This window comes from Gemmatirosa kalamazoonensis, from assembly GCF_000522985.1.
Taxonomy (GTDB): Bacteria; Gemmatimonadota; Gemmatimonadetes; order Gemmatimonadales; family Gemmatimonadaceae; genus Gemmatirosa; species Gemmatirosa kalamazoonensis.
On record NZ_CP007130.1, the window covers coordinates 806833 to 922175 of the forward strand.

Sequence of the window (115343 nt, forward strand, 5' to 3'; positions counted from 1 at the left end):
CGCGACCGGCCGGCGAACCTGAAGAGCGCGTCGAAGAGCGTCGTGTCGGCGCTCGTCGGTGCCGCGCTCGCCGAGGGGGCGCTGCGCGACCTGCGGCAGACCGTCGGCGAGCTGCTCCCCGCCGACGCGCGCGGGCTCGACTCGGCGAAGCGCGCGATCACGCTGGAGGATCTGCTGTCGATGCGCTCGGGGCTCGAGAGCACGAGCATCGGCAACTACGGCGCGTGGGTATCGAGCCGCGACTGGATCCGCTACGCGCTCGCGCGCCCGATGGTCGCCCCGCCGGGGCACGACGGCGGGCCGATGATCTACAGCACCGGCAACACGCACCTGCTCGCGGCGATCCTCACGCGCGCGACGGGCGCGAGCCTGTACCGCCAGTACGTCCGCGCGCTCGCCCGCCCGTTAGGCATCGCGCCGCGCGAGTGGCCGACGGACCCGCGCGGCATCTACTTCGGCGGGAACGAGATGCGCATGACGCCGCGCGAGATGCTGCGCTTCGGCGCGCTCTATCTCCACGGCGGCGTCGCCCCGCCGGGCACGCCGGCGGCGGGTCGCCAGATCCTGCCGCGGGCGTGGGTCGACAGCTCGTGGGCGCCACGCACGACGTCGGGCTTCAGCGGGCACCAGTACGGTTACGGCTGGTGGCAGCGCGCGTCGGGTGGTCACGCGGTGCACTTCGCGTGGGGCTATGGCGGCCAGTTCGTGTTCGTCGTCCCCGACCTCGCGCTCGTCGTCGTCGCCACGTCCGACCCCGACGCGCCGGAGCGGGATCACGGGCACCTCGACGCGGTGCATGCGCTGCTCGACGACATCGTGGCCGCGGCGGGGCGGTGACACTGCGTGGCTGCGTGGCTGCGTGAGGCCGTTACGCAGCCACGCAGCCACGCAGCCACGTCAGCGTCTCACCCGTATCGAGAGCGGCACCACGGTCGACCCCCAGCGCATCTGCAGCACCGCGGAGTCGGCGTCCACCATCGGCAGGACGAAGGCGAGCGTCTCGTAGTGATCGCCACGGGCCGGGGCGGCGCGCACGCGGAGGGCATCGTGGCCGGGCGGGTAGCGCAGGTGGTGCGCGGCGGCGACGGTCGTGAACACCCACGTCCACGACGCGGAGTCGGGGATCATCCACACGCCGTACTCGCCGGCGGCGAGCCGCGAGCCGTTCACCTCGATCGGCGCGCTCACCGTGAGGCGCGCCGCGCTGTCCGCGCTCGGTGTCCACAGGTCGCCCCACCGCACGAGGGCGCCGAACAGCTCGCGCCCGCGGGCGACCGGGCGGCGGTACACGACGTCGAGTCGCGCGCCGGCGATCCACTGCGTGACCGTGCCGAGCTGCGAGCGCGGGATCGACGGCTGCGCGCCGGCGCATGCCGCGGCGGCGAGGAGGGCCGGACAGAGGAGACGGAGCCGCATCGTTAGGCGGGGTCGGGGACGATGACGGTGCGCACCGGCGCGCCGAAGCGATCGAGCTCGTCGAGCACCGCGTTCACCGCATCGGCGTCCAGCGGCACGGTGCGCGCCACGACGCGCGCGAGATCCAGCGCGCGGCGCCGCGCGAGCTCGAGGAGCAGCGGCAGCTCCTGCAAGAGATGATCGTTCGCGCCGATCAGCTCCGCCTCCTTGCCGAGCAGGTCGCGATACGTGTCGAGCTCCAGCGGCCGGTCGGCGAGCCCCGCGACCACCGCGCGTCCCTGCACGCCGAGCGCCTGCACCGCCTGGCGCATCGTCAGCGGCAGCCCGATGAGCTCCAGCGCGACGTCGACCCCCGCGCCGCCGGTGCGTTCCAGGATCGTCGCGACGGGATCCGCGCCGCGCGCCGAGATCGGGATCGCGCCGAAGCTCTCCGCCATCGCCAGCTTGGCGTCGTCGAGATCCACGGCGAACACGTCGAGCGCGCCCAACGCGCGCGCGAGCTGCACGGCCGACATCCCGAGCCCGCCGACGCCGAACACCGCGACGCGGTCCCCGCCGACGATCCGTCCCTTCCGCAGCGCGTGCAGCGACGTCGCGCTCGAGCACATGAGCACCGCGCCGTGCTCGAGCGGGATCTCGTCGGGCAGCCGCACGGCGTTGCGCTCGGGGACGGCGATGTACTCCGCCCATCCGCCGTCACGGAAGTGGCCGATCATCGATCCCGTGCGGCAGAACTGCTCGCTCCCGCGGCTGCAGTGCCAGCAGTCGGCGCACGCGATGAGGTAGTGCAGGCACACGCGGTCGCCCGGGCGCACGAGCGTGACCATCTCGCCCACGCGCTCCACGACGCCGGCGACCTCGTGGCCGAGCACGAGCGGCAGCGGGCGCGCGGGCGAGCGCCCCGCGCGGTAGTGCGCGTCCGAGTGGCAGATGCCGGCCGCGCGCACGCGCACGAGGACGTCGCGCGGGCCTAACGCGGGAACGGGGACGTCGTGCAGCTCGACCGGGTGGCCGGGGGCGGTGAGTCGGAGTGCGCGCATGCGGTGGGGCAGGGGGCTCGGAGGCGGTCCGAAGAGTTCGGTCCGAAAATCTCGGACCGAACTATCCGGACTTGAAGGGCGCCGCCATCGACGGCCGCTGAAACCGCGCCGGGGCAGGTCGCGTACAGGCCCTCAGACTCTGTACCCCTTGCCCTCGACCCACCATGGCCGACCCGCTGCCGCTCGTGAAGGGCACGCTCGACGTGCTCGTGCTGAAGGCCCTCTCGTGGACGCCGATGCACGGCTTCGAGATCACCGCCTGGCTCGAGGCCCGCTCCGGCGGCACGCTCGGCGTCCAGGACAGCGCGCTCTACCAGGCGCTGCACCGTCTCGAGGCGCGCGGGTTCGTCACCGCCGCGTGGGGCGTGACCGCGAACAACCAGCGCGCGCGCTACTACCGGCCGACCGCCGCCGGCCGCGCGCACCTCGCCGCCGAGACCGCCCAGTGGATCCGCTACGCGGAGACGGTCACCGGCATCCTCACCACCGCCGCCGGCCCCGCCTGAGCGGAGGACCCGACCATGCGCGACCCCGACATCCGTCCCGGCGTCCGCCGCCTGTTCCGCCTCGCGAAGCTGCCTAACGACAGCGCCGCCGAGATGAACGACGAGATCCGACTCCACCTCGCGCTGCGCACCGAGCAGCTCGTGCGCGAGGGGATGTCGCCCGAGGCCGCCCGCGCCGAGGCCGAGCGCCGCTTCGGCGACGTGCAGGACGCCGAGCGGCTGCGCGCGTCGGCGGCGTGGCGCGACGGACGGCTGCGGCTGCGCGAGCGCGCGGAGTCGGCGTGGCGCACGCTGCGGCTCGCCGCCCGCGCGCTCGCGCGCACACCGGGCTTCGTCGCCGTCGCCGTGACGTGCATCGCGCTCGGGGTCGGCGCGAACGCGGCGGCGTTCTCGCTGTTCGACGCGCTGGTGCGGCGGCCGCTCCCCGTGCCGGAGCCGGATCGGCTCGTGAGCCTGTCGGCGCCCGGGCCGCAGCACGGCAGCACGCAGTGCAACGCGATCGGCACGTGCGAGGACGTGTTCAGCTACCCGATGTTCCGCGACCTGCAGCGCGGGCAGACCGCGTTCACGGGGATCGCGGCCCACCGGCTGTTCATCGCCAGCGTCGCGGTGGACGGGCGCGCGACGGACGGTGCGGGCGTGCTCGTGTCGGGCTCGTACTTCCCGGTGCTCCGGCTGCGTCCGGCGTTAGGCAGGCTGCTGAGCCCCGACGACGACCGCGTGCCGGGCGACGGCTTCGTCGCGGTGCTGAGCCACGACTACTGGACGACGCACCTCGGCGCTGATCCCGACGTCGTCGGCAAGCGCATGGTGGTGAACGACAAGTCGCTCACGATCGTCGGCGTCGCACCGCGCGGGTTCGAGGGGACGGTGCTCGGCGTGCGGCCGCGCGTGTTCGTGCCGATGACGCTCGGCTCGGAGCTCGACCTCGGCTGGGGCTCGCACGCGACGTTCGACGACCGCATGCAGCACGGCATCTTCCTGTTCGCGCGGCTGCGGCCGGGCATGACGATCGACGGCGCGCGCGCGGCAATGCGGCCGCTCTACCGGCGCATCCTCGCGGAGTCCGATGCGCCGCTGCAGCGCGGCATGAGCCAGCCCACGATGCGTCGCTTCCTGACGCGCGACCTCGGCATCGCCGACGGGCGCCGCGGGCAGAGCATGCTGCGCGGCGCGACGGGTGCGCCGCTCACGTTCCTGTTCGGCATCACGGCGCTCGTCGTGCTCATCACGTGCGCGAACCTGGCGAACCTGCTGCTCGCGCGCGGCGCGGGGCGCGAGGCGGAGGTGGCGGTGCGCCTGTCGCTCGGCGCCCGGCGCGCGCAGGTGGTGACGCAGCTGCTCGTGGAGTCGTGCCTGCTCGCCGCGCTCGGCGGCATCGCCAGCCTGCTGGTGGCGCGCGGCACGCTGGCCGCGGCGGCGTCGTTCGTGCCGCCGCCGTCGCTGGGCTCGGGGAGCGAGCTGTCGTTCGCGCTGCACCCCGCGGCGATGGCGTTCGCCGCGGCGGTGTCGTTAGGCACGGCGCTGCTGTTCGGCCTCTACCCCGCGCTGCACGCGACGCGGCCGGATCTCATCGCGTCGATCCGCTCCGGCGCGGGGCAGATCGCCGGCGGGCACCGGCGCGCGGCGCGCGTGCGCACGGCGCTCGTCACGACACAGATCGCGCTGTCGACGGCGCTGCTCGTCTCGGCGGGGCTGTTCGTGAAGAGCCTGCGCAACGTGGGGCACGTGGACCTCGGGCTGCGCGCGGACGGCGTCGTGACGTTCGCGCTCGTGCCCGCGCTCAGCGGCTACTCGTTGACGCGTTCGGCGGCGATACTCTCGCGCGTGGAGGCCGACCTGCGCGCGCTCCCGGGCGTGACGGGCGTCGGCTCGACGTCGGTGCCGATGCTCACCGGGATGTCGAACGGCGGCAACGTGCGTGTGCAGGGCTTCCGCCGCGGCCCGGACACCGACGCGAACACGCGCATGGCCGCGGTGAGCCCGGGCTACCTCGAGTCACTCGGCATCCCGCTGCTCGCCGGCCGCGAGTTCACCAGCGCCGACCGCGAGGGCGCGCCGCGGGTCGCGATGGTGAACGAGGCGTTCGCGCGCAAGTTCGGGCTCGGCCGCGACGTCGTCGGCAAGCGGCTCGCGTTCGACGCGACCTCGCCCGAGGGCGCGCTCGACGTCGAGATCGTGGGACTCATCCGCGACGTGCGCTACAGCGACGTGAAGCGCGAGATCGCGCCGCTCGTGCTCTCGCCGTGGCGGCAGGACTCCACGACCGTGGGACTCGGCTACTACGTGCGCACCTCGACGCCGGAGGCGACGCTGCGCGCAATCCCGCGCGTCGTGGCCGCGATCGACGGCAACCTGGCGGTGTCGATGCTGAAGACGCTGCCGCAGCAGGTGCGCGAGAACGTCTACCTCGACCGCATGATCGGCGTGCTGTCGGCGGCGTTCGCGGCGCTCGCCACGCTGCTCGCCGCGGTGGGGCTCTACGGCGTGCTCGCGTACACGGTGGCGCGTCGAACGCGCGAGATCGGCGTCCGGATGGCGTTGGGCGCCGGCGCGTCGCGCGTGCGTGGGCTCGTGCTCGGCCAGGTCGGCCGCATGACGCTCGTCGGCGGCGGGCTGGGGGTGCTCGGGGCGCTCGGGATCGGGCGCGCGACGGAGTCGCTGCTCTTCGGGCTGGATGGGCACGACCCGACCGTGATCGCGGTCGCGGCGGCGACGATCGCGGCGGTGGCGCTCGGCGCGGGTTACGTTCCGGCGTGGCGCGCCTCGCGCGTGAATCCGGTGGGCGCGCTCCGGAGCGACTGACAGGAGCGACAGGATACCGTTGCCGTTCGTTCGGACAGGATGGACAGGATGGACAGGATGGACAGGATGGACAGGATGAGCACCAACAACAAAAGCGCTCTTGTTGGTGTTCATCCTGTCCGTCCTGTCCATCCTGTCTAGAATGAAAAGCACCAGTCCTGCTCTCCTGTCCATGCCATCCGAGACCACGCTCATCCTGTCGGACGGCACGCGTGTCGTCGAGTACGCGTGGCCGGCGCACGGATCCGACGTCGGATCGCTGCTGCTGGTGCACGGGCTCGGGGAGCACGCGCGACGCTACGACCACGTCGCGGCCGCGATCACGGCGCTCGGGCTCGAGGTGCGGGCGTACGACCAGCGCGGCTACGGGCGCTCGGGTGGCGCGCGGGCGACGCTGCCGCACGCCGGCGCGCTCGTCGACGACGCGCGGTGGATGTTCGAGCGGCTGGCCGAATCGCGGCGTGCGGAGGGGGATGCACGGGCGCCGTTCGTGCTCGGGCACAGCATGGGCGGCGCGGTGGTGGCGCGCGCGGTCACCGGCGGGTGGATCGCGCCGCGCGGGATGATCCTGTCGTCGCCCGCGCTGCTGCCGCGGGTGAACGTCGCCGAGCGGTGGGCGACGTCGCTCGGCGCGCGGCTGTTCCCGGGGCTGCGCGTGCCTAACGGCGTGCCGCGCGACCGGCTGTCGCACGACCCCGCGGTGGAGCGCGCGCTCGCGAGCGATCCCGGCGTGCACGACCGCGTCACGCCGCGCGCCGTCGCGTTCATGCTCGACGCGGGGCGGCGAGCGGTCGCCGACGCGCCGCGCTGCAGGGTGCCCACGCTGCTGCAGGTCGCCGGCGACGACCGCATCGTCGATCCGGCGGCGGCCATACGATTCGCCGAGCGGCTGCCGGCGGGCGTCGGCACGCTGCGCGTGTACGACGCGCTGTACCACGAGATCTACAACGAGCGCGAGCCGGACCGCACCGCGGTGCTCGCCGACCTCGCGACGTGGCTGCGCGCGCGGCTCGCATGACGAGCATCGCCGCCGAGGCGCCGCTGCTGCGCGGCCACTGGCTGTTCGGCAACTCGCGCGACGCGCAGCGCGACCTGCTCGGCCTGTACGCGAACGCCGCGCGGCTCGGCGACGTGGTGCAGCTGCGCGCGGCGATCTCGGGGATCAAGTGGTACGCGTTCTACAGCCCGACGGCGATCGAGCGCGTGCTGCACGGCAACGGGCGCAACTACGTGAAGCCGCCGATCATCGTGCGCACGTTCACGCAGCTCACCGGGCTGTCCGTGTTCACGCTGGAGAGCGACGCGTGGCTCGCCCGCCGGCGGCTGCTCCAGCCGGCGTTCCACCGCGAGCGGCTCGGTGCGCTGGCCGGGGTCATGGAGTCGGCCACGCGCGACACGATCGAGCGGTGGGCGGCGATCGCGCGGCGCGGCGACGAGGTGGATCTCGCGGACGAGATGACGCGCGTCACGCTGCGCGTCGCGAGCGAGGCGCTGTTCGGCCGCGACCTGAGCGCGGACCTCGACGCGACGGGCGACGAGCTGCGCGTCGCGCTCGCGCACGTCGGCTACCGGATGAACCGCCTGCCCGTGCCGCTGTGGATCCCATCGCGCCGAAACCGCCGCTTCCTGCGAGCGCGCCGCGCCCTCGACGCGCTCTGCCACGCCGCGATCGCCGAGCGGCGCCGCGCGATCGCGGCGGACCGCATCGACGGAGACGGGCGCGGCGCGCTGCTCGACCTGCTGCTCGGCGCGCGCGACGCGGAGACCGGAGCGGCGCTCGACGACGCCGCGATCCGCGACGAGGTGATGACGGCGCTGCTCGCCGGCCACGAGACGACCGCCGCGGCGATGGCGTGGGCGTGGGCGCTGCTCGCCGAGCACGCCGGCGCCGCCGACCGCGTGACCGCGGAGGCCGACGCCGCGTTAGGCACGGAGGTGCCGCGCGTGGCCGACCTCGCGCGACTGCCGTACGCGCGGCGTGTGGTGGACGAGACGCTGCGCCTCTATCCGCCGGCGTGGGCGCAGCCGCGCCAGGCCGTCTCGGACGACGTCGTGGACGGTGTGCGGGTGCCCGCGGGCGCCGTGATCGCGCTCGCCTACTGGGTGACCCACCGTCGCCGCGACGTGTGGGGCGACGACGCCGACGCGTTCGACCCCGACCGGTTCTTGCCGGAGCGGTCCGCCGGCCGCTCGCGCTGGGCCTACGCGCCGTTCGGCGGAGGGCAGCGGCAGTGCATCGGGCAGCAGTTCGCGCTCATGGAGTCGCACCTGCTGATCGCGGCGCTCGGCCGGCGGTTCCGCGTGACGCTCGTGCGTGCCGAGCGGCCCGAGCCCGATGCGACGTTCACCCTGCGCCCGCGCGGCGGCGTGCGCGCGACGCTGCGCGATCTCGCGGTGGAGCCGCCGGGCGCGGTCAGCTCGGCGGGAGCGGCACCACGTCGGGCGCCAGCGAGCCGTTAGGCAGCAGCGGCATCGTCGCCGCGTGGTCGCACGACGTGCGCAGCGGGCACGCGTCGCACCTCGGCGCGGAGCGGCGGCAGGTGCGCCGGCCGTGCGTGCCGAGCAGCAGCGACAGCTCGCGCAGCAGCGGCATCGGATGCGGGCCGCTCGCGTCGACCGCCGCGCGCACCGCGCGGTAGGTGGCGTCGTACGACCGCTGCTCGCGCGCGGCGCCGAGGCGCTGCAGCACGCGAAGGCCCGCGGAGTCGAGTGCGAGTACCGGGAGCAGCCCCATGAACAGTAGGATGCGCTCGGCGCCGGGCTGCCCAATGCTCGGGAATCCCGTGAGCACGGCGAGGGCGGCGCTCGGCGACCGGGCGAACGCCGTGCGCACGGCCGTGTCGAGGTCGCCGGCGTGCTCGACGACCGCGCGCTGCGCAGCCAGGTGCAGCTTGCCGGCGAATCGGGCGGCGAGGATGCCGCGCGCGGTGATCGCGTGGAGCGCCTCGAGCGGGGTGGCGACGATCGCCTCCGGCGTGAGCCCCACGCGGTCGCGCAGCTCGCCGAACGCGATGGCGCGCGTCTCCTCGTCGGCCAGGTAGGCGACGTTCTCCCACAGCACCCACTCGAACGCGGATCGCGGGGCCGGCGCCGTAGGGCGGCCGTACATGGCGCGGAGCGTGGCGGCGAGCGGTGGTAGATCGATGCGCGCGCCCATTAGGATCCTCTCATGCCGCTACCGAACCTCGAGCTCACGACCATCACCGGCGACATCATACCGCTCGCCGACTACCGCGGCCAGGTGCTGCTGGTGGTGAACGTCGCCAGCAAGTGCGGATTCACGCCGCAGTACGAGGGGCTGGAGGCGCTGCACCGGCGCTTCCACATGCGCGGCTTCACCGTGCTCGGCTTCCCGTGCGACCAGTTCGGCCACCAGGAGCCCGGCGACGCGGACGAGATCCAGCGCTTCTGCAGTCTCACCTACGACGTCACGTTCCCGCTGTTCGCGAAGACGGACGTGAACGGGCCTAACGCGCATCCGCTATGGCGCGAGCTGAAGCGGGCGAAGCGCGGACTGCTCGGCAGCCGCGCGATCAAGTGGAACTTCACGAAGTTCCTCGTCGACCGGGACGGCACGGTGCGCGCGCGGTTCGCGCCGAATACGACGCCCGCGGAGCTGGAGCCGGAGGTCGAGGCGCTGCTCGCAGGGCGGTAGGGCCAGCAGGGGGACGCATCATTTCCATTCAGCGCGCTAAGTGACGCATGGTGACACAATGGGAATGATGCGTCTCCGTTCGTGGCGTTCGTGAAGGCGGAGCGGCTCGACGGCAACGTGGGCTACCTGAATAGCCGGCATCCGCGTCATTGCTGGCATGTGCCGTTCGGATCCGGCTTCGGCTTGTCGACGACGGGGCGGTGGTCGAGGTTGGCGAGCGTCTCCACGAAGTCGCGCACGTAGTTGCCGATGCGCGCCATGCGCGCGTACGCGATGTACTGCGGCTCGTCGCTCACCATGTGGTAGTCGCGATACCACGCGGCGGCGCTGAAGAACGCGATGGGGATGCCGTGGCGCGCGTACATGTAGTGGTCGCTGCGGCAGTACGCGTTCGTCGGGTCGCCGTCCCTGTCGAACTCGTAGTCGAACGTGAAGCCGTGCCGCGCGTTCACGCGCTCGGCCAGGTCGCCGAGCTCCGTCGAGAGGCGACGCGAGCCGATGACGACGAGCGCGTTGGGCCCGCCCGGCGGCGCGTCTTCCGGGTCGCCGCGCCCCATCTGGTCCATGTTCACCTGCGCGATGATCGAGTCGCGCGGCACCGTGGGATGGTCGCCGAAGTACTGCGCGCCGTAGAGACCCTTCTCCTCGGCGGTGTGCCACACGAACAGGATCGACCACCGCGGCCGCGCCGGCGCGCGGGCGAGCGACTCGGCGATCTCCAGCGCGAGCACGGTGCCGCTGCCGTCGTCGTCGGCGCCGTTGCTCACGGAGTCGGCGCGCGGCGGGTGCAGGCGGCGCAGGCTGTCGAGGATGGTGCGCACGCGGGCCATCTGCTCGGGCGTCGCGGCCCGCGGCGGATCGTCGGCGCCGCGCGGGCGGACGACGGCGTTGAACGCGCGGATGGAGTCGTGGTCGAGCGGCCGCGGCGTGAGCCCCACGTGGTCGTGGTGCGCGCCGACGGCGACGTACGTGTTCGCGAGCTTCGGGTCGCGCCCCGGCATCACGGCGACGACGTTACGCGCCGGCGTCTCCGTCGGCCGGTCGACGAAGCCCACGCGGCCGCTCACCGATCGTCCCCCGGCGCCGACGGCGAGCGATGCGAGCGGCGCGCCTAACAGCCGCTCCGCCGCCGCGGTGGACAGCGCGAGCGCGGTGAGCGTCACCGGCCACGGGCGTGCGCGGTCGTCGTACACGTCGCGCGCGACGCGCAGGAACGCCGGCGCGCCGTTAGGCATCGCCCCGTCGTAGACGGCCACGGCGACGCCGGCCGCGGCGCCGGCGTAGCGCGCGAGATTGTCGCGCTGCCAGAACGCCGCGAGCGGCTGGCCCGCGGCGTTCGCCGGCGCGGCGAAGATCACGAGCTTGCCGCGCGCCGCGTCGACCGGAAGCGTCTCGGCGCCGATGCGGCCGCCGTACACCGTGGCCACGTCGCGCCCATCGAACGTGCCGCCGAACGGCTGCCCGCCGAGGAACGGCTGCGAGCCGAGTCGCGGCATCGGGTAGAGGTCGCGGCCGACGCGCAGCGTGTCGGCCCCCGCGACGAGCATCCCGGTGGAATCGGGCCCGCGCACGAGCAGCGGGATGGTCTGGAAGTACGTCCCGTTCTCCCCCGCCGGACGCAGGCCGAGCCGCGCCGCCTCGCGCGCGAGGTACTCCTCGACCTTCGTGTCGCCGCGCCGCCCCGCCTCGCGGCCGAGCATCGAGTCGTCGGACACGATGTAGAGCCGCGTCATGAGATCCGCCGTGTCGATCGCGGCGGTGGTGGGGCGCGGCGCGTGTGTGCGCGGGCGCTCGGTCGGTTGGGCGCGGAGCGGAACGGCGAGCAGCGCGGAGAGCGCGAGCGCCGGGCAGAGTCGGTGGAATCGCATGCGACGGAACGTAGATGGGGCGCACGACGCGACAACCACGTCTCGTCCCTTTCCCGCACGACTCGCACGCCGCCGCGTTGTCGTCGCCCCGCGCAAGCGAGAGCGTGCGGCAACCCTGACCCCGGAGACGCGCCGATGCCGTTGCCACGCGCCACTCTCGCGCTCGCGCAGCTCGTGCTGCTCGCCGTGCCGCACGCCGCCCGCGCGCAGTCCGCGGCCACGCCGCCGATCTACACCATGATCCGACTCGCCGACTCGCTCTATCGCGCGAAGCGGTGGGATGCGGCCGCCGACGCGTACGTGCGCGCGGCGACGACCGGACGGAGCCCGCTCGCCGTGTACAACGCGGGCGCCGTGCTCGCGCGTCTGGGACGCGCCGACACGGCGCTCGTGTGGCTGCGCCGCGCCGCGGCGCTCGGCGTGTTCTCCCCCGACGCGTTCGCGGGCGACTCCGATCTCGTCGCGCTGCGCGGTGACGCGCGGTTCGCCGCGGTGCTCGACAGCGCGCGCGCGAGCTGGGAGCCGTGCGCGCGCGACGAGAACGCGCGGCGCTTCGACTTCTGGATCGGCGAGTGGAGCGTGCGCAACGCGCAGGGGCGGCCGGTGGGTCAGAGCTCCATCCAGCGCGTGAGCGGCGGCTGCGCGATCCTCGAGAACTGGACCGGCGGCACGGGCGTCGTGGGGAAGAGCCTCAACTTCTACAACCACGACACGAAGCAGTGGCAGCAGTACTGGGTGGGGCAGCAGGGCGACCAGGTGCTGTTCACGACGAGCGACTGGCACGGCCCCACGCTGACGTTCCACGCGACGACGACGGATCCGAGCGGCACGCGAGCGCTGAAGCGCTTGAGCTTCACGCCGGTCGCGCGCGACACGGTGCGGCAGTTCAGCGAGACATCGTCCGACGGCGGGCGCACGTGGTCCACGGAGTACGACTTCTACTACGCGCGGCGGCCGTGACGCGCCCTTCCGGCGTGGTGCACGACGCGCGATGTTGGCGCGCATGAAGATCTCCCCGCGGCTCCGCGCGACGCTCGTCGTGCTGGCGGTGGCGACCGCGCTCGGCCTGTTCGAGTCGCTGAAAGGAGTCGTGGCGTTCCGGCTGCGCGGCCAGCACACGACGTGGCTCGAGCAGATCGAGAGCAACATGCCGTGGTGGTACGGGTGGGCGCTGCTCACGCCGCTCGTGCTCCTCGTGCCGCGGCGCTTCCCGCTCGACGCGGTGGGCCGGCGGCGGCGCAACGCGGCGGCGCACGCGGCGGCGGCGGTGGTGCTCGCCAGCCTGCACCTGTGGATCGTCGGTGTGGGATGGTACAACCTGACGCCGGAGCTCGACGCGGTGCGCGCGCGCTACGGCATCCACACGTTCTGGCAGTTCCTCGGCAGCTGGCACCAGAGCTTCCTCGTCGCGAACACCATCACGTGCGCGACGATCATGGGCGCGTACTACGCGGTGAGCTACTACCGGCGCTTCCGCGAGACGGAGCTGCAGGCGGCGCGGCTGGAGCACCGCATGAGCGAGGCGCGACTCCACGCGCTGCGCATGGAGCTCAACCCGCACTTCCTGTTCAACACGCTGAACGCGATCGCGGGCCTGGTGCGGCGCGGCGAGCGCGATGCCGCGGTGACGGTGCTGGCGCGCCTCGGCGATCTGCTGCGCGCGACGCTCGACCGCGGGCTCGGGCCGGAGACGCCGCTTGCGCAGGAGCTGGCGATGCTGGAGACGTACCTCGACATCGAGCGCGCGCGGTTCGGCGACCGGCTCACGGTGCGGGTGCACGTCCCCTCGGAGCTCGGCGACGCGCTCGTGCCGTCGCTGCTGCTGCAGCCGGTGGTGGAGAACGCCGTGCGCCATGGCGTCGCGCAGCGCGCGGGGCCGGGCGCGGTGGACGTGCGTGCGTGGGCGGACGACGGCCGGCTCACCGTCGAGGTGCGCGACACCGGCCCCGGCATCCCGCCTAACGGATCGCTCCGCGAGGGCGTCGGCCTGTCGAACACGCGCGCCCGGCTCGCCCAGCTCCATGGCACCGCCGCCGGCCTCGCGCTCGCGAACGGCCCCGAGGGGGGAGCGGTGGCGCGGCTGTGGATGCCGTTGCGGCAAGAATGAACCGCAGAGGTTCGGGACTCGGGACTGGGGACTCGGGACTCGGGAACTGCTCCCCCACGAGTCCCGAGTCCCGAGTCCCGAGTCCCGAGTCCCGACCCTCTGCGGTTCAATTCACTGCAGGGGCCTCAACACCGCCGCGGCGAACGACCGGCTCACGCGCAGCTGCTTGCCGTCCTGCAGGATGGCGACGTAGTCGCCGCCGAACCACGGCTGCAGCTCGCGCACGCGGTCGAGGTTGACGATCGTCGACTTGTGCACGCGCGCGAAGACGCGCGGGTCGAGCTGCTCGGCGAGCGTGCGGAGGCTCACGCGCAGGCGGTGCGCGGCGCCGCGCGTGTGGAGCACGACGTAGTTGCCGTCGGCCTCGATCCAGTCCACGTCGACCGCGCGCACGAGCGACGCGCGGTCGCCACGGCGCACGACGAAGCGCGTGAGGTACGGCTCGCTCCCCGACGCGCGCCGCGCCATCTGCTCGACGAGCGCGGCGAGCCGCTGCTCGAGCGCACCGTCGCCGCGCCGCGCGCGGCCGACCGCGTCGCGCAGGCGCGCGTCGTCGAACGGCTTCAGGAGGTAGTCGAGCGCGTGCACCTCGAACGCGCGCAGCGCGTGCGCGTCGTACGCCGTGACGAACACGACGCCGGGCATGCGCGCGACGCCGACGCGGTCGATGACGTCGAAGCCGTCGAGCCCCGGCATCTGCACGTCGAGGAACACGAGGTCCGGCCGCAGCGCCTCGATCGCTTCGACCGCCGAGTCGCCGTCGCCGCACTCGCCGACGACCGTGAGGTCCGGCTCCCGCGCGAGCGCGAGGCGCACGTTGTCGCGCGCGAGCGGCTCGTCGTCGACGATGAGGACGCGCAGCGCCGAGTCCTCGGCGGCTCTCATGGCGACGCGATCCCCTCGACGACGAGCATCTCCGTGTCGGCGCTCGCCTGCCGCAGGCGCTTGGCCTCCGCGTACTCGGGCGAGTCCCACCACGCGCGCGCCTGCGCGGCGGTCGGGAACTCCAGCATCACGAACCGCGACGGCGCCCACGTGCCCTCGAGCGTCGTCGTCGCGCCGCCGCGCACGATGTACCGGCCGCCGTACACCGGAATGGAGCGCTCGGCGAGCCGTCGGTAGCGCTCGTAGGTCTCGGGGTCGCGGACGCGGATCTGGACGACGACGTAGGCGGGCATGGCCTCAAGGTCGCCGTCGTGCCGCCCGGGTTACAAGGCCGCCGTGGCGACCGACGGTCAGACGGGTCCAGCCGTGGCGGCGGGGGATGAGGCGTGACCGCCACGGTGCCTGCCGACAGAATGTGCTTGACGAATTCCCCCCCATCCGGAATGATCTGATCGCCCCCGACGCTTCGGTCCCGAACTACCGGGCGTCGGTCGCGCGTTCGTGGGCCGGTGAGGGCCGGCCCACTCGTGCACCCTCGCCATTGAGGTACCGCCCCGTGGCCCGTCTCGTTCCGCGTGTGATGCTGCTCGGCGCCGTCGCCGCCGCCGCGTGCTCCGATCCGAGCACCGCCCCCACCGACGCCTCCGGGCGACTGTCCCCCGCCGCCCCCAGCGCGCAGGGCGCGCCCAGCCCCGACGTCGTGCCCGACCGGCACATCCATCCGCCGCACGGGCCGTGGTCGAACGCCGGGAACGCGTTGTACATCGGCACCCCGATCAACGGGCGCATCTTCTACCGCGGCGGGCCGGTGCTCCAGGCCGGAACGAACGTCGTGGCGGTCTACTGGGCCAACTCGACGATCTACGTCGGCGGCCCCACGCCGGGCACCAGGGGCACCGGCGCGCAGGACGGCTCGCTCATGGGCCTCTTCCTCCGCAGCATCGGCGGCTCGCCGTACTTCAACATCAACACGTCGTACACCGACGCCTCGGGCGCGAAGATCAAGAACGTGGTGAACTACACGGGCTTCTGGGCGAACAACAACAGCGTGCCGGCGAACGGCGCGAGCGTGTCCGATGCGCAGATGATCTCGATGCTGCAGAGCGGCTTCAACGCGGGATCCATCGCGTACGACCCGAGCACGCTCTACATCATCTTCTCCGCCGGCACGGTGAACCTCGGCGGTGGCTTCGGCACGCAGTACTGCGCCTACCACACGCACGGCACCGTGACGATCAACGGCTCTGCGAAGACGGTGCTCTACTCGGCGATGCCGTACAACGCGGCGAGCTCGAGCTGCATCGCTCAGAACCAGGGCCCGAACTACGCCACCGACCCCGGCGTCGACCCCGAGGTGAGCGTCGTCGCGCACGAGACGGAGGAGACGACCACCGACATGCTCGGCAACGCCTGGTTCGACAATCGTGGGTGGGAGAACGCCGACAAGTGCGCGTGGACGTGGGGTACGACGCAGACGGCCGGGAACGGCGCCGCGTACAACCTGACGCTCGGCGGCCGGCAGTGGCTCGTGCAGCGCAACTGGATCGCCTCCAACGGCGGCTGCGCGATGAGCTACTGACCCATCGCTGCGTGCTGCGTGCTGCGTAACGGCCTGGTCCTGACGGCACTCGGCGTGGCGATTACGTCGTCGCGCATCCGCGCAGCACGCAGCACGCAGCAGCCGTCGTGTCGTCCGCTGCCGGCGGCGCGCGGCGCGACGTTCTCGTTCGGCAACGACGGAGGGAACCTCCGCCCCGCGCGCACGGACGTGTACGCCGACGGCCGCGTGTCGACCGGCACGACGCGCCTAACGCGGGCCGCCGTGGCCGCGCTCGCGCACGAGGCCCGCTCCGGCGGCTTCTGGGCGCTGCACCCGGCACCGATCACCCGTCCGCCGAGCAACCCCGACGCGGCGCGCCACTTCATCGTCGTGCGCCTGAGCTGCGGCACGCGGCGCGCGGAGTACGCCGGCGATGGCCCGCCCGCGTTCGCGGTGCTGCTCGCGCGGCTCGACTCGGCCACCGCAGCGCGCTGAGTGGCCCTTTGAATTGAACCGCAGAGGACGCAGAGGGCCGCAGAGGAGAACCCATTGCTGTTGGTTTCCTCTGCGGCCCTCTGCGTCCTCTGCGGTTCAATTCACAGGCACGAGCAACCGGGAGCCCGATGGCGGTGTCCCACCGGTGGCGGCGCCGGACCACCCGGCGCTGCGCCGACGCCCGCCTCACACGCCATGGCCGCTCTCCGCCGACTCCTCGCGTTCCTGTTCCTCGCGGCCGGTCCGCTCGCCGCACAGTCGACGCCCGAGACCGTCCGCGGCCGAGTGCTCGACGATTCGGGCAAGGTCGTCGTCGGCGCGACCATCCACGTCACGCGCGGCCCGGACCGGCTCGTCCAGCAGACCGCGACCGACTCCGGCGGCCGGTTCAGCGTGCGCTTCGACCCCGGCACCGGCGACTATCTCGTGGCGGTCGCCGCGGCCGGCTTCCGCCCGGCGCGGCGGCGCGTGCAGCGGCAGGGCACGGAGCGCGAGCTGGTCGCCGACTTCCGGCTCGGCCGCGACCTCGCGCTGCTCGCGACGGTGAAGGTGCAGGCGCAGCGCCCCGCGCGCGCGACCGCGAACGTGAGCCCTACGCAGCCCGAGACCGGCGCGTCGGAGCGGTGGAGCGACGGCGTCGAGGGCCGCGTGTCGCCGACGATGGCCGGGGACCTCGGCGCGCTCGCCAGCACGATCCCCGGGATCACGATGACGCCGAACGGACCGTCGATCCTCGGCGCGTCGAGCGAGTCGAACCTCACGACGCTGAACGGGATGGGGCTCGCGGCGAGCGCCATCCCGCGCGCCGCGCGCACCGAGACGCGCTTCACGGGCGCGACGTTCGACCCGACGCGCGGCGGCTTCTCGGGCGCCAGCATCGACGTCCGGCTCGGGCCGGGGAGCCGCTTCTACCAGCAGCGCAACGCGTACTTCACGCTCGACGCGCCCCAGCTGCAGTTCACCGACGACGTCGGCCGCTCGCTCGGCGCGTCGAGCGGCACGCTGCGCGGGAGCGTCGGCGCGGATGGAGAGCTGATCCGACAGGCGCTGACGTACAACGTCGCGGTCGACGTGTCGCGCTCGCAGTCCGATCCGGCGACGCTGCTCGGCGCCGACGAGGCCACGCTGCTGCGCGCCGGCGTGTCGCCCGACTCGGTGGCGCGGCTCATCGCGGTGGCGCAGCCGTTAGGCCTCCCGCTCTCCGGGCGCGGCATCCCCGGCGACCGCACGCGCGACGTGGTGACGTGGCTCGGCCGGCTCGACGACACGCGCGACTCGCTGAACCGCCGCTCGCTCACGAGCTACGCCGGCTTCACGCGCGAGGGCGCGGTCGGCTTCGGGCCGCTCAGCGCGCCGTCGGCGGCGGGGGAGCGGCGCGATCGCAACGCGGGGGTGCAGCTCGAGATCCGCGATCTCGTCGGCCCGGGGCGCCGCATCCTGACGCAGACGCGCGCGTCGGCGAGCGGCGTGTGGACGAAGGGCGATCCGTACGAGGCGCTCCCCGCGGCATCGGTGATGGTGCGCTCGCCGACGCTCGACGAGCGCAGCGACGTGACGTCGCTCAGCGTCGGCGGCAACCCGTTCATCGCCGGCGACGAGCGGCGGTGGAGCGCGGAGGTGGGCAACGAGACGGCGTGGAACGCGCGCGGCTCGCGCCACCGCTTCAAGGCGTCGCTGTGGGGGCGCGCCGATGGGCTGCGGCAGGATCCGGCGGGCAATCTGTTAGGCAGCTACAGCTTCGCGTCGATCGCCGATCTCGCGGCGGGGCGGCCGGCGAGCTACAGCCGCACGCTCGTGCAGCCGGCGCGCTCGGGGACCGCATGGAACGCGGCCGGCGCGATCGCACACCAGTGGGTCCCGTCGCGGTGGTTCAACCTGCTGTACGGCGCGCGGGTCGAGACCGACGGCTTCTTCGACGCGCCGCCGCGCAACGCCGCGCTCGAGCGCGCGCTCGGGGTGCGCACCGGCGCGGCGCCGACGCGCGTTCACGTGAGCCCGCGCATCGGCTTCCAGTACACCTACAACCGCGACAAGGACAACGGGAACGGCACCAACCAGTCGCAGATCGGACGTTTCTACCGCACGACGATGGGCGTCCTGCGCGGGGGCATCGGCGAGTTTCGCGACCTGCTGCGTCCCGGCATCCTCGCAGACGCGTCGGCGGGCGCGGGGCTCGCCGGAAGCACCGAGGTGCTGTCGTGCGTCGGCGCCGCCGTGCCGCTGCCCGACTGGACGCGCTTCGCCGCCGATCCGACGTCGATCCCGACCGGCTGCGTCGGCGGCGGCGGCGTGCTTGCCGAGCGCGCGCCGTCGGTGACGCTGATCGATCCGTCGTACGACGTGCCGCGCAGCTGGCGCGCCTCGCTCGACTGGAACAGCGACTGGCACCGGATCATGCTGCGCGCGAGCGCGCTCGCGTCGTACGATCTGTCGCAGCCCGGCAGCGTGGACGCGAACTTCGCCGGCAACACGCGCTTCACGTTAGGCGCCGAGGGCGGCCGCCCGGTGTACGTGTCGACGGCGGCGATCGATCCGGCCAGCGGCGCGGTCTCGGCCGCGGAGGCGCGCCGGTCGAGCGAGTTCGGGCGCGTCGGCGTGCGGACGAGCGATCTGCGCGGCTACGGCGGCCAGCTCACGTTCATGGTGCAGCCGGACGTGTTCAAGATGCGGCGCATGCCGGGTGGGCTGTTCGCGTCGCTCGCCTACACGGTGCAGGCGACGCGGCGCGAGTACCGCGGCTTCGATGGCGCCGGGTTCGGCGATCCGCGCGTGCGCGAGTGGGCGGCAGGGCCGAACGACGCGCGGCACGTCTTCCTGCTGCAGGCCGGCGTGACGCCGCCGAAGGTGGGGACGTTCACGCTGTTCGCGCGCGCGCAGTCGGGGCTTCCGTTCACGCCGATCGTGCAGGGCGACGTGAACGGCGACGGGCGCGGCGGCGATCGCGCATTCGTGCCGCAGCCGTTGAACACGGCGCTCGCCGACCCGAACCCCGCCGACCCGACGCCGGCGCAGCTGGCCGCGCTCCTCGCGAACGGCTCGGCGACGGCGCGCGACTGCGTGCTCGCGTACGCGGGGCGCGTCGCCGACCGCAACGGCTGCCGCGGGCCGTGGACGCAGTCGCTGAACCTGCAGTGGCGGCCGCGCTTGCCGAAGAAGATGAACCGGCTCACGGCGTCGGTCTACATGCAGAACGTGCTCGGCGGGATCGACCAGGCGCTGCACGGATCGTCCGGGCTGCGCGGGTGGGGCTCGTCGGCGCAGCCGGATCCCGTGCTGCTCGTGCCGCGCGGCTTCGATGCGCAGGCGCAGCGCTTCCGCTACGACGTGAACCCGCGCTTCGGCGACACCCGCGGCGCGCGCACGCTCGTGCGCGACCCGTTCCGCGTGACGATCGACTTCTCGCTGCGGCTGACGACGGACTACGACCTGCAGGAGCTGCGTCGCGCGCTGGAGCCGGTGAAGGTGTCCGGCGCGTGGCAGCGCCGCACCGCGGACTCGCTCGTCGCGTTCTACCTGCAGAACACGTCGAACATCCACGCCGCGGTGCTCTCGGAGAGCGACTCGCTGTTCCTCACCGCGACGCAGATCGCCGCGCTGCGCAAGGCCGACTCGGCGTTCTCGGCGCAGGTGCGGGCGCTGTTCATCCCGTTAGGCGACTACCTGGCGCGCGTCGGCGACGCGGGCGCGGGCAAGGCGACGCTCGACTCGGTGCAGAAGGTGCGCAAGGAATACTGGAAGGTGTTCTGGCAGCAGCCCGAGATCGCCGCCGAGCCGCTGACGCCGACGCAGATCTCGCTCTTCCCGCTCCTCGCGAACATCCTGCAGACGCCGAAGAAGGAGCGCGAGCACAGCCAGTGGCAGTTCGGAAATCCGGTGAAGTTCGTGCCGACGGAGCGGGCGGCGTCGCGAACGGACAAGTGAACGGGCGATTTAGGGCGGGACGTCTACGGCGGGACGTCTACGGCGGGACGTCTACGGCGGGACGATCCACGGCGGGATCGCGGCGCGTTCGGAGGGAGGCGGTCGGCGTCGGATTGGTACCGCAGCGCGGCGGCGGTCGTGGAACTATGGGCGAAGGGGGGGGAGCCCCCCCTGGTAACTACGATCCCGCGCCCAGTCCCGCGGTTGATCGTCCCGCAGTAAGGCGTCCCGCCGTAGATCGTCCCGCGGTGAATCGTCCCGCAGTGAATCGTCCCGCAGTGAATCGTCCCGCATCACGCCGTCCCGCCGTCAGTCGTCCGGCCCACTCGTCCCGCTAGCGGCCCCGGACGTCCCGCCCGGGTTCCGGTCCGCGCGACGCGGGTCTAACCTAGGCCATGCGCGATGCCCCTCCGCCGCCGCTCGCGTCGGGCACCGCGGGGCGAGTGGTGTACGTGCTCGTCGCCGCGGTGCTCGCGCTGTCGAGCGCCGCGCCGTTCGTGCGGCTCGGCCACGGCGCGCCGAGCGTCGGTGCGGGAGACGTCGCGGCGGCGCTCGTATACCTCGCGACGTGGGCGCCGTTCGCGGTCGTCGTGACCGCCTTCGCGCGCAGCGCGCTCGCGTCGCGCGCGTGGATCGCGCTCGCCGGGCACGCGCTCATGCTGCTCGCGTTCCCCGCGCTGCACGCGATCGCGTTCGTCGCCGCGACCGACGCATGGCACGGCGACGGGGTGCACCTCGCGCGCGCGGCGTCGGACCTGCGCGTCCAGGTGCTCGCGCTGTTGGGCACCCTGCAGTACCTCGTGGTCGCCGCGGCGCTGACGGCGGCGGTCGCCGGACGCTCGGCCGAGCGCAGTCTGCGCCGCGCGGTGGACCTCGAGCTCGCGCGCGAGCGGCTCGCCGCCGAGCTGGCGCGGGCCCGCGTGGACGCGCTGCGCGCGCAGCTCCAGCCGCACTTCCTGTTCAACACGCTGAACTCCATCGCCGTGCTCGCGACCACCGACGCGCCGCGCGCGCGCACGATGGTGCGGCGGCTGAGCGAGCTGCTGCGCGCCGTGCTCGCCGAAGACGAGCGACCCACCGTGCCGCTCGGCCGCGAGATAGATCTGCTGCGCGCCTACGTCGAGATCCAGCGCGTGCGCTTCGGCGAGCGCGTGCGCGTGTCGATCGACGCCGAGCCGGGCGCGCTCGACGTGCCCGTGCCGACGCTCATCTTGCAGCCGCTGCTCGAGAACGCGATCCGCCACGCCGTGGGCGACCGCGAGGAGGGCGGCAGCGTGGCGGTGAGCGCGCGCGTGGCCGGCGAGCGGCTGGAGCTCGCGGTGACCGACGACGGGCCGGGCGAGGCGGCGGCGACGGCACCCGACGGTGCGCGTGGTGTGGGGCTCGCCAACACGCGCGGCCGGCTGCAGGCGCTCTACGGCGCGGCGCACACGTTCGCCGTCGGCGCGGCAGCGGGCGGCGGATGGTCGGTGCGCATCGCGGTGCCCGTCGCCGGCCCACGGGCCTCGGCTGCGTGACGGAGGGGGCGCGCGGACTCGACGTGCTGATCGTGGACGACGAGCCGCTCGCGCGGCGCGGCGTGCGCGAGCTGGTGGCGGAGCGGCCCAACGTGTCGACCGTGCGCGAGGCACCCGGCGGCGCCGACGCGGTGCGCATGATCCACGAGCAGCGACCCGACGTCGTGTTCCTCGACGTGCAGATGCCGCGCATCGACGGCTTCGGCGTGATCGAGGCGGTCGGCGCCGCGGCGATGCCGCCGGTGGTCTTCGTCACCGCGTACGACGCGCACGCGCTGCGGGCGTTCGAAGTGCACGCGGTGGACTATCTGCTGAAGCCGGTGGATCCGGAGCGCTTCCGCGACGCGTTCGACCGTGCCGCGCGCGCCGCCGCGCACGACGACCTCGCGGCGCTCCGTGCGGCGCTCGCCGCCGTCGTGCCGCTCGTCCGCCGCGCACGTGCCGAGGTGCCTAACGAGGTGTCGGAGCCGCGCCGGCTCGCCGTGCACGCGGGCGGACGCGTCGTGTTCGTCGCGCCGCACGAGGTGGCGTGGGTCGAGGCGCTCGGCAACTACGTGAACCTCCACGTGCGGGGCGGCGCGCTGCGGCACCGCGCGACGATGGAGGAGATGGAGGCTCTGTTAGGCACCGGCTTCGTGCGCATCCGCCGCTCCGCGCTCGTGCGCGCCGACGCCGTGCGCTGGTGCGAGCCGATGGGGAAGGGGAGCTGGGTGCTCGTGCTGCACGACGGCACGCGGCTGACGTCGAGCCGGTACTTCAGGGATCGGTTGGATGCGTTGCTCGGCGCAGGATGAACAACCGCGTCTCAGGCGGTGTCGCGGAGCACGCGGAGAAGACCAACACGAGTGTGTTGCAGTTCTCCGCGTTCTCCGCGCCTCCGCGTGAGATCCACCGCATGGGCCCATCCGTCACGCCCCCGACGCCGGATGTCCCGCGCTCGTAGTGTGTGACGATGGCCCGCTTCACCGTGCGCTCGTGAGTACGACCGCCACCCGAGCCACCGACACGATGAAGCGCATCTCCGCCCATGCCGCCGCCGCGCTGCTTGCGATTCCCGCCGCGGCGCAGAAGCCGCAGGCCCCGCGACCGTTAGGCCCGGTCGAGCGCACGGCGGCCGAGTCGTTCGGGTCGCTCATGAGCGTGCGCGAGCTCGCCGACGGCCGCGTGCTCCTGAACGACGTCGCGCGGCGGCGCGTGCTGCTGCTCGACCCCGACCTCGCGCGCTCCACCGTCGTCGCCGACACGTCGAGCGCGACGGGGAACGCGTACGCCGGACATCGCGGCAACCTCCTCCCGTTCCGCGGCGACTCGACGCTGTTCGTCGACCCGTCGTCGCTCACCATGCAGCTCATCACGCCGCAGGGAACGCTCGGCCGCGTGCTCTCCGTGCCGCGCGCCGGCGAGGCGGGGGCGCTCGTGAGCATCGGCGGCGGCGTGCCGGCGTTCGACGGGCGCGGGCGGCTCGTCTACCGTACGACCCCACCGCCCCGCATGGTGCCCGCGGCGAAGGGCTCGAAGGTCGAGATCCCCGAGTTCCCCGACTCCGCGCCGATCGTGCGCGTCGATCTCGCGACACGGCGCGTCGACACCGTCGCGCGCGTACGCATCCCGCGGCTCCGCGTGCGCGTCGACGCCGACGACGAGGGGCACCTGCGGTCGATCACGCCGCTCGTGCATCCGCTGCCGGCGACCGACGACTGGGCGGTGACGAGCGACGGGCGCGTCGCCGTCGTGCGCGGCGCCGACTACCACGTCGACTGGTACGCCGCCGACGGTGCGCGGACGTCGACGCCGAAGGTGCCGTTCGACTGGCAGCGGCTCGACGACGCAGGGAAGGTGGCGTACCTCGACTCCACGCGCGCGCGGCGATGGAGCGGTCGCGCGCCGCGTTCAAGGCGCTCGCCGCGCCCGACGCGTCGCCGGCGATGGCCGACAGCGCGCGCCGCGTCATCGATGCCAGCCCGTTCGCCGCGCTGTTCGAGGTGCAGATCCCGATTCCCGACGGCATGGGTCCGTCGTCGCCCGCCCCGCGTCAACGTCCCGCCGCACCGCCGCCGGGCGCCATGGGGCGTGACGAGGGCCCGTCGCTGCCCGTGCTCGCGTTCGTGGAGCCGGCCGAGCTGCCCGACTACAAGCCCGCGTTCGCGGCCGGCGCCGTGCGCGCGGACGCCGACGGCAACCTGTGGGTTCGCGAGATCCCGACGCACCCGTACCCCGGCCCGGTCTACGCCGTGATCGACGGCGCGGGCAGGCTGGCCGATCGCGTGCTCCTCCCGCGCGGCACCGCGATCGCCGGCTTCGGCCCGCGCGGCGTCGTGTACCTCGGCATGCGCGACGGCGACGCGGTGCGGCTGATGCGCGCGAGGCGGTGAGCGCGGATCTCACGCGACTGGCTTTGCTGTGTGAATGAACCGCAGAGGACGCAGAGGGCCGCAGAGGAGAACCCATTGCTGTTGGTTTCCTCCGCGGCCCTCTGCGTCCTCTGCGGTTCAATTCAAAGCGGTCGTCCGATGTCGTTACCGGCTCACGACTCTCCGAGGAACCGCGCGTGGAACTGCTCCCGGAACGTGCGCGACAGCCGCAGCTTCGTGCCGTCCTTCAGCACCACCACCGCGTCGCCGCCGAACCACGGCTGCACCTCGTGCACGCGCGCCAGGTTCACGAGGTAGCGGCGGTGGATGCGCGCGAACTGGCGGCCGTCGAGCTGCGTCTCGAGGTGCTGCGACGTCTGCCGCACGAGATAGCTCTGCCGCCCCACGTGCACGCGCACGTAGTTCCCCTCGCTCTCGAACCAGTCGATCTCGTCGAGCCGCACGATGCGGAGCGCGCCGTCCACGCGCACCGCGATGTGGTCCGACGCCGCCGACCGCTCGGGGCGCGGCTCCGCGCGCGGCTCGACGCGCGCTTCCGGATGCAGGTCCGGGTTCGGTGCGTTCAGCGCGGCGCCGCTCGACGCCGCGCCCTGCACGAGCTCCGCCGCGACGCTGCGGATCAGCGCGCGCAGCCGCTCGTCGTCCTCGACCGGCGCGGTGCCGGCGCCGGCGAGCGTGCGCAGTCGCTGGCGCGCGCGGTCGAGCGCCGTGCGGAAGCGCGCCTGGTCGTACGGCTTCAGCAGGTAGTCGACCGCGTGCACCTCGAACGCGCGCACGGCGTACGCGTCGTACGCGGTCACGAACACCACCGTCGGCATGCGCTCCGGGCCCACGGCCTCGATCACCTGGAAGCCGTTCAGGTCGGGCATCTGCACGTCGAGGAACACGAGGTCGGGCGACTCCTCCTTGATCCGCTCGACCGCCTCGCGTCCCCCGGCGCACTGCGCGACGACGCGCAGGTCGGGCTCCTCGCCTAACAGCCGCGCGAGCCGGCGGCGCGGCACGGGCTCGTCCTCCGCGATGAGGACGGTGATCGGAGTGTTCGGCATGATCATCGGACGGGTTGGGCGATGGCGTGTTCGCCGGTGACGGCGGCGGCCGCGGCGAGGGCCTGGCGCGACACGTTCGCGTCGAGCGCCTCGCGCAGGTTGTCGGCGAGCGACGCGATCGCGCGCTCGGTGCCGGCCGTGTCGTGCACGACCTCCTCGGCCAGGCGCTCCAGCTCGCGCACGAGCGCCTCGGGCTGGGCGCGCGACGTCGCCGCGTGGAGCCGCGACTCGGCGAGCTCCGCGCGGAGCGACGCCGCGGTGTTCTCCCGCTCGCGCAGCCACTGCATCGCGCTCCCGTAGTGGCCGACGCCTAACAGGATGAAGTACGCCAGCACGCTCACGAAGATCGCGGTGACGTACGCCTCGGGCCACTGCGGCTGGTCGGCGGGACGCAGCAGCGCGCCGAGCAGCGCGCGCCACGTGAGCGCGTGGGCGAGCGCGACGATCGTCGCGAGCGCGAGGTGCGCGATGGCGCGCCACGGCGCGGTGCGTCCCTCCACCGGGAAGCGTCGCGCGAGCCACACCACGATCGGCGTCGCGACCGCCCACAGCGCCGCGCCGGCGAAGTGCGTCACGAGCACGCGCGGCATCGCCGCCTCCGCGAGCCGCCCGCGCAGCACGAGGTACGCGCGGCTCTGCCCCACCCACGCCGAGCCCCACAGGAACCAGCCGAGGACCGTCGCCGCCGCGGGATGGCGGCGCATCGCCTCGACGACGCGTCCCGCGTCCGGCGCGCCGAACGACGCCGTGCCCGCGTCGTCGTCGCGCGTCGGGCGCCGCGCCGGGATCGACAGCGCCACCGACGTCCCGCCGCTCGGCAGCGCGTCGAGCGTGAGGCGCCACGCGCCGCCGTACAGCGCGGCGAGCCGCTCGCGCACGTTGCGCAGCCCGATGCCGTGCCCCGGGGTGTGCCCCGCCGCGCCGAGGCCCACGCCGTTGTCGCGCACCGCGACGTGCAGCACGCGGTCCTCCACGCGCGCGAGGATCTCGATGCGCCCGCGCGACGACCGGCCCACGAGGCCGTGCTTGATCGCGTTCTCCACGAGCGGCTGCAGCACGAGCCGCGGCACGAGCACGCCGCGCGCCTCGGGGCTCACGAGCTGCTCGATGCGGAGCCAGTCGGCGAACCGAATGCGCTGGATGTCGAGGTACGGCTCGAGCGTCGCGAGCTCCTCGTCGAGCGTGACCTCCTCGCCGCGCCGCTCGGTCGCCGTGCGCAGCAGCGAGGCGAGCTGACGGAGCATGCGCGCCGCCGCCGCGGGCGCCTCGTAGGCGAGCTCCGAGACGGCGCCGAGCGCGTTGAACAGGAAGTGCGGCTGCAGCTGCGCCTCGAGGTACGACAGCCGCGTGCGCGCGAGCTGCGCGCGCAGCACCAGCTCCGCCCGCGTGCGCGCGACGACCGCGTCGTGCGCGCCGAGCACGCGCGTCGCGAGCACGATCGCGCAGTACTGCGCCGCCGTGACGTCGATGAAGTAGAGCCACGTCGCCCAGAACGGCGTCCACGGCGGCATCCCCTCCGCGACGAGCACCAGCCGGCGCGCCATGGAGTCGAGCACGCCCGCCGCGGTGACGCCGGCGAGCACGACGAGGATCCGCGCGACCACCGACATGTGGTTGCCGCGCGGGCGCTCCCACCACGCGACGAGCGGCGTCAGCGCGGTCCACAGCAGCGCGATCGAGCCGTAGAACGGGAGCAGCCGGCGCGGCGGCGGCGCGGACGACGTGGAGCTCACCACCACGCCGTACTCGACGAGCGCGAGCACCACCCATCCGACCGCGGCCCAGCGCAGGCGCCGCGACGTCCAGGTCTGCAGGATCGGGTGTCGGCTCAAGGGCTGAACCAGTAGGTGGCCTTCACCAGGAACACGTTCGTCGGCCGCGTGCGGAAGATCGCGCCGACGTCGCGCCCCGCGTCGAAGTCGCCGACCGCGTCGAAGCCGCTGCGCTGCTGCTGCCACACGACGAACAGCGCGGAGCCTGGACGGTACTCCCACCGGGCCACCGCGTTGCCGCGCAACGAGCGCACGTTGAACGTCGGATCGGGGAAGACGAACGACTTCGCCGGGCCGGCCGCGCCGTCGGGGTCCACCGTGTACGTCCCGTTAGGCGCGCGGTCGATCGTCCCACGGTCGCGGCCGTACACCGCGAAGTCGTACGTCCGCGGCGTCGCGAACTCCTTGAACGCGTCGTAGCGCCCCGCCGACACGAACGGCTGCACGTACGTCTGGAGGCTCAGCGTGCGGGTGAGCGTCCACTCCACGCGCGTGTCGAGCGACAGCGTCTGCTGGTGCAGATCGGCGAACACGTAGCGCGTGCCGTAGGTGCTCGTCGCCGTCGCGTCGCTCACGCCGCGCACGTATTGCGACGTGCCGTACGTCGCGCCGAGCGTCGGGCCGAACGTGAGGTGCAGCGTGGTGGTCGGCCGCGAGTCGACGTACAGGCCGTACGACGCGTTGTGCGCGCCCGACGCGTCGCCGTTGTAGCTCAGGAACGGGTTGAACCACACCGCCTTGCGCGTGTCGTTCGTGACGCTCGCGCTCACGTTCCAGCCCCGCGGCTGCAGCGCGAGCGGCCCGCCGCGCAGCAGCTTGTCGTTGTACCGGTCGGGCTGCACGCCGGCGCGCGCGTTCACGTTCCAGAAGTTGCTCAGCGTGCCGCTCGCGCTCCCGTTCACCGACTGGTAGATCGACGCGCCGCCCCAGTTCCACGCGCTGTTCTGGTACGCGAAGATCGAGCGGGAGCGAAAGTGCTTCGTGGCGCGGTTCGTCGAGTAGCCGTACAGCGCCGACACGGCGCGGTAGTCGACGCGCGAGTGGAAGCCGACGTCGTTGATGTCGAACCCCGGGCTCCCGTCCTGCATGGTGAGGGAGCCGAACCACTCGCCGGTCTTCTGGAGCGCGAGCGCCGAGATGTGCCCGCCGAGCGACGTGCGGCTCGGGTTCACGTCCACGTAGTCGGCGTCGGGCCGCTGATAGTAATGGATGCTGTTGCGCTGGAGGCCCGTGATGACGCTCGCGCTCCCCTGCACGAGGCTCTGCGCGAAGTAGCCGCTGAGGTAGTACTTGCGGCGCTGCCACGAGTGCTCGAAGTCCACGCCGCCGAAGCCGCCGCGGCGCGCGAGCAGCGGCGCGAACACGTCGTCCGAGAGATCGCGGTCGACGCCGGTGAGCATCGCGCCGACGACGGTCTGCCCGCCGCGGAAGTCGCGCCGCACGCGTCCGGCGAAGTAGTCCGCGCGCGGCTCCACCGGGGAGGTGCCCAACGCCCCCGACGGGCTCGCGATGTCGGCCACCTCGCGCGCTGTGACCGCATCGAGCAGTCCCACCGTCCACGGCCCGTGCTTGCCGCTCACCTTCGCCGCGCCGAGGATGCGCGTCTGGTCGGGCGCATCGGCGAACGCGACGCCGGGCCCGTTGCCGGAGAGCGACGGCGGCCGCCCGATGCGGCGCGAGTACAGGAACGTCGCGCCGGCGTAGCTGTTCTGCGACCGGATGTTGCCGAACTGGAAGACGTCGGATCCCTCGAGGAAGAACGGCCGCTTCTCGGGGAAGAACGTCTCGAACGCGGTGAGGTTCACGACCGCGGGATCGACCTCGACCTGCCCGAAGTCGGGGTTGATCGTCGCCGTGAGCGTGAGGCCGCCCGGCAGCCCGTAGCGCACGTCGCCGCCGACGTTGGGCGCCACGTCGGTCGCGTGGAAGAACGGGTTCTGCCGCGAGCCCGGCGCCCGCGTCGCCTTGCTGCTCACGTACGGCACGAGCTCCAGGTGCCGCGCCGTCGGCAGCGCGTCGAGCCCCGTGAGCGTGCCGAACAGCGACACGAAGCCGCCCATCTGCGGCGTCCACGGGGAGAACGAGTCGCGCTCGTTGCGGCGCGCGACGTCGCGCATGACCTGGAAGCCCCACTCGCGCGGCGCGCCCGGCTCCGCGCTCCCATACCGGAGCTGCGACAGCGGGATGCGGTACTCCGCGACCCAGCCGAGCGAGTCGACGCGCGTCGCGCACTCCCACACGGCGTCCCAGTTCACGTCCTCGTTCCCGTCGTTCGACGTGTAGACGTCCTTCTGCACGCCCTTCGGATTGACCGTGAAGCGGAACGCGGTGCGCCGGTCGTGGTAGCTGTCGATGATGACGTGCACCCAGTCGGAGTAGATCTGCGACGCGTCACGCCGCGCGAGCTGCGCGGCGATGGAGTCCGGGTGCGCATCGTACATCCGCGCCCCGACGTAGATCGCCGACTCGTCGAACAGGACCCGCACCGACATCGAGTCCGCGGCGGGCTTTCCCGGCTGCGGCCAGCTCTGGGTGAAGTCGGAGTACGCCGGCGCCGCTGCCCACGCTGCCTCGTCGAGCCTCCCGTCGAGCGTCACGCTCCCCGCGCGGTGGACGGCGCGCAGCGAGGAGGGGGCGGCGACCTCGCCGCCGGCGGTCCGGGCGGCGCGCGGCGCCTGCGCCGGAGCGCCGGAGAAGGGGGTGGCGGCGAGCCCCGCGACGATCGCGGGGACGAGGAGGGGACGGTGCATGCCGGTGGGCGGGGGTGAAAGGCGGGACGGGTCCGGTGGACCGGCGCTGTCGCCGTGACGTCTAGACAGCCGGCCCCCCGGGCGCGTTTCGCCCGCACCCTCCACGGTGCACCCCCGGCGGGACGGAACCAAGCGACTTGTGGCGAGCCGAGGCCCCTGGCGGGCCAGCGGGCTCCCCGCCGTGACGAGCCGTTCGCCGCCTTCCGGGGCTGCGTGGGATCCCTGGTTGATTCGCTAATGGCGCCCGGCGGGGTTATTCACCCAGGGAAGGACTCGCAGGATCCCTGCTCACCGAGGTCGTCATGCTCCAGGCTCCCCGCAGGATCGGCACGGCGCTACTCGCCGTCACCTGCTCGGTCGGCGCCGCAACGGCCGGCGCGCAGGTAGTCACGTACTCCGCCCACGACTCCCATGCCGGCGTCTTGGGGCCGAACTCCTCGGCGGCCCAGCTCAGCTTCCTGAGCGCGACGGGCGGCGCGGTCGGGATGACGTTCGAGTCGGCGCTCCCGACCGGCGTCGGCATCGTCGGCGGCACGATCACCAACGATGCGGTCTGCGCGGCGAGGCTCTGCGGCTTCAACACGACGGCGGGGGGACAGAGCTTCCTGTTCCAGTACGGCCAGTCCGCCACGTTCACGTTCGCGACGCCCATCGACTACTTCGGGGCGTACTTCGGCGGCGTGCAGATGCTGAACAGCATCGAGTTCACCGACGTGCACGGAAACCAGGTCGTGCCGATCCCGTTCTCCCACGAGGCCGGCGGCTCCTTCGTCGGCTTCACGAGCGCCGGCGCGGCGATCTCCTCCGTCACGATCAACGCGCGGGCGAGCGGCACCGGCGACATCATCACGGTGGACGACGTCATCTTCGGCACCCTGGTGACGAGCGTGCCCGAGCCGGCCACGTGGCCCCTCGTGATGAGCGGGTTCGCGGGCCTCGCGCTCCTGGCCGAGCGCCGGCGGCGTCGCGCGTGAGCTGACGCGCCGTGGCGGACGGCAAGGCGCCTACGGCCGCGGCACGCCCGGGCGGCCGTCGGGCGACGTCGTCTCGCCCGGCACCACGGTCCGCACGAGCGCGAGCAGGGCCTCGTGCGGCTCGATCGCCGTGGTGACCCGCACCTCGCCCACGCTCGGCTCGGCGGCGGCGGTGAGATAGGCGGTCGCTTCCCCGCGCGCGTCGGTGCGCACCCCGGCCGGCGCGAATGCCCCCGCGTCGTCGCCGCCGAACGCCACGAGCACGTCGGGGATGCCGCCGCCGAGGGCGTCGGTGACGCGGACCGTCACGGTGTCGGTCTCCCCCGGCCGCCGCGTGGGATGCGGCGCCCGCACCCAGGCGACGCTCGGCGCGAGGTCGCCGCCGCTCTGCAGCTCGATGAGCCACCCCTCGTTCCAGATGTGGCGCATGGCGAGCTGCACCCGCTCACGGCGCTCGTAGCTCCCGCCGCTCGCGAACGCGACCTGATAGGTGAGCTCCGCCGCGACCGCCGCCAGCTCGCCGCTCACCGTCACCCGCTCGGCGACGAAGTGCGGCTGGGAGATGCGCGGGAGGACGTGGGCGTACGCGTCGGTGAGCGCCTGCCGCCCCTGGATCGGCGCCCCGAAGCTCGGGTAGAGGCCGGCCGTCGGCAGATAGAGCCGCGCCACGCCCGCCGCGTCGCGCGCCGCCACCCCCTGCTCCCACTTCCGGAGCGTGGTGTCGATCGCTGCGCGGACGCGGGCGGAGAAGTCGCCCATCGCGTCGGCGGCCTTCGCGCCGGGCAGGATCTGGGCGCCGGCGCGCGCCGGGAGGGCGAAGGCGGAAAGCAGGAGGGCCAGCAGGCTACGACGTGCGAGATGCATCAACGGAAATAAACCGGTCAGGCCGAATCGGTCGACCTTGTTGATACGACCATGCCCGGCCTGTTCGTCACATTCGGCGCATCGAAAACCTTCGACCGCAGAGGACGCAGAGGACGCGGAGGAGAACCATCTCGATCGATTTCCTCCGTGTCCTCCGTGTCCTCCGTGGTTCAACTCGAAGAGGCAGTCCTCTGCGGCCCTCCGCGTCCCTGCGGTTCACTGCCACGCAACCGTCGCAGCGTCATCCGTGTCTACCGGCGAGTCGCTTCACCGACTCGATCGAGGAATCCATGACCGACCTGCGACTCGCCCTCCGCTCGCTCGCCAAGCGTCCGCTGTTCACCGCCACGGCCCTCGTCGCGCTCGCGTTAGGCATCGGCGCCGGCGCCGCGGTGCTCGGCGTCGTGAACGCGGTGCTGCTGCGACCCCTCGCGTACGCCGACCCGTCGCGGCTCGTCGTCGTGCTGCACGGCGGGTCGCGGCCCGTGGCGCCGGCGAACTTCCTCGACTGGCGCCGCGACACGCGGTCGTTCGCGCGCATGGGCGCGGCGGAGATGTGGGGCCCGACCCTCACCGGCGGCACCGCGGCGGAGAAGGTCGCGGCGCTGCGGGTCACCGGCGACGTCTTCCCGCTGCTCGGCGTCGCGCCGCTGCTCGGACGCGCGGTGCGCGCGGGCGACGACGAGCCGGGCGCCGACCACGTCGTCGTGCTGTCGTACGCGCTCTGGCAGCGGCGCTTCGGCGGCGCGCGCTCGGCGCTCGGCGCCACCGTGAGGCTCGACGGCGAGCCGTACACGGTCGTCGGGGTGATGCCGCCGACGTTCCGCTTCGCGCCGTTCTGGGCGACGCGCAGCGAGCTGTGGGCGCCGCTCGCGCTCGGGGCCCGCGCCGAGAGCCGCGGCGGACAGAGCCTGCGCGTGTTCGCGCGGCTCGCGCCGGGCGCGACGCTCGACGCCGCGCGCGCCGACGTCGCCTCGGTGGCCGCGCGACTCGAGCGCGAGTTCCCCGGCACGAACCGCGACGTCGCCGTCGTGCCGCTCACGGAGAAGGTCGTCGGCGACGTGCGACCGATGCTGCTCGTGCTGTCGGGCGCGGTGACGCTCGTGCTGCTCATCGCCGGCGCGAACGTGGCGCACATGCTGCTCGCGCGCGGCAGCGCGCGGGCGCGCGAGATGGCGGTCCGCGGCGCGCTCGGCGCCACCCGCACGGCGCTCGTGCGGCAGCTGCTCGCGGAGAGCGTCGTGCTGGCGGCCGCCGGCGGGGCGCTCGGTCTCGCGTTAGGCGCGGCGGGGGTGCGCGCGCTCGTCGCGCTCGCGCCGGCCGGGCTGCCGCGCGTGGACACGGTGCACCTCGACTGGCGCGTGGCGGTCGCGACGATCGTCGTCGCGCTGCTCACCGGCGTCGCGTGCGGCGTCGTCCCCGCGCTGCGCGGCGCGGCGGACGGCGTGAGCGGCACGCTGCGCGACGGCGCGCGCGGCACGACCGCCGGACGCCGGCAGCATCGCGGGCGGCGCGCGCTCATCGCGTCGGAGTTCGCGCTGTCGTGCGTGCTGCTCGTCGGCGCGGGGCTCATGATCCGCACGGTCGCCGCGATGCAGGCGGTGGATCCCGGCCTCGATCCGCGCGGCGTGCTCACGGCGATCGTGTCGGTCACCGGCTCCGCGGAGGCGACGCCGGGGCGCCGCGCGGCGTTCTACGAGGGTCTCGTGGCGCGGCTCGCCGCGCTCCCCGGCGTGCGCGCGGCGGGCGCGATCAACCACGTGCCGCTCGCCGGCGACGAGTGGGGGATGCACGTCACCGCCGAGGGCCGCCCCGTCGCGCCGGGCGTCGAGGCGCCGACGGCGACGTTCCGCGTGATCCTCCCCGGCTACCTCCGCGCGATGGGCATCCGCGTGCGCGAGGGGCGCGACGTCGCCGCCACCGACCGCGTCGGCGCGACCGAGGTGGTGGTGGTGAACGAGGCGCTCGCGCGCCGGCTGTGGCCGGGCGAGAGCGCGTTAGGCAAGCGCCTCACGCTCGACGGGCCGGAGGACCACCCGCCGACGCGCACCGTGGTGGGCGTGGTGCGCGACGTCGTGCGCGGCGAGTGGACGGAGGGGCCGCAGCCGGAGGCGTACGTGCCATTCCTCCAGAGCGAGTCGTACCTGGAGCGCCCGTCCGGCGCGTTCTCGGCGATGTCGATCGTCGTGAAGACCGACGGGGACCCGGCGCGCCTCGCGCCCGCGCTCCGCGCCGCCGTCGCGTCGGTCGACCGCGACCTGCCGGTGTCGGAGGTGCAGACGATGGAGCGCATCGTCGCCGACGCGACGGCGCGCCCCCGCTTCGTGCTCGTGCTGCTCGGCGCGTTCGCCGCGGTCGCCGCGCTGCTCGCCGCGGTGGGCCTCTACGGCGTCACGAGCTACGCCGTGTCGCGGCGCGTGCGCGAGATCGGCGTGCGCGTCGCGCTCGGCGCGGCCCGCGGCCGCGTGGTGCGCCTCGTGCTCGGCGAGGCGCTCGGCCTCGTCGCGTTAGGCATCGCGTTGGGCACCCTCGGCGCGCTCGCGGCCGCGCGGCTCATGGCGGGGCTGCTGTTCGGCGTCGGCGCCGCGGATCCGCTCACGTTCGTCGGCGTGCCGGTGCTGCTCTCGATCGTCGCGCTCGCGGCCGCGCTCGGCCCCACACGCCGCGCGACGGCCGTGGCGCCGACGGTAGCGCTGAGGGCCGAGTAGGGAGCGGAGATGCTCGGGACTCGGGACTCGGGACTCGGCACTCGGGTCGGATGGCACTCGCTCCGCTCGTGCCTTCATGAAAGAAAGCGAGCGTAGCGAGCACACCGCAAAGAAAGCGAGCGTAGCGAGCACACCGCCCCGAGTCCCGAGTCCCGAGTCCCGAGTCCCGAGTCCCGAGTCCCGAGCACCCATCTTAATCGGACCGCAGCGCCTCCGTCGGCGCGACGGTCGTCGCGCGGCGCGTCGGCAGCCACACCGCCGCCGCCGCGGCGCCCATCAACGCCGCGCACACGACCGCGAACGCCGCCGGGTCTGTCGCGCTGACGCCGAACAGCATCGTCGTGAGCAGCCGCGTCGTCGCGAACGCGCCGACGAGGCCGACCGCGAGCCCGAACGCCACCGGCGTCATTCCCTGCCGCAGGACGAGCCGCGCGACGTCGCCCGCGCGCGCGCCGAGCGCCACGCGCACGCCGAGCTCCCGCGTGCGCTGTCCCACGCTCAGCGACACCACGCCGTACACGCCGACCGCCGCGAGCACCAGCGCCGTGCCCGCGAACGCCGCGAACAGCAGCGAGTAGAGCCGCGGCTCGGCGACCGCGTCGGCGACGAGCGTGTCGAGCGTGCGCTCCTGGAACACCGGGATCTCCGGGTCGAGCGCGGCCACCTGCGCGGCCATCGCCTTGCGCAGCCCGGGCGTGACCTCGCCACGCACGGCGTACATCATCCCGGTCATCGGGAACTGCATCTCCGGGAAGTACGCCTCGGGGCGCGGGTCGGCGCGCAGGCCGTCTCCGTGCACGTCGCCGACGACGCCGACGACGATGCCGCCCACGCGCTCGCGCGCCGAGTCCGGGCCGACGCGCATCCCGATCGAGAAGCGCCGACCGATCGGGTCCTGCCCCGGCCACAGGCGGCGCGCGAGCGTCTCGTTCACCACCACCACACGCGGCGCGGACGCGTCGTCGGTGCGCTCGATCGCGCGGCCGCGCACCACGCGCATGCCGACCGCGCGGAAGTAGCCGTCGGTGATCATGCGCACCGACGTGCTGCGCTCCTTGCCGCTGGGCTCCGGCACGCCGTCCAGCTCGTGCAGCGTGATCGTGTAGCTCATGCCGCTGAGCGGTAGACCCATCGTCGCGCCCACCGCGCGCACGCCGGGGAGCGCGCGGATGCGATCGGTGAGCTCGCGGTAGAACTGCGCCACGCGCGCGCCCTCGTAGCGGGCGTCGGGGAGCGATACCGAGAACGTCCACACGCCGTTCGGATCGAAGCCGACGTCGACCTGGCGCAGGCGCAGGAAGCTCTCGCCGAGCAGCGCCGCGCCGCTCAACAGGAGCGTCGTGATCGCGATCTGCGCGACGACGAGCGAGCCACGCAGCCGCGACCCCCAGTGCCGACCCGGCCGGCCGCGCGCCCCGACCGGCGTCGCCGCGCGGAGCACCGTCGCGATGTCGCGCAGCCGCGACGCGCTGAGCGCCGGCAGCACGCCGAACACGAACGCCGTCAGCAGCGCGACGCCGAGCGCGAACAGCAGCACCGGCCCGTCCACGCGCGACTCCGCCAGCGTCGGGCGGGCGGCGCGGAGCGTCGCGTCGAGCAGATGCGTGCCCCACCACGCGAGCGCCACGCCCGCCATCGCGCCGACGAACGAGAGGATCACCGCCTCGCTCATGACCGCGCCGGCGAGTCGCCCGCGTCCCGCGCCGAGCGCCGCGCGCACCACGCGGTCGCGCTCGTGCCGCGTGGCGCGCACGAGCAGCAGGTTCGCCACGTTCGCGCACGCGAGCAGCAGCAGCAGCCCCACGGCACCCAGCAGCACGATGAGCGCGGGCCGCACGTCGCCCACCGTCGCGTCGCGCAGCGAGCGCACGAGCGCGCTCTCGTCGGTGTTCTGCTCCGGGTACGCGGCGGCGAGCCGCGCGTGGATCGCCGCGAGCTCCGCGTTCGCGCGCTCCACTGCGGCGCCGGGCTTCAGTCGGCCGGTGACCGACAGCCAGTGCGCCCCGCGCTGCGTCGCGAGGTCCTGCTCGGAGAACGCGAGCGGCACCCAGAGCTGGGAGTGCTCCGGGAAGTCGAAGCCGTCGGGCATGACGCCGACGACGACGCGCGATTCCCCGTCGAGCCGGATGGTGTGCCCGATCACGTGCGCATCGCTGCCGAAGCGGCGCGCCCACAGCCGGTGGCCGAGCATTACGGCCTTCGGCCCATGGTACGCCGTCTCCGCGGCGTTGAACGCGCGGCCCAGCTCCGGCTTCACGCCCATCACGGAGAAGAACCCCGCCGTCACGTACGACATCGCGAGCTGCTCCGCGGGCCCGTCGCTCGTCAGCGCACCGGTGCCGGTGCCCGACGCGGCGAGGTCCATCGTGCGCGAGGTGCGCTGCCAGTCGGCGAAGTTCGACGGCGACACCGTCATCGGGGTCCCGCGCTTGAACTCCGCGGCGTCGACGAGCCGTCCCGCGTCGGGGAACGGCAACGGGCGGAGCAGCGCCGAGTACGCGACGCTGAACACCGCCGTGGTGGCGCCGATGCCTAACGCGAGCGTGAGCCCGGAGAGCAGCGCGAACGCGGGCGCTCGGCGCAGGCGCCGGGCGGCGTGTCGGAGGTCGGTGGCGAGCATGGTGAGCATCGGATCTCCGGTGCGGCGCGCGCGCGGCGTCGGGCGGCGCCAGGGAAGACGGAGGAGCGCGACCCCGGTGTCGCGCCAGAAGGCGTGCCGAGCGCGGCGCGGTCCGTCGCGCGCGAGTCGGTCGTCGAACAGCTCCAGCAGATCGCCGAGGTACGGCTCCAGCGCCGCCGCGTCGACCACGGCGCGCAGCAGCCGTTGGGCGGTGCGCGGCGCGTCGGGGCGCGGCGGGCCGGCACGCGTCTCGTTAGGCGCGCTCACGGCGCGTCCCACCCCGCGACCAGCCCCTGCGCGAGCTGGCGGAGTGCGCCGAGCGCGTCGCGCACCGCGCGGCGGCCGGCGGGTGTCACGGTGAAGTAGCGCTTGCGCCGCCCACCGCGCTGCGGCGTCGGCTCGCCGAACCGCGACACGACGAAGCCTTTCGCCTCCAGGCGCGTGAGCGTCGTGTGCACGGTGGCGAGCGTCGGCGAGCGGCCGGTCGCGCGCTCGATCTCGGCGAGCACCGGGACGCCGTACGCCTCGTCGCCGCAGCGCATGACGGCGAGCAGGACGAGCTGTTCGAGCTCTCCGAGCAAACGAGTCTCCTTTTATCGACTTTGTCGAAGATATGACGGGGTCGGACGCTCGCAAGTTTCACCGACGCGCGACGCGGCATGCTGGACAAGCCATTCGTCACATACGAGCCTTGGGGCCACCGCCCACGCCCGAGGCCTCCGTGCGCCGCCGCTTCGCCCTGCTCGCTCTCGTCGCCGCCCAGGCGCACGCACAGCCCGCCGCGCCGCTGCGCGTCATCCGCGCGACCCCCGCCGGCGATGCCGCGCCGAGCGCCGAGATCGCGGTCACGTTCGACCGCCCCGTCGCCGGCTCGCTGGATCGCACCGTGGATCCCGCGACCGTGCTGCGCGTCGAGCCCGCGGTGCGCGGACGGCTCGAGTGGCGCGATCCCGTCACCGTGCGACTCGTCCCGTCGGAGATGCTCGCGCCGGGCACGCGCTACGCCGTCACGGTCTCCACCGCGTTCCGCGCGATGGACGGCAGCGCGCTCGCCGAGCCGTATCGCTTCTCCTTCCGCGCGCAGGGCCCCACGCTGCTCGGCGGCAGCCCGGTCGCCGCGGACGACCACCCGCGCGTCACGACGACGCAGCGGTTCGAGCTCGTGTACTCGGCGCCCGTGGATCTCGAGAAGCTCTCCGGCGCCGCGTTCGCGGAGTTCCGGGCGTCGTGCGCCGGCGGGCGGCGCATCGTCAGGCTCCGCGCGGCCGCGCAGCGACGCGTGCGCGACGACGACCCGTGGCGGCTGCGGGAGGCCGGCGGCTACCAGCGCGACCACAAGCTCGACTCGCTGCGACGCGTCGTGCAGCTCGCCCCCGAGTCGGCGATGCCGCGCGGCTGCGTCGGCGATCTCGTCGTGCCCGCGGAGATCGAGGACGAGCGGCTGCGCGATCCCGCGCGGTGGCCGTTCGAGACGTACGGCGACTTCCGCGTCGCGACGGTGGAGTGCGGCGGCGGCGACTTCTGCCCGACCGGTCCGCTGCGCGTGACGTTCGCCACGCCGGTGCGCGGCGCCGAGGTGCTGCGCCGCGTGAAGCTCCTTCCGGCCGTGCCGTTCGCGGTGCGCGACACGGCGAGCGAGTCGACGACGTGGACGCTCGAGGGACGGCTCGTGCCGCACACCGTGTACGCGGTCGTCGTCGACACCGCGATGCGCGACGTCTTCGGCCAGCCGCTGCGCGGCAATCCCGCCGCCGCGTACCGCACCACGGGCTACGCACCGTCGGTGACGTACGCCTACGGCCGACTGCTCGTCGAGCGTGCCGGCTTCCGCACGCTCGCCGTGCAGCACGTCAACGTCGACACGCTCGTCGCCACCATCGCCGCGGTGCCCGACTCGCTGGAGGCACGCGTGCTCCGCCGCGTGAGCTGGGGCGACGACAGCGTGTGGTCCACGCTCGCGCGGCGCGCCGTCAGGCAGCGCGTGCCGCTGCGCGCCGCGCGCGACCGCGCGATGCTCACCGGCATCCGGCTGCCGGCGCCCGACGCCACGACGCGCGCACCCACGCTCTACGCGATCAAGGTCGCGGGTCGCTCGACCACGAAGGACACCGTCGCCGACGGGCCGCTCGCGCTCGTGCAGGTCACCGACCTCGGTGTGCACACGCGGTTGGGCACCACCGAAGCGGCAGTGTGGGTCACCGGCGTGCGCGACGGGCTGCCGCGCGCCGGCGCCGCGGTCACGCTGTTCGACGTGCGCGGCCGCCGGCTCGGCGCCGCGCGCACCGACGCGCGCGGGCTCGCCCGCCTAACGGGTCTGCCTCGCGACCCGTCCGGTGGCGAGGCGGACGACGACGAGCGGGGCGACCTCGAGGGCTTCGTCACCGTGACGCTGGGCGACGACCGCGCGGTCGCGTCGGTGAGCCGCTACGACCCCGACCTCTCGCCGTGGCGCTTCGACGTGAGCGGTGCGTGGGGCGCCGAGCGGCTGCCGCTCGCCGGCGCGGTGTTCACCGAGCGCGGGATCTACCGGCCGGGAGAGCGCGTGTACGCGAAGGCCATCGTCCGCGACGGCGCGCTGGGCAGTCTGCGCGTGCCGCAGCGTGGCGACTCCGTGAAGTGGATCTTCCACGACCGCGAGGACGGCGTGCTCCGTGCGCACACCGCCGCGCTCTCCGCGTTCGGCACGGCCGATCTCTCGGTCGACGTGCCCGCGCTCGCGCCGGTCGGCAGCTACCGCGTCGAGATCCAGGCGCGGCGGCAGGGGCAGTGGCAGTCGTTCGCCGAGTCGCGCTACCGCGTGGCGGAGTACCGGCCGCCGGAGTTCCTCGTCGATCTCGCCGCCGACAGCGGCGCGAAGCGACCCGGCGATCGCCTGACGGTGAACGTGCAGGCGCGCTACCTGTTCGGCGCTCCCATGGCGCGTGCCGACGTGACGTGGACCGCGCGACGGACGCCGGTGTCGTCGTGGGAGCTCGAGATCCCGGGGCTCGACGGCTGGTACGTCGGCGACGCGGACAACTGGTGGGAGGACGCGCCGGAGCCCGACTCCGACGTGTTCGCGAGCGGCGTCGACACGCTCGACGCACGCGGCGCGCGCAGCCTGACGGTCACGCTTCCCGCGCCGGCGAAGGGCCGCCCCGCGCGCGTCACGCTCGACGCGACGGTCACCGACGTGAACCGGCAGGTCGTCGGCGCGAGCGCGACGGCGCTCGTGCATCCGGCCGACTTCTACGTCGCCGCGCGGCCGAACGGCGCGAGCTACTTCTGGCAGGGCGGCGTACCGCAGTCGGTCGGCGTGCTCGCCGTGCGGCCGAACGGGGAGAAGGTGAGCGGCGTGCGCGTGCGCGGCGCGGTCGTGCGGCGCGAGTGGCACCGCGTGCGCCGCGAGCGCGACGGCGTTTCCGAGCTGGTCGGCGAGTGGGTGGCGGACACGGTCGCGCGGTGCGCGATCACCACGGCGGAGGCGCCTAACGCCTGCGCGTTCACCCCGAAGGAGGGCGGCATCTACGTCGTCTCGTTCACCGCCACCGACGCCGCGGGGCGCCGCGCGTCCACCAGCTTCCAGCGCTGGGCGGCCGGCAAGGAGTGGGTGCCGTGGAGCGACGAGACGCAGTTCAAGATGGACGTCATTCCCGACCGGCAGCGCTACTCCGTGGGCGACACGGCGACGGTGCTGTTCGCGTCGCCGTTCACGAACGCGGAAGCGTGGATCACCGTCGAGCGCGAGGGGCTCATCGAGCAGCGGCGGCTGCGCATCACGAGCGGCTCGACGACGCTGAAGTTCCCCATCACCGAGGCGTACGCGCCGAACGCGTTCGTGTCCATCATCGTCGCGCGCGGCCGCTCGGCGCCGCCCGGCCCCGTCGACGATCCCGGGCGTCCGACGATCCGCGTCGGGTACGCGGAGCTGCGCGTCACGCCGGAGGTGAAGCGCCTCGCGGTCGCCGTGAAGCCGTTAGGCGCCGAGTACCGACCGGGCGACACGGCGCGCGTCGCGCTCCATGTCGCGGACGCACGTGCGCGCGGCGTGCGGAGCGAGGTCACGCTGTGGGCGGTGGACGAGGGCGTGCTCGCGCTCACCGCCTACCGGACGCCGGATCCGATCGACCTCGTGTACCAGGCGCGCGGGCTCGGCATGCGCCTGGCCAGCAACATGACGAACGTCGCGCCGCAGGTGCCCGAGGGAGAGAAGGGCAAGCGTGAGGCCGGCGGCGGCGGCGGCGCGGCGGGCGCCGACGTGCTGCGCTCGCGCTTCCAGACGACGGCGTTCTTCCTCGGCTCGGTCGTGACCGACGCGAACGGCGACGCGGTCGCCACCGCGAAGCTCCCCGACAACCTCACCACGTTCCGCGTCATGGCCGTCGCCGTGACCGCGGGCGACCGCTACGGCAGCGGCGACGCGTCGCTGCTCGTCACCCGCCCGCTGCTCGCACGTCAGGCGCTGCCACGGTTCGTGCGGCCGGGCGACGAGTTCGTCGCGGGCGCGGTGGTCAACCGGCGCGACGGCCGCGCGTCGAGCGTGCGCGTGCGCGCCACCGCCACCGGCGTGGCGCTGCGCGGCGACGCCGAGCGCACGGTGACGCTCGCCGCCGGCCGCGGGAGCGACGTGCGCTTCCCGTTCCGCCTCGACCGCCGCACCGTGGCCGACGACAGCGCGACGTTCCGCTTCGACGTGAGCGGCGACGGGGACGCGGACGCGGTGCGCGTCGCGCTGCCGGTGAAGCCCGACTACCATCCGCGCGCGTTCGTCGCGTCGGGCGTGCTGCGCGACACCGCGACGGTGGATCTGCGACTGCCCGCCGGCATCGACCCGGCGCGGTCTCGCGTCACGCTCACCGTCGGCGGATCGCCGCTGGCGACCATTCGCGGCATCGCGCGCCAGCTCCGCGTCTACCCGTACGACTGCACGGAGCAGGTGACGAGCGAGGCGCTGCCGATCCTCGCGCTCCACCGCGCCCGTCCGAGCGACACGACACGTCGCGAGATCGCGCGTGCGGTCGACGTCATCAGCCGCCGCCAGCGCGGCGACGGCGGCATCGGCTACTGGTCGAGCACCGACTGGACGAGCGCGTGGCTCAGCGCGTACGCGGGGCTCGTGCTCGTCGAGGCGCGCGACGCCGGCGTGCGCGTGGACTCGGCGGTGTTAGGCAGGCTCGCCGCGTACGTCGTCGCGGACCTCAAGGGCACCGGCGCGCCGCAGTTCACCCCCGTCGCGAACCGCCATCCGCAGCGCCTCGTGCGGCTGAGCGACCAGGTCGCGGCGGTGGACTTCCTGAGTCGCTACGGCCGCCCCGACGCCGCGGCCGAGAACTCGCTGCTGCGCAACGCCGCGCAGTTGGGCACCGAGGACCGCGCGCGGCTGGCCGAGGTGCTCGCCCGCCGCGGCCAGCTCCCCGTCGCGCGCCGGCTGCTCGAGCCGACGTGGCGCCTCGTGCAGGTGGAGGGGCGGCGCGCCGTGCTCCCGGAGTCGACGACGACGCTGTACTTCGAGTCGACGGTGCGCCCCGTCGCGCGGCTGCTCACCGCGACGCTCGCCGTCGAGCCGGAGCACGCGCTCATCGGGCCGCTCGTCGAGACGCTCGCGCAGCAGGGGCGCGCGACGGAGCCGTGGAACACACAGGACTACGCGAGCGCCGTCTCCGCGCTCGCCGCGTACGACCGCGCGCGGAGGGCGTTGGGCGGCGACCGGCCGGTCCAGGTGCGGGATGCGCGCGGCCGCGTCGCGCTGCGCGCCGAGCCGCAGCGCGACTCCACCGTGCCGCTCGCCGGCCTGCTCGCCGGACCGCCTAACGATCCGCGGCTCGCCGCGCGGCTCGATGCCGGCGCGGGCGACGCGCCGGTGTACTGGTACGTCACCGTCACCGAGGTGCCCACCGCACCGCCGGTGACGCCGGAGGACCGCGGGATCCAGGTGGAGCGCTGGTACGAGCGCTACCCGGCCGGTGGCCCGGTGACGCGCATGGCCGAGGGCGATCTCGTGCGCGTGCGGCTCCGCATCACCGTGCCGAACACGCGCCAGTTCGTCGTCCTCGACGACGCGCTCCCCGCCGGGCTCGAGGCGGTGGACCTCAGCCTGCGCACCGCGTCGTCGATGCCCGGACCGGGCGCGGCGCCTGACGACGCGCGCGGGTCCGACCAGCCCGACGCGCCGCAGTGGGGCTACGGCCGCTGGGACGCCGGCTGGTGGTCCCCGTTCGACCACGAGGAGATCCGCGACGACCGCGTGGTGTACTCGGCCAGCGTGCTGTGGCCGGGCACCTACACGGCCACGTACATCGCGCGCGCGACGACCGCCGGCACGTTCGTCCGACCGCCGGCGCACGCCGAGGAGATGTACAACCCCGGCGTGCACGGTCGCAGCGACGGGGGAACGTTCGTGGTGACGGAGAAGCGGCCGTGACGGTGCTCGGCGGGTTCGTCCGCAGATTACGCATATTACGCAGATTGCGTGGATCGCCTGTTCCGTTAGGCACAAAGGACGGTCGGCATGGTCTGCGCAATCTGCGTAGTCTGCGGATCGTCGTTGCCGTTGCCGTTCCTGTCGCCGCCGCGACCTGGATCGCCTGGCCGCTGCCCGACGATCTCCTCTCGCACGACCGCGCGACGGGCGTCACGATCGTCGACCGCGACGGTGCCGTGCTGCGCGCCACCCGCGCCGCCGACGGTACCGATGCGTCGTGGGTGCCGTACGACCGCATCGACCCCGACGTCATCACCGCGTTCGTCGCCGTGGAGGATCGCCGCTTCTGGGAGCACCACGGCATCGACGCGCGCGCCGTGCTGCGCGCCGCGTGGCGCAACGTGCGCGCGCGCCGCGTCTCCTCCGGCGCGTCGACGATCACCATGCAGCTCGCGCGGCTGCTGCGCCCGCGCGGCCGGAGCGCCGCGGGGAAGGTCGCGCAGGCGCTGTGGGCGCTCCGCCTCGAGGCACACGTCGGCAAGCAGCGCATCCTCGAGGAGTACCTGAACCGCGTGCAGCTCGGGCAGGGCACCGCCGGCGTCGGCGCGGCGAGCGCGGCGTACTTCGGCGCGTCGGCGTCGGAGCTGAGCCTCGCGCAGGCCGCGCTGCTCGCCGGCATCGCGCACGCGCCGTCGCGCGACAACCCGCACGCGTCGCCTGCGCGCGCCCGCGCGGCTCGTCTGCTCGCGCTGCGCCGCCTCCGTCGACTCGGCCTGACGGATTCGGAGACCGTCGCGCGGGCGCGCGTCGAGCCGCTCGTGGTGCCGCCGCGCGTCGCGCCGTTCCTCGCGCCGCACTTCACCACGCGCGTGCTCGCCTGGAGCACCGCCGACCGACGCGGTGCGCCGATCCGCACCTCGCTCGACCTCGGGCTGCAGATGGAGCTCGAGGGCGAGGTGCGGCACACCGTCGACATGCTCGGCGACCGCGGCGTACGACAGGCAGCGGCGGTGGTGCTCGACAACGCGAGCGGCGAGGTGCTCGCGTGGGTCGGCTCGCCCGACTTCTGGTCGAGCGACGACGGGCAGACCGACATGGTGATGTCGCCGCGCCAGCCCGGGTCGGCGCTGAAGCCGTTCCTGTACGGGCTCGCGTTCGACCGCGGCTACACCGCCGCGACGGTGCTGCCCGACGTGCCGAAGGCGTACCCCACCGCCACCGGTCCCTACGCGCCACGCGACTACGACCGCCGCTTCCGCGGCCCCGTGCGCGCACGCGAGGCGCTCGCCAGCTCGTACAACGTCCCCGCCGTCGAGCTCGCGTCGCGGCTCGGCGCCGGCGCGCTGCTGCAGACGCTGCACCTCGCGGGCTTCGCGTCGTTGGGCAGGGACGCCGAGCACTACGGGCTCGGGCTCGCGCTCGGCAACGGCGACGTGACGCTCGTGGAGCTGGCGAACGGCTATCGCGCGCTCGCGAACGGCGGCGTGTGGCGGCCGTGGACGTGGCGTGCGGGCGCCGCCGGCGAACCGCGGCGCGTGCTGTCGCCGCTCGCGAGCGCGCTCGTGCTCGACATCCTGCAGGACGCCTCCGCGCGCATCCCCGGCTTCGGCGTGAGCACGCCGTTCGACTTCCCGTTTCCCGTCGCGGTGAAGACGGGCACGAGCCGGCACTTCACCGACAACTGGGCCGTCGGCGCGACGGCGCGCTTCACGGTCGCCGTGTGGGCCGGCAACTTCAGCGGCCAGCCGATGCAGGGCGTGAGCGGCGTCACCGGCGCCGGCCCGCTGCTGCACCGCGCCGTCATGGCCGCGTCGCGCCGCGTGTCGCCCGGTACGCTGCCGTCGCCCGAATCGTTAGGCGCGGAGCGCGTCGCGGTGTGTCGGCTCTCCGGGCTCCGCGCGACCGACGCGTGCGCGCGCCTCGACGAGTGGTTCGCGCCCGGCACCGCGCCCACGCGCGCCGACGACTGGGAGCGGGGCGGCGTCGTGGTCCTCCCCGACGAGTACGCGGCGTGGGCGCGAAACGGCGCGCACCCCGCCGGCGACGGCCCGACGCTCCCCGCGACACGGCCCGGCACGCGCGCCGTCCCCGCCACGCGCGCCGCATCGTTAGGCATCTCGCGCTTCCGCATCCTCTCCCCGCTCGACGGCGACCGGTATGCGATCCCCGTGGGCGTCGAGGCGCGGTACGCGACGATCGGTCTGCGGGCCGCGGGTCCCGGCGCGGCGCATGTGACCTGGACGGTCGACGGCGTCAGGCACGACGGGGAGCGGTGGGCGCTCGTGCCCGGAGCGCACGAGATCGTGGCCGCGTCGGCGCGAGGCGATACGGCGAGGGCGAGGGTCGAGGTCACACCATGACGCATCATCTCCACCGCGTTACCATCACGGCCATACAGCGCTGTATGGAAATGATGGTGACGCGATGGAGATGACGCGTCACATCCCTCGCCTCTCGCCTCTCGTCACGCAGCCGAAGTAGCCGCTGCGACGCGAGGGCACATTCCGCGCATGCGCACCCTCCTGCTCGTCGCCGCCGCGGCGCTCGTCGCCCTCCAGCCGCCGCCGTCGACCATGACGACGTCCTACGAGACCGTCACGCTCGCTCCCGGCGTCACCGCCTTCCTCTCGCCGCCGGGCCTCGGCGCGTGGGTCACGGGCAACTCGCTGGTCGTCGTCGGCGACAGCGCGGCGCTCGTCGTCGATCCCGGCCACTTCCCGCCGCTCACGCGGAAGATGATCGCCGACGTTAGGCGCCTGACGAACAGGCCCGTGCGGTGGGTCGTCGACACGCACTGGCATCCCGACCACTGGATGGGGAACGCCGAGTACGCGGACGCGTTTCCCGGGGTGCGTTTCGTGAGCGCGCCGGCGACGCGCGACTCCATCCGCTCGCGCGGCCCCGGGTTCGTGAAGGGACACCAGGACTCCACCGCCGTCTACAAGGGCTACGAGGCGATGCTCGCGCGCGACGTCAGCCCGTTCCGCCCCGACCGCGCGATCGCGAGCGGCGAGCGGTACGCGTTGGGCCTCGCCGTCGCCGACGGGCGCGCGGCGTTCCCCGGTTGGCAGACGGCGCGCGTCGTCGCGCCCGACGTGACCGTCGCCGACAGCCTCGCCATCCACCTCGGCGGACGCGACGTGCAGGTGCGGTTCCTCGGCCGCGCGAACACGGCGGGCGACGTCGTCGTCTGGATCCCCGACGCGAGCCTGCTCGCGACCGGCGATCTCGTCGTCGCGCCGATCCCGTACGCCTACGGCTCCTACATCGGCGAGTGGATCGACGTGCTCGGCCGGCTGCACGCGTTCGGCGCGCGCACGCTCGTCCCCGGACACGGACCCGTGCAGCGCGACCTCGCGTACCTCGACCGCGTACGCGACGCGCTCGTCGTGCTGCGCGATCGCGCGGCCGACGCGGCACGCCGGGGGCTCACGCCCGACTCCGCGCGCGCGACGACCGCGTTCGACGATCTGGAGCGCCGGTTCGAGGGCGACGACCCGACGCTGCGCGGGCTCCTCTGGGTGCACTTCATCGCGCCCGGGTTCCCGCGCGCGTACGAGGAGGCGCGGACGGCGGGCCGTTAGGCACCGCCGGCCCGCCCGGCCGGGCTACTCGCTACTTCATGAAGCGATAGAGCCCGTACAGCCCGACCGCGGCACCCCCGATGGCGATCGCGGCGCCGCCACCGCCGCCCACCACGGCGCCCGTGATGATCCCGGCCGCGCCGACGACCATGAGCGCCGCGTTCTTCCCGGCGCCCACGTGACGCTCCATCCGCACCGCGTCGGTCGCGGCGCGCTGCTGCTCCACCGGAGCCGACGCCGCCGGCCGCGCGGCGACCTGGGCCGCCTCGTACATCACCGAGCGCGGTGCCGTCGCCGGCGCGGGCGTGGCGGGGGTCTCGGCGCGCACGGCCGCGGCCGGCGCCATCAAGGCGACGACGAGAAAGGGGACGCACGCCCGCGATGGGCGACGGATGAGCTGTCGCATGTGCTGCTCTCCTGATCTGGCGAGTGACGAGACCGGACGGTCCCGTTCGCCGCCACGAAGTGCAGCGTTTGTGCCCTAGGTCACATCCGGCGCCGGATTCTGCCGTCAAGAAGCGACAACGCGGTCAGCTCGGGACGAGATCGCGCGCCCCGCGCCCGGTCTCCACGCGTCCGCGCGCCGATTCCCGCGCCTCGGCGATCGGCACGTGGCGCCCCGCCTGGGCGAGCCCGACGCGCGGCATCGCGCCGTAGATCGCCTCGTACTCGCCGGCGCGCACGAGATACGTCTCGTGCCAGATCCCGACGTCGCCGCTGCTCACGCGGATCCGCTGGTTGAAGTGCGTCCACGCCGGCCAGTGCGCCGCGTCGCGGCTCCGCGCGTACGCCTCGAGATGCTCGAACGAGCGCCAGTACTGCACGAGGAAGAACACGCCCTGCGTCACGGCGAGCAGCCCGGCCTCGGGCCGGCCGGCGAGCTCCTTCAGCATGCGCGGCATCGCCAGCGCGACCGGCAGCCACTTGTGGACCTTCCACGGCTTGTTGACGCGCATCCCGATGATGAAGACCACGAAGTCGCCGTCGATCTCGGCCGTCATGCGCTGCGGAAAGATCGTCGCCACGAGCCACGCTCCTGCGGTGGGTGCCCCCACAGTACGCCGCGCCGCCGCCGGCGGATTGCGGCCGCGCAGATCCGGCGCGCGTGGTGGCGACGTAGATCGGCCGACCCCACCGCTCACCGAGGCCGACCCGATGCGCCGCTTCGTGCTCTTGACCGTCCTCACGCTGCTCGCCGTCGGCGCCGTGCCCGCCGCCGTGGGCCGCCTCGCCGCCCGGCCGCGCCCCGCGTCCGCGACGCCGAGCACGGCCACGGCGCCCGTCGTCGATGCCGACTCGGTGCGCGACCTCGACATCGCGTTCTGGGCCCGGCGCGGCAGCACGGATCCGTTAGGCGCCGAAGACCGCGTGATGCTCGCCTCGCTGCTGCTGCAGCGGGCGCGCGAGACGGGGAGCTACGGCGACTACCTGCGCGCCGACTCCGCGGCCCGCGTCGCGCTGCGCATCCGGCCCATGCGCAACGATCGCGCGATGGTGCTGCTCGCCTCCGCGCTCATGGCGCAGCATCGCTTCGTCGACGCGTACGACCTCGCCGCGCGGCTCGACGCGGAGTCGCCGGGCATCCCGAGCTACGAGGCGCTGCGCGGCGAGATCGCGCTCGAGCTCGGGCGCTACGACGAGGCCCGCGCGCTGTTCGACTCCGTGCTTGTCGTCGGCGGCGCGGTCGACGAGACGGTCGCCGCGCGCGTCGCGCGATGGGAGGAGCTCACCGGCCGCTCGACGCAGTCCCGCGCGCGATTCGCCGCCGCGGCGCGCGCCGCGCTCGCGCGCTCCTCGACGCCCGCGGAGCAGCGCGCGTGGTTCCGGCTGCGGCTCGCCGACCACGACCTGCGCCATGGCCGTCTCGCCTCCGCCGACTCGCTGCTGCACGCCGCGCTCGGCGACGCGCCGAAGGACTACCGCGTGCTCGGCGCGCTCGCTCGGCTGGAGTGGATGCGCGCGCGATACGCGGAGTCGGCCGCGTGGGGCGAGCGCGCGGTGACCGTGACGCTCGATCCGCAGACGCTCGCGCTGCTCAGCGACGACTACGCGGCGCTCGGCGACACGGCGCGCGCGGCGCAGTTCGCCGATGCCATGCGCGCGTCGGTGCTCGCGCAGACCGGGCCGCTGCATCGCGCGTGGAGCCTGTTCCTGCTCGACCACGGGCGCGACGCGCGCGGCGTGCTCGCGCGGAGCCGCGCCGAGCTGCGCACACGGCGCGACGTGTACGGGTGGGACGTGGAGGCGTGGGCGCTGCACGCGCTCGGCCGGGACGCCGCGGCGTGGGACGCGATGTCGCGCGCGCTCGCGCAGGGGACCGAGGACGCGATGCTCGAGTACCACGCCGGCGTGATCGCGCAGACGCTCGGCCGCGCCGACGCGCGTGCGCACCTCGCGCGCGCGCTCGCGCTCAACCCGTCGTTCCACCCGACCCAGGCGGCCGACGCGCGGCGGCGAATCGAGGGCACGAGGGCAGGAGGGCAGGAAGGCAGGAGAGGGAACGGGGAAGGCTCCTGCCCTCCGGCCCTCCTGCCCTCCTGCCCTGGAGCCGTCCGATGAGCGACCTCCTCGCGTTCGTGCAGCTCGGCGTGCGGCACATCCTCGACGTCGAGGCGGTCGACCACATCCTCTTTCTCGTCGCGCTCGCGGCGATCTACCGGCCGCGCGACTGGCGCGCCGCGCTGTGGGTGGTGAGCGCGTTCACGGTCGGCCACTCGGTGACGCTCGCGCTCGCGGTGACCGGCGTGGTGCGATTCCCGGGGCGCGTCGTCGAGTTCCTCATCCCGGTCACCATCGTCGCGACGGCGATCGCGAACGTCGCGCGCGGCCGTCGCGGGGTCGGCGTGCACGGTGGGCGGCGGCGCGCGGTGCGTGCGCTGCTCGCCGGCGCGTTCGGGCTGGTGCACGGCGCGGGGTTCGCGAACTATCTGCGCGACGTGTTCGTCGACCGCGTGGCGCTGCCGCTGTTCGGCTTCAACGTCGGCATCGAGATCGGACAGGTCGTCGTGCTGGTGGCGGCGTTCGCCGCGCTGGCGCTGCTCGATCGGGCCATCGCCGTCGCGCGCCGCGGCGTGGGCGACGCGCTCCCGTGGCGCGTCGTCGGCGTGTCGGCGGCGGTCGCCGTCGTCGCGGCGCGGTGGGCGGTGGAGCGCGCGCCGTGGTGACGCGGCGTGTGGCGGCCGCGTTAGGCGCGCTGGGCGCCGCCTGCGCGTCGGCGGTCGCGTCGGCGGTCGCGGCGACGTCGGCGGGCGCGCATCCGCTGCACGTGACGTACGCCGACGTCGCGGTCGCGCGCGGCACGGCGACCGTGACGCTGCGCGTGTACACCGACGACCTGCTGCGCGCGGCCGGCGGCGCGGGGGGCGTGGACGCGTACGTGCGCGCGCACTTCGCGCTCGCCGACGCTGCGGGGCGTCCGATCGCGCTGGCGTCGTGCGGCGCGGCGGTGCACGGCGACATGACGCACCTCTGCCTGCGCGGCGCCGCGAGCGGGCCGGGTGTGCGCGTGACCAACGATCTGCTCGTCACGCTCTATGCCGATCAGATCAACGTCGTGCGGTCGTCGGCGGGGCGCACGGCGCTGTTCACGCGGACGCGGCGCGCGCAGGCGCTGTGATCGACGCGCTGCGGACCCGAGTTCTGCGCCATCTGTGACTTCGCCAGTCGTGCGTTGGTCCGTCGCGATTGACGGCCGGCTCGTGTCTCCGCGCGGGCCGTCCGTGCGGCTGCGTCATTGGAGCGTTCCAACGCGCGCGTCGTCCGTTAAGAGGACGTCCATTCCCTTGACATCGACGTGCCTGCCGGCAATTTCGTGCAACCGTTTGCAATCTCCTGGACGCGACCCTCCTACTCCGCGGAGATCCAGGGCGTGATGGTGGGGTTGAAGGACGTCGGGCGGATGGCCGGGGTCTCTGTATCGACCGTATCGCGCGTGCTCACCGGGTCCTCGCTGGTGAACGACGCGACGCGCGAGCGCGTGCAGCGCGCGATCGACGCGCTGGGCTATCAGCCCAGCCGCGTCGCGCGTCGACTGCGCAAGGATCCGGCGCGCGCGAATCTCATCGGCCTCGTCGTCCCCGACATCGAGAACCCGTTCTTCGCCGACGTCGTGCGCGGCGTCGAGGACGTCGCGCAGCGCCACGATTACATGCTGTTCCTCGGCAACGCCGACGAGGACGCGCGACGCGAGACGCACTACCTCGAGCTGATGCGCGCCGAGTCGGTCGACGGCGTCATCGTGCCGGCGAGCGCGGAAGCGGAGCCGCTCGTCGCGCGCCTCGCCGCGGCGGGGCTGCCGATCGTCTGCGTCGACCGCCGCATGCCGAGCCTCGCCGTCGACACCGTCGTCGCCGACAACGTGCGCGGCGCCGCGGAAGCCGTCGAGCATCTGCTCGACGTCGGCCATCGCCGCATCGGCTTCGTCGGCGGCCGCCCCGACCTGTCGACGAGCCGCGAACGGTACGAGGGCTACCAGCGCGCGCTGGCCGAGCGTGACGTCGCGGTGGACCCGTCGCTCGTGCGCTTCGGCGACTCGCGGCAGGAGAGCGGCCGGCGGCTCACGCGCGAGCTGCTCGCGCAGCGTGAGCCGCCGACGGCGATCCTCGTGGGCAACAATCTCATGACGCTCGGCGCGCTGGAGGCGATCCACGTGCTGCGTCGGCGCATCCCCGACGACATCGCCGTCATCGGCTACGACGACATGCCGTGGGCGCTCGCGCTCAACCCGCCGCTCACCGCCGTGCGCCAGCCCGGCTACGAGATGGGACGCTGCGCCGCGGAGCTGCTGCTGAAGCGCATCGAGGCGCCGGCGCGGCCGACGACGGTGCGCACGCTCCGCCCCACCCTCGTCGTGCGCGAGTCGTGCGGCGCACGGCGCGGTGGGCCGCCCGAGGAGGGGCGGGGCGAGCGGCCGCGCCGTCGCATGCCGCTGCTCGACGCCGCACGCGCCGATGCCGCGCGTGACCTCGTGGGGCTCGCGGTCACCGCGGCCACCGCCATGACCGTGGTGACGGCGTGACGATCATGCTCCGCGGCGCCGCCGCCGACCTCCCGCCGCCGCGCGGCCGTTAGGCACGTCGCGCGCGCCGCCGTGCCGCGCGCCGCCGTGCCGCGCGCCGCCGTGCCGCGCGCCGCCGTGCCGCGCGCCGCCCGCGCACCGAGAAGTCCCGCCGCTGCCGCACCGCTCCACGTTCCACACGTGACGCACCCGTTGCTCCACGTCCGGCCGAGTGAGGGCGATGACCACTCCAGCCCCTGGAGGACACGTATGGCAGTAGTCCGGTATCTCATGCTCGCGGCCGTCGGCGGCGCGCTCTGGTCGGCCGCGGCACACGCGCAGGCGACCGGCACCATCTCCGGCCGCGTCGTCGACTCGACCGCGCAGCAGCCGATCACGAACGCCACCATCGCCATCGTCGGCACGCAGCGCGGCACGCTGACGCGCAACGACGGCGGCTTCGTCATGTCGGGCATCCCGAGCGGCACGATCCGCGTGCGCGCCGCGCGCATCGGGTTCACCGCGCAGGAGCAGGAGGTGACGGTGCCGAGCGGCGGCACGGTGAGCGTGTCGTTCGCGCTCCATCCTGTCGCCGCGGTGCTCAGCGAGATCGTGACCGTCGGCTACGGCACGCAGCGCCGCGAGGCGATCACCGGCTCCGTCGCCACCGTGAAGGCGGAGGACGCGAACGTCGGCGTCGTGCCGAACGCGCAGGCGATGCTCTCGGCGCGCGTCGCCGGCGTGAACGTCACGCTGAACAACGGCGAGCCGGGCGCCGGCGCGCAGATCCGCATCCGCGGCGGCACCTCGCTCTCCGCCAGCAACGACCCGCTCTACGTCGTCGACGGCGTGCCGCTCCAGAACGACCAGACCGTCGCCACCGGCGGCGCGAACGGCGTCGGCGGGTCGCTCCCGCGCTCGCCGCTGAACGCGATCAGCCCGGACGACATCGCGTCGATCACCGTGCTGAAGGACGCGAGCGCGACGGCGATCTACGGCTCGCGCGGCGCGAACGGCGTCGTGCTCATCGAGACCAAGCGCGGCGCGACGGGCCGCAACTCGTCGAACATGGAGTACGACGGCTACGTCGCCGCCGCCGCCCCGTCGTCGAAGCTCGGCTTCCTGTCCGGCAACGAGTATCGCGCGTTCGTCACCCAGCAGGCCGCGGCCGGCATCGTCCCGCAGTCCACGGTCGCCGCGCTCGGCAACGCGAACACGAACTGGGAAGACGAGATCACGCGCACGTCGCTCAGCCAGAACCACAGCCTCTCGTTCTCCGGCGGCTCGGCAGCCACGCAGTACCGCGCGTCGCTGAACTACTTCGACCAGAACGGCGTCGTCATCGACAACGGCCTGCAGCGCTATCAGGCGCGGCTCAACGCGCAGAACCAGTCGCTGAACGGCAAGCTGCAGCTCGGCGCCAACCTCATGGCGTCGCGCGTCAACAACCGGTACCTCGCGTTCGAGAACACCGGCGGGTTCACCGGCGGCGTGTTCACGAACGTCGCCGTGTTCAACCCGACGTTCCCCGTCATCGACCCGAAGACGGGCAAGTACTACGAGCTCGGCGCGGGCAGCCAGTCGGTGCGCAACCCGGTCGCGCTCGCGGCCCAGGTCGACGACCGCGCGCCCGAGAACCGCGTGCTCGGCAACGTGAGCGGCTCGCTCAGCCTCCTCTCGAGCCTCACCGCGAAGACGACCGTCGGCGTCGACTACGCGGGCTCGGTGCGTCGCACGTTCCTGCCGCGCGACAATCCGGTCGGCGCGCAGACGAACGGCCTCGCGCGGCAGGAGGATCGCGACCTCACGAACATCAACTTCCAGCAGCTGCTCACCTGGACCCCGCACTTCTCCGACGCGCACGAGATCGACGTCGTCGGCGGCTACGAGTACACGAAGTTCGACAACACCGGCTTCACCGCCGAGTCGCACGACTTCATCACGAACGCGTTCTCGGTCTACAACCTCGGCGCCGGCGTCCAGGCCAGCTCCCCGCCGCCCGGGTCGTACCGCGAGCAGAGCCTCCTCGCGTCGTTCTTCGGACGCATGAACTACGGCTACCACAACAAGTACTTCCTCACCGGCGTGCTGCGGTACGACGGCTCGTCGCGGCTCGCGAAGGGGAACGAGTGGGCCCTCTTCCCCGCCGTGTCGGCGTCGTGGCACCTGAGCGAGGAAGGGTTCATGAAGGGCAACTTCTTCAGCAACCTGAACCTGCGGGCCGGGTGGGGGCGCCAGGGGAACCAGGCCGTTAGGCCGTACGCCACCGAGCTGCTGCTGCGCGCCGACAACGGCGCCCGCTACCCGTTCGGCAGCGGCATCACGACCGGCCTCGTCGCGGCGCAGGTGGCGAATCCCAACCTGAAGTGGGAGACCGCGCAGCAGACGAACGTCGGTCTCGACTACGGCTTCCGGAACAATCGCATCACCGGCACCCTCGACCTGTATCAGAAGGACACCAAGGACCTCCTGCTCAGCGTCCCCGTGCCGCAGCCGGCGGTCGTGACGAACCAGATCCAGAACGTCGGCAGCATCCGCAACCGCGGCGTCGAGGCGCAGATCGACGCGGACCTGTGGCAGTCCGGGCAGCGCTCGCTGTCGTCGGGGCTCGTGCTCACCGTGGAGCGCAACGAGGTGGTGAGCCTTGGCACGGGCACGAACTTCATCCTCACCGGCGTGGTGAGCGGGCAGGGGCAGTCGGGCAAGTTCGCGCAGCGCCTGATCCCCGGTAAGCCGGTCGGCACGTTCTGGGGCGCCGAGTACGTGGGCGTGAACGCGCAGGGACAGCAGCTGTTCAACAAGTACGACGTGACGCGCGACGCGAAGGGGAATGAGACGAGCCGCAAGCTCGCCGGCACGACGACCGCGCCGTCGGCCGACGACGAGACGATCATCGGCGACGCCAACCCCGCGTTCAGCCTCGGCCTGCGCAGCAACCTCACGTGGCACAAGCTCGACGCGAGCTGGCTGTGGCGCGGCGAGTTCGGGCGCGACGTGTTCAACAACACGGCGCTCGTCTACTCGACGAAGAGCGCGATCTCCCAGGGGCGCAACTTCATGCGCTCGGCGCTGAGCGACCCGATCGGCGTCAAGGAGCCCGCGATCTACTCGTCGAAGTGGATCGAGGACGGGTCGTTCGTGCGGCTGCAGAACGTCACGCTCGGCTACTCGTTCAACCTGCCGAGCATGGCCGGCAGCCGGCCGGCGCGGCTCTACGTGTCGGGCGACAACCTCCTGCTGTTCACGGGCTACAGCGGCTACGACCCCGAAGTGTTCGTGCGGGCCGGCGACGACATCACGGGCAGCGCGTCGCGCGGCATCGACTATCTCGTGTACCCGCGCGCCCGCACGTTCACGACGGGCGTGCGCATCCAGTTCTGACGTCGCTTCCTTCGCCTTCCAGCCTCAATCGATGACCCATATGGCGAAACTCTCCCCGAGATCGATGCGCAGGGCGGCGACGTCGACTCTCCTCCTGCTCGTGCCCGCGGTCGGCGCGCTCTCGTGCACCGACCTGACGGTGACGCCCAAGGACGCGCTCACCCCGTCGAACGCGTTCCGCAGCGACGCCGAGGTGCTCGCCGGCGTGGCCTCGGTGTACGCCCAGCTCCGGCAGACGGTCGAGAACTACTACAACATCAGCGAGATCTCGTCGGGCGAGATGATCGTGCCGACGCGCGGCTCGGACTGGTACGACAACGGCGTCTGGGTCGAGGAGTACCAGCAAGGCTGGACCGCGAACAGCGCGCTCGGCATCGGCGACATCAACGGCGTGTGGAACGCCATGTTCAGCGGCATCGCGCGCGCGAACCTGATGATCGACGTGATCAACACGGCCGGCGGCGCGAGCAAGGACACCACGCTGGCCGAGCTGCGCACGCTGCGCGCGTGGTACTACTACGTGCTGCAGGACTTCTTCGGCGGCGTGCCGCTCGTGACGTCGACGGAGGTGAAGCAGTACCCGCGTTCCTCGCGCGACGAGATCTTCAAGTTCATCGAGTCGGAGCTGAAGGCCTCGGCGGCGAACCTGCCGACGAAGTGGCCCGACGCGTTCTCCGGCCGCGTGACGAAGGGCGCCGCGAACGCGATCCTCGCGAGCCTCTACCTGAACGCGCAGGTGTACGACGGCAACGTCACCGCGGCGGGTCTCACGAAGGGGACGGCGCGGTGGCAGGACGCGATCAGCGCGGCGAACGCGGTGATCAACTCCGGCGTGTACTCGCTGGCCACGGACTGGAAGAGCAACTTCTCGACGGACAATCACAACTCGCCGGAGAACATCTTCTACGTCCAGCACACGGCGCAGCCCGGGCTCGGGATGTCGCTGCAGATGCGGTCCCTGCACTACAACCAGACGGGCGTGAACGGCGGCCCGTGGAACGGCTTCTCCACGACGGCCGAGGTCTATCGGCGGTGGGACGCGGCGGACCCGCGGCGCAGCATGTGGCTCGTCGGCCCGCAGCGGAGCTTCGACACCGGGCAGCCGACGACGGACCGGCAGGGCAACCCGCTCATCTTCACGGACACGATCGGCAACATCACCGCCGCGAACGAGAACGAAGGCGTGCGGCCGTACAAGTTCCCGGTGCTGTCGAGCGCGCCCTCGGGTGACGCGTTCCCGAACAACTACCCGATCTACCGCCTCGCCGAGATGTATCTCATCCGCGCGGAGGCGCAGAACGAGCTCGGTCAGACGGCGGCCGCGATCGCCGACGTCAACATCGTGCGGCGCCGCGTCGGACTCGCCGCGCTCAACACGGGCATGTCGCAGGCCGACGCGCGCACGGCGATCTTCGCCGAGCGGCAGTTCGAGCTCGCGGCCGAGGGCAAGTATCGCCAGGATGCGATCCGCGCCGGCGTCTACACCGCCGCGCGGCAGTTCAAGACGGCGAAGGAGCCGTACAAGATCCTGATGCCGATCCCGGCGACGCAGATCCAGACCAACCCGCTCCTCACGCAGAACCCCGGCTACTGAGCCGGATTGCTGCTGGCCAACGTCACGGCCTGCCCGCATCTTCGGGGCAGGCCGTGACGTTTCCGGCCCCTCGTCGCACCCCCTCCCGTCGTCTCCCCCCGTCGTGGCTTCACGAATGCACCCGGTCTCCGTCGGTCGTCGTCTGCTGCTGCTGTCGTGCACGTGCCTCGCGGCGGGGTGCACCGAGGGGCCACGGAGAGCGGCGCCGGCTGGCGCGCCGAGTGACGGAACGCTGCCGGGGGCCGACGGCCATCTCTTCACGACGCTGCCGTCGAGCTACACCGGCGTGCGCTTCGTGAACCGCGTGCGCGACACCGAGGAGCTGAACGTCTTCGCCTACCGCAACTTCTACAACGGCGGCGGCGTCGCGATCGGCGACCTCACGGGCGACGGGCTTCCGGAGATCGTGCTCACCGCGAACGACGGCGGGCCCACGCTCTACCTGAACGGCGGCAAGTTCCGCTTCCGCGACGTCACGGCGGCGAGCGGCATCCGCAGCGCGCCGCACTCGTGGACGACGGGCGTCACGCTCGCCGACGTGAACGGCGACGGGAAGCTCGACATCTACATCTGCAAGGCGGGCGCGGGCGACCCGGCGTCGCGCGCGAACGAGCTGTGGATCAACGACGGCGTCGGCGCCGACGGCGTGCCGCACTTCACCGAGCGCGCGAAGACGTACGGCGTCGACGACGAGGGGTGGAGCACCCAGGCCGCGTTCCTCGACTACGATCGCGACGGCGACCTCGATCTGCTCGTCGTCAACAACTCGCCGCGGCCGGTGAGCTCGTTCGGCGTGCGCAACGTGCGCGACGTCCCCGACCGCTTCGGCGGCGCGAAGCTGTACCGCAACGACGGCGGGCACTTCGTCGACGTCACGCAGAAGGCGGGGATCTACAGCCCCGAGAACGGCTTCGGCCTCGGCGTCGCGGTCGCCGACGTGAACCGCGACGGCTGGCCCGACGTCTACGTGTCGAACGACTTCTTCGAGCGCGACTTCCTGTACGTCAACGCGCGCGACGGCTCGTTCCACGAGGTGGGCGACCGCGACATGCCCGTCATGAGCTACTACTCGATGGGGCTGGACATCGCGGACGTGAACAACGACGGCTGGCCCGACGTCTACACGACGGACATGCTGCCGGAGGACGAGTATCGCCTGAAGACGATGTCGCAGTACGACGGGTGGGACGTGTACCAGTCCAAGGTGCGCAACGGGTACCACTACCAGCTCATGCGCAACATGCTGCAGCTGAACAACGGCCCGACCCCTGCCGGCTCGGCCGCCGTCACGTTCAGCGACGTCGGGCAGATGGCCGGCGTGGCGCGCACCGACTGGAGCTGGAGCGCGCTCATCGCGGACCTGGACCTCGACGGCTTCAAGGACATCTACGTCACGAACGGCCTCGCGAAGGACGTCACGTCGCAGGACTACATCGCGTTCCTGGCGAACCAGGAGACGATGACGCGCGTGACGAGCAGCGGCCGCGTGGACTACGCGCAGCTCATCGGCGCGATGACGTCGACGCCGATCCCGAACTACGCGTTCCACAACAACGGCGACCTCACGTTCGCGAACGCGAGCGCCGCGTGGGGGCTCGCCGCGCCGAGCTTCTCGAACGGCGCGGCGTACGGGGATCTCGACGGCGACGGCGCGCTGGACCTCGTGGTGAACAACGAGAACCAGGAGGCGTTCGTCTACCGCAACAACGCGCGCACGGTGCTGCCGCGGAACCACTGGCTCCAGGTGGCGCTCCAGGGCGCGGGCGCGAACCGCTTCGCGCTCGGCGCGCGCGTGACGCTGTGGACGGCGGGGACGCAGCGGATGCAGGAGGAGGCGCCGACGCGCGGCTTCCAGTCGAGCGTGGACTACGTGCTCACGTTCGGGCTCGGGCTGCGCGAGGACGTGGACTCGGTCGTGGTGGAGTGGCCCGACGGGCGGCGGAGCGTGCAGGCGAAGGTGGCGGCGAACCGGCGCGTGACCGTGGCGCAGGCGACGAGCGACACGACGGCGACGACGGCGACGACGGCGACGACATCGACGGCGGTGTTCCGGGACGTGACGGATTCGGTGGCGCTGCCGTTCGTGCACCACGAGAACGACTTCGTGGACTTCGACCGCGAGCGGCTCATGCCGCACCTGCTCTCCACCGAGGGGCCCGCGCTCGCCGTCGGCGACGTGAACGGCGACGGGTTGGACGACGTGTACCTCGGCGGCGCGAAGGAGCAGGCCGGGGCGCTGCTCGTGCAGCGGCCCAACGGCACGTTCGTGCGCATCGACTCGGCGCTGTTCGCCGCCGACTCGCTGTCGGAGGACGTCGGCGCGGTGTTCTTCGACGCGAACGGCGACCACGCGCCCGACCTGTACGTCGTGAGCGGCGGCAGCGAGTACTCGGAAGGGGCGCAGCCGCTGCAGGACCGGCTGTACCTGAACGACGGCAACGGCCGCTTCCGCAAGGCACCCGCCGGCGCGATCCCCGTCGAGTTCGAGTCGGGCTCGCGCGCCGTGGCCGCCGACTACGACGGCGACGGGAGGGTGGACCTGTTCGTCGGCGGGCGCGTGGTGCCGTGGCAGTACGGCGTCGCGCCGCGCTCCATGCTGCTGCACAACGACGGCCGCGGACACTTCACCGACGTGGCGGAGCGGCTCGCGCCGGAGCTGGCGCACGTCGGCATGGTGACCGACGCCGCGTGGCGCGACGTGGACGGCGACGGGAAGCTCGATCTCGTGGTCGTCGGCGAGTGGATGCCGATCACCGTGTTCCACAACGCCGGCGGCGGGCGGCTCGTGCGCCAGCAGGTGAAGGGGCTCGAGCGAAGCGACGGCTGGTGGAACCGCATCGTGCCGGGCGACTTCGACGGCGACGGCCGCCTCGACTTCCTCGTCACGAACCTCGGGCTCAACTCGCAGCTGCATGCGACCGAGCGCGAGCCGGTGACCATGTACGTGAAGGACTTCGACCACAACGGCTACACCGAGCAGGTCATCGCGAGCTACAACCACGGCGTGAGCTACCCGCTGCCGCTGCGCGACGATCTGGTGCGCACGCTGCCGTACCTGAAGGCGCGCTACCTGAAGTACGCGAGCTACGCGCGGCAGACGATCAACGACGTGTTCTCGTCGAGCGACCTCGCCGGCGCGCTCACGCTGCACGCGTACACGCTCGCCACGTCCATCGCGCACAACAACGGCGACGGCTCGTTCACGCTCGTGCCGCTGCCGGCCGAGGCGCAGCTCGCGCCGATGTTCGGCGCGCTCGCGCGCGATCTCGACGGCGACGGGCGCACCGACCTCCTGCTCGCCGGCAACTTCGACGGCTTCAGGCCGGAGTACGGGCGCATGAGCGCGAGCTACGGCGTGCTGCTCGCGGGCGGTCCGTCGGGCGCGTTCACGCCCGTGCGTTCCGGGGCGAGCGGCTTCTTCGTGCCGGGACAGGCGCGCGACATCGCGCGGCTGCGCGCGCGCAACGGCGTGCTCTATCTGGTGGCGCGCAACAACGACCGGCCCCTCCTCTTCCGTCCCGCAACGCCCGCGCCGAAGCCGGGGACCCCGCGATGAGGCGCCGCATCCGACTCGCCGCCGGAGCGACGCTCGTGGCGTTAGGCGCCTGCCGCCACGCGCCCGCCACCACCGCCACGCGACCGTCCGACGCGACGATGCTGCACACCGCGGTGGAGCAGCTCACGAACGTCATCGTCTACGACATCTTCTCGCCGCCGCAGGCGTCGCGGGTGTACTCCTACGCGAGCGTGGCGGCGTACGAGGCGATGCGTGCCGGCTACCCGTCGTACCGCTCGCTCGCCGGACAGCTGAACGGCCTCACGCCTCCGCCCGCGCCGCCCAACGGCGAGATCGACGCGCCGCTCGCGGCCGTGCACGCGTTCCTCACGGTCGGCCGGCAGCTCACGTTCTCGCGGCAGCGCATGGACTCGCTGCGGCGGGCGATGGACGAGCAGTTCCGCGGCGCCGGGCTGTCGAAGGCCGTGTACGAGCGCTCGGTGGCGTACGGCGACACGGTGGCGAAGCACGTGCTCGCGTGGGCGGCGAAGGACCGCTACCTCGAGACGCGCGGCATGCCGAAGTTCTCCCTCGTGACGGCCGCCGACCGGTGGATCCCGACGCCGCCGGCGTACATGGACGCGGTGGAGCCGAACTGGTCGCGCATCCGGCCGTTCGTGCTCGACTCGGCGAGCCAGTTCCGCCCCGAGCCGCCGCTCGCGTTCGACACGACGAAGGGGAGCCCGTACTGGACGCAGGTGCTCGAGGTCTACGCGACCCGCCGGCGCCTAACGGAGGAGCAGCGCGCGATCGCCGCGTTCTGGGACTGCAACCCGTACGTCATGCACGTGCAGGGGCACACCATGTTCGCGACGAAGAAGGTGACCCCCGGCGGGCACTGGATGAGCATCGTCGGCATCGCGGCGCGCAAGGCGGGCGCCGACCCGATGCAGTCGGCGTCGGCGTACGTGCGCACCGCCGTCGCGCTCTCCGACGGATTCCTCGCGGTGTGGGACGAGAAGTATCGCAGCGCGCGCATCCGCCCCGAGACGGTGATCGCCAAGTACGTCGACGGGGCGTGGGAGCCGCTGCTCCAGACGCCGCCGTTCCCCGAGTACACGAGTGGCCACAGCGGCATCTCGACCGCCGCGGCCGCGGTGCTCACCGACGAGTTCGGGCCCGGCTTCGCGTTCGCCGACTCGGCCGAGGTGGCCTATGGGCTGCCGGTGCGCGCGTTCCCGTCGTTCGAGGCGGCGGCCGCCGAGGCCGCGATCAGCCGGCTGTACGGCGGCATCCATTTCCGCCAGGCCATCGAGCAGGGCGTCGTGCAGGGGCGCAGGATCGGCCAGCTCGTCGTCGCGCGCGTCCGCACCCACGATCGCGTCATCGCCCGGCGATGACGCGTCGCGCGTCATGGCTTCTTCGCTTTCTTGGTCTTGATGAGGATCACGCCGTTCGCGCCGCGGCTGCCGTACATGGTGAGGCTCGCCGCGTCCTTCAGGACGCTGATCGACTCGATGTCGTACGGGTTGATGCCCGCCAGGCTGCCGCCGGGCCCCGCGGCGATCGGCACGCCGTCGACGACGTAGAGCGGCTCCTCGGGGCCGGTGAACGACGTCGCGCCGCGGATGCGCACGGTGAGGCTGCCGTCCGACGCGCGCCCGACGGTGACGCCGGCGACGCGGCCGTTCAACACCTGCTCGATGGGGACGTTCGCGCTCTGCTGCACGTCCTTCGAGGTCACCGTGGCGTTCGGCGGCGCTACCGGCTCGGGCGACGGTGCGGGAGCCTGGGAGCTCCCGCCCGCGCAACCGGCGATCGCCACGAGCGACGTCGCGGCGAGCCGGCGCAGTGCAGACGTGGACATGGGGCGGCGGAGTGGAAGGGTGGAGACGGGCGCTACCTGAAGCTCCCTCGCGCACGGCAGCGCGCAAGTGCGACGGCGCCTGCGCTCGCGCTGATGCTCCTGCTGGCAGCGGCGTGCCGCGGCGCACCGGCCACGCCGCCGCTGTTCGATCGGCTCGCGCCGGGAGCGACCGGCGTGTCGTTCGCGAACCGGCTGCCGGAGACGCCGGACTTCAACATCCTCAGCTACCTGTACTACTACAACGGCGGCGGCGTCGCGGTGGGCGACGTGAACGGCGACGGGCTCCCCGATCTCTACTTCACGTCGAACCTCGGCGCGAACCGGCTGTACCTGAACCGCGGCGGGTTCCGGTTCGAGGACGTCACCGCGCGCGCCGGCGTCGCCGACTCGGTGGGATGGAAGACCGGCGTGACGATGGCCGACGTGAACGGCGACGGCCGGCTCGACATCTTCGTCTCCGGCGTCGACTACCTCGGGATGCACGGCCGCAACGTGCTCTACGTGAACAACGGCGACGGCACGTTCACCGACCGCGCCTCGGAGGTCGGTCTGGCGCAGCCCGGCTATTCCACGCAGGCCGCGTTCTTCGACTACGACGGCGACGGCGATCTCGACGCGCTGCTGCTCCGCCACTCGACGCACGGCGAGCGCGCGATCGCCGGCGCGGCGAAGCGCGACGTGCACGCGGAGCGCGGCGGCGCGCGGCTGCTGCGGAACGACGGGGGGCGCTTCGTCGACGTCAGCGCGACGGCCGGGATCTACGGCGGCAGCGAGGGGTTCGGGCTCGGCGTCGTGGTGAGCGACGTGAACGGCGACGGCTGCCCCGACGTCTACGTCGCGAACGACTTCCAGGAGAACGACTTCCTGTACGTGAACCGGTGCGACGGCACGTTCGCCGAGTCGATCGCGCGCGCGACGGGGCACACGAGCCGCTTCTCGATGGGCGTCGACGCGGCCGACTTCGACAACGACCTGCGTCCCGATCTGTTCGTCGCCGACATGTTCCCCGAGCGCGAGGACGTGCTGAAGACATCGGCGAGCTCGGAGAGCTGGAGCCTGTTCAACGCTCGGCTGAAGGCCGGCTATCACCCGCAGTACGCGCGCAACACGCTGCAGTGGAACCGCGGCGACGGCCGCTTCAGCGAGATCGGCCTGCTCGCCGGCGTCGACGCGACCGACTGGAGCTGGGCCCCGCTGTTCGCGGACCTCGACAACGACGGGCGCAAGGACCTGTTCGTGACGAGCGGCGTGCTGCGCCGGCCGAACGATCTCGACTACATCACGTACGTCGGCGGCGACGCCGTGCAGGCGATGCTCGCCCGCAACGACACGTCGCAGACCGAGATCCTGCGGCACATGCCGAGCGTCCCCGTGCCGAGCCACGTCTTCCGCAACGAGGGCGGCCTGCGCTTCACCGACGTGACGCAGGCGTGGGGGCTCGGCACGCCCGGCTTCGCGAATGGGGCGGCGTACGTGGATCTCGACGGCGACGGCGCGCTCGATCTCGTGGTGAACGAGGTGAACGCGCCGGCCGCGATCTACCGCAACCTCGCGCGCCGCTCGCCCGCGACGACGAACTACCTCGCCGTCACGCTGCGCGGCGACTCCGGCAACACCGCGGGGATCGGCGCGAAGCTGCTCGTGTTCGCGGGCGGCGCGTCGCAGCTCGTGGAGCAGTCGCCGACGCGCGGCTTCGAGTCGTCGGTGGATCCGCGGCTGCACGTGGGGCTCGGCCGCGCGACGCACGCCGACTCGGTGGTCGTCGTATGGCCCGACCGACGGTTCCAGACGCTGCGCGGCGTGGCGGCGAACCAGGCGCTCGTGCTCGCGCAGCGCGACGCCGCGGGCCGCTGGACGTACGCCGTGCCGCACGGCGCGCCGCTCACGGTGACCGACGAGAGCGCGCGGCTCGCGTTCGACTGGCGGCACGTCGAGAACGCGTTCAGCGACTTCGACCGCGAGCCGCTCATCCCGCGGCTCGTCTCCACCGAGGGGCCCGCGCTCGCGGTGGGCGACGTGAACGGCGACGGCCTCGACGACCTGTACCTCGGCGGCGGCAAGTGGCAGCCGGGCCGGCTCGCGGTGCAGCGCGCCGACGGCTCGTTCGCGCTCGTGTCCGACTCGGCGATCGCGACCGACAGCCTGAACGAGGACGTGAGCGCGACGTTCGTCGACGCGAACGGCGACGGGAAGCTCGACCTCGTCGTGACGAGCGGCGGCAACGAGTTCTGGGGTGATGCGCCGGCGCTCGCGCCGAGGCTCTATCTCAACGACGGGACGGGGCGGTTCCGGCGCGTGACGGACGCGTTCCCAGGCGTGCGCGAGAACGCGTCGTGCGTCGTCGCCGCGGACTTCGACGGCGACGGCGACGTCGATCTGTTCGTCGGCGGACGCGTGGTGTCGAGGCGCTACGGCGAGGCGCCGCGGAGTCATCTGCTGCGCAACGACGGCACCGGGCACTTCACCGACGTCACGCGGCAGCTCGCGCCGGCGCTGGAGCGCGTGGGGATGGTGACGTCGGCGGCATGGGCCGACGTGGACGGCGACGGGGTGCCGGACCTCGTCGTCGTCGGCGAGTGGATGCCGGTGACGGTGTTCCGTCAGGATCGCGCCGGTGGACGGTTCGTCGACCGCACGCGCGAGTCGGGGCTCGCCGGCACGGCGGGATGGTGGAGCAGCGTGACGGCGGTCGACGTCACGGGCGACGGACGCCCCGACCTCGTGCTCGGGAACCTCGGCCGCAACGCTTACGTGAAGGCGTCGGCGGACGAGCCGGCGCGGCTCTACGTGCACGACTTCGCGCACGACGGATCGCTGCAGCAGATCGTCACGTTCTACAAGCACGGCACGAGCTACCCCATGGCGGGGCGCGACGAGATCGTGCGAGCGGTGCCCGCGCTGCGCGCGAAGTACCCGACGTACGCGTCGTTCGGCGCGGCGACGGTGCAGGACGTCTTCCCACGGGCGGATCTGCGCGCGGCGCGCGTGCTCGAAGCGCGGACGTTCGAGAGCGCGGTGGCGGTGAACGACGGGCACGGCGCGTTCGCGCTCCGGCCGCTGCCCGTGGAGGCGCAGCTCGCGCCGGTGTACGCGTCGCTGGCGCGCGACTTCGACGGCGACGGGCACGTCGACCTGCTGCTGGCCGGTGACTTCTGGGGCGCCCCACCGCTGCAGGGGCGCTACGACGCGAGCCACGGCGTGCTGCTGCGCGGGCTCGGCGACGGCCGGTTCCGGGCGGTGGACGAGGCGGGGAGCGGGCTGGCGATCGACGGGCAGGTGCGCGCGCTCGGCGTCGTGCGCGGCCCGGGCGGCCCGGTCGTGGCGGTGGCGCGGAACGACGACCGGCCGATGCTGCTGCGCGTGAGCGCGCCGGCGCGGCGGAGCGTCGCGTTAGGCACGCGCCCCGCGCACTGACGCGCGCTGACGGAGGGGATCCCCCGCATGCGCGCCCCATGCGCGCCGCATGCGCGCCGCATGCGTGCAGCGTGCGTGCAGCGTGCGTGCAGCGTGCGTCCGCACGCGTACCTATCGCCCGCGCAGTGCACGGGTAACTTCGCGGCGAGCACCACACTCCGTGCGCCAACCCCCCTCAATCGGCGGAGGACGTCGCGATGGTACGCCCTCGATGCAAGATCTCCCTCCTCGTCGGCGGCTTGCTGGTAGCCGTACGACTCGGCGCACAGGCGCCGACCGGCACCGTCAGCGGACGCGTCATCGACTCGACGTCGCGACTTCCCGTGACGAACGCGAACGTCGTCATCGAGGGCTCGCAGCGCGGCACCGTGACGCGCGCCGACGGCGCGTACGTGATCGCCGGCGTGCCCGCGGGACCGCAGCGCGTGCGCGTCAGTCGCATCGGCTACGCCGCGCAGACGCGTGACGTGACCGTGACGGCGGGCGGCACCGTCGAGGCGCAGTTCGCGATCGCGTCCGCGGCGACGGCGCTCACCGAGGTGGTCGTCGTCGGCTACGGCACGCAGCGGCGCGAGGCCATCACCGGCTCGGTCGCGACGGTGAACGCCGACGACGCGAAGGTCGGGCGCATCACCGCACCCACCGAGCTGCTGCAGGGCCGCGTCGCCGGCGTGACGATGATCCAGAACAACGGGTCGCCCGGCGCCGGCGTGCAGGTGCGCATCCGCGGCGGCACGTCGATCAGCGCGAGCAACGAGCCACTGTACGTGATCGACGGCGTGCCGCTCAACAACACCGCGATCGAGCCGACGTCGCTCGGCTCCGGCGACAACCGCAACACGTCGCTGCCGCGCAATCCGCTCAGCTCGATCGATCCGTCGGACATCGAGACGATCACGGTGCTGAAGGACGCCAGCGCGACGGCGATCTACGGGTCGCGCGGCGCGAACGGCGTGGTGCAGATCACGACGAAGCACGGGCGCGAGGGGCGCACGGAGCTCACGTACGAGGGCTACTTCTCGTCGTCGAGCCCGTCGAAGACGCTGGACGTGTTGAACGGCGACGAGTACCGCGCGTTCGTGCAGCAGCAGGTCACGGCGGGCAATCTCGCGGCGAGCCGCCTCACCGGCCTCGGCACGTCGAACACGGACTGGGAGAAGGAGGTCGTGCGCACGGCGCACACGCAGAACCACAACCTCGGCTTCTCCGGCGGCGCCGCGAGCACGCAGTACCGCGGCTCGCTGAACTACATGCAGCAGGAAGGCATCGTGCTGAGCAGCGGGTTGGAGCGCATCTCGGGGCGCATCAACGCCGGGCAGCAGGCGTTCGCCAACCGGCTCCGCATGGGGCTCAACCTGAACGCGTCGCAGGTGAAGAACGACTACGTGCCCTCGGAGAACACGGCCGGGTTCACGGGCACGACGTTCACGAACATGCTGATCATGAACCCGACGCAGCCGGTGCGCGTGACCGACCCGTCGACGGGCGTGTCGCGGTACTACGAGATCGGCACGGGCGCGGTCACGATCCGCAACCCGGTGGCGATCACCGACCAGGTGAAGGACGACGGCGTGTCGCGCCGCATCCTCGGCAACTTCACCGCCGACTACGACCTGTTCTCGTCGCTCACCGCGCAGCTCAACGTCGGCACCGACCGCTCGAACGGCACGCGCTCGGCCTACTATCCGCGCATCAGCCCGTTGGGCGCGTCGACGAACGGCGACGCGCTGTACGGCGAGCTGGCGAACACGACGAACACGCTGCAGACGTACCTCACGTACCGCGCGAGCCCGGGGCCGCACTCGCTCGAGCTGCTCGGCGGCTACGAGTTCAACAACTACTCCACGGTGAGCGAGAACTCCGAGGCGCAGGGGTTCATCACCGACGCGTTCGCCTACTACAATCTCGGCGCCGGCGCGACGCTGCAGCAGGGCTTCGTCACGTCTGGCCGCACCGACAGCCGGCTGGTGTCGTTCTTCGGTCGCGCGAACTACAGCCTGAAGGACCGCTACTTCCTCACCGGCGTCGTGCGGCGCGACGGCTCGTCGCGGTTCGGCGCGGGGAACAAGTGGGCGGTCTTTCCGGCCGTGTCGGGGTCGTGGCTGATGAGCGCCGAGCCGTTCATGAAGGGGCTGTTGGGCAGCGTCGTCTCCGAGCTGCGGCTCAAGGCTGGCTATGGATTGAACGGCAGCCAGGAGATCAGCCCATACTCGTCGCTGCTCACGCTTGCCACCGGCCCCAAAGCGAGCTTCGGGGAGACGACCGTGCTCGGCGTGTCGCCGAACCGGAACCCGAATCCCGATCTCAAGTGGGAGCAGACGGCGCAGACCAACGTCGGTCTCGACTTCGCGATCCTCGACGGCCGCTTCAGCGGCACCGTGGAGTACTATCTGAAGAACACGCGCGACCTGCTGCTCACCATCAACGTGCCGCAGCCGGCGGTCACCGACACGGTGCTGGCGAACGTCGGTGCGGTGCGCAACAAGGGGCTGGAGTTCACGCTCGACGCGCGCACGATCTCGCGTCCGCGGCTCGACCTCACGCTCGGCGTCCTCGGCTCGGTGGAGCGCAACCGGGTGGTGAGCCTCGGCAAGACGGCGTTCATCACGTCGGGCAACGTGAGCGGGCAGGGGCAGACGGGGCAGGTCTCGCAGCGCATCATGCCCGGGTTCCCGTTAGGCACGTTCTACGGCCCGGAGTACGTGGGCGTGGACGCGAACGGCCGGCAGCTGTTCAACAAGTACAAGGTGACGAAGAACGCGGCCGGCGTGATCACGAGCCGCGAGCTGACGGCCCAGACGACGACGCCGACGGCCGACGACTACAACGTGCTGGGCAACGCGAACCCGAAGTTCTCGCTCGGCGGACATGGGCAGCTCCGCGCCGGGCAGCTCGACGCGAGCTTCCTCGTGCGCGGCGTGTTCGGGCAGAAGGTGCTGAACAACACCGCGCTCGTCTACTCGACGAAGGGGAACGCGCTCCAGGACAAGAACTTCCTGAAGTCGGCGCTGAACGACCCGATCGGCATCAAGGAGCCGGCGATCTTCTCCTCGCGGTGGATCGAGGACGGCTCGTTCGTGCGGCTGCAGAACGTCACGGTGGGCTATACCGTCCGGCTGCCGAGCGGCACGCACGCGCGCCAGGCCCGCGTGTACGTGACGGGCGACAACCTGATCATGTCCACGAACTACACGGGGTACGACCCCGAGGCGTTCACGTCGGCCGGACGCGCATCGCGCGGCGTCGATTACCTCAACTATCCGAACCCGCGCACGGTGTCGCTCGGCGTGCGGGTCGGCTTCTGACGGAGGGCGAATCATGCGTCATACCAAGATCCTGACGTCGCTCTTCGTGGCGCTCGTCGTCGTGCCGCAGGGGTGCACGAACCTCTCCGAAGATCCGTACAGCGTCATCACGCCGGAGAAGTTCTACCAGAACGACGACGAGGTACGCTCCGGCCTCGCCGCCGTGTACAGCCAGCTCAACACGGTGTCGACGGGGAACCAGCAGTACCTGAACGAGATCACGTCCGACGAGGGCGTGATCCCCACGCGCGGCCAGGACTGGTTCGACAACGGCGTGCACCTGGAGGCCCAGCGGCACACGTGGCAGGCGGGGAGCCCGCTCGCGCTGAACCAGATCAACAGCACGTGGGTGCAGTCGTTCACCGGCGTCGCGCGTGCCAACGTGCTGCTCGCGGCCGTGGAGAACCTGCCGATCGCGAACAAGGCGCGCACGATCGCGGAGACGCGCGTGCTGCGCGCGTACTTCTACTACCATCTCATGGATCTGTTCGGCGGCGTGCCGCTCGTCACGACCACCGAGGTCGAGCCGCACGAGCGCACGACGCGCGCGGAGACGTTCGCGTTCATCGAGAAGGAGCTGACGGAGGCGCGCAAGGATCTGCCGGTCGCGTGGCCGTCGTCGGACTACGGCCGCGCGACGCAGGGGTGGGTGGACGCGATGCTCGCGCACATGTACCTGAACGCCGAGGTGTACACGGGCACCGTGACGGCGGGCGGGCTGCAGAAGGGCTCCGCGCAGTGGCAGAAGGCGATCGACGCCGCCGACCGCGTGATCGCCGGTCCGTACAAGCTCACCGCCGACCAGGCGGCGAACTTCCGCGCCGACAACAACACGTCGACCGAGATCGTGATGGTCTCCGCGCGGCGGCCGGAGAGTGGGCTGAACGGCTACGGGACGATCAGCAACAACCTGCACTACAACCAGTTCTCTCCCGCGCCCAACAACGGCCGCGCCGTGGAGCCGCCGACGTACCGGAAATTCGACCCGGACGACAAGCGCCGCGCCGCGATCCTGGAGGGGCCGCAGTTCCACCTCGTGACCGGCGCGGCGATCAACGACCGCTCGGGCGCGCGTCTCGTCTACACGGTCGACATCCCCGACATCACGCAGGCGACCGAGGGGAACGGCGTGCGCATCTACAAGTGGCCGTACGACCCCGCGCGCGTGACGAACCTGCACGGCAACGACTTCGCGATCTTCCGCCTCGCCGAGATCCTGCTCATCAAGGCGGAGGCGCTGAACGAGCTCGGTCGCACGTCGGAGGCGATCCCGCTCGTGAACCAGATCCGCGCCCGCGCGTTCACCCCGCCGAAGCCGATCGCATCGAACCTGTCGCAGGCGCAGCTGCGCACGGCGATCTTCGACGAGCGGCAGATCGAGCTGCTCGAGGAAGGGCGGCGGCGCACGGACCAGATCCGGCAGGGCACCTACCTGCTCGCGAGCTGGAACCACGAGGCCGACGCGCCGTTCCGCGTGCTGATGCCGATCCCGCAGACGCAGATGGACGCGAACCCGCTGCTCGTGCAGAACCCCGGGTACTGAGGCTCGGTACCTCGCGCGAGGTCGCGGAGGGCGCGAGGAACAACTATTGAACCGCAGAGGGCCGCAGAGGGCCGCAGAGGACTGCCCTTTTCTTGAGTTGAACCACAGAGGACACGGAGGACACGGAGAAAACCAACTTCTTCTCTTGAAAGGTTCTCCTCTGTGTCCTCTGTGTCCTCTGTGGTTACAAGAAAGGAATGGTGTCCTCTGCGGCCCTCTGCGGCCTCTGCGGTTCAATTCACACGCGCGAGTCACACGCAGCAACTCCATCGATGCAAATCTTCCGAAGTCTGCGGCTGATCGGTCTCGCGGTGCTCGTCGCCGGGTGCCACGCCGCGCCGCGGGTCGAGCCGGCGGCGACGGCGTCCGTGCGCCACGCGGAATGGACGCGCCGCGCGGTGATCTACGAGGTGAACGTACGGCAGTACACGCCGGAGGGGACGCTCTCGGCGATCCGCGCGCACGTGCCGCGGCTGAAGGCGCTGGGCGTCGACATCCTGTGGCTCATGCCGGTGCAGCCGATCGGCGTGAAGAACCGCAAGGGCCCGTTGGGCAGCTACTACTCGATCGCCAGCTACACGGCGGTGAACCCGGAGTTCGGCACGCTCGACGACTTCAAGGCCCTCGTCGCCGACGCGCACGCGCAGGGCATGCGCGTGATCCTCGACTGGGTGCCGAACCACACGTCGTTCGACCACCCGTGGATCACGGCGCATCCCGACTGGTACGTGCACAAGCCGGACGGGTCGATCTCGAACGCGCGCGACAACGAGAACCACGACACCGACTGGACCGACGTCGCGGAGCTGGACTACGACAACCGCGACCTGCGCGCGGCGATGATCGGCGAGATGCGGTGGTGGCTGGAGCGCACCGGCATCGACGGGTTCCGCTGCGACGTCGCGGGCGGCGTGCCCGACGACTTCTGGGCCGACGCGCGCGCCGCGCTCACGGCGGCGCGACCCGACCTGTTCATGCTGGCCGAGGCGGAGGGGCCGCGGTTCCACGCCGCGTTCGACATGACGTACGGCTGGGACCTCCACCACCTGCTGAACGACGTGGCGAGCGGCAAGCAGCCGGTCGGCGCGCTCGACGCGTACTTCGCGCGCGAGGACTCGCTCTACCCGCGCGACGCGTACCGCATGTACTTCACGAGCAACCACGACGAGAACAGCTGGAACGGCACGGAGTTCGAGCGGATGGGCGCGAACAACGTCCCCGCGTACGTGCTCGCCGCGACGGCGTACCACGGCATGCCGCTGCTGTACACGGGGCAGGAGGTGTCGATGAAGAAGCGGCTGCGCTTCTTCGAGAAGGACACCGTGGACTGGAGCGGCCCGTCGGTCGCGGCATTCTACCGCTCGCTGTTCGACCTGAAGCACACGCAGCCCGCGCTCGCGAACGGCGATGCCGGCGGCCGACAGCAGCGGATCGCGACGACGGGCGGCAGCGGCGTGTACGCGTACGCGCGCACGAAGGGGGCGAACACGGTGCTCGTCGCGCTCAACTTCGGCGACGCGCCGGTGACGGCGTCGTACACGGGGCTCGGCGCGGCGGGGGAGTACACCGACTGGGCGAGCCGCGCGAAGATCGCGTTAGGCGCGTCGGGCATCCTGCCGATCCCGGCGCACGGCTACCGGGTGCTCGTGCGGTGACCGGGCCCCGAGCGGACGGTGAAGTCGCGGTCGACGATCAGGTCCGCGACCGCCGCCTGGCGGCTGATGATGTCGTGCTCGATCGCGAGCACCTGGTCGACGAACGGCTCGTGGATGTCGCGGGCGCGCTCGCGCCGGCGATCGGCGGTGTCCGCGTGCGTCGCGGCGAGGAAGATCCGCACGTCGAGGTCGGGGAGGCCGAGCACGTAGGTGCCCTCGACGACGAGCGCGCCGGCGGCGGCGAAATCGTAGCGCTGCGACACGAAACGATTCGCCGGATAGTCGACCCGCGGCGCGACGACGCCGTCGCGGCCGGCGCGGAAGTCGGCGACGTGCTCGGCGAGCAGTTCGAGCCGCACCTCCTGCGGGCCGACGCTCGACAGGTCGCCGCGGCGGTGCTCGTGGTTCGTGCGCGGCGGGCGCACGAAGTAGTCGTCCTGGTGGATGACGGCGGTCGGCGCGCCGGCGTCGGCGAGTGCACGCGCGAGGCCGGTGGCGGTCACCGTCTTGCCGCTCCCGGACTCGCCCGCGACGCCGATCACGCGCCGCGCGCCGGGGCGCACGCCGAAGTCGCGCGCCAGGCGCGCCGCGAGCGCGCGGGCGAAGGCGTCGGGATCGCCGGTGCTCATGGGCCGAGGAGCGCGCGGTGAGCCTCGGAGCCCGCGTGCCGCAGCAGCACGAGCCCCGTGGCGCTGTAGGCCATGCGCGGCGTGCCGCCGGGCGCGCCCGTGACGCCGTGCAGGTACTCCTCGAACGCGAAGTCGTCGCGCGCGTCGATCGCGTCGGCCACGAGCGCGCGCAGCCGAGCGAGGGCCGCGTCGTGCCCGTGCTGCGCGAGAGCGAGCGCGAGCCAGCCGAGCCAGATGGGCCACACGCCGCCGTTGTGGTACTCGTGCGGCCGGTTGCGGAAGCCGTGCAGGTGGTAGCGGGCGAGCGCCGGCCAGTCCGGATCGTCCTCGTCGATCACCGGATGGAACGCGGGCGGCAGTGTGCGGCGCGCGAGGAACCGCTCGTCGATCCACGCGAGCGCGGCGTCGGCGCGGCGCGGCACGAGCCCGGCGACGGCGAGCAGCGCACACGCGGCGAGATCGAAGACGTCGAACGTCCGCGCCGGCGTGAACGCGGCCACCGGATAGCGCGCGGGATGCTCGCGTGCCGGGGCTCCGGGCCAGAACCGCGCGTCGATGGCAGCCGCGATGCGCTCGGCTTTCTCGCGCCACGCGGGCTCGCCGAGCGGCGTCGCGAGGAGACGCAGCGCCCACGCGCGCAGCACCTGGTCGTACAGGACGTAGCCCTCGTAGAGATACTCGTCGGCCCAGTTGCCGCCGGTCGGCACGTACAGCAGGTCGCGCCCGTTGTACTCGATCGCGTCGAGCAGCCGCACGACGCGGCGGGCGGAGTCGGCGAACGGCGCGAGGTCGAGCGCGTCGGCGCGCGCCGCGAGCGCGAGCCCCACCAGGTACCACGTGGCGCCGTCGAGGCGGGGCGCGAGCGTGCCGAAGCTGACGTGCGGCGGCGCGCCGTCGCGCAGCTCGTAGTTCGACGCGATCTGTCCCTCCGCCCCCTGCACGTCGCGCAGCCCGGCGAGGGTGCGCACGAGACCCGCGACGATCGCGTCGTCGCCGAGGAGCAGCCCGGCCACGCCCGCCATCACCGCGTCGCGCGCGAACACGGCGCGGTAGTTCGCGGTGTCCGACGCCGACGCATGGATGCCCGCCGCTCCGCTCAGCGCGCGGAGCAGCCGCACCGCCTCGTCGTACCGTCCGGCGCCGTCAGTCACGGACCCTCACGAGTCGACCGATGAGTGGCCACTCCGCCCCGCTGCCTAACACGAGCCGCCCGACGCGCCCGCACCTCACGTTCGCGCAGATCGTGAACATGAACTTCGGGTTCTTCGGGATCCAGTACAGCTTCGGGCTCCAGCAGGGGAACATGAGCCCGATCTACCGCTACCTCGGCGCGAACGAGGCGAGCCTGCCGCTGCTCTGGCTCGCCGGGCCGATGACGGGGCTCCTCGTGCAGCCGATCATCGGCGCGATGAGCGACCGCACGATCAGCCCGCGCGGGCGGCGCACGCCGTACTTCCTGGTGGGCGCGGTGCTGTGCTCCGTCGCGCTGCTCCTCATGCCGTTCAGCCCCGCGCTGTGGGCGGCGGCCGGACTGCTCTGGGTGCTCGACGCGGCGAACAACGTGACCATGGAGCCGTACCGCGCGTTCGTCAGCGACCGGCTCGACGAGAGCCAGCACCCCACGGGATTCCTCACCCAGAGCGCGTTCACGGGGCTGGGCCAGACGCTGTCGTACCTCACGCCGTCGATCCTCGTCGTGCTGGGGATGAGCCGGGACCGGACGAACGCGCACGGCATCCCGATCATCACGGTGGGGGCGTTCCTCATCGGCGCGCTCTTCTCCATCACGTCGATCCTGTGGACGGTGCGTACGACGCCGGAGCTGCCGCTCACGGAGGCGGAGCTCGCACGGATCCGCGCCATGCCGCGGGGGCTGGGCTCGACGCTGCGCGAGATCGCCGACGCGGCGCGCGAGATGCCGACGACGATGAAGCAGCTCGCGCTCGTGTACCTGTTCCAGTGGTACGCGATGTTCTGCTACTGGCAGTACATCGTCCTCGCGCTGGCCGCGACGCTGTTCCACACCCACGACCCGACGTCGAGCGGGTTTCGCGAGGCGGGGCTCGTGAACGGGCAGGTCGGCGGCTTCTACAACTTCGTCGCGTTCGTGTCGGCGATCGGGATGGTGCCGTTCACGCGGCGGTTCGGCGCGAAGACGATGCACACGGTCTGCCTCGTCGCGGCCGGCGCGGCGATGCTCGCCATTCCCGCGATCGAGAGCCGCGCGCTGCTCCTCGTGCCGATGCTCGGCATCGGCGTGGGATGGGCGAGCATGATGGGGAACCCGTACGTCATGCTCGCGGGCAGCATCCCCGAGGAGCGCGTGGGCGTCTACATGGGGATCTTCAACATGTTCATCGTCATCCCCATGATGATCCAGATCTTCACCGTGCCGCTGCTCTACGGGCCGCTGTTGGGCGGGCGGCCGGAGAACGTGATCCGGCTCGCCGGCGCGCTGCTGCTCTGCGCCGCCGCCGCGTGCGCGTTCGTGCGCGCGGGCGCGGCGTGGCGGGCGGAGCGCGCGGCGCTCGCGGCGGCTTCACCGTGAGGCGCGCGCGGTGCCTGGACTCCACGTACGAGTGCTCGAAGGACTGAAGAAGGACTGAAGGAGGACTGAAGAAGGACCAACAACACTTTGTTGGTATTTCCTTCTTCAGTCCTCCTTCAGTCCTTCTTCAGTCCCACAAGAACACGTACGTGGAGCCCAGGTCGGGCCGCCGAGGTGCGGACCTCGTCACTGAATCGCGAGGCCGTAGCGCGCGTCGATCGCCCGCACGGCGGCGTCGGCGAGGATCGATTGGCCCGCGGCGCTCGGGTGCACGCCGTCCAGGCTGATGTTCGGGCCGAACGGCGTGTTGGAGAACAGCACGTCGTACAGCTTGAACGACGGCTTCGGCAGATCGTACAGCGCGGAGAGCGCGAAGTACGCGTAGCCGCCGGCCGTCGCCTTCGCCTGGATGTGCGCGTTCATCTGCGCCATCCGCGCGTTGATGGCGCTCACGTCCGACGCCGTGAGCACGTAGTCCACCGCGCCGGGGACGTCGGCGCAGGTCGCCGTGGTGGGCGTGTGCTGGAGGAGCGTGAGGATGTAGCCGGGGATGTAGAGGTAGTTGGAGCTGAAGTAGCAGCTCGGGCTCACCGAGATGCCGAGCGTGAGCAGGTACGGCCACTCGTTGAAGAACTCGCGCGCACGGCGGATGCTCGGGAAGTTCGCCGCGTTGTCGGGCAGCCCGACCAGCACCGCGCGCGCGCCGGTGGACGCGACGCCGGCGACCATCGCGTCGAAGTCCGCCTCCCAGTTCGCGTACGGCGTCATCGCCGCGATGCGGCCCGTGCTCGCGGGGAGCACGTCGTTCGCGGCCGCCTCGAGCGACACGAACGTCGGCGCGAGCGCGAGCATGGCCGAGAGCTGCGTCTGCCCGGGCGCGAGCACGCGGCTGTAGAGCGTGCCCACGCGCGCGCTGCGCGCCGCCGCGAGCTCCGGCGTGGTGAAGCGCATGTCGTGCACGTCGGCGCCCGAGATCGCGAGGTTGCTCGTCGGCGGCACGATGCCGCTCTGCAGCGGCATGCACGTCGTCATCACCGCCGCGACGAGATCGTCGCCCGCGCCGAACGCGCTGAACGCGGCGATCAGCGCTGCGTCGGCGGCGAGGGGCGGCGGCAGCGGCGGGCTGCAGCCGGGGTCCTGGAACAGCGGCAGCGCGAACGGGACGCCGGCGCGCCCCGCGAGCCGCGCGGGCCACGCCGCGCGCTGCGTCGCGGCCGAGATGCCCGCCGACATCGCGCCCTGGCTGTTGCTCGTGCCGATGGCGACGTAGCGGGCGAGGACCGACGCGGCCGTGAGGGGAATGGCGTCGCGGCGGGGCGACGGCGGCGCGGTGAGGCGCGGTCCTACGGGGTCCGTGCAGGCGGCCATCGCGAGCGCGACGGCGGCCACGGCGCGGGACGACTTCATCGACTCCTCCCATCGAGGGGAGAGGCTACGGTGCGCCTCCCCCCGGGCGACGGCAAGGTCAGGACGTGGCGTGCGTCACCACCGCGGCGCCGAGCGAGCAGAACGCGGCCGCGGTGAGGACCGCGAACGCGGGGAGCATCGCGCGCGGCCCGCCCACGGCCAGCGCGAGGAACGCGGCCGGCAGCGCGAGCCCGCAGGCGAGCGGCGTCCAGCGCCGCCACCCGGTCCAGACGCGCGCGCGCGCAGCACCGCGACGCCCACGACGAGCATGAAGAGGTGGCTCAGCGGCCACGCCGCGTCACACACGCCGTACACGACGTCGCCTAACGGATGGGCGTGGAGCGCGTCCTGGATCTGCTGCCCCGCGGCGAGCGACAGCCCCACGAGCTGCACGGCGAGGATGACGGCGCCGCCGCGTCCGCGTCCCGTGGCGCGCAGGCGCCGGAGCGCGACCGCGCTGCACGCCCATCCCATGAGGTAGACGATGCCGAGCAGCGCGGCCGCCGTGGTGTCGGGCACCTTGAGGCTCGACGGCGCGGCGAGCCATTGCGCGAGGAACACGGGGCTGCCCAGAATGCCGAGCGCGCCGAGCACGCGCGGCGTCGAGGGGCGTGCGGAAGGGGCGAAGGGAGCGATCGTGGCGGTCATGCCGGGATTCCGAGGAGGATGGGGATGACGACCGAACAGTCGTACCAGTGGGCGCGGCACGATACGACGGGGACGCGTCGCGGATCATGGGTCATTCGTCCCCTTGTCACTTCGCTGCTCGTACTCGGCGCGTGCCGCGGCACGCCGTCGACGCCGGCGCCGAGCGCGCTGTACGACCCACCGCACGCGCTCGGCCCCCTGTTCGTCGACGTGCAGATGGCGCGCGTGTTCCCCGACTCGAAGACGCTCGTCGACGCGGAGCCGCGGCATGCGCCGGGCGACGTGCTGGCGGCGTATCTGTCGGCGAAGGGGCGGCCAGGATTCGATCTCAAGACGTTCGTGTGGCAGGAGTTCGAGCCGCCGGGCGCCGCCGGTGCGGGGTTCGTCCCCGACTCGTCGGCGACGATGGAGGACCACATCCGTGCGCTGTGGCCCGCGCTCACGCGCCAGGCCGACAGGCCCGATCCGCGCTCGACGCTGATCCCGCTGCCGTACGCGTACGTGGTGCCGGGCGGACGGTTTCGCGAGGTGTACTACTGGGACTCGTACTTCACGATGCTCGGCCTCGTGGAGAGCGGGCGCACGGATCTCGTGAAGAGCATGCTGGACAACTTCGCGCACCTCGCGCGCACGCTGGGCCACATCCCGAACGGCAACCGCACGTATTACCTGGGCCGCAGCCAGCCGCCGTACTTCGCGGCGATGGTGGGCCTCTACTCCACGGCGACCGACACGGCGCGCGCGCCCGGCTTCCTCGACGCGCTGGAGAAGGAGCACGCGTTCTGGATGGATGGCGCCGACCGGCTGCAGCCGGGGACCGCGTACCGGCGGGTCGTGCGGCTGCCGAACGGGGCGATCCTCAACCGCTACTGGGACGACATCCCGGAGCCGCGCCCCGAGTCCTTCTGCGAGGACTACTCGTTAGGCATGTCGGTGCCGGAAGGGCAGCGCGAGCGGCTGTACCGCAACCTGCGCGCGGGGGCGGAGAGCGGATGGGACTTCTCGAGCCGCTGGATGCGCGACCCGGCGGACCTGCGCTCGCTCGAGGTGATCGACATCGCGCCGGTGGATCTCAACAGCCTGCTCTATCACGCCGAGCGCACGATCGCGGCGCTGCTGCGGTTCCGCGGCGGTGCCGGCGATGCCGCGGCCGCCGACCGGTACGCCGCGCAGGCCGACGCGCGGCGCGCCGCGCTGCTCGCGGCGGCGTACGACAGCACGGATGGCTGGTTCTACGACGTGCGGTGGCGCACGATGGAGCGCGTGCGCGACCGTCCCACGCTCGCCGCCGCGGCGCCGCTGTACTTCGGGCTCGCGACGCCGGAGCAGGGACGCGCGGTGGCGGACCGGTTGGGCCGCGACTTCCTGAAGCCGGGCGGCTTCGTGACGACGCTGATCCGCTCGGGGCAGCAGTGGGACGCGCCTAACGGCTGGCCGCCGCTGCAGTGGCTCGCCATGCAGGGCGTTAGGCGCTACGGCCGCGCCGACCTCGCCGACACGGCGCGCGCGCGCGGTGGCTCGACGTGAACCGCCGCACCTACGCGTCGACGCGCAAGATGACGGAGAAGTACGACGTCATGGATCTCACGCGTCCGGCCGGCGGCGGCGAGTACCCGACGCAGGACGGCTTCGGGTGGACGAACGGCGTCGCGCTCGCGCTCTCGGCGCAGGCCCGCGGGCGGGCGACGCCGGTGCCGGACGCGGTGCGCCGGCCGCGCTGAGCGCCCGAGACGCCGCGCGTCACTGCTTCGTGACGGCGAACGTTCCGCTCTCTTTCGTGTCCGCGCTCCAGGTGCCCGTCATGCGCCCCACCGTGACGGGCGCCGTGAACGTCGCGCCGATGCCGTTGCACCCGTGGGTCGACACGGTGAGCCGGCCGTTCGAGACGGTCCAGGGGCCGGTGGCCGGGCAGTTCGGATTGGAATTCTGGACCACGACGGACGCCGTGGAGTCGGCCTTCAGGACCATGCTGAAGTTCACGGCGACGTCGTCGATGCTGCGCATGATGCCTCCCGTCCACGTCCCGACGAGCGACGCGTCGCTGGGGAAGACGGTGGTGGGCGCGTCGTCGCGGCACGCGGACGTCGTGGCGACCGTGGCAGCGAGCGCGGCGACGACGAGGATCGTCGTCGGCGCGGGGCGACGACCGGATCGTGGGGTGCCTGTCATGATGACCTCGGTGTGAGCTCGCCCGTGCCGGGAGCCGAGGATGCACGTATCTTGGCCCCGGGGGAACGCCGCGGCCGTCGGGCGCGGGGCCCCACGAGGGATTACACGAGAGCGCCCCGATTCTCATCACGCCTCGGCGCCGTGCGAGGCAGGGAGCGGCGCATGACGCAGGCACCGTCCGCCGACGTCGCACGTCTGCTCGAGGCGCTGCGGGGCGGCGACGCCGCGGCGCTCGACGCGCTCGTGCCGCTCCTCTACGACGAGCTCCGCACCCTGGCGCATCGACAGCGCCGCCGGTGGGTGGGCGACGACACGCTCGACACGACGGCGCTCGTCCACGAGACGTACCTCAAGCTCGCCGACCGACACGGCGCGTCGTGGGAGACGCGCGCCCACTTCATGGCCGCCGCCGCGCAGGCGATGCGGCACGTCCTGATCAACTACGCGCGCGACCGCCGCACGCGGAAGCGAGGCGGCGCGAGCGTGCGCGTGCCGCTCGACTCCGTGGAGGCGCAAGAGGGCGAGGCGGACGAGGAGGAGGAGCTGCTGCTCGCGCTCGACACAGCGCTGCGCGAGCTGGAGCGCGCGAACGCGCGGCAGGGACGCATCGTCGAGTGCCGCTTCTTCGCCGGCATGTCGATCGCCGAGACCGCGCTGGCGTTAGGCGTGTCGACGGCGAGCGTGAGCCGCGGCTGGGCGCTGGCGCAGGTGCGGCTGTACGAGGCGGTCCGGCGCGAGCTGCGGCGCTGACGCGGCGCCGTGGACACCGGACGCGAGTCCCGCCTCGAGCGCCTGTTCGAACGCGCGATGGCGCTGCCGCCGGAGCGGCGCGCTGCGTTCGTGCGGGACGCGTGCGGGCCCGACGCGGCGCTGTGCGCGACGCTCGGGGCGCTCGTCGAGGACGCGAGCGACGCGCGCGCCTTCATCGACGGCGTCGCCGGCCCCGCCGTCGCGCGCCTGACGGCGGCGGCGGTGGGATCCGCGCCGGAGCTGCTCCCCGGCGAGCAGGTCGCGCACTTCCGGATCCTCGAGGCCATCGGCGGCGGCGGCATGGGACGCGTGCACCGCGCGCTCGACCTGCGGCTCGGCCGCGTCGTGGCGCTCAAGTTCCTCCCGCCGCTCCTCGGCGCCGACGAGGGCGCGAAGCGTCGGTTCGTCGACGAGGCGCGCGCCGCGTCGGCGCTCGACCACCCGAACGTCTGCGCGATCCACGAGATCGGCGAGACCGCGGGCGGGCGGCCGTTCATCGCGATGGCCAGCTACGACGGCGAGACGGTGAAGCAGAAGCTCGCGCGCGGGGCGCTCCCGCCGCACGAGGCGATCGAGTACGGCGCGCAGATCGCCGACGGGCTGCAGGCGGCGCACGCGGCCGGGATCGTGCACCGCGACGTGAAGCCGGCGAACGTGATGATCACGGCGCGCGGCCAGGCGAAGATCCTCGACTTCGGCGTCGCGATGACGACGGCCGCGGGGTGCGGCGGCGACGGCGCCGCCGTCGGCACGATCGCCTACATGAGCCCCGAGCAGACGCGCGGTGACCCGGTCGACGCGCGCGGCGACGTGTGGAGCCTCGGCGCGGTGCTGTTCGAGATGCTCACCGGGCGGCGGCCGTTCCACGGCGCGACCGAGCGCGCGGTCGTCGACGCCATCCGTCACGTCGCGCCGCCGCGCGCGGATCGCCTGCGGCCCGACATCCCCGCGGCCGTCGCCGCGCTCGTGGAGCGCTGCCTCGAGAAGGACGCGGCGCGCCGCCCGGAAAGCGCGGGCGAGCTGCTGCGGGAGCTGCGGGCCGCGCAGTCAGGTCTCGCGACCGCGCGGGCGGCACGCCGGCGCGCCCGCCTCCGCGCCGGCCTGACGGCGCTCGCCGCATCGCTCGCCGCATCGCTCGCCGTGATCGGCCTCGCGGCGCGCGCACGCGTCGCGCCGACGGCGCCGCGCGCGATCACCAGCCGCGCGGCACACCGCGTCAACCCGGAGGCGCTCGCGCTCTACCTCCAGAGCGCGCGGGTCGCCGACAACGCTCGCAAGCGCGAGTACCTCGAGCAGGCGATCGCGAAGGACTCGCTGTTCGCGCCCGCGTACGCGCAGGTCGCCCACGCCTACATGTGGCTCGGCGACAAGGCCAAGGCCGAGCGGGCGATCGCGAAGGCCCTCGCGCTGGACCCGTCGCTCTCGGAGGCCTACGACGCGCTCGGCCTGCTCCGGATGTGGCGCGACTGGAACTGGCCGGCGGCGGAAGCGGCGCTCCGGCGATCGATCGAGCTGAACCCGCACAACCCCAAGGCGCACCACGAGCTCGGCCAGCTGCTCATGCGCGTCAGGCGGTGCGACGAGGCCGTCGTCGAGACGCAGCGCGAGATGATGGAGAGTCCGCGCGAGGCGTACGGGCAGGGTGGGCTCGCCGAGGTCTACCTGTTCTGCCGGCGCTACGACGACGCGATCCGGGAGTTCGAGAAGACGCTGAGCCTCGCGCGGGACTCGTCGGCCATCTACTTCAACATGGGCGACGCGTACTTCTTCCAGCACCGGTACGACGACGCGCTCGCGATGTACCGGCGGGCGCGATGGGTGCCCGGTTGGGCCTGGGCACGAGCCGGCGACCGCAGAGAGGCGTCGTGGCAGGCCGAGTCGCTCGCAGTGGAGTTCGCGCGGACGGGGCGCAACTACTGGATCGCGTGGACGGTGGCGCGGATCTACGCGAGCCTCGGCGACCGCGATCACGCGCTCGCGTGGCTGGAGCGGATCTACGACGCCCGCGAGGGGATCCTCGTGTATCTCGCGGTCCAGCCGCAGTTCGACGGGCTGCGCGGTGAGCCGCGCTTCCAGGCGCTGGTGGCCAGGGTCGGGCTGCCGAGGTGACCGTGGCGCTCGGCGTCGCCCCGATCGCGGCGACGTTCGCGGCCTATCTGGTCGCGCCCACCGTGGTGCTCCTCGGCCGCATCACGCCGGAGCGACGCGCGCCGGTGCGCGAGCTGACGGCGGTCGCTCTGTTCTGGCTTCCGATCGAGCTCGGGCTGCTGCCGAGGATCCCGGGGCCTAACGGTGTCGATCTCTCGAAGCTCGTCGCGTTCGGCGCGGCGCTGGTGCTGTTCCTCGTCGTCAGGCGCCTGCCGGACGTGGGATTCACGTTCGCGTTGCGATGGCGCGACGTCGGCGTGGCGGTCGTGGCCTGCGCGCTCTACGCGCCTGTGGCGATCGCGGTCGGCCTAACGACGAGGTTCATCGCGTGGCACCCGCAGCCGAGTGCCGCGACGCTCGTGGTGCGGCCGCTGCTCATCTACGCGCTCATCGCGCTCCCCGAGGAGTTCCTGTTCCGGGGGCTGATCCAGAACCTGCTCGCGCGATGGTGGGGACCGGAGCGTCCGTGGCCGCTGCTCGTCGCCTCGGTGATCTTCGGGCTCGCGCACCTGCCGGATCCGCGATACGTCGTGCTGGCGACGCTGGCCGGCGTCGCGTACGGGCTGGTGTACGAGCACACCGGCCGCGTGACAGCGTCGGCGATCACACACGCGCTGGTGGATGCGCTGTGGGTGCTGCTGCTGCCGCGTTAGGCCGCCGCCTTCGTTAGGCTCTCTCGCCGCCAGGCACCGCGCAGGTGACCGGCAAGAATCTCAACATATGGGTCGTTCGCGCGCATGGAGTATGTGACTCGCGTCACTGCCTAACGATCGTCCAGCGCGGACGCGAATTTGGTGCGTTCCGCGACGCCGTGGATCCTCGTTTGCGCTGCAGTCGGTCGCCGAGACGACGAGCCGACGGGCATGACGCCCGGACGAAGCGGAGGCGTCGGATCGGCGAGCCGCTCTCCATCCGCCGCGACGGACGGAGCATCACGGCAGAAGTACCGAGCGGACCTCGCGCACGAACCGGCGTCACTGGCCCGTGCGTGCGGAGGTGCACGGCACGCCGTACGTGGACGCTCGTAGCCGCGACGCGGCGCCGAGTCTCGTCGGCGCGAGTCGCGGCCTCACAATCGTCGATGTCGTGGAGGCAGGACTATGAAGAAGTGGATCGCTACCCTCGGTCTCGGTGCCGCGCTGGCCGTCGCCGCGCCAAACGCGCACGCGCAGCCGATCATCACCGGCGGTCTGGTGAACGTCACGGTCACCGACGTGGCGAACAACGTGCTCCAGAACGTGAACGTATCGCTCGGCGTCGCGCTGAACCTCGCCGCGAACGTCTGCGGCGTCGCCGTCAACGTGCTGGCGTCGCAGATCGGCTCCGGCCCGGTCTCGTGCACGAGCGCCACCAACGGGCAGACCGTGACGATCGCCAAGCTGCTGTAACGCCGAGGTGCGAGACCGGGCGGGCGGGGAGGTGTCGCGGCGCCTCCCCGCCCGTCGCGGCTCGCGGCGCGGTGGGTGCTGTCGCGGCGGCGTTAGGCCGTTCGGTCTCACGCGGAGGCGCGGAGAACGCGGAGACATTGAACCGCAGAGGACGCAGAGGGCCGCAGAGGAGAACCCATTGCCACTGGTTTCCTCTGCGGCCCTCTGCGTCCTCTGCGGTTCAATTCAACAGAGGCCTTTCTCCGCGTGCTCCGCGTGCGCAGGCCTAGAACACGCACCCCGTCCGCCGCGGGACGGTGATCACCACGCCCCCGCCCTCGGCGCGCGGTGCGGGGCAGAGGCCTAACGCATCCCCAGGCAGCGACGGCAGCGGCAGTCGGATCTCCACCGACTTCGTGTCGTTGTTGAGCGCCACCACGCTGCTGCCGCGGCGGTAGACGTACTGCTGCTCGCTGGCGAACAGGTGCTGCGTGGGCCCACGGCGCAGATCGGGGCGCGCGGCGCGCAGGCGGAGCAGCTTCTGCACGTGCGCCCACACCGCCTGCTGCCCGGCGCTGCGTCCCGCGCGCTCGAACGCGTTCGCGGAGTCGTCGGGCCATCCGCCGGGGAAGTCGCGGCGGTTGTCCGGGTCGTTGCCGCCGGGGAGCGCGATCTCGTCGCCGTAGTAGAGCAGCGGCGTGCCGCGCGCGGTGAGCAGGAACGTGTACGCGAGCTCCAGCCCCTCCGTGGTGGCGCCGCGCTCGTTCATGAAGCGCGACACGTCGTGCAGGCCGAGGAACGTGACGAGCGACGACGGGTCGCGGTACATGCGGTCGTGCGACAGCAGCTGCGCCACGTCGCGCACCGGGCGGCCGGACGCGAACGCGCTCCGCACCGCGTAGTACAGCGGGAAATCGAACAGCGACTGCACCTTGTCGTCGACGCCGTCGAACTGCGGCCGGCCGCCCTGGAAGAACGCGATCATCGCCGGATCACCGTCGAACACCTCGCCCACGACGCGCAGCGCCGGGTACTCGCGGTTGATCGCCGTCATCCAGTCGCGCCAGAACGTGCGCGGCACGTACGGCCACGTGTCCTGCCGGATGCCGTCGATGCCGCTCACGCCGACCCACCAGAGCGTGTTCTGCGTGATGTAGCGTGCGACGTCGGGATCGTCCTGGTTCAGATCGGGAAGGATGTCGATGAACCAGCCGTCGAGCGTGGCGCGGCGCATGTCGGGCGTCGCGTACGGGTCGGCGAGCGTCCACGTCTGCCACGTGTTGTTCGGGTGCCGCGCGGCGGTGCCATGGTACCACGTCGGCGTCGGCGGATCGGCGACCCACGGGTGGTACGCGCTCGTGTGGTTCGCGACCATGTCGAGGATGACCTTGATCCCCTGCGCGTGCGCCGCGTCGACGAGCCGCTTGAACTCGGCCACGTCGCCGAAGTGCTCGTCCACCGCGTAGTAGTCGATGGCGTGGTAGCCGTGGTACGCCGTGGTCGCCTTGCCGTCGTAGACCTCCTTCGTGTCGAGGACGTTCGTGTTGTCGTAGATCGGGTTGAGCCAGATCGCGGTGACGCCGAGGTCCTTGAGGTACGGCAGCTTCGCGCGCACGCCGGCGAGATCGCCGCCGTGGTAGCGCCGCCCCTCGGCCCGGTTCAGCAGCCCGCGCGACGCGGCCGGATCGTCGTTGCTCGGATCGCCGTCGGCGAACCGGTCGGGCATGATGAGGTAGATGACGTCGTCGTGCCCGAACCCGGCGAAGCGGCCGGCGCGCGCGAGCGGCGCGCTCACGGTGAACGGCACGCGCGCCGTGCCGGCGGGGGTGCGCAGCACGAGCGGGTAGTCCCCCGCGGTTCGCGCGCGCGGGATGGTGACGTCGACGAACGCGTACGTGCCCGCCGCATTGACGCGCGTGGCGCCGCACGCGAGGCGCGGGCACTCGACGCGCGCGCCCGCGAGGTTGCGCCCCTTGATGAGGAGCCGCACCGGGTTGATGGAGTGCGCGGCCCACCAGTTAGGCGGGTCGACCTTCTCGACGACCGGGGGCTGGGCCGCCGCGGCGGCCGAGAGCAGGGACGCGGCGAGGCCGCACAGGCGCGCGCGCTTCATATCGATGGCTTCTCGGTGAACTGACCCGGTCGTAATCTGCGTAATCTGCGGCTCGAAGAGTCAACGCAGCGCCCGGCCGTCCGCGCCGAACAGGTGCACGCGGTCGACGGAGAAGCGCGGCGTGACGGCTTCGCCGACGTCGGGCAGCGCGTCGCCGGTCAGCGCGGCGACGAGGCGGTGCGGGCCGACGTCGACGTGGACGTGGCTCGTCCCGCCGAGTCGCTCGACGAGCACCACGCGGCCCGCGCCGCCGGTGCCGTCGGCGGTGCGCTCCAGCGCGACGTCCTCGGGGCGGATGCCTAACGTCAGGTCGTCGCCGGCCGTCGGGAGCGGCACGCCGAGCGAGCCGGCCGCGAAGCGGGCAGGGACGAAGTTCATCGGCGGCGTGCCGATGAAGCCGGCGACGAAGCGGTTCGCCGGCGCGCGATAGAGGTCGATCGGCCGGCCGACCTGCTGCACCCGTCCGTTCGCGAGCACGACGATGCGGTCGCCGAGCGTCATCGCCTCCACCTGGTCGTGCGTGACGTAGATCGTCGTCGTCCCGAGCCGCCGCTGAAGCGCGCCGATCTCGACGCGCATCTGCGCGCGGAGCCCCGCGTCGAGGTTCGACAGTGGCTCGTCGAACAGGAACGCGGCCGGCTCGCGGACCATCGCGCGTCCCATCGCCACGCGCTGCCGCTGCCCGCCCGAGAGTGCCTTCGGCCGTCGGTCGAGCAGCGGCTCGAGGCCGAGGATCCCCGCGGCCCACGCGACGCGCCGCTCGATCTCGGCGCGCGCGACGCCGCGCAACTTGAGGCCCAACGACAGGTTCTCGCGCACCGTCATGTGCGGGTACAGCGCGTAGTCCTGGAACACCATCGCCACGTCGCGCGCCTTCGGCGACAGCGCGGTGACGTCGCGGTCGCCGATGCGGATGCGGCCGGTCGTCACCGTCTCCAGGCCGGCGAGCATGCGCAGGATCGTGCTCTTCCCGGACCCCGAGCCGCCGACGAGCACGAGCAGCTCGCCGTCCGCGACCTCGAGGTCGAACTCCTCGACGACGCGCACGTCGCCGAAGCGCTTGGTCACGTGCTCGAACGAGATCGGAGGCATGCTGTCGGTCGCGGAGAACTGCTTCGCTGTGTGAATAAACCGCAGAGGACGCAGAGGGCCGCAGAGAACACCGATGGGGCGAGGCAGCAGGCGAGTACTCGGGGGATCCAAGTGCGATTGAAACGATCTCGAGATCCTTTTCATCGCCGTTGGATCCCCAGGGTACTCGCCCAGCACCTCGAAGCTGTGGTTCGATCAAAGAGGACAGTCCTCTGCGGCCCTCTGCTCGCGGTTCAATTTCGAAGAGGCAGCCGGTTCATCCCTTGACCCCGCTCCCCGCCATGCTCTCGATGAAGTAGCGCTGCAGGAACCCGTACGCGATCACCACCGGCACCACGAGCACCATCGTCGACGCGAGCGAGACGGCGAGCGAGCCCGCGCCGCCGCCGAGCGCGAAGACGGTGAGCAGCTGCGGGAGCGTCATGAGCCGCTGCTCGCGCACGACGAGCAGGGGCCACAGCACTTCGTTCCACGATCCCATGAACGTGAAGATCGCGACCGTCGCGAGCACCGGCCTCGCGAGCGGCCAGAAGATCGTGAACAGGATGCGGAGCTCGCCCATCCCATCCATGCGGGCCGAGTCGACGAGCGACTGCGGGATCTGGAGGAAGAACTGGCGCAGCATGAGGATCGCCGTGGCGTTGAACAGGTATGGCACGACGAGCGCCGCGTAGCTGTCCACCCACCCGAGCTGCACGACGAGCGTGTACAGCGGGATGAGCGTGAGCTGTCCCGGCACGAGCAGCACGGCGAGCGTCACCACGTCGAGGGCGCGGCGGCCGCGGAAGCGGAGCCGCGCCATCGCGTACGCCGTCATCGATCCCAGCACGAGCACCGCGGCCGTGATCGTCGAGGCGACGAGCAGGCTGTTGAGCAGCGCGCGGCCGAACGGTGCCCGCGCCCACATCGTGCGATAGTTGTCGAGCGTGGGATGCGCGGGCACGAGCGTGAGCGAGCCGACCTCGGTGGGCGGCTTCAGCGTCGTCGCGACCATCCACAGGAACGGCACGACGAACGTCGCCGCGGCGACGGCGAGAACCGCGTAGAGGAGCGTCCGCCTAACGAAGCGCATCACGGGTTGCGGTGTGGGTCGGCCGCAGATTACGCCGATTACGCAGAAGACACAGCGAGCGAGTCTGCGTAACCTGCGTGATCTGCGGCTCATTCATGAGCGATCCGCGCCGAGCACGCGCCGCTGGATCGCGACGACGATCCCGATCATCGCCGCGAGCGCGACGCCGATCGTCGCCGCGTAGCCCATCTTCTGGTACGAGAACGCGTTCGTGTAGAGGTACAGCACGATGGAGTACGTGCGCCGCAGCGGCCCGCCGCCGGTCATCACGTACGGCTCGATGAAGAGCTGGAAGCCGTTGATCGTCGACAGCGTGACGACGAGCAGCGTCTGCGGAAGGAGCAGCGGGAGCGTCAGGTAGCGGAACCGCTGCCACGCCGTCGCGCCGTCGAGCGCGATCGCCTCCTGACAGCTCCGCGGCACGTACTGCAGGCCCGCGAGATAGATGATGACGTAGAACCCGACGTTCTTCCACGTCACCATCGCGGCGATCGCCGGCATCGCCGTGGCGGGGCTCGTGAGCCACGGCACCGGGGCGAGTCCCACGCGCGCCAGCAGCTCGTTGATGAGCCCCACGTCGGTCGCGTACAGCGCGTTCCACAGGATCGCGACGACCGCGCCCGAGATGACGACCGGGAGGAAGAACGCCGCGCGCCAGAACGCGCGCAGTGCGAGCGGGCGGTCGAGCGCCAGCGCGAGGCCGAGCGCGACGACGATCTGCAGCGGCACGTGGATCGCCAGGAACACGAACGTGTTGCCCACCGCCTGCCAGAAGCGCCCGTCGGTCGCCAGGTGCCGCACGTTGTCGAGCCCCGCGAACGTCGGCGGCGTGACGAGATCCCAGCGCAGCAGCACGAGCGCCAGCGCGAACACCACCGGGTACGCCGCGAACGTCAGCAGGAACAGCGCGTACGGCGCCGTGAGCAGCCACCCCGCGCGCGACTCGGCACCGGCTCGCTCAACGCGCACGGAGGATCCCTCGCGTCTCGCGCGCGGCACGCGCGAGCGCGTCGCGCACGGGCACCGTGCCATAGATCGACGCGGCCTCGTACGCCTCGGACAGCACGTCGAAGATCTCCACCACGTCGGGGTCGACGTCGAGGTCGCGCGCGCGCTCCACGTAGCGCGCGTACGTGGGCAGCGTGGGCCAGCGCGCGAGCGCCCGCGCGAACCGCGCATCGTCGGCGAGCGCGCGTCGGTAGGGGAGCTGGCTCGCCTCCTCGACCAGCATGCGGTCCGCCTCGGGCGACGTGAGGAACGCGACGAAGCGCGCCGCGGCCTCCGGGTGCCGCGTGGTCGCGAACACGGCGATGCTGCGCAGGTCGGCGAACGCGTAGCGCTGCTCGGGCGGCGCGCCGTCGGCCGCCGGGATCGGCACGGCGCCGTAGCGCATGCCGGGCGTCTTGATCTCCTCCAGCTCGCGCACGAACCACGGACCGATGATCTTCATCGCCACGGTGCCGTCGGCGAACGGGTCGCGCCCCTGCGAGAAGTTCGCGCGCGGCAGCAGCCCCTCGGCGAACCCGCGACGCAGCAGCTCGAGCGCCGACGCCGCGGCGGCGTTGTCGAACAGCACCGAGTCGCCGCGCACGAGCGTGCGGCCGCCGGAGCTCGCGAGGTACAGCGGGTAGAAGTCGTAGAACCGCTCGTACCACGTCGTCTTCAGCGGCGCCCACAGCGCCCAGTGGTCGCGCCGCCCGTCGCCGTCGGCGTCGCGCGCGAGCTTCCGGAACGCGTCGAGCAGCTCGCTCTGGGTGGTGGGCGGCGACACGCCGGCCCGCGCGAGCAGGTCGACGTTGTACAGCAGCAGCTCGGGGTTCGTCTTCCACGGGAACGCGTACACGCCGCCGTCGGGGAGCCTGAGCGGCGCGAGCATCGCCGGCGACGTGCGCTCGCGGAGCCGAGCGGCCGTCGCCACGCGATCGTCGAGCCGCACCACCCCGCCCGCGCGCACGAGCCGCGACAGCAGCGCGGACGACACGTTCGACGACACGTCCGGCGTCGCGCGCGCGACGATGGCGGCGAGCAGCACCTCCTCGGTGGACCGCCCCGCGGGGAGCGGCTGCACACGCACCTGCACGTCGGGATGCTCGGCGTTCCACCGCGCGACGAGGCGCGTGGCGAGGCGCGTCTCGGCGGGGTTCGCGGCGGGCCAGTAGGTGAGCGTGATCGGACCACCGTTAGGCGTCTCGTCCACGTGCAGGCCGGACGCGTCGCGGCGCAGCGTGAGGCGCTCGCCACCGGGACCGACGAACTCGCGGCGGTCGGGCACGACGGCAAGCGACGCGCTGGGCGCGCCGCGGGTGCCATAGCGCGCGTAGGTCGCGGCGTCGGGATTGGCGGCGACGCGCTGCAGTGCGAGCAGCGCCTCGATCGTGGACTCCGCGCCGGCATCGCGATTCACCGCGCCCGGCCCGTCGACGCCGTCGAACGTGCGGCCGGTGCGCTCGTCGTACATGCCGACGAGCCACGACGCGGCCAGCCCCGCCTGCACGGCGTAGCGTCGGTCGCCCGTCGCGTCGGCGAGCGCGAGCCATCCCTCCACCACCGGACCGACGCCGTACGCGATCTGCGGGTACCAGGTGGCGCCGCCGTCGGGCGCGACCGTGGCGGGGATGCGGCCGGCGAGGGCGAAGCGTGTCCACAGTGCGTCGGCCTCGCGGCGCGCCGCGGTCGCGAGCTCCGGCCGTCCGAGCGCGACGGCGGCGGTCGCGAGCGCCTCAGTCGATCGGCTGCCCCACGCGTGCCATGCGGCGGCCGGTGCATCGGTGCGCGCGCCCCACGGCGCGGCGTCCGGTCCGCCGCGCGACAGCGGCACGAGCAGCTCCGCCGCACGCTCGGCCAGTGCCGCGTGCTCCGGCGACGGCTCCGCGCGCTGCAGCGCCAGCATGCCCAACAGCGCCTCGGACGTGGCGGTGGCCGAGCCGCCGACGAGCCGGCCGGCGTCGACGTCGCGGCGCGCGCGCGCGACGGTGCGGTCGAGCACCGCGCGCAGATCCGGCGGCAGCGCGGCCGCGCCGAGCACGCGGTCGGCCTCGCCGAGCGCCCAGAGCGCGCGCGCGCCCCAGAACGACATGCCCTTGCGCCCGCTCGCGACCCGATCGTTAGGCACTCCGCGCCCGTCGACGAAGTTCAGGTACTCGCCGTCGCCGCGCTCCATGGCGGCGACGAACGCGAGCAGCCCGAGCGCGTCGTCGCGATCGCGCGCGTCGCCGCTCGCCTCGTACGCGCGCAGCAGCGCGACGGCGGCCCGCGCCGCGTCGTCCACGCTCGCGATCCCCTCCGAGCCGTCGCGCTGCGGGGAGCCCGTGGGCCGGTAGTCCGGCGCCGGCGCGTACAGCGCGACGATCTTCACGCGGTGTCCGTCGACGAAGAGGTCGCGCGTGAGGTGCCGCAGGTGGTCGTAGGTGAGGCCTAACGGCTTCGATGCGTGCGGCTCGGGCAGGGGGAGAGGGGCGCGGTGGCAGCTCTGCACGAGCATCGAACCGCAGAGGGCGCGGAGGACGCAGAGGAGAACAACAACACGAGACGATTGTTGTTGTTCTCCTCTGCGTCCTCTGCGTCCTCTGCGGTTCGATGTCGTCACCACGGCACGCCTCCCTCGCCCCGCGCGATCGCCACGTCCAGCGCATCGAGCAGCGCGGCCTTCGACACGCGCGCACCCGCTACCGACACGTCTGCCGCGCCGTAGTACACGAGGTAGTCGGCGCCGCGCTCGACGAGGCCCTGTGGGAAGACGACGCGCACGCCGGTGCGGAAGTTCGCCATGTCGACCTGCGGGATGGGACCCGGCTCGATCTCGTACGGCGCCTCGGGCGTGAGCGCGGGTGCGTCGCTCACGTAGCGCACGCGCTCCGGTCGCTCGAGGTCGAGCACGCACCAGCCCATCGAGTAGACGTTCCCCTCGTCGATCGTCGTCGCGCCGTGGAACGGCAGGAGCCAGCCGAGCCGAGTGCGCACCGGCGGCGCGCCGGCGCCGACTCGGGCGCTGCGCCACGTGCCCGGGCGCGGGCCGAGCACCGTCGGTCCATCGTTAGGCCACTCGGCCTCGAGCGCATCGGCGCGGGCGAGCACCGCGCGCGGCATCGGCCGGTGCAGGATCGCGTAGCGGCCGTCGATGCGCTCGGGGAAAACGACGCAGTTCTTGTTCTCCCCGGCGAGGCGCGGCCCGTGGCGCACGTAGCGCTCCGGCGCGAGCAGGTCGTCGGTCGTCGCGAGGCAGACGCGCGGGCCGTCGGGGGAGTAGCCGGTGTAGGTGATCGCGTAGCGTCCCTCGTCGGCGAGGAACGTGATGCGCGCGTCTTCCACGCCCCACTGCTCGTACGGCATCTCGCGCGTGAGCACTGGCCGGTCGAGGATCTCGTCGACCGTCTCGCCGTCCGACGAGACCGCGAGCGCGAGCGACGAGCGTTCCGTGTCCGACTCGAACACCCGCACGAGCAGCACGACGCTCCCGGTGCGATGATCGATCGCCGCGCCGGCATTGAACGCGCCGGCCGCGCGCGCGTACGGGATCCGCTCCGGGCGCACGATCGGGTTCGTGGGGAAGCGCTGCAGGGCGGGAAGCCGGATCATCCTCTCGTTCTCGTGGCTCGGCATGAGACGTCACAGCGCCTCCACCGACGACAGTATCTCGTCGAGCGAGAGGTCCGCCACGGCCGTCACGCCGTCAGCCGCGCCGTAGTAGACGCGCACGAGATCCCCGTCCGTCACGAGTCCGCACGTGAACACCACGCCGCCGAAGAATCCCTCGCGCTCGTACGGCGCTTCCGGTGCGAGGATCGGGGTGGCCGAGCGGGCGAGCACGCGCGACGGGTCGTCGGCGTCGAGGAGGAGCGCGCCGAGCGCGTAGCTGTCCGGCGACGTCACGCCGTGGTAGACCGCGAGCCACGCGTCGCGGCCGCGCCAGCGCACGCGGAACGGCACCGCGCCGCCGCCGATCTTCGTGTCGTCCCACATCTCCGGGCGCGCCCCGGCGACGAAGCGGTGCTCGCCCCATGCGAACAGGTCCGGCGACGTCGCGACCCAGATCGCCGGCGTGCCGAGCCCCGACGGCATCGGGCGGTGGAGCGCGACGTAGTGGTCGCCGAGTCGCTCGGGGAGGATCGTCACGTCCCGGTTGTTCGGCGGGAAGATCACGCCGTGCCGCTCGAACGTGCGGAAGTCGCGCGTCGACGCGAGCGCCGTGGCGATGCCGAGCGGCGAGACCGCGGTGTAGTTGATCCAGTACGTGTCGTCGAGCCGCGTGATGCGCGGGTCCTCGACCCCGAATGCCTCGTACGCGTTCGCCGGCGCGAGCGGGGGCGTCGGCTCGACGTCGAAGTGGATCCCGTCCCGCGAGCGCGCGACGCGCAGGTGTGAGATCGAGGTGAGCCACGTGCGTCCGCCGACCGAGACGAGGCGCGGGTCGTGCGCGTCGACGCCCGCGTCGGTCACGCGCCATCGCGTCACCGCGAGCTCGCCGCGCTCCGGCTCGTACACCGCGGCGGCCACCTCGCCGCGCACGTGCGGCGGCGCCTCCGCCACGCGCAGCAGCAGGACCGTCTCGTCGCCGTGCCGCACCGCTGCAGGATTGAACACGCCGACGACCTCGAGGTCGGGGCGCGACGGCCGGAGCATCGCCGGCGTCAGGATGGGGTTCTCGGCGGGGCGGTGCGCGGTGAGGGGCATGTCGGGATCCGGTGGCTGGCCGAGCGACGCGACACGATGCAACGTTCGACGGCGCTCCGTCAGGAGCGCCCGGCACGATTCCCCTTCACGCCACACCGAGAACCGCGATGGCGAGGCCGCGCCTCAGCTTCCCGCAGTTGTTCAACATGAGCTTCGGGTTCCTCGGCATCCAGTTCGGCTGGGGGCTGCAGCTCGCGAACATGTCGGCGATCTACGAGCGGCTCGGCGCCCGCTCCGACCAGGTGCCGGGGCTCTGGCTCGCCGCGCCGATGACCGGGCTCCTCGTGCAGCCGATCATCGGCGCGCTGAGCGACCGCACGTGGGGACGCCTCGGCCGCCGACGGCCATACTTCCTCACCGGGGCGATCCTCGCCTCGGCCGCGCTGTTCGTCATGCCGACCTCGTCGTCGATCCTCATGGCGGCGTCGCTGCTCTGGGTGCTCGACGCGTCGATCAACATCTCGATGGAGCCGTTCCGCGCGTTCGTCGCGGACAAGCTCGATGCGTCGCAGCGCACGGCCGGCTTCGTGATGCAGTCGCTCATGATCGGCATCGGGGCGAGCCTGGCGAACGCGCTGCCGTTCATCTTCGGGAAGCTCGGCGTCACCGGCAGCACGGCGAGCGGCATCCCGCTGTCGGTGAAGTACTCGTTCCAGCTCGGCGCGGTCGTGTTCATCCTCGCGGTGATCTGGACGGTGGTCACGACGGGGGAGCACCCGCCGGAGGACATGGCGGCATTCGAGCGCGCGCGCCGCGAGTCGCGCGGCATCGGCCCGCTGTTCGGCGAGATCGTCGACGCGGTGCGCGACATGCCGGCGACGATGAAGCAGCTGGCCGTCGTGCAGTTCGTGACCTGGCTCGGTCTGTTCTGCATGTGGCTGTTCTTCGTTCCCGCCGTCGCGCGCCACGTGTTCGGCGCCACCGACGCGCAGTCGGCGTCGTACACGCAGGGGGTGGAGTGGGGCGGCTTCGCGATGGCGTTCTACTCCATCACGTGCTTCCTCGTCGCGCTCGTGCTGCCGCGCGTCGCCGCGGCGACGAGCCGCAAGGCGGTGCACGCCGGCGCGCTGGTGTGCGGCGGGCTCGGGCTGCTCTCCGTGTACGTGATCCACAACCAGTACCTGCTGCTCCTCAGCATGGCCGCGGTGGGCGTCGCGTGGGCGTCGATCCTGTCGATGCCGTACGCGATCCTCTCGGGCGCGCTGCCGGCGCAGCGGATGGGCGTGTACATGGGCGTGTTCAACTTCTTCATCGTCACGCCGGAGATCATCGCGTCGCTGTTCTTCGGGCCGATGACCCGCGCCCTGTTCGGCCGCGACAACCCGAACGCGCCGCTCTACGTGGTGATGATCGGCGGCTTCTGCTTCTTCGTCGCGGCGCTGCTCGTCGCGCGCGTGCAGGACGTGGGCACCCGCGAGGCGGCGGCGGAGATCGAGGCGGACGCGCACGAGCCGCTCACCGTGCAGGGGTCGGCGCAGCCGGTGCCGAGCGGGGGGCCGGGGTGAGCGATCGAACCGCAGCGGACGCAGAGGGCCGCAGCGAACATCGATGGGGCGAGGTGACAGGCGAGTACCCGGGGGATCCAAGTGCGATTGAAAGGATCTCGAGATCCTCTTCATCGCTGGTGGATCCCGAGTCGTACTCGCCCAGCACCTCGAACCCGTGGTTCGATCAGAGAGGACAGCCCTCTGCTTCGTCTGCGGCTCAATTCAATCCAGCAGCTCTCCGCGCCGCGTGCCGCACGAGAGCGAGCAGCGCGACGAGCATCGCCGCGAGCGCGACGCCGCGCACGAACAGCGTGAGCACGAGTCCCACCGTCGGCGCCTGGCCGGCGCGGATCGCGACCGCGTACGTGTCGCGCGCGAACGACGGCACGCGGAGCACGATGCGGCCGAGCCAGAGCAGCAGCAGCGCGCCGCTGGCGATCGCGTAGACGACGACCGCCGCGGTGGTGCCGCGGCCGAGCGGCGCCGCGCCGCCGGCGTGCCGCGCCGAGTCGCGCCCCGCCCCGCGCAGCAGCGCGCCGAGCGCGAGGCCGCTCCGGCGCCGCAGGTTCGCGACGCCGAGCGCGTCGGCGAGCAGCCAGTAGCCGTCGAAGCGGAACGCGGGGTTCAGGTTCACCACGGCGGTGACCGCGCTCAGCGCGTACGCGGCGCTGGCGGCGCGGATGCCTAACGCGCGCCCGGCCGCGAGCACCGCGAGCGCCGCGACCTGCTGACAGAACAGCCCCGCGAGATCCACCACGACGCGGCGGGCGCGGGGCAGCCGCCACACGTCGTCGAGCTCCACGAACAGCACGGGGAACACGAGGTAGACTCCCGCGCCGACGCGCCCGTGCGCGCAGCCGAACCGACGCGCCGCGGCGACGTGCCCGAGCTCGTGCGCCACGGTCGTGAGCGCGAACAGCGCGATCGCGAGCGGCGAGAGCAGCGCCGCGGGGTCGAGCGCGCGCGCGCCGCCGGCGAGTCCCCACGCCCAGGCGCTCGCGGCGACGACGAGCGCCGCGGCGGCCCAGAACAGCCGCGGCGTCATGAGCGGCGCGAGCGGCGTCGCGAGCCGGGCCGCCCACCGCTCCGACAGCAGCGTGGTGCGCGCGTTCAGCGACGCGAGGGTCGCGCGCGGCGGCGCGTCCGGCATGTCCGGCGCGTCGGCACGCGCCACGATCCCCTGCGCGACGAGCGACGTCTCGACCCAGCGCGCGAGCTGCGCCGCCTCCGGCGCGGTGCCTAACGCGCGGGCGAGCGGTGCGCGCACCTCGGCCAGCGTCGCGCCGTCGCCGAGCTGCGCGAGCAGCGCCGCGGTGGCCGCGCTGACCTGCCACCGGCGTCCCCCGTCGCCCTCGACGAGGAACACCGGTGCCGCGCCCGACACATCGAACGGGCGCACGACGGCGCCGGGCGTCAGTCGGTAGCGCGTCTCAGCGGGCATCGAGCCACGGCGCCGCCGCGAGCAGGGCGGCGCCGGCGAACGCGCTCGTCACCGTGGTGCTGCGGAAGAAGCGCGTCCGCTCGCCCAGCGCCGGCCACTGCCGGTGCAGATCGAACGAGACGAAGTCCACCGTCGCGAGCCAGCGCGCGTCGCTGCGCTGCGCGAGCACGAGCCATCGCGCGGCGCGCGCGATCGCCGCGCGCGCTGCGTCGTCGGGGCCGCGATGCGCCGCCTCGGTGAGCGCGAGCAGCGCGAACGCGGTGGACGACGCGTCCGCCGCGATGCCGACGCCCCACCCGCCGTCGACGTGCTGCGTGTCGAGCAGGAACGCGCGCGCGCGCTCGAGTGACGCGGCCGCGTCGGGGAGGATCGTGGCCACGGCGCGCAGCAGCCGCGCGGCGACGAACGTGCCGTAGTACGGGCCGACGTACCAGGTGCTGTCCCACGCGCCGTCTGCACGCTGGCGAGAGGCGACCCACGCCGCGGCGCGCGCCGCCGGGCGGCACGCGGTCGGGCGCCATGCGAGCAGTGCGCTCGCGAAGTTCGCGACGACCTCCGGCTCCGCGCCCGGGCCCCAGTACTCCGCGATCTGCCGCTCGTACCAGGCGCGCCACGCCGGGTCGAGCGCGGGGTCGACGAGCCACGTCTCGATCGCGCCGTCGGGCTGCTGCATGGCGAGCGCGCGGGCGACCGGCGCGCCGAACGTCGCCTCGAGGTCGCGGTCGCGGCGCGCGAGGAACGCGTGCAGCACCTGCGCGAGGTCGTCGAGGTCGGGCGGCAGCGCGGCGAGCGTGGGGTGATAGCTCCACTGGTCCTCGCCCGCCACGCGCATCGCGAGCAGCGTGTCGAGGTTCTCGTCGATCACGCGCGTCGGCACGCGTCGCCCCGCGCGCTCGGCGAGCCCGTAGAACCAGCCGATGATCGCGCGATGGAACACCGCGCCCTCGTGCACGCCGTCGGCCGGCACGTCGGGCCGCTCGCACCCAGCCGACGTGTCCCGCAGCCAGGCCATGCGGTGCGATGCCTCGGGGTACCCGGCGTCGTGCTCGCGGACGAGCGCGCCGAGCACGCGGTCGACCGCGTCGCGCGCGTGAAGGGGTGTGAGCGGCGCCGCCGCGAGCCGCGCGGCGCGCACCCGGCGCTCCATGACCTTCGTCGCCATCACCTCGCACAGGCGACGCACGTGGCGTGCGAAGCCTGCCCAACGCGCCGCGCCCAACGCCTCCGCCGCCTCGGCCGATGCGTCGCAGCCGTCGATCGCGTCGGCGAGCAGCTCGTCGGCGACGCCACCGTGGAAGAGATGGTGGCCGACGGCGTCGGCGTCGAGTGCATCGTCGGGCGCCGCGCCGGCGGCGGCGAGCGCGCACGCGTGGACGTAGGTGAGCCGTCCCGCGCACCAGTCGTCGCGCCAGTCGGCGAGGTCGTCGCGGATCTGCTCGGCCACGCTGAACGGCGCGATCACCGCGTCCCACGCATTCACGCGGGCCTCGTCGCCGGCGGCCGCGGCGCACGCGGCGGGAATCGCGGTGAACACTGCAGCCTTCGCGGCGGCGAGCGCGGCGAACGCGTCGAAGCGCCACGGCTCGCCGCGGCGGGCGGCGGCGATCAGCGCGCGCTCGTCGACCGCCGCGGCGACCTGCGCGCGTGCGAGCCGGGCGAGCGTCGTCCACAGCGCGCTGTCGCGCGGCACCGCGTCGGCGAGCCGCGCGAGTGCGCGCTCGTGCCACAGCCCCGCGCCGAGCAGCCGCGCGGGGTCCACCGCGTGCTCGCCGTCGATCGGCGCGTCGAACGCGAGCAGATAGTCGCGATAGAGCAGCGCCGCGACGGCGATCGCGGTGCGCGCGTCGTCGTCGAGGCGCGGCGTGACGTCGGCGAACAGCCACGGGGCGACGTGCACCACGTCGAGCGGGCGCACCGGAAGCGCGAGCCCGGGCAGCGCGAGCGCGGCGACCTCGCGCTCGTACTCCGCCTGCACCCGGCACGCGTGCTCGTGCGCGGACGCACCGGCGAGCGTCAGCAGGGAGCTCATTGGGAGCTCATGACCGGAACGGGGAAGGGGGCGACACCTCGCGGCGCGCCCCCTTCCTGGTCACTCACTCGCGCAGCGACGCGTTCGAGCTCCGTTCGTCGCGGCGACGCGCGGCGCGACGACGGAGATACGAGCCGAGTCCCACGGCGCCGATCCCCGTGGCGGCCAGGACGAGCGTCGCCGGTTCCGGCGTCGTCGTGATCGGACCACCACCGCCCCCGTCGCACGCCGGCTGCTGGTATCCGCCGCACTGCTGGAACTCGATTCGCTCCTCGAGCGACTCGGCGCGGAAGATCGCGTCGAAGGCCTCGGTCGGGAGCACGGGCTCGGCCGGCGTCTGCTGGTTCATGGGACCAGGATCCGTTGAGGTGGGAGGCCCATGATTCACGGCGAGTGGCGCCCGCGCAATGCGGCGTCGACGCAACAGATCCGCTCCCCAGTCCCGCGCCTAACGCTCCAGGCCCAGCTCGTGCTCCCGCCGCTCCGTGTCGCGTCCCTCCGGCGTCTCCGAGGCGGGCCGCACCTCCGGCCGGCCGCGGCGCGCGAGGAGGAGGAACACGATCCCCGTGATGAGGAGTACGATCCCCCACCACAGGTTGATGTTCACGTTCGCCGAGCGCGCGTAGAGCCCCGGGTCGCCGTTCGTCGCGACGCCCCAGCCCGCGAGCAGCAGGCCGAGGATCGTGAACAGACCGCCGATCGGGTAGCGCAGGTCGAGTCCTGATGCTCCACTCATGGCGGGGCTCCGTCAGCGGAAGATGAGGTTGAGCGCGAGCGTCAGCACGAGCACGATCGCCGCGAACGTGGCCGGCCGTCCGAGCCCGCGCGACTCGTCCTTCGGCTTCGGTGTGAGCGCATAGACCAGGCCGCGCAGCTCCTCGTCGGGGCGCGGGCGCGTCGCGAGGCTCACGACCACCGTCACCACGCAGCACGTCGTGAACGCGGCGATCGCCGTCCAGAACGTCTGCGCGAGCTCGCTCGGATACGTGTGCAGCGAGCCGAGGTAGCCGCCCTTCACGCCGGGCGTCGCGCCGATCGGCAGCGTGAGGCCGTGGTGGATCGCGGCGCCGAGCGTGCCCGAGAGCAGCCCGAGGAACGCGCCGTGCCCCGTGCTCCGCCGCCAGAACATGCCGAGCGCGAACGTCGCGAACAGCGGCGCGTTCACGAACGCGAACACGAGCTGCAGCAGGTCCATGATGTTGTTGAACGCGCCCGCGACGTACGCCGCGGCGATCGACAGGATCACGCCGCCCACCGTCGCCGCGCGCCCCATCCACAGGTAGTGCTCGTCCGACGCGCCCTTCCTGATGTGGCTCTGGTAGATGTCGTACGTCCACACCGTGTTGAACGCCGTCACGTTGCCCGCCATCCCCGACATGAACGACGCGAGCAGCGCCGTCAGGCCGAGGCCGAGCATGCCGTCGGGGAACAGGCGGATGAGCAGCATCGGCGTCGCGAGGTCGAAGTCGAGCACCGCGCGCCCGGCGGCGTCCATGAGCGGCGCGCCGCTCGCGTCGAGCTTCGGCGGGATGACCGGCGTGCCGCTGCCGACGCTCATCGCGAGCGCCACCATGCCGGGCAGGATGACGAGGAACGGGAACAGCATCTTCGGCACCGCGGCGATGAGCGGCGTGCGGCGCGCCGCCGTCATCGAGTCGGCTGCCATGGCGCGCTGCACGACGAGGAAGTCGGTGCACCAGTAGCCGAACGACAGCACGAAGCCGAGCCCCGCGACGAGCCCGAACCACTCCACGCCGATCGGGTTCGTCGCCGCGTTCGTCATCCCCTGCCACGCGTGCGTGAGCGAGCCTTCCGGCAGCCCGCGCGACGTCGCCGCCGTGGCGAGGCGCTGCGTGAGCCCGCCCCATCCGCCCACCGAGCGCAGCCCGATCCACACGAGCGGCGCGAAGCCGAACGCGATCATGAAGAACTGCAGCACCTCGTTGTAGATGGCGCTCGTCAGCCCGCCCGCGAACACGTACGCGAGCACGATCCCGGCCGACACCCACACGCTGACGTCGAAGCTCCAGCCGAGCAGCAGGTGGAACAGCTTGCCCATCGCGTACATCGAGATGCCCGACGAGAAGATCGTCATGACCGCGAAGCTCGCCGCGTTCAGCGTGCGCGTCTTCTCGTCGAATCGCAGCTTGAGGTACTCGGGGACGGAGCGCGCGCGCGAGCCGTAGTAGAACGGCATCATGAACAGCGCGACGAACACCATCGCCGGGATCGCGCCCACCCAGTAGAAGTGACTCGTCGCGATGCCGTACTTCGCGCCCGACGCACCCATGCCGATGACCTCCTGCGCGCCGAGGTTCGCGGACAGGAACGCGAGCCCCGTCACCCACGGCGGCAGCGATCGGCCGGAGAGGAAGAAGTCGGTCGTCGTGCGCGCCGTGCGGCGCAGCGCGAAGCCGATGCCGAGGACGACCGCGAAGTACACGGCCATCACGATGTAGTCGATCGTGACGAGATGAGCGACGGGATTCTGATTCACGGAGTGGCCTCGGTGTTGGGCGACATCACGGGCGTCAGAGCCCCAGCCGCCACAGTGCGAACTGTACCGCGAGATCCGTCGTGCTCCACAGCTGCACGTCCGCGCCGGATCCGTACCGCCGCGGCACGGGGCGCCCGCCGTCGAACCCGTAGCTCCACAGCTCACTGTGGAACCCGGACGCGGCGACCGCGTCGCGCACGGCGCGGGCCGCGTCGCGCAGCTCGCGGGCGACCGCGCCGCCCGTGTCGCGCTGCGCGGCGACGTGGCGGGCGACGCCGAGCAGGAAGAGGTTCACCTCGCGTCCCCACACCACGCGCGGGCCGTGGTACGCGTCGCGGACGAACGCCCCCCAGACCGGCGGCGTCGCGTACGCGTCGTTCGCCACCACCGGTCCCACGCCGTCGACGAGCAGGCCGACGGGATACGCGCGCGCGAACAGCCGCGCGTCGCGCAGCGCCGTCGCGTCGTCCTCGCCGCCGAGGAACAGCCCCGTCGCCGGGTCCGTGTTCGCGACGCCGACGGGGCGTCCCCCGGCGTCGAGCGAGAGCGCGAGGAACTCGAGCGAGTCGCGGTCGGCGCCGGTCGCCGCGACGCGCTGCGTCCACCACGCGCGCTCCTCGGCCGGCATCGCCGCGAGCCGCGCCGTCACGCGCTGGCGGACCTCGGCGGGCGACAGGCGCACCACGAAGTGCCGCGCCGCACCGCGCCACGCGTCGACCGCGGCGCGGAGGGTCGAGGGGTCTTTCGCGTACGTCGCGAGCGGCTCGCCGACGCCGTCGACCGGGATGCCTAACGCGCGGTACGCGTCGAGGATCCGGCCCATCGCCTCCAGCGCGTGCGGCGCCCAGATCGCGTTCACGTCCATCGGCCAGCGGCCGTTCGCGTAGCCCACGCCGCTGTCGCGCCAGCTCTGCGACGCCCACCCCGTGTCCCGCGGCGCGAACGGGACGAGGTTCTCCGCGCGCTGGTCGCGCGCGTACGCCGCCGTCATGCGCGACACGAGCGCGAGCTCCTTCAGCAGCCGCGCGGCGCGCGTGCCGCCGCCGTCGCTCGAGTCGAGCAGGAACGCGCGCTTGTGCGCCGCGCTCACCGCGCTGTCGACGATCCACCGCGCGGTGAGCACCGGCAGGTGGAACTCGTCGTCGATCATGTGATAGTTCTCGCGCGTGCGCGCCGCGTTCCGCAGCACCGCCGTCGCGCGGGCCAGCGAGTCGCGTCCGCCGCTCCCCAGCAGCCGCGCGTACTCCGCGGCGGCCTCGCGGATCGCCTGGCCGCCGAGCGCCTCCTCGTGGCTCACGTCGCCCGCGGGGCCGAGCTTGCGCAGCACCGAGCCGATGACCGCCTCCGACATCGCGGGGCGCCAGATCGAGCGCATCATGAGCGCGCTCACCATCATGTCGCGCCCGAAGTACGTCGCATACGTCGGCAGCCCCGCCATCAGCTTCTCGCGCGACGACAGCAGCTCCACGCCGCGCACCTCGCGCTCGAGCCATCGCGCGCGCTCGTTGCCCGTGCGCGCGGCGTCGCCGAGGAACGACAGGAACTCCGGCGTGAAGATCTCCTCGCGCGCGAGCGGCGTGAGCGCCGCGCCGGTCGTCGCCACGCGCACCGTGAACGGCACCCGCGCGTCGCCGGAACGTGCACGCAGCGTGAGCGTGCGGCCGTCGCGCGTCGCCTGCACCAGACGCGGGTCGACCTCGATCTCGAGCGCGAGCGAGTCGCGCGCGTCGAGCGACGGCTGCGCGAACCGCGCGATCCAGCGCGTGGCCGCCGGGCGGATGGTCACCGTCGGCTCCAGGCGCGCGTACGCCGCGCGCATGTCGCCCGCGTGCAGCAGCGCGAGCTGGCTCCGGCGCTCGGCGGGCGGCAGCGACTCGATGGCGGCGAGCATGCGGTCCACCTCCGCCACGCGGAACGGGCGCTCGCCGAGCGGCGCGCGCTGCCGTCCCGCGTACTGGAGGTCGCGCTCCACGCGCATGGAGCCGAGCAGCACGAGGCCGATCCGCACCGCGCGCGTGTCGGCGACGAGCGCGTGCTCGAGGACGCGCCAGCTCCCGTGGCGGCCGATGCGCGCGTCGGTCGCGGTCCACCGCAGCGGCGCCGGCTTGCCGTCGGCGTCGCGCGCCGTGAAGCCGAGGCTCTCGTTCAGCGCGTCGGCCCACAGGTGCACGACGCGGCCTTCCCGGCCGTCGAGGTAGATCTGGACCGTGTTGCGGGCGGCGTCGCGATAGAGCCGCGTCTCGTAACCCTGGTACGCCGCGCTGTCGTCGAGCCCGGGCTCGGGGAACGTGAGGACCGGCGCGGTCGGCTGCGCAGCGGCGAGTTGGGCGAGCAACGCGAGCGACGACAGGATCATGAGCTCGGCGGGTCGGTGTCGCGGGAGAATACCCGGTGCACACCGCGCCGGCCAGAGCGTGCGCCGCGAGGAATCCAGTGCCGCCCCTCGTGGCGTACACTCGATGTGCTCACGCTCCCCTCTCCCCTCGCGGCGCTCGCCGCGCCGCTCCGGCGCTGAGCACCACCGCGGCCGAACGATGGATCATCACGGACCCGAGCGTCTGTCGGGCGCGGCGGCCGTCGTGTACCTTCGCCCCGCGTCGGAGCGCAGAGGCACGCGCGCCGACCGGCCCGCCCCCCTCCTTCGCTTCAGCGACGTGAGCGACGTGAGTGACGTGCTCGACTCCGATTCGCCCGCGCGTCTCGACGATGCCGGACTGGTCGCCGCCATGCGCCGCGGTGACGAACGCGCCGTGGGCGCGCTCTACGATCGGCACAGCGCGATGGTGATGGGCCTCGCCCTGTCGATCGTGCGCGACCGCACCGACGCGGAGACGGTGGTGCTCGACGCCTTCACGCAGGCGTGGCGCGACGCCGCGCGCTACGACGCCGCGCGCGGCTCGGTGGCGAGCTGGCTGCTCGTGCTCGCGCGCAGCCGGGCGCTCGACCTGCTGCGCAGCGCCGGCCGACGCGCCCGACTCGCACCGGTGTCCGTGGACGACGCGCCGCCCACCGCGCTCGTCGCCGAGGACGCGCCGAGCGACCCGTCGCGCGCGGTGGAGGCGCACGAGCGACAGGTCGAGGTGGCGGCCGCGATGGGCGAGCTGCCCGACGCGCAGCGAACGGTCATCGAGCTGGCGTTCTTCGAGGGGCTCTCGCACTCGGAGATCGCGGAACGACTGGCCGAGCCGCTCGGTACCGTGAAAACGCGCATTCGACTCGGGATGACGAAGCTGCGCCAACTGCTGCGACACTTCGGCGAGGGGGCCGTGCTATGAGACGCTACACGAGCGAGGAGCTCTTCGAGCTCGCCGCCGGGTACGCGCTCGGCGCGACCTCCGACGAGGAGACGGCGGCGGTGGAGCAGGCGCTCCCGGGCTCGCCCGCGCTGGCCGCGGAGGTGGCGTCGTTCCGCGACGTGATGGTGACGCTCGCGCGCGCGCGCGCGCCGTCGCGCCGAGCGCGAGCCTGCGCGACCGCCTGGTGGAGCGCGTGCACGAGACGAAGGTGGTGCCCATCTCGGCCGCGCCGTCGGCCACGTCCGCGTCACGCGAGCCGCGTCGCGCGTCGCGCTCGTGGGGCTGGGTGGTCGGCATCGCCGCGACGCTACTCGTCGCCGCGGGGCTCGCGCTGGAGAACCTGCAGCTGCGCCGCTCGCTCGAGTCGCGCGGCGTCGAGCTCGCGCAGGCGACCGCGAAGGCGGAGCGCCGCGAGCGGCAGCTGGACGCGGTGCTGGAGGCGGAGAAGGACCTCTACGTCGCGCAGATGAAGGGCGCCGACACGGTGACGGGCCCGGGGATCCAGTTCTTCTGGAACGCCAAGCAGCACCGCGCCATCCTGCACGCGTTCCGCCTCCCGCCGGCGCGCGACGGGCGCGCCTATCAGCTCTGGCTCATCCAGGACGGCAAGCCGGTGTCGGCGAAGGTGTTCAACTCCGACCCGGACGGGCACGCCCTGGTCGAGAACATCCAGGTGCCGACGACGCCTAACGGCGTGACGCAGGTGCTGCTGACCGAAGAGCCCGCGGGGGATCGCCGCTGCCGACGACGAAGCCGTTCCTCGGCGGAGCGTTGGCGAAGACCTAGCGCTGCCCGTCATTGAACCGCAGAGGACGCAGAGGGCCGCAGAGGAAACCAACTCGTGTCGTTGGTTCTCCGCTGCGGCCCTCTGCGTCCTCTGCGGTCAAACACGAACGGCGATCACGGCTTCCGCCGCTCCTCGCGCTCGTCGTCGTCCAGATCGACCGAGAGCGGGAAGAACAGCGCGCGTTTGACCGCAGGCATCGGCGTCTTCCAGCCGCGCGCGTCGTGCCAGAGGATCGCGTTCAGTCGCTCGCTCGGTGCGGCGTCCGGCGTGAAGAAGTTCATGCGCGACGACGCGAGCGCGGCGCGGCGGCGGGCGGCGGCGTCGGGACCGATGATCGCGCCGACGCGCGCGTTCGTCTCCGAGAGCGACTGCCGCGGCACGATGGCGGAGTACGGCGTGAGATCGGGCTTCTCGTCGGGAGCGAGGAAGCTCGCGCGCATGTCCGTCGCCGTGAGGTCGAACACGCTGAGCGCGGGGAGGCCGAGCATCAGCTCGATCGTCTTCACCATGCTCGGCTGCACGTAGGGCGTCGGGTCCACCACGCCGCGCTTCGCCCACGGCGAGATCGCGAGCGCCACGGTGCGGTGGCCGTCGACGTGGTCGACGCCGTTCTGCGCGTCGTCCTCCACGACGAGGATCGCCATCTTCGGCCAGAACGGGGAGCGCGACAGCCCCTCGACGATGCGGCCCAGCGCGAGGTCGTTGTCGGCCACGCACGCCTTCGGCACGCACCACCCCGGCGTCGTGCCCACCGTGTGGTCGCTCGGCAGGATCACCATCACGAGGTGCGGCATCTTGCCCGCCGCGGTCCAGCCGCGCAGGTGGTCGAGGATCACCTCCGCCTTCACGACGTCGGGCACCTCCTGCGTCCACCCGGGGTACTCGCGCACGAGCGCGCGGTCGAGCGACGGGATCGCGGAGCGCGTGCGGTAGCGGGTGCCTAACAGCGTGCGGAAGTGGCGGCTCCGCGTCGCGGGGTCGTCGGCGGCGTGCCGATCCCAGTCGGCCATGAGCTCCCGCCGCACGCTCGGCACCGAGTCCGACGGCGCCGGCGCGTACTCGCCGAAGATCGTCACCGTCTTCCCCTTCGCCTGCGCCGCCTCCCACAGGAAGCCGCCCGATGAGTACGCGAGCGGGTCGTTCCCCTCCGACGGGTACGAGCGCCCGTAGTAGAGCGGCCACATCGGATACTCGGTCTCGTTCGCCTGCGTGAGCCACTGGTGGCCGTCGGCGGAGTTGCCGCCGGAGGCGAAGAAGTGGTCGAGCGTCACGAACTGCTCGGCGAGCGCGTGCGCGTTCGGCGTCACGTCGCGGCCGTACATCACGAGCGAGGAGTCGCCGTCGCCGCGTCCGAGGTCGCCGAGGATCTGGTCGTACGTGCGGTTCTCGCGGATGATGAACACCACGTGCTCGATCGGCGACGGCTCGCCGGGGCGCTCGGGCACGGGACGCGCCGCGACGGCACGCGGCCCCGCGGCTTCGGCCGGGGCGACGCTGGTGGCGAGCGGCAGCCCGTCGTTCTGCGCCACCGCGACGGTGTACGCGGCGAGCTCGGACGCGTTAGGCACCGCGACGACGTGCACCGAGCCGCGCACCGCGTGCACGTAGCCCCCGCGCTTGCCGTCCACCTCGCCCTCGCCGGAACCCACGCCGTAGAGCGTGCCGACGGCGAGCCACCGGCCGTCCGCGCTCGCGTCGAGGCTCGACGGATACCAGCCGGTGGGGATGAGCCCGCGCAGCGACGCGCGCGCACCCGACACGTCGTACACCGCGACCGCGTTCGCGCCGCCCAACGCGACGTAGAGCGTGCGCCCGTCCGGGGCGATGGCGAGCGCGGTGGGCGCGAGCCCGATGCGCCGCGCGGCGCGGAACGGCGCGACCGCGATGACCGCGGCGACGGTGTCGGCGCGCGTGTCGATCACGTGCACCGCGTCGTCGTTGCCGTCGGCGACGTAGAGCCGCTCGCGCGCCTCGTCCCACGCGATCGCGGTCGGGTGGCGCCCCACCGTGAGCGTGCGCGTGACGCGCCGCGCCGCGACGTCGACCCGCGTCACCGAACCGGGCGAGGCGATGCCGCGCGCGTCGATGCGCACGGACTCGGCCCGCGGATCGCAGCACTGCCGCGCGGCGCGCTGCCCGGCCGTCGGCTTCGCGCCGCCGAGGTTCGTGACGTAGGCGCGTGAGCCGTCGCGCGCGAGCGCCGCCGCCACGGGCACGACGCCCAACGGCACCGACGCGATCGGCGTGAGCGCGTCCGCGTCGAGAACGGCGAGCGCGTCGTTCGCCGGCAGCGGCACGACGGCGACGCGTCGTCCGCTCGCGTTAGGCACGCGTGCCGCCGCGGGCGCACCGGCGAGGAAGTCACCCACCGCGCCCGACGTCGTGCGCGCGCGTCCGGCGCCGGTGTCCGCCTCGAACGCCGCGAGCTGCGCGATGGACGAGCGGCTGGCGAGCGGCGCCGATCCCGGCAGGCGGTTCGTGGCCACCGAGTCGGCCAGCCGGCCCACCGTCGTCACGAGCGCGCGCCCGGTGGGCGGGTCCACCGCGACGCCGAACACGCCCGGTCGGCCGTCGAACCGCTGCCGCGACACGATGCGGCCGTCGTTCCAGTCGAGCCGGTAGACGGAGCCTGGCACCGCGACCCACACCGTGCGCGACGCGCTGTCGAAGCGCACGCCGCCGACGCGGCCGGCGAACACGGTCTGCATCCCCGCGGGGGTCGTGCGTTGTCCGGTGGCGACGACGCCGGGCTTCGCGACGTCGCGCGCCGGAGGCGTGGGCGGAGGCTGGAGGAAGAGCATGGGGACTCGCGGTTGGGCGGATCGGACGTTCGGCGGCACGTCGAGAGTGGAGTCTATCCACCGGATCCGCGAGGTCGCGGCGCCGAATGTCGTGGCCGCGCCCCGCGCCGGGGGGTATGTTCTCGACATGACGGAGTCGTCGGCGACCCCACAGGCGGAGGCATACGACGGGGTGCGCGTCTCCGACGACGTCCGGCTCGCCAGCGTCGCACGCATGCTCGACGTGGTGAGCGACGTGTTCGTGCTGCTCGACGACGCGTATCGCATCGTCTACCACAACGAGGCGAACCGCGCCGCGATGCGCGCCGCCGGCGCCGACCCGGACGCCGCGCTCGGACGGGTCGTGTGGGAGGTGCTCCCGATGCCGCCGGGCACGGTGGCCGAGGGCGAGGTGCGGCGCGCCATGCGCGAGCGCGTGCCGACGCAGTGGGAGGAACGCTACCACCCCGACGTCGTCCTGCGCGGGCGCGCGTATCCGACCGCCGACGGCGGCGTGGTCGTCGTGGCGCAGAACGTCACCGACGCGCGGCGCGCGGCCGACGCGGCGCGCGCGGCGCTCGAGCGCGGTGCGCGGCTGCAGGCGGTCACCGCCGCGCTGTCGCGCGCCGCGACGCCGCAGGACGTCGTGCGCGTGGTGATCGACGAGGGGCGGCGCGCGCTGGGCGCCCGCGGCGGCTTCGCCTCCACGCTCGTCGACGGCGACATGCTCGACATCGTCGACGCGTTCGACTACGGCGACGAGCTGCTGCGCGTGTTCCGCCGCGCGCCGCTGGCCGCGCCGTATCCGGCGTGCGAGGCCGCGCGCACCGGCGCGCCGGTGTGGCTCGCGTCGCGCGCCGAGCGCATCGTGCGCTATCCCGCGCTCGCCGACGCCGAGGCGACGCGGCGCTTCGCGAGCTGGATGTTCCTGCCGCTCACGTCGCCCGACGGCGTGCTCGGCGTGTTGAGCTTCACGTTCGCCGAGGAGCGCGCGTTCGAGCCGGAGGAGCGCACGTTCGCCGTCGCGCTCGCCGAGCAGTGCGCGCAGGCGCTCGACCGCGCGCGGCTGCTCGATGCGGAGCGGCGCGCGCGCGAGGCGGAGCGCGCCGCGCGCGCGGCCGCGGAGGAGGCGAACCGCGCGAAGCTCGATTTCCTGCGCGCGATGAGCCACGAGCTGCGCACGCCGCTGAACGCGATCGGCGGCTACGCGGACCTCCTCGCGCTCGGCGTGCGCGGCGCGCTCACCGCCGACCAGCGCTCCGACGTCGAGCGCATCCTGCACAACCAGCGGCATCTGTTAGGCATCATCAACGACATCCTGAACTTCGCGCGGCTCGACGCCGGGCATCTCACGTACGACGTGGCCGACGTCCGCCTGCGCGAGCTCGTGGAGGCGATGGAGCCGCTCATCGGCCCGCAGCTGCGCGAGAAGGCGATCGCGTTCGAGGTCGATGCGTGCGGCGCGTCGCTCGTCGCGCGCGCGGACGCCGAGAAGGTGCGCCAGATCCTGCTCAACCTGCTCGCGAACGCGGTGAAGTTCACGGCGAGCGGCGGCCGCGTGTGGGTGGCGTGCGAGGCGGCGTCGGGCGCGGTCCTCGTCTCGGTGCACGACACCGGTGTCGGGATCCCGCCGGAGCGACTCGACGACGTGTTCGAGCCGTTCGTGCAGGTGCATCGGTCGCTCGCGATGCCGACGGGCGGCACGGGGCTCGGACTGGCGATCAGCCGCGAGCTGGCGCGCGGCATGGGCGGCGACCTGACGGTGCGCAGCGTGCCGGCGGAGGGGTCGACGTTCGTGCTGCGGCTGCCAGGGGCCTAACGACGACCGAGGGCACGCCGCGTCGGCGCGCGGGCGCGTTCCGCCGCGAGGGGCCACCCTCCGAGACACAAGGGCCTTTCTCTGCCCAGGAGATGTGAGATGGCGCCACGAGCCTCGGCGCCGCGATCCTGGGATCCGCCCCGCGTCCGATCGATACGGCCGTGCGTTCACGGCATAGCACCTTGGGCGAAGGGGGGGGAGCCCCCCTAGGGACTAGGTACGCGCCGTCGATCGTCCCGCCGTCGATCGTCCCGCCGTCGATCGTCCCGCGGTGGATCGTCCCGCCGTCAGTCGTCCCGCCGTCAGTCGTCCCGCCGTCAGGTCGTCCCGCCGTCGACGCTCCGCCCCGTGACCCCACCGCGCCCCCCGCGTCCTACCCGCGAGCGCGCCACGACCGCGCCCCGACTTCCGTCCGTGCCGCCGACGTCGGCGCCCGGCCGCCTCCCGCCTCGATGGCCTCCCTCTCCTCCGCCCGCACGATCCGCCGCGCCGGTGTGGCCGGTGTGCTCGTCGCCGTCCTCGCCGTCCTCGCCGCCGCGCGCCTGCTGTACACGGGCCAGCGCGAGGCCAGCGACGCCGCGCAGTGGGTGGATCACACGCATCGCGTCATCGAGCACCTCGACGACCTCGAGCTCGCGGTCGCGCGATCCGAGACGGCGCTGCGCGACCGCGTGCTCGTCGGACCGACCGCGCCGGCGCAGGCGTATCCCGTCGCGCGCGCGCGTGCCGAATCGAGTCTCGCCGCGGCGTTCGACTCGACGCGCGACAATCCGACGCAGCACCGCCGGCTTCGCGCGCTCGGCGTCGCGCTGCGCGCGCGCTTCTCCGAGGCCGCGGCGACGATGGCGCTCATCGACGCGAGCACGCCGGCCCTCGCCGCCGCGCGCCTCGCCGGCGACCGCACCACCGGAAGCGCCGAGCGCGTCCACCGGCTGCTCACCGCGGCGCGCGACGACGAGCGCTCGCTGCTCGCGACCCGCGCCGCCCGCGCCGGCGCCGCTGCGCACCGCGTGCGCCTGGAGTCGGCGTGGGCGCTGCTCGTCGGACTCGGCGTCGTGCTCGCGTCGTTCTGGGCGGTGCGGCGCGAGACGATGCTCCTCGCCGCCGCGTGGCGCAACGCGCGTGCGGCGGAGGCCTCGGCGCGCGACAGCGAGGAGCGCTACCGGCTGCTGTTCGCGAGCAGCCCGCGCCCCACGTGGGTCTACGACACCGAGACGCTGCGCTTCCTCGCCGTGAACCCCGCCGCGGTCGCGCACTACGGCTTCTCGGAGAGCGAGTTCCTCGCCATGACCCTCGCCGACATCCGCACCGACGCCGAGCGCGAGGAGGTCCGCACGTGGGTCGCCGCGGCCGGCGACGCGCCCACGACGTCGCAGCGCCGGCACACCACGAAGGACGGCCGCGAGATCGACGTGCAGCTCGCGTCGCACCCGCTGACGTTCGGCGAGCGCCGCGCGCGGCTCGTCGTCGTCGAGGACGTGACCGACCGGCGCCGCCTCGAGGCGAAGCTGCAGGACCTCGCCGTGCGCGACCCGCTCACCGGCCTGCTCAACCGGCGCGGCTTCGAGCAGCTCGCGGCCCACGAGATCGCGTGCGCCCGCCGCGCGCGCCGCACCGACGCGCTGCTCTACCTCGACCTCGACGGCTTCAAGGGGATCAACGACACGTTCGGCCACGCCGAAGGCGACGACGCGCTGCGCACCGTCGCCAGCGTCATCGCCGACACGGTCCGCGACCACGACATCGTCGCGCGACTCGGCGGCGACGAGCTGGTGGTGTACGCGGCCGGACTGCATCGCAGCGGCGAGGGCCACGCCGTCGCCGCGCGTCTGCAGGCCGCGCTCGACGCGCACAACCGCGCGGCCGCCGCGACCGGGCGGGCCTACACGCTCGCGTTCAGCGTCGGCGTCGCGGAGCTCGCGCCGGGCGACACGCTCGACGCGCTGCTCGCGCGCGCCGACACGGCGCTGTACGAGGCGAAGCAGAGCCGCTACGCGGCGGCCTGACGTCGAGCGCCGCGGCGCACGCGCGCGACCGCCTCCGCCGCGTCGCGCCGCCGCAGTACCAGCACCACCAGCGCGAGCGTGAGCGGCACGACCTCGCTCGTCATGTGCCGGCCGTGATCGAAGGCGACGTGCGTCGCCATGCCGCCTAACATGACGCACACGATGAGGAGCGCGCCGGCGACCGCCGCGGGACCGAGCAGGAGCAGTGCCGCGGCCGTGAGCTCGACGACGCCGATCGTGACGCGGAACCAGTCCGGATAGCCCCAGTGGCGGAACGCGGCCGCCCATCCGCTCGTGTCGGAGAACTTCGCCCAACCCTGCGGCACGAAGATCAGCAGCAGGAGCACGACGGGGATCCAGCGAGCCGCGCGCACGAGTGCGGCAGCGAGCGGGCGGCGGGGCATGGACGGCTCCGGGCGACGGTGGACGTTTCGCGAGACGTGGACGGCCGCCACCATGCACGCCGCGCCGCACGGGTCGCATCGTCCGTCGGTCGTAGTACCTCCCGACATTGCGCCCGCGCGCGCCGTCGCGAACTCTCCCCCGATGCATGTCCGATCCCTCGACCGCGCACTCGGCGCGGGCGTCGCCGCCGTCGCCGTGTTCCACACGGTCTCCATGCTCGCGCTCCCCGCGCGGGTGCGACATCCGGCCGCTGCGGTGGTCGCCCTGTGGGCCGCGCTGCTCGTCGGGCACGCCGCGCTGTACTGGTTCGGCGCCGGCGTGCGCGCCCGCGTCGGGCTCGCGGCGTACCTCGCGGCGCAGACGGCGATCGTGTTCGTCGTGGGAATCACGGGCGCCCTGTTCCCGGTGGGCGTCGCGCTGTGGGCCGCGCTCACCGCGCAGGCGGTCATGCTCGCCGGCGGCGCGCTCGGCACCGTGGCGATCACGCTCGGCGCGATCACGCTGTTCGCGCTCGACGCGATGCTCGCGCAGGACCTCTACCGCGGGGCGACGTGGGGGCTGCTGCTCGCGCTGGCCGGCGTGGTCGGGCACGCCGCGGCGGCGCTGCGCTCGGCGCCGCGCGTGCCGCCGGAGACGCCCAGCGGCACCGCGCCGCCGTCCACGCCGGCCACGCCGTCCACGATGGCCGTCCCCCGGCGCGAGCTGCCGCGCGAGCTGCGCGGGCTCACCGCGCGCGAGCTGGAGGTGCTCCACGCGCTGAGCCGCGGCGCGCGCAACGGGGAGATCGCGCGCGACCTGGGCATCGCCGAGCGCACCGTGAAGGCGCACCTCGCGAGCGTCTACACCAAGCTCGGCGTGGAGTCGCGGGCCGCGGCGATCGCCGTGGCACTGCGGGCGGGAGTCGGAAACGAATGGCGCGAGCCGTGAACGGCTCGGGGCGACGGCGCGGCAAGCACGGGATCTGCTCAGCCTTCGCCGCTCGACCACATCACGGAGCTCGACCATGGAACCGAACGCCGCCCGTCCCGTCGAGGGCGCCCGCCCCTCGATCTGGCAGGCGACCGCCGACGTCCCGTCGTACCCGAAGCTGAAGGAGGACCTCACCGTCGACGTGTGCGTCGTCGGCGCGGGGATCGCCGGCCTCACGACCGCGTACCATCTCGTGCGCGAGGGCAAGTCCGTCGTCGTGCTCGACGACGGCCCGGTCGGCGGCGGCGAGACGGGGCGCACCACCGCGCACATCGCCACCGCGGTCGACGACTACTATCACGAGATCGCGCGCGTGCACGGCGACGAGACGGCGCGCCGCGTGGCCGAGAGCTTCCGCGCCGCGCTCGACCGCATCGAGGGCATCGTCCGCGACGAGGCGATCGACTGCGAGTTCACGCGGCTCGACGGGTGGTGGTTCGCCGGCGACGCGCAGGGGCGCGACGTCCTGGCCACGGAGCACGACGCGGCGCGCGCGGCCGGCGAGGCGGTGGAGCTGGTGGACGACTGGCCGCTCGCGAACGTGTTCCCCGATGCGCCGTTCCCGCGCCTCGCGCTGCGCTTCCCGAACCAGGGACAGTTCCACGCGCTTAAGTATCTCGCCGGCCTCGCGCGCGCGATCGTCGAGCGTGGGGGACGCATCCACTGCGGCGAGCACGTGAACGGCGTCGAGGACGCGAAGGACGGCGCGCGGTGCGCGGTGAAGACGGAGAGCGGCCGCACCGTGCACGCGTCCGACGTCGTCGTCGCGACGAACACGCCGGTGAACGACTGGGTGAAGATGCACACGAAGCAGGCGCCGTATCGCACCTACGTCGTCGGCATGCGCGTGAGCCGCGGCTGGGTGCCGCCCGGTCTGTACTGGGACACGCTCGACCCGTACCACTACGTGCGCCTGGCGAATCCGTTAGGCACCGGCGACGAGGACGTGCTCATCGTCGGCGGCGAGGACCACAAGACGGGACAGTCCGAGGCGCCGGAGGAGGAAGCGTTCGGCCGGCTCGAGTCGTGGGCGCGCGCGCGCTTCCCGGTCGGCGAGACGCTGTATCGCTGGAGCGGCCAGGTCATGGAGCCGGTCGACTACCTCGGCTTCATCGGCCGCAATCCGGGGAGCCGGCGTCTCTGGATCGCCACTGGCGACTCGGGCAACGGCATGAGCCACGGCACCATCGCCGGGATGCTGCTCGCCGATCTCATCGTCGGCCGCGAGTCGCCGTGGGCACCGGTGTACGACCCGTCGCGCGTGACGCTGAAGGCGATGCCCGTCGCCGAGTTCCTGAAGGAGAACCTCAACGTCGCCGCGCAGTACGTCGACTACGTAACGCCCGGCGAGGTGCGCGACGTCGCGGAGATTCCCGCCGGCGAGGGACGCCTCGTCCGCCGCGGGACGAAGAAGCTCGCCGTCTACAAGCGCGACGACGGCTCGCTCGACGTGCGCTCCGCCGTGTGCACGCACCTGTACTGCATCGTCGCCTGGAACTCGGCCGAGAAGACGTGGGACTGCCCGTGCCACGGCTCGCGCTTCGCGCACGACGGCACGGTGATCAACGGGCCCGCCGCGTCGCCGCTCGAGGAGGCCGAACTGGGAGAGTGAGGGCAGGAGGGCAGGAGGGCAGGAGGGCAGGACAGTCGTTCGGCTCTCGTGCCCTCCTCCCCTCCTGCCCTCCTGCCCTGTCTCTCAGAATCCGCACGCCGTCTTCGTCCACCCCACCACCGTCCGCGCGAGCTCCACGCGCCGGTCGTCGAACGCGTGGTCCGTGTCCCACACGCGCTCGGTGAGCCGGCGCGCACCGGCGCCTCGCAGGGCCGCGGCGAAGTCGGCGTGGTACGGGTTCTCCTCGTCGTCGAGCAGCAGCACGGGGCGCGTCGCGATGCGCGCGGCGTTCGGCACGAGCCGCCACTCCGGGTGCGCGCGCAGGCTCGCCGTCATCGCGCGCGCGTCGCCGCGGAGCGGCGCGCCGGGCGCCGTGAGCCAGCGCGTGTACGTCGCGAACGAGGTGTCGCTCCCCTCGCGCGCCATGTCGGCGAACTCCAGCGCCGCGACGCACGTGATCGACGGGTCAGCCGCGGTGCCTAACAGCGCGAGCCAGCCGCCCA

Annotated in this window: 84 protein-coding genes (2 of these 84 only partly in view); 45 read left to right on the forward strand and 39 right to left on the reverse strand. The window is 72.9% G+C overall.

What is annotated here, in order from left to right:
• Positions 1-837 carry the 3' portion of a serine hydrolase domain-containing protein gene (locus tag J421_RS31045; protein WP_025415027.1) on the forward strand. It extends 234 nt beyond the left edge of the window, so only the last 837 of its 1071 coding nucleotides appear in the window; its start codon lies off the left edge, out of view; the stop codon is at positions 835-837.
• 60 nt (positions 838-897) lie between these two features.
• On the opposite strand, the gene J421_RS31050 is transcribed toward J421_RS31045, so the two are convergent.
• Positions 898-1416, reverse strand: coding sequence for a DUF2911 domain-containing protein (locus J421_RS31050; protein WP_025415028.1), 519 nt, complete (start codon positions 1414-1416; stop codon positions 898-900).
• A gap of 2 nt (positions 1417-1418) precedes the next feature.
• On the reverse strand, positions 1419-2456 hold the full coding sequence (locus tag J421_RS31055; protein ID WP_025415029.1) for an alcohol dehydrogenase catalytic domain-containing protein: 1038 nt from the start codon (positions 2454-2456) through the stop codon (positions 1419-1421).
• Between the two features lie 164 nt (positions 2457-2620).
• Between J421_RS31055 and J421_RS31060 the strand changes: the two genes are divergently transcribed.
• From J421_RS31060 to J421_RS31075, 4 genes are all read left to right on the forward strand, one after another.
• Positions 2621-2962: a PadR family transcriptional regulator gene (locus J421_RS31060; RefSeq protein ID WP_025415030.1), complete on the forward strand. Its 342-nt coding sequence runs from the start codon at positions 2621-2623 to the stop codon at positions 2960-2962.
• A gap of 15 nt (positions 2963-2977) precedes the next feature.
• Positions 2978-5767, forward strand: a complete 2790-nt coding sequence (locus J421_RS31065) for an ABC transporter permease (RefSeq protein ID WP_025415031.1) — start codon at positions 2978-2980, stop codon at positions 5765-5767.
• A gap of 172 nt (positions 5768-5939) precedes the next feature.
• The gene (locus J421_RS31070) at positions 5940-6785 is read left to right on the forward strand and encodes an alpha/beta hydrolase (RefSeq protein WP_158509006.1); all 846 of its coding nucleotides are present in this window, start codon (positions 5940-5942) and stop codon (positions 6783-6785) included.
• Positions 6782-8227 carry a cytochrome P450 gene (locus J421_RS31075; RefSeq protein ID WP_025415033.1) on the forward strand — a complete coding sequence of 482 codons (1446 nt, stop codon included), beginning with the start codon at positions 6782-6784 and terminating at the stop codon, positions 8225-8227. Before J421_RS31070 ends, J421_RS31075 begins: the two co-directional genes overlap by 4 nt.
• On the opposite strand, the gene J421_RS31080 is transcribed toward J421_RS31075, so the two are convergent.
• Positions 8181-8924: an endonuclease III domain-containing protein gene (locus J421_RS31080; RefSeq protein ID WP_025415034.1), complete on the reverse strand. Its 744-nt coding sequence runs from the start codon at positions 8922-8924 to the stop codon at positions 8181-8183. The two genes, J421_RS31075 and J421_RS31080, sit on opposite strands and share 47 nt — an antisense overlap.
• A gap of 12 nt (positions 8925-8936) precedes the next feature.
• On the opposite strand from J421_RS31080, the gene J421_RS31085 reads away from it, so the two are divergent.
• Entirely contained in the window at positions 8937-9422 is a 486-nt protein-coding gene (locus J421_RS31085; RefSeq protein WP_025415035.1) for a glutathione peroxidase, read from the forward strand.
• Positions 9423-9568: 146 nt separating this feature from the next.
• Here the strand turns inward: J421_RS31085 and J421_RS33335 are convergent, their stop codons facing one another.
• Positions 9569-11290, reverse strand: coding sequence for a M28 family peptidase (locus tag J421_RS33335; RefSeq protein WP_025415036.1), 1722 nt, complete (start codon positions 11288-11290; stop codon positions 9569-9571).
• A 135-nt stretch (positions 11291-11425) separates the two neighbouring features.
• Between J421_RS33335 and J421_RS33340 the strand changes: the two genes are divergently transcribed.
• Both J421_RS33340 and J421_RS31095 read left to right on the forward strand, forming a co-directional pair.
• Entirely contained in the window at positions 11426-12250 is an 825-nt protein-coding gene (locus J421_RS33340; RefSeq protein ID WP_025415037.1) for a TPR end-of-group domain-containing protein, read from the forward strand.
• Positions 12251-12293: 43 nt separating this feature from the next.
• Complete coding sequence (locus J421_RS31095) at positions 12294-13397, forward strand: sensor histidine kinase (RefSeq protein WP_025415038.1); 1104 nt, start codon at positions 12294-12296, stop codon at positions 13395-13397.
• Positions 13398-13508: 111 nt separating this feature from the next.
• Here J421_RS31095 and J421_RS31105 read toward each other — a convergent pair whose 3' ends face one another.
• Positions 13509-14282, reverse strand: a complete 774-nt coding sequence (locus J421_RS31105; RefSeq protein WP_025415039.1) for a LytR/AlgR family response regulator transcription factor — start codon at positions 14280-14282, stop codon at positions 13509-13511.
• On the reverse strand, positions 14279-14575 hold the full coding sequence (locus tag J421_RS31110; protein WP_025415040.1) for a DUF1330 domain-containing protein: 297 nt from the start codon (positions 14573-14575) through the stop codon (positions 14279-14281). Before J421_RS31110 ends, J421_RS31105 begins: the two co-directional genes overlap by 4 nt.
• 263 nt (positions 14576-14838) lie before the next feature.
• Here J421_RS31110 and J421_RS31115 point away from each other — a divergent pair, with 263 nt between their 5' ends.
• The 5 genes from J421_RS31115 (at position 14839) to J421_RS31135 (ending at position 22549) form a co-directional block, all read left to right on the forward strand.
• Entirely contained in the window at positions 14839-15861 is a 1023-nt protein-coding gene (locus J421_RS31115; RefSeq protein WP_148306656.1) for a hypothetical protein, read from the forward strand.
• 54 nt (positions 15862-15915) lie between these two features.
• Positions 15916-16317 (forward strand): hypothetical protein, encoded by a 402-nt coding sequence (locus J421_RS31120; protein WP_158509007.1) that lies wholly within the window; start codon positions 15916-15918, stop codon positions 16315-16317.
• A 195-nt stretch (positions 16318-16512) separates the two neighbouring features.
• Positions 16513-20238 carry a carboxypeptidase-like regulatory domain-containing protein gene (locus J421_RS31125; RefSeq protein WP_025415043.1) on the forward strand — a complete coding sequence of 1242 codons (3726 nt, stop codon included), beginning with the start codon at positions 16513-16515 and terminating at the stop codon, positions 20236-20238.
• A 395-nt stretch (positions 20239-20633) separates the two neighbouring features.
• Complete coding sequence (locus J421_RS31130; protein ID WP_025415044.1) at positions 20634-21755, forward strand: sensor histidine kinase; 1122 nt, start codon at positions 20634-20636, stop codon at positions 21753-21755.
• A gap of 23 nt (positions 21756-21778) precedes the next feature.
• The gene (locus J421_RS31135; RefSeq protein WP_158509008.1) at positions 21779-22549 is read left to right on the forward strand and encodes a LytR/AlgR family response regulator transcription factor; all 771 of its coding nucleotides are present in this window, start codon (positions 21779-21781) and stop codon (positions 22547-22549) included.
• Positions 22550-22717: 168 nt separating this feature from the next.
• Here J421_RS31135 and J421_RS32455 read toward each other — a convergent pair whose 3' ends face one another.
• The gene (locus J421_RS32455) at positions 22718-23179 is read right to left on the reverse strand and encodes a hypothetical protein (protein WP_148306657.1); all 462 of its coding nucleotides are present in this window, start codon (positions 23177-23179) and stop codon (positions 22718-22720) included.
• A gap of 444 nt (positions 23180-23623) precedes the next feature.
• On the opposite strand from J421_RS32455, the gene J421_RS32460 reads away from it, so the two are divergent.
• On the forward strand, positions 23624-24127 hold the full coding sequence (locus J421_RS32460; RefSeq protein WP_148306658.1) for a hypothetical protein: 504 nt from the start codon (positions 23624-23626) through the stop codon (positions 24125-24127).
• 152 nt (positions 24128-24279) lie between these two features.
• On the opposite strand, the gene J421_RS31145 is transcribed toward J421_RS32460, so the two are convergent.
• The 3 genes from J421_RS31145 to J421_RS31155 are packed head-to-tail and all read right to left on the reverse strand — an operon-like array spanning position 24280 to position 29698.
• A complete protein-coding gene (locus tag J421_RS31145) occupies positions 24280-25176 on the reverse strand; it encodes a LytR/AlgR family response regulator transcription factor (protein ID WP_158509009.1) in 897 nt (298 codons plus the stop codon).
• Between the two features lie 2 nt (positions 25177-25178).
• Positions 25179-27008, reverse strand: a complete 1830-nt coding sequence (locus tag J421_RS31150) for a sensor histidine kinase (RefSeq protein WP_025415048.1) — start codon at positions 27006-27008, stop codon at positions 25179-25181.
• On the reverse strand, positions 27005-29698 hold the full coding sequence (locus J421_RS31155; protein ID WP_025415049.1) for a DUF5916 domain-containing protein: 2694 nt from the start codon (positions 29696-29698) through the stop codon (positions 27005-27007). Before J421_RS31155 ends, J421_RS31150 begins: the two co-directional genes overlap by 4 nt.
• A 302-nt stretch (positions 29699-30000) precedes the next feature.
• Between J421_RS31155 and J421_RS31165 the strand changes: the two genes are divergently transcribed.
• Entirely contained in the window at positions 30001-30672 is a 672-nt protein-coding gene (locus tag J421_RS31165) for a PEP-CTERM sorting domain-containing protein (protein WP_025415050.1), read from the forward strand.
• 30 nt (positions 30673-30702) lie between these two features.
• Here J421_RS31165 and J421_RS31170 read toward each other — a convergent pair whose 3' ends face one another.
• On the reverse strand, positions 30703-31536 hold the full coding sequence (locus tag J421_RS31170) for a nuclear transport factor 2 family protein (protein WP_025415051.1): 834 nt from the start codon (positions 31534-31536) through the stop codon (positions 30703-30705).
• Positions 31537-31826: 290 nt separating this feature from the next.
• Here J421_RS31170 and J421_RS31175 point away from each other — a divergent pair, with 290 nt between their 5' ends.
• Positions 31827-34244, forward strand: a complete 2418-nt coding sequence (locus J421_RS31175; protein WP_025415052.1) for an ABC transporter permease — start codon at positions 31827-31829, stop codon at positions 34242-34244.
• A 193-nt stretch (positions 34245-34437) separates the two neighbouring features.
• On the opposite strand, the gene J421_RS31180 is transcribed toward J421_RS31175, so the two are convergent.
• Entirely contained in the window at positions 34438-37131 is a 2694-nt protein-coding gene (locus J421_RS31180) for an ABC transporter permease (RefSeq protein WP_148306659.1), read from the reverse strand.
• Positions 37128-37445, reverse strand: coding sequence for a PadR family transcriptional regulator (locus J421_RS31185; protein WP_025415054.1), 318 nt, complete (start codon positions 37443-37445; stop codon positions 37128-37130). The genes J421_RS31180 and J421_RS31185 overlap by 4 nt, the downstream gene beginning before the upstream one ends.
• A gap of 140 nt (positions 37446-37585) precedes the next feature.
• Between J421_RS31185 and J421_RS31190 the strand changes: the two genes are divergently transcribed.
• The 3 genes from J421_RS31190 to J421_RS31200 all read left to right on the forward strand — a co-directional run bounded on the left by J421_RS31190 (position 37586) and on the right by J421_RS31200 (position 46848).
• Entirely contained in the window at positions 37586-43264 is a 5679-nt protein-coding gene (locus tag J421_RS31190; protein ID WP_025415055.1) for an Ig-like domain-containing alpha-2-macroglobulin family protein, read from the forward strand.
• Between the two features lie 236 nt (positions 43265-43500).
• Positions 43501-45624: a penicillin-binding protein 1C gene (gene pbpC / locus J421_RS31195; protein ID WP_158509010.1), complete on the forward strand. Its 2124-nt coding sequence runs from the start codon at positions 43501-43503 to the stop codon at positions 45622-45624.
• Between the two features lie 150 nt (positions 45625-45774).
• Positions 45775-46848, forward strand: a complete 1074-nt coding sequence (locus J421_RS31200; protein WP_025415057.1) for an MBL fold metallo-hydrolase — start codon at positions 45775-45777, stop codon at positions 46846-46848.
• A 31-nt stretch (positions 46849-46879) separates the two neighbouring features.
• On the opposite strand, the gene J421_RS32465 is transcribed toward J421_RS31200, so the two are convergent.
• Positions 46880-47254 (reverse strand): hypothetical protein, encoded by a 375-nt coding sequence (locus tag J421_RS32465; RefSeq protein ID WP_148306660.1) that lies wholly within the window; start codon positions 47252-47254, stop codon positions 46880-46882.
• A 124-nt stretch (positions 47255-47378) separates the two neighbouring features.
• The gene (locus J421_RS31205) at positions 47379-47873 is read right to left on the reverse strand and encodes a DUF4188 domain-containing protein (RefSeq protein WP_025415059.1); all 495 of its coding nucleotides are present in this window, start codon (positions 47871-47873) and stop codon (positions 47379-47381) included.
• 130 nt (positions 47874-48003) lie between these two features.
• On the opposite strand from J421_RS31205, the gene J421_RS31210 reads away from it, so the two are divergent.
• The 4 genes from J421_RS31210 to J421_RS31225 all read left to right on the forward strand — a co-directional run bounded on the left by J421_RS31210 (position 48004) and on the right by J421_RS31225 (position 51865).
• The gene (locus J421_RS31210) at positions 48004-49407 is read left to right on the forward strand and encodes a tetratricopeptide repeat protein (protein WP_025415060.1); all 1404 of its coding nucleotides are present in this window, start codon (positions 48004-48006) and stop codon (positions 49405-49407) included.
• Positions 49404-50012, forward strand: a complete 609-nt coding sequence (locus tag J421_RS31215) for a HupE/UreJ family protein (RefSeq protein ID WP_025415061.1) — start codon at positions 49404-49406, stop codon at positions 50010-50012. Before J421_RS31210 ends, J421_RS31215 begins: the two co-directional genes overlap by 4 nt.
• Positions 50006-50464 (forward strand): DUF6702 family protein, encoded by a 459-nt coding sequence (locus tag J421_RS31220; RefSeq protein ID WP_148306661.1) that lies wholly within the window; start codon positions 50006-50008, stop codon positions 50462-50464. The genes J421_RS31215 and J421_RS31220 overlap by 7 nt, the downstream gene beginning before the upstream one ends.
• Positions 50465-50779: 315 nt before the next feature.
• Positions 50780-51865, forward strand: coding sequence for a LacI family DNA-binding transcriptional regulator (locus J421_RS31225; RefSeq protein WP_236646385.1), 1086 nt, complete (start codon positions 50780-50782; stop codon positions 51863-51865).
• Positions 51866-51868: 3 nt separating this feature from the next.
• Here the strand turns inward: J421_RS31225 and J421_RS32470 are convergent, their stop codons facing one another.
• Positions 51869-52054: a hypothetical protein gene (locus J421_RS32470; RefSeq protein WP_148306663.1), complete on the reverse strand. Its 186-nt coding sequence runs from the start codon at positions 52052-52054 to the stop codon at positions 51869-51871.
• Positions 52055-52114: 60 nt separating this feature from the next.
• On the opposite strand from J421_RS32470, the gene J421_RS31230 reads away from it, so the two are divergent.
• The 4 genes from J421_RS31230 (at position 52115) to J421_RS31245 (ending at position 61715) form a co-directional block, all read left to right on the forward strand.
• Complete coding sequence (locus J421_RS31230; protein ID WP_104023557.1) at positions 52115-55225, forward strand: SusC/RagA family TonB-linked outer membrane protein; 3111 nt, start codon at positions 52115-52117, stop codon at positions 55223-55225.
• A 64-nt stretch (positions 55226-55289) separates the two neighbouring features.
• Positions 55290-56819, forward strand: coding sequence for a RagB/SusD family nutrient uptake outer membrane protein (locus tag J421_RS31235; protein WP_025415065.1), 1530 nt, complete (start codon positions 55290-55292; stop codon positions 56817-56819).
• A gap of 115 nt (positions 56820-56934) precedes the next feature.
• Entirely contained in the window at positions 56935-60375 is a 3441-nt protein-coding gene (locus J421_RS31240; protein ID WP_025415066.1) for a VCBS repeat-containing protein, read from the forward strand.
• Positions 60372-61715 carry a vanadium-dependent haloperoxidase gene (locus J421_RS31245; protein WP_025415067.1) on the forward strand — a complete coding sequence of 448 codons (1344 nt, stop codon included), beginning with the start codon at positions 60372-60374 and terminating at the stop codon, positions 61713-61715. The genes J421_RS31240 and J421_RS31245 overlap by 4 nt, the downstream gene beginning before the upstream one ends.
• Before the next feature lie 11 nt (positions 61716-61726).
• Here the strand turns inward: J421_RS31245 and J421_RS31250 are convergent, their stop codons facing one another.
• The gene (locus J421_RS31250; protein ID WP_025415068.1) at positions 61727-62182 is read right to left on the reverse strand and encodes a TonB-dependent receptor plug domain-containing protein; all 456 of its coding nucleotides are present in this window, start codon (positions 62180-62182) and stop codon (positions 61727-61729) included.
• Between the two features lie 93 nt (positions 62183-62275).
• On the opposite strand from J421_RS31250, the gene J421_RS31255 reads away from it, so the two are divergent.
• The 4 genes from J421_RS31255 (at position 62276) to J421_RS31270 (ending at position 72099) form a co-directional block, all read left to right on the forward strand.
• A complete protein-coding gene (locus tag J421_RS31255) occupies positions 62276-65596 on the forward strand; it encodes a VCBS repeat-containing protein (RefSeq protein ID WP_025415069.1) in 3321 nt (1106 codons plus the stop codon).
• Positions 65597-65793: 197 nt separating this feature from the next.
• Positions 65794-68901 carry a SusC/RagA family TonB-linked outer membrane protein gene (locus J421_RS31260; protein WP_104023559.1) on the forward strand — a complete coding sequence of 1036 codons (3108 nt, stop codon included), beginning with the start codon at positions 65794-65796 and terminating at the stop codon, positions 68899-68901.
• Positions 68902-68914: 13 nt separating this feature from the next.
• Positions 68915-70444 (forward strand): RagB/SusD family nutrient uptake outer membrane protein, encoded by a 1530-nt coding sequence (locus tag J421_RS31265; protein ID WP_025415071.1) that lies wholly within the window; start codon positions 68915-68917, stop codon positions 70442-70444.
• Positions 70445-70716: 272 nt separating this feature from the next.
• Entirely contained in the window at positions 70717-72099 is a 1383-nt protein-coding gene (locus tag J421_RS31270) for an alpha-amylase family glycosyl hydrolase (RefSeq protein WP_025415072.1), read from the forward strand.
• On the opposite strand, the gene J421_RS31275 is transcribed toward J421_RS31270, so the two are convergent.
• Both J421_RS31275 and J421_RS31280 read right to left on the reverse strand, forming a co-directional pair.
• Positions 72078-72728, reverse strand: coding sequence for a uridine kinase family protein (locus tag J421_RS31275; protein WP_025415073.1), 651 nt, complete (start codon positions 72726-72728; stop codon positions 72078-72080). The genes J421_RS31270 and J421_RS31275 overlap by 22 nt on opposite strands.
• The gene (locus J421_RS31280; RefSeq protein ID WP_025415074.1) at positions 72725-73879 is read right to left on the reverse strand and encodes an MGH1-like glycoside hydrolase domain-containing protein; all 1155 of its coding nucleotides are present in this window, start codon (positions 73877-73879) and stop codon (positions 72725-72727) included. Before J421_RS31280 ends, J421_RS31275 begins: the two co-directional genes overlap by 4 nt.
• A gap of 20 nt (positions 73880-73899) precedes the next feature.
• Here J421_RS31280 and J421_RS31285 point away from each other — a divergent pair, with 20 nt between their 5' ends.
• Positions 73900-75276: an MFS transporter gene (locus J421_RS31285; protein WP_025415075.1), complete on the forward strand. Its 1377-nt coding sequence runs from the start codon at positions 73900-73902 to the stop codon at positions 75274-75276.
• Positions 75277-75462: 186 nt separating this feature from the next.
• Here J421_RS31285 and J421_RS31290 read toward each other — a convergent pair whose 3' ends face one another.
• Both J421_RS31290 and J421_RS33345 read right to left on the reverse strand, forming a co-directional pair.
• On the reverse strand, positions 75463-76683 hold the full coding sequence (locus tag J421_RS31290) for an SGNH/GDSL hydrolase family protein (protein ID WP_025415076.1): 1221 nt from the start codon (positions 76681-76683) through the stop codon (positions 75463-75465).
• Between the two features lie 75 nt (positions 76684-76758).
• Complete coding sequence (locus J421_RS33345; RefSeq protein ID WP_158509011.1) at positions 76759-77331, reverse strand: hypothetical protein; 573 nt, start codon at positions 77329-77331, stop codon at positions 76759-76761.
• A gap of 24 nt (positions 77332-77355) precedes the next feature.
• Between J421_RS33345 and J421_RS31295 the strand changes: the two genes are divergently transcribed.
• Both J421_RS31295 and J421_RS34445 read left to right on the forward strand, forming a co-directional pair.
• On the forward strand, positions 77356-78858 hold the full coding sequence (locus J421_RS31295) for a trehalase family glycosidase (protein ID WP_158509012.1): 1503 nt from the start codon (positions 77356-77358) through the stop codon (positions 78856-78858).
• The gene (locus J421_RS34445; RefSeq protein ID WP_104023562.1) at positions 78855-79052 is read left to right on the forward strand and encodes a trehalase family glycosidase; all 198 of its coding nucleotides are present in this window, start codon (positions 78855-78857) and stop codon (positions 79050-79052) included. Before J421_RS31295 ends, J421_RS34445 begins: the two co-directional genes overlap by 4 nt.
• A gap of 19 nt (positions 79053-79071) precedes the next feature.
• Here J421_RS34445 and J421_RS31305 read toward each other — a convergent pair whose 3' ends face one another.
• Positions 79072-79500, reverse strand: coding sequence for a hypothetical protein (locus tag J421_RS31305; protein ID WP_104023563.1), 429 nt, complete (start codon positions 79498-79500; stop codon positions 79072-79074).
• Between the two features lie 162 nt (positions 79501-79662).
• Here J421_RS31305 and J421_RS31310 point away from each other — a divergent pair, with 162 nt between their 5' ends.
• The 4 genes from J421_RS31310 (at position 79663) to J421_RS31325 (ending at position 83786) form a co-directional block, all read left to right on the forward strand.
• Positions 79663-80250: an ECF-type sigma factor gene (locus J421_RS31310; RefSeq protein WP_025415079.1), complete on the forward strand. Its 588-nt coding sequence runs from the start codon at positions 79663-79665 to the stop codon at positions 80248-80250.
• A gap of 9 nt (positions 80251-80259) precedes the next feature.
• On the forward strand, positions 80260-82359 hold the full coding sequence (locus tag J421_RS31315; protein ID WP_025415080.1) for a serine/threonine-protein kinase: 2100 nt from the start codon (positions 80260-80262) through the stop codon (positions 82357-82359).
• Between the two features lie 2 nt (positions 82360-82361).
• The gene (locus tag J421_RS31320; RefSeq protein ID WP_148306665.1) at positions 82362-83051 is read left to right on the forward strand and encodes a CPBP family glutamic-type intramembrane protease; all 690 of its coding nucleotides are present in this window, start codon (positions 82362-82364) and stop codon (positions 83049-83051) included.
• A 447-nt stretch (positions 83052-83498) separates the two neighbouring features.
• Positions 83499-83786 carry a hypothetical protein gene (locus tag J421_RS31325; RefSeq protein ID WP_025415082.1) on the forward strand — a complete coding sequence of 96 codons (288 nt, stop codon included), beginning with the start codon at positions 83499-83501 and terminating at the stop codon, positions 83784-83786.
• Positions 83787-84051: 265 nt separating this feature from the next.
• Here the strand turns inward: J421_RS31325 and J421_RS31330 are convergent, their stop codons facing one another.
• From J421_RS31330 to J421_RS31360, 7 genes are all read right to left on the reverse strand, one after another.
• Positions 84052-85878 carry an alpha-amylase family glycosyl hydrolase gene (locus J421_RS31330; protein ID WP_025415083.1) on the reverse strand — a complete coding sequence of 609 codons (1827 nt, stop codon included), beginning with the start codon at positions 85876-85878 and terminating at the stop codon, positions 84052-84054.
• 60 nt (positions 85879-85938) lie between these two features.
• Positions 85939-86970 (reverse strand): ABC transporter ATP-binding protein, encoded by a 1032-nt coding sequence (locus J421_RS31335; RefSeq protein WP_025415084.1) that lies wholly within the window; start codon positions 86968-86970, stop codon positions 85939-85941.
• Between the two features lie 256 nt (positions 86971-87226).
• Positions 87227-88042, reverse strand: coding sequence for a carbohydrate ABC transporter permease (locus tag J421_RS31340; RefSeq protein WP_025415085.1), 816 nt, complete (start codon positions 88040-88042; stop codon positions 87227-87229).
• Between the two features lie 93 nt (positions 88043-88135).
• The gene (locus tag J421_RS31345) at positions 88136-89011 is read right to left on the reverse strand and encodes a carbohydrate ABC transporter permease (RefSeq protein ID WP_236646386.1); all 876 of its coding nucleotides are present in this window, start codon (positions 89009-89011) and stop codon (positions 88136-88138) included.
• Positions 89001-91523 (reverse strand): ABC transporter substrate-binding protein, encoded by a 2523-nt coding sequence (locus tag J421_RS31350; RefSeq protein ID WP_025415087.1) that lies wholly within the window; start codon positions 91521-91523, stop codon positions 89001-89003. The genes J421_RS31345 and J421_RS31350 overlap by 11 nt, the downstream gene beginning before the upstream one ends.
• A gap of 101 nt (positions 91524-91624) precedes the next feature.
• Positions 91625-92617 (reverse strand): glycoside hydrolase family 130 protein, encoded by a 993-nt coding sequence (locus J421_RS31355; protein ID WP_158509013.1) that lies wholly within the window; start codon positions 92615-92617, stop codon positions 91625-91627.
• Positions 92618-92647: 30 nt separating this feature from the next.
• A complete protein-coding gene (locus J421_RS31360; protein ID WP_025415089.1) occupies positions 92648-93712 on the reverse strand; it encodes a glycoside hydrolase family 130 protein in 1065 nt (354 codons plus the stop codon).
• Positions 93713-93819: 107 nt separating this feature from the next.
• On the opposite strand from J421_RS31360, the gene J421_RS31365 reads away from it, so the two are divergent.
• Entirely contained in the window at positions 93820-95217 is a 1398-nt protein-coding gene (locus tag J421_RS31365; RefSeq protein ID WP_025415090.1) for an MFS transporter, read from the forward strand.
• Between the two features lie 199 nt (positions 95218-95416).
• Here the strand turns inward: J421_RS31365 and J421_RS31370 are convergent, their stop codons facing one another.
• The 6 genes from J421_RS31370 to J421_RS31395 all read right to left on the reverse strand — a co-directional run bounded on the left by J421_RS31370 (position 95417) and on the right by J421_RS31395 (position 103522).
• Positions 95417-96640, reverse strand: coding sequence for a zinc metalloprotease (locus tag J421_RS31370; protein ID WP_025415091.1), 1224 nt, complete (start codon positions 96638-96640; stop codon positions 95417-95419).
• Positions 96630-98669 (reverse strand): prenyltransferase/squalene oxidase repeat-containing protein, encoded by a 2040-nt coding sequence (locus J421_RS31375; RefSeq protein ID WP_025415092.1) that lies wholly within the window; start codon positions 98667-98669, stop codon positions 96630-96632. The genes J421_RS31370 and J421_RS31375 overlap by 11 nt, the downstream gene beginning before the upstream one ends.
• Positions 98670-98733: 64 nt before the next feature.
• Positions 98734-99018, reverse strand: coding sequence for a hypothetical protein (locus tag J421_RS31380; protein ID WP_025415093.1), 285 nt, complete (start codon positions 99016-99018; stop codon positions 98734-98736).
• Between the two features lie 99 nt (positions 99019-99117).
• Positions 99118-99405: an Asp23/Gls24 family envelope stress response protein gene (locus J421_RS31385; RefSeq protein ID WP_025415094.1), complete on the reverse strand. Its 288-nt coding sequence runs from the start codon at positions 99403-99405 to the stop codon at positions 99118-99120.
• A 12-nt stretch (positions 99406-99417) separates the two neighbouring features.
• On the reverse strand, positions 99418-101118 hold the full coding sequence (locus tag J421_RS31390; protein WP_104023628.1) for a sodium:solute symporter family protein: 1701 nt from the start codon (positions 101116-101118) through the stop codon (positions 99418-99420).
• 82 nt (positions 101119-101200) lie between these two features.
• Entirely contained in the window at positions 101201-103522 is a 2322-nt protein-coding gene (locus J421_RS31395; protein ID WP_025415096.1) for a hypothetical protein, read from the reverse strand.
• Between the two features lie 298 nt (positions 103523-103820).
• On the opposite strand from J421_RS31395, the gene J421_RS31400 reads away from it, so the two are divergent.
• Positions 103821-104441, forward strand: a complete 621-nt coding sequence (locus J421_RS31400) for a sigma-70 family RNA polymerase sigma factor (protein WP_158509014.1) — start codon at positions 103821-103823, stop codon at positions 104439-104441.
• A 4-nt stretch (positions 104442-104445) separates the two neighbouring features.
• Here the strand turns inward: J421_RS31400 and J421_RS32480 are convergent, their stop codons facing one another.
• A complete protein-coding gene (locus J421_RS32480; RefSeq protein WP_025415098.1) occupies positions 104446-104661 on the reverse strand; it encodes a hypothetical protein in 216 nt (71 codons plus the stop codon).
• Between J421_RS32480 and J421_RS31405 the strand changes: the two genes are divergently transcribed.
• Positions 104656-105264, forward strand: coding sequence for an anti-sigma factor (locus J421_RS31405; RefSeq protein WP_025415099.1), 609 nt, complete (start codon positions 104656-104658; stop codon positions 105262-105264). The genes J421_RS32480 and J421_RS31405 overlap by 6 nt on opposite strands.
• A 98-nt stretch (positions 105265-105362) precedes the next feature.
• Here the strand turns inward: J421_RS31405 and J421_RS31410 are convergent, their stop codons facing one another.
• Entirely contained in the window at positions 105363-108050 is a 2688-nt protein-coding gene (locus J421_RS31410) for a bifunctional YncE family protein/alkaline phosphatase family protein (protein WP_025415100.1), read from the reverse strand.
• Positions 108051-108177: 127 nt separating this feature from the next.
• On the opposite strand from J421_RS31410, the gene J421_RS31415 reads away from it, so the two are divergent.
• Together J421_RS31415 and J421_RS31420 are read left to right on the forward strand one after the other, a co-directional pair.
• Complete coding sequence (locus J421_RS31415; protein WP_025415101.1) at positions 108178-109848, forward strand: PAS domain-containing sensor histidine kinase; 1671 nt, start codon at positions 108178-108180, stop codon at positions 109846-109848.
• 452 nt (positions 109849-110300) lie between these two features.
• Entirely contained in the window at positions 110301-111854 is a 1554-nt protein-coding gene (locus tag J421_RS31420) for a diguanylate cyclase (RefSeq protein ID WP_104023568.1), read from the forward strand.
• Here the strand turns inward: J421_RS31420 and J421_RS33350 are convergent.
• Complete coding sequence (locus J421_RS33350; RefSeq protein WP_025415103.1) at positions 111839-112258, reverse strand: DoxX family protein; 420 nt, start codon at positions 112256-112258, stop codon at positions 111839-111841. The two genes, J421_RS31420 and J421_RS33350, sit on opposite strands and share 16 nt — an antisense overlap.
• A 142-nt stretch (positions 112259-112400) precedes the next feature.
• Between J421_RS33350 and J421_RS34255 the strand changes: the two genes are divergently transcribed.
• Positions 112401-113186 carry a helix-turn-helix transcriptional regulator gene (locus tag J421_RS34255; RefSeq protein WP_236646387.1) on the forward strand — a complete coding sequence of 262 codons (786 nt, stop codon included), beginning with the start codon at positions 112401-112403 and terminating at the stop codon, positions 113184-113186.
• 76 nt (positions 113187-113262) lie between these two features.
• Positions 113263-114840 carry an FAD-dependent oxidoreductase gene (locus J421_RS31435; RefSeq protein ID WP_025415105.1) on the forward strand — a complete coding sequence of 526 codons (1578 nt, stop codon included), beginning with the start codon at positions 113263-113265 and terminating at the stop codon, positions 114838-114840.
• 84 nt (positions 114841-114924) lie between these two features.
• Here J421_RS31435 and J421_RS31440 read toward each other — a convergent pair whose 3' ends face one another.
• Positions 114925-115343 carry the 3' end of an alpha/beta hydrolase family protein gene (locus J421_RS31440; RefSeq protein WP_025415106.1) on the reverse strand. 451 nt of this gene lie beyond the right edge of the window, so only the last 419 of its 870 coding nucleotides appear in the window; the start codon falls outside the window, past its right edge; the stop codon is at positions 114925-114927.

What these genes read in the sequence shown, in the direction of transcription:
- J421_RS31050 (WP_025415028.1), bottom strand. Translation starts at nt 1,416, where the DNA reads ATGCGGCTCCGTCTCCTCTGTCCGGCCCTCCTCGCCGCCGCGGCATGC.
- J421_RS31055 (WP_025415029.1), bottom strand. Translation starts at nt 2,456, where the DNA reads ATGCGCGCACTCCGACTCACCGCCCCCGGCCACCCGGTCGAGCTGCAC.
- J421_RS31060 (WP_025415030.1), top strand. Translation starts at nt 2,621, where the DNA reads ATGGCCGACCCGCTGCCGCTCGTGAAGGGCACGCTCGACGTGCTCGTG.
- J421_RS31065 (WP_025415031.1), top strand. Translation starts at nt 2,978, where the DNA reads ATGCGCGACCCCGACATCCGTCCCGGCGTCCGCCGCCTGTTCCGCCTC.
- J421_RS31070 (WP_158509006.1), top strand. Translation starts at nt 5,940, where the DNA reads ATGCCATCCGAGACCACGCTCATCCTGTCGGACGGCACGCGTGTCGTC.
- J421_RS31075 (WP_025415033.1), top strand. Translation starts at nt 6,782, where the DNA reads ATGACGAGCATCGCCGCCGAGGCGCCGCTGCTGCGCGGCCACTGGCTG.
- J421_RS31080 (WP_025415034.1), bottom strand. Translation starts at nt 8,924, where the DNA reads ATGGGCGCGCGCATCGATCTACCACCGCTCGCCGCCACGCTCCGCGCC.
- J421_RS31085 (WP_025415035.1), top strand. Translation starts at nt 8,937, where the DNA reads ATGCCGCTACCGAACCTCGAGCTCACGACCATCACCGGCGACATCATA.
- J421_RS33335 (WP_025415036.1), bottom strand. Translation starts at nt 11,290, where the DNA reads ATGCGATTCCACCGACTCTGCCCGGCGCTCGCGCTCTCCGCGCTGCTC.
- J421_RS33340 (WP_025415037.1), top strand. Translation starts at nt 11,426, where the DNA reads ATGCCGTTGCCACGCGCCACTCTCGCGCTCGCGCAGCTCGTGCTGCTC.
- J421_RS31095 (WP_025415038.1), top strand. Translation starts at nt 12,294, where the DNA reads ATGAAGATCTCCCCGCGGCTCCGCGCGACGCTCGTCGTGCTGGCGGTG.
- J421_RS31105 (WP_025415039.1), bottom strand. Translation starts at nt 14,282, where the DNA reads ATGAGAGCCGCCGAGGACTCGGCGCTGCGCGTCCTCATCGTCGACGAC.
- J421_RS31110 (WP_025415040.1), bottom strand. Translation starts at nt 14,575, where the DNA reads ATGCCCGCCTACGTCGTCGTCCAGATCCGCGTCCGCGACCCCGAGACC.
- J421_RS31125 (WP_025415043.1), top strand. Translation starts at nt 16,513, where the DNA reads ATGGCCGCTCTCCGCCGACTCCTCGCGTTCCTGTTCCTCGCGGCCGGT.
- J421_RS31130 (WP_025415044.1), top strand. Translation starts at nt 20,634, where the DNA reads ATGCGCGATGCCCCTCCGCCGCCGCTCGCGTCGGGCACCGCGGGGCGA.
- J421_RS32455 (WP_148306657.1), bottom strand. Translation starts at nt 23,179, where the DNA reads ATGCTCACGAGCGCCCCCGCCTCGCCGGCGCGCGGCACGGAGAGCACG.
- J421_RS32460 (WP_148306658.1), top strand. Translation starts at nt 23,624, where the DNA reads ATGGAGCGGTCGCGCGCCGCGTTCAAGGCGCTCGCCGCGCCCGACGCG.
- J421_RS31145 (WP_158509009.1), bottom strand. Translation starts at nt 25,176, where the DNA reads ATGCCGAACACTCCGATCACCGTCCTCATCGCGGAGGACGAGCCCGTG.
- J421_RS31155 (WP_025415049.1), bottom strand. Translation starts at nt 29,698, where the DNA reads ATGCACCGTCCCCTCCTCGTCCCCGCGATCGTCGCGGGGCTCGCCGCC.
- J421_RS31165 (WP_025415050.1), top strand. Translation starts at nt 30,001, where the DNA reads ATGCTCCAGGCTCCCCGCAGGATCGGCACGGCGCTACTCGCCGTCACC.
- J421_RS31170 (WP_025415051.1), bottom strand. Translation starts at nt 31,536, where the DNA reads ATGCATCTCGCACGTCGTAGCCTGCTGGCCCTCCTGCTTTCCGCCTTC.
- J421_RS31175 (WP_025415052.1), top strand. Translation starts at nt 31,827, where the DNA reads ATGACCGACCTGCGACTCGCCCTCCGCTCGCTCGCCAAGCGTCCGCTG.
- J421_RS31200 (WP_025415057.1), top strand. Translation starts at nt 45,775, where the DNA reads ATGCGCACCCTCCTGCTCGTCGCCGCCGCGGCGCTCGTCGCCCTCCAG.
- J421_RS32465 (WP_148306660.1), bottom strand. Translation starts at nt 47,254, where the DNA reads ATGCGACAGCTCATCCGTCGCCCATCGCGGGCGTGCGTCCCCTTTCTC.
- J421_RS31210 (WP_025415060.1), top strand. Translation starts at nt 48,004, where the DNA reads ATGCGCCGCTTCGTGCTCTTGACCGTCCTCACGCTGCTCGCCGTCGGC.
- J421_RS31215 (WP_025415061.1), top strand. Translation starts at nt 49,404, where the DNA reads ATGAGCGACCTCCTCGCGTTCGTGCAGCTCGGCGTGCGGCACATCCTC.
- J421_RS31230 (WP_104023557.1), top strand. Translation starts at nt 52,115, where the DNA reads ATGGCAGTAGTCCGGTATCTCATGCTCGCGGCCGTCGGCGGCGCGCTC.
- J421_RS31235 (WP_025415065.1), top strand. Translation starts at nt 55,290, where the DNA reads ATGCGCAGGGCGGCGACGTCGACTCTCCTCCTGCTCGTGCCCGCGGTC.
- J421_RS31240 (WP_025415066.1), top strand. Translation starts at nt 56,935, where the DNA reads ATGCACCCGGTCTCCGTCGGTCGTCGTCTGCTGCTGCTGTCGTGCACG.
- J421_RS31245 (WP_025415067.1), top strand. Translation starts at nt 60,372, where the DNA reads ATGAGGCGCCGCATCCGACTCGCCGCCGGAGCGACGCTCGTGGCGTTA.
- J421_RS31250 (WP_025415068.1), bottom strand. Translation starts at nt 62,182, where the DNA reads ATGTCCACGTCTGCACTGCGCCGGCTCGCCGCGACGTCGCTCGTGGCG.
- J421_RS31255 (WP_025415069.1), top strand. Translation starts at nt 62,276, where the DNA reads ATGCTCCTGCTGGCAGCGGCGTGCCGCGGCGCACCGGCCACGCCGCCG.
- J421_RS31260 (WP_104023559.1), top strand. Translation starts at nt 65,794, where the DNA reads ATGGTACGCCCTCGATGCAAGATCTCCCTCCTCGTCGGCGGCTTGCTG.
- J421_RS31265 (WP_025415071.1), top strand. Translation starts at nt 68,915, where the DNA reads ATGCGTCATACCAAGATCCTGACGTCGCTCTTCGTGGCGCTCGTCGTC.
- J421_RS31270 (WP_025415072.1), top strand. Translation starts at nt 70,717, where the DNA reads ATGCAAATCTTCCGAAGTCTGCGGCTGATCGGTCTCGCGGTGCTCGTC.
- J421_RS31275 (WP_025415073.1), bottom strand. Translation starts at nt 72,728, where the DNA reads ATGAGCACCGGCGATCCCGACGCCTTCGCCCGCGCGCTCGCGGCGCGC.
- J421_RS31285 (WP_025415075.1), top strand. Translation starts at nt 73,900, where the DNA reads ATGAGTGGCCACTCCGCCCCGCTGCCTAACACGAGCCGCCCGACGCGC.
- J421_RS31290 (WP_025415076.1), bottom strand. Translation starts at nt 76,683, where the DNA reads ATGAAGTCGTCCCGCGCCGTGGCCGCCGTCGCGCTCGCGATGGCCGCC.
- J421_RS33345 (WP_158509011.1), bottom strand. Translation starts at nt 77,331, where the DNA reads ATGACCGCCACGATCGCTCCCTTCGCCCCTTCCGCACGCCCCTCGACG.
- J421_RS31295 (WP_158509012.1), top strand. Translation starts at nt 77,356, where the DNA reads ATGACGACCGAACAGTCGTACCAGTGGGCGCGGCACGATACGACGGGG.
- J421_RS31305 (WP_104023563.1), bottom strand. Translation starts at nt 79,500, where the DNA reads ATGACAGGCACCCCACGATCCGGTCGTCGCCCCGCGCCGACGACGATC.
- J421_RS31310 (WP_025415079.1), top strand. Translation starts at nt 79,663, where the DNA reads ATGACGCAGGCACCGTCCGCCGACGTCGCACGTCTGCTCGAGGCGCTG.
- J421_RS31325 (WP_025415082.1), top strand. Translation starts at nt 83,499, where the DNA reads ATGAAGAAGTGGATCGCTACCCTCGGTCTCGGTGCCGCGCTGGCCGTC.
- J421_RS31330 (WP_025415083.1), bottom strand. Translation starts at nt 85,878, where the DNA reads ATGAAGCGCGCGCGCCTGTGCGGCCTCGCCGCGTCCCTGCTCTCGGCC.
- J421_RS31335 (WP_025415084.1), bottom strand. Translation starts at nt 86,970, where the DNA reads ATGCCTCCGATCTCGTTCGAGCACGTGACCAAGCGCTTCGGCGACGTG.
- J421_RS31340 (WP_025415085.1), bottom strand. Translation starts at nt 88,042, where the DNA reads ATGCGCTTCGTTAGGCGGACGCTCCTCTACGCGGTTCTCGCCGTCGCC.
- J421_RS31350 (WP_025415087.1), bottom strand. Translation starts at nt 91,523, where the DNA reads ATGCTCGTGCAGAGCTGCCACCGCGCCCCTCTCCCCCTGCCCGAGCCG.
- J421_RS31355 (WP_158509013.1), bottom strand. Translation starts at nt 92,617, where the DNA reads ATGATCCGGCTTCCCGCCCTGCAGCGCTTCCCCACGAACCCGATCGTG.
- J421_RS31360 (WP_025415089.1), bottom strand. Translation starts at nt 93,712, where the DNA reads ATGCCCCTCACCGCGCACCGCCCCGCCGAGAACCCCATCCTGACGCCG.
- J421_RS31365 (WP_025415090.1), top strand. Translation starts at nt 93,820, where the DNA reads ATGGCGAGGCCGCGCCTCAGCTTCCCGCAGTTGTTCAACATGAGCTTC.
- J421_RS31370 (WP_025415091.1), bottom strand. Translation starts at nt 96,640, where the DNA reads ATGCCCGCTGAGACGCGCTACCGACTGACGCCCGGCGCCGTCGTGCGC.
- J421_RS31375 (WP_025415092.1), bottom strand. Translation starts at nt 98,669, where the DNA reads ATGAGCTCCCTGCTGACGCTCGCCGGTGCGTCCGCGCACGAGCACGCG.
- J421_RS31380 (WP_025415093.1), bottom strand. Translation starts at nt 99,018, where the DNA reads ATGAACCAGCAGACGCCGGCCGAGCCCGTGCTCCCGACCGAGGCCTTC.
- J421_RS31385 (WP_025415094.1), bottom strand. Translation starts at nt 99,405, where the DNA reads ATGAGTGGAGCATCAGGACTCGACCTGCGCTACCCGATCGGCGGTCTG.
- J421_RS31390 (WP_104023628.1), bottom strand. Translation starts at nt 101,118, where the DNA reads ATGGCCGTGTACTTCGCGGTCGTCCTCGGCATCGGCTTCGCGCTGCGC.
- J421_RS31395 (WP_025415096.1), bottom strand. Translation starts at nt 103,522, where the DNA reads ATGATCCTGTCGTCGCTCGCGTTGCTCGCCCAACTCGCCGCTGCGCAG.
- J421_RS31410 (WP_025415100.1), bottom strand. Translation starts at nt 108,050, where the DNA reads ATGCTCTTCCTCCAGCCTCCGCCCACGCCTCCGGCGCGCGACGTCGCG.
- J421_RS31415 (WP_025415101.1), top strand. Translation starts at nt 108,178, where the DNA reads ATGACGGAGTCGTCGGCGACCCCACAGGCGGAGGCATACGACGGGGTG.
- J421_RS31420 (WP_104023568.1), top strand. Translation starts at nt 110,301, where the DNA reads ATGGCCTCCCTCTCCTCCGCCCGCACGATCCGCCGCGCCGGTGTGGCC.
- J421_RS33350 (WP_025415103.1), bottom strand. Translation starts at nt 112,258, where the DNA reads ATGCCCCGCCGCCCGCTCGCTGCCGCACTCGTGCGCGCGGCTCGCTGG.
- J421_RS34255 (WP_236646387.1), top strand. Translation starts at nt 112,401, where the DNA reads ATGCATGTCCGATCCCTCGACCGCGCACTCGGCGCGGGCGTCGCCGCC.
- J421_RS31435 (WP_025415105.1), top strand. Translation starts at nt 113,263, where the DNA reads ATGGAACCGAACGCCGCCCGTCCCGTCGAGGGCGCCCGCCCCTCGATC.